Genomic DNA, 109,994 nt, shown 5'->3' with positions numbered 1-109,994 from the left:
GTGCTGGTGGTGTCGAAGGTCGCGAACTTCTCCATCGACCTGCCCGAGGCCACGGTCGCCATCCAGGTGTCCGGCACCTTCGGCTCCCGGCAGGAGGAGGCGCAGCGGCTCGGCCGGGTGCTGCGCCCCAAGGCCGACGGCCACCAGGCGCACTTCTACTCGGTGGTCGCCCGCGACACCATCGACCAGGACTTCGCCGCGCACCGGCAGCGGTTCCTGGCCGAGCAGGGCTACGCCTACCGGATCGTGGACGCCGACGAGATCCTGGCGGAGGGCGCGGCCTGACGCCCCGGGCGGCGGGCCGCCGCCGCCCCCGCCAGCAGGGCCAGCGCCAGCAGCGGGTACGGGGACGCCGCCGGCTGCTGCCACCACGGCAGGTGCAGGTCCCGGTCGCCCGCGTGCGGGACGAGCCACAGGGTGCGGGCGGTGAAGACCGCCGCCGTGGCGGCCGCCGCCCACCGGCGGCCGTCGCCGAGCAGCACCGCCAGCAGCGGCACGCACCACACCCAGTGGTGGGACCAGCTGATCGGACAGACCAGCAGGGCCGTGCACGCGGTGAGCAGGATGCCGTGCCGCTCCTGCCGGGCGCGGCCCGCGAGCCCCAGGCCGACGGCACCGGTGACCAGTGCCGGCAGCACCCAGCCGAGGCCCGGCGCGGGATCGCCGAGCATCCTCGCGATCAGCCCCTGGAGGGACTGGTTGTCCACGATCCACGCCTTGCCGACCCGGCCGGTCTCCCACAGCCGCCGGGTCCAGAAGGAGACGGTCGCCGAGGGCAGCAGCACGGCTCCGCACGCGATCGTCCCCGCGAAGGCCGCGAGCGCGGTCGCCGCCTCTCGTATCCGGCCGCGCAGCAGCAGCCACGCCAGGAACACGGCCGGGGTGAGTTTGATCCCGGCCGCGATCCCGAGGGCCGCTCCCGCCCACCGGGCGCCCGGGGGCCGGGTCAGGTCCCACAGGGTCAGGCAGGCGACGGCCAGGTTGACCTGGCCGAACAGCAGGGTCTGGAAGACCGGTTCGAGCCAGAGGGCGAGGGCGGTGGCGGCGCAGACCACGGCCGGGGCCGGGGTGCGCCGGGCCAGGCGGGCGGACAGGACGACGAGGGCGGCGAGCAGGAGAACGTTGGCCGCGAGGAACGCCGTCTTCAGGACGGGAACGGGGAGCCAGGCCGCCGGGACGAACAGGATCGCGGCGAAGGGCGGGTAGGTCGCGGGGAGCCGCCACTCGGTGACGGTGAAGCCGTACAGGTCGGTGCCGTGGGCCACGGCGGCGCCCTCGGCGCGGTAGACGAGGAGGTCGGCCATGGGCGCGCCGCGCAGGGCGCAGAGCGTGCCGAAGGAGGCGAGGGAGAGGGCGAGCAGGATCAGGGCGGTCCGTTTCCGCACGGAGCCGACCCTATGTCGTCACTTGATGCGTATGCCCGCTTCCTCGCCGTACTCGCCGTGTTCGCTGTACTCGCCGAGGATGACGACGCTGAACGCGGCCTCGGCGAACACCTTGACGGCGCGCAGGGCGTTGCCCAGCGGGTGGTGGTGGGTGCCGTCCAGGGTGGTGACGCCGGACGGCGGCCGGAAGGGGGCGGGAGTGATGGTCGCTGCGCTCATGACTCCATGGTGGATCTCCGGGCACCGCCGGCGCATCGGCCCCCGGGTCCAGATTTCGGCCGCCCCTCGTAGGCCCCCGGGTGGACACCGCCCCTGAGACCGATTGGCCCCGATCCCCTAGGGGACGGGCAGGACAGGAACACCGGAAACAGCCGGAGAACGGCCGACACACGGACCGCGAAACGGCCGACGCACGGACCAGGAACGGCCGACACACAAACCGCGAAACGGCCGACGCACGGACCAGGAACGGCCGACACACAAACCGCGAAACGGCCGACGCACGGACCAGGAACGGCCGACGCACGGGCCAGGAACGGCCGACGCACGGGCCAGGAACGGGCGGTACCGGAAATTCGTTGGACGGTTCCCGGTGCCCCGCCTAAAATCTCCGCCCTTGCCCGCCTCCCTCCCGGAGTGCCGCCGCCCGGCCGGAAACCGGACGGCATCGTCGTAGCCCACGCAGCAGCAGGCCCACCGGAGGCACCCCCTTGTCCACGCCCGCCCACGACCCGCTCGACGACCCCCTGGCCCGGGAGCGCGCCCACCTGGCCGCGTCCCGTGCCGCCCTGCGCGCCATGCGCGAGGACGTGGAGGCGCTCGACATCCGCGATGTCACCGCGAACTGGGTCAACGCCGAGGTTCTCACCCACCAGATCGACGAGCGCATCAAGGCGCTGGCCGACCTCAGCGACACCCCCCTGTTCTTCGGCCGCCTGGACTACCTGCGCGCGCCGGGCGCCGAGCAGGCCGAGGGCGCCGGGGGCGAGCGGTTCTACATCGGGCGGCGGCACGTGCACGACGCCGACGGCGACCCCATGGTCATCGACTGGCGCGCACCGGTGTCGCAGCCGTTCTACCGGGCGTCGAAGAAGAACCCCATGGACGTCGGGCTGCGCCGGCGCTTCGGCTACACCGGCGGCGACCTGACCGCGTACGAGGACGAGCACCTGTCCGACCCGGCGGAGGCCGCCACCACCAGCAAACTGCTCCAGCGGGAGATCGAACGGCCGCGCGTGGGCCCGATGCGGGACATCGTCGCCACCATCCAGCCGGAGCAGGACGAGATCGTCCGGTCCGGCCTGTCCGGGACGGTCTGTGTGCAGGGCGGTCCGGGCACCGGGAAGACCGCCGTCGGCCTGCACCGGGTCGCGTACCTGCTGTACGCCCACCGGGAGCGGCTGGCCCGCACCGGAACCCTCGTCATCGGGCCGAACCGGTCCTTCCTGCACTACATCGAGCAGGTGCTGCCCGCGCTCGGCGAGCTGACGGTGCGGCAGGCGACGGTGGACGACCTGGTCGCCCATGTGGAGGTGCGCGGCACGGACGAGGCCGCCGCCGCGATCGTCAAGGGCGACGCCCGGATGGCCGAGGTGCTCCGGCGGGCCCTGTACGCGCACGTGACCCCGCCCACCGAGCCGGTCGTGGTCGTGCGCGGCTCCCGGCGCTGGCGGATTCCGGCGTACGAACTGGAGGAGATCGTCGGCGAGTTGCTGGCCCGGGACATCCGTTACGGCGCGGCCCGGGAGGCGCTGCCGCAGCGGATCGCGCACGCGGTGCTGGTGCGGATGGAGCAGGCCGGGGAGGCGCCGGACGACCGGGTGCAGGACGCGGTGGCCCGCAACAGCGCGGTGAAAGCGGCCGTGAAGGCGATCTGGCCGGCCGTGGACCCGGCGAAGCTGGTGCTGCGGCTGCTGTCGGACGCCGAGTTCCTCGCCGAGCACGCCGCGGGAATCCTGGACGAGGACGAGCAGAAGGCGGTCCTGTGGACCAGGCCGGCGCGCAGCGTGAAGTCGGCCAAGTGGTCGGCGGCGGACGCCGTGCTCATCGACGAGGCGGCCGATCTGATCCAGCGCACGCACTCCCTGGGGCACGTGGTGCTGGACGAGGCGCAGGATCTGTCCCCCATGCAGTACCGGGCCGTCGGCCGCCGCTGCACCACCGGCAGCGCCACCGTGCTGGGCGACCTGGCGCAGGGCACGACCCCGTGGGCGACCCGCAGCTGGGCGGAGGCGCTCGCGCACCTGGGCAAGCCGGAGGGGGCGGTGGAGGAGCTGACGGCCGGTTTCCGCGTGCCGACGGACGTCATCGCGTACGCCTCCCGGCTGCTGCCGCACATCGCGCCAGGGCTCACCCCGGTCGCCTCGGTCCGGGAGAACCCCGGCTTCTTCGAGGTGCGTACGGCGGCCGGGGCGGCCGACGTGGTCGACGCCTGCGCGCGGCTGCTGCGCAACGAGGGCTCGACGGGCCTGATCGCCGCCGACGCCCGCATCCCGGAGCTGGCCGAGGCCCTGACGGCCGCCGGGATCTCCTACCTGGCGCCCGGTGAGGAGACCACCCGCGAGACCCGGCTGACCTTGGTCCCGGCCTCGCTCGCCAAGGGCCTGGAGTACGACTACGTGGTGCTGGACGAGCCGCGGGCCGTGGTGGACGGCGAGCCGGACGAACGCACCGGCCTGCGGCGGCTGTACGTGGCGCTGACCCGGGCGGTGTCGGGCCTGATCGTGACGCACGCGGCCCCGCTGCCCCCGCAGCTCGCCGAGCGGGACGCGTGACACGTACGACACCGAAGCCCCGCGGCGCGCCGAGTAGGGTGCTGATCCGTTCCGGCATGTCCCCCTGGAGAGGCCCCCGTTGAGCTCGCCGTACCCGCACTCCCCGTATCCCGCGTACCCGTACCAGCAGCCCGGGGCGCCGTACCCGCTCGTCGCCGGGCCGGGGTGCGAGGTGTGCGGGGCGCTGCCCGCCGCGCCGGTGACCGTGCGCGGGCACCAGGGCATGGTGGTGCTCATGCGGTTCCTGCGGCGGCGGGGGACGCTGTGCCGCCCGTGCGCGCTGGCCGTGTTCCGGCAGACACAGCGGGACACCCTGATACGGGGCTGGTGGGGGCCGCTGTCGGTGGTCATCACCCCGGTCACCCTGCTGGTCAACCTCGGTGCGCTGGCCCGGATCCGGAAGCTGCCGGCACCGGTCACGGCCGCCTGGCGCCCGCCGCTGGACCCCGGCCGGCCGCTGCTGCGGCGGCCGGCCGTGCTGCTCCCGCTCGCTGTCCTGGCCGCGCTGGTGATCGCCGTACCCGTCCTGCTCGCGGCCGGCGGCTCCGACGAGCCGTCCCGGGTGCGCTTCCAGCCCCGGAAGAACACCGAGCCGCTCTCGGTCGGGGCGTGCGCGCACAACGACCGCGAGTGGCCCCACCAGGACCTCAGGAACGTCCCCTGCGACTCGCCGGACGCCCAGTACCTGGTCACCGAGCAGCACAACGGGTACTGCGCGGACGGCGACTACTACGCCTACCTCCAGTACAGCGCGAACGGCGCGACCCCGCTGTGCCTGCACCCGGTGCGGAAGGAGCCGACGCCCCCGGCCGACGCGGTCCGGGACTAGCCGACGTCCGCGTCCAGCGCGGTGCGCCACTGGGCGACCACCTCCGCCGAGACCGGCCCCTGCCAGCCGGCGGGGCGGGCCGCGCCGCCGATGTGGAACGCCTCGATACCGCCCTCGCGCAGCCGGGGCACGTGGTCGAGGCGCAGCCCGCCGCCGACCATGATCTGCTGCTCGTAGCCCGGGCCGCCGCCCTGCGCCGCCTCGGCGAGCAGCGTGGGCAGGCCGTCGTCCACGCCGGAAGCGGCGCCCGCGGTCAGGTAGGTGTCCAGGCCGGGCAGGTCGGCGAGCTGCTTGCGCAGGGCGTCCCGGTCGGCGGCCCGGTCGATCGCCCGGTGGAAGGTCCACGGGCAGCCGTCGAGCGCGTCGACGACCCGCTCCACGGCGGCCACGTCGGCGCCGCCGTCCTCGGCGAGGAACCCGAGCACGAACTGGTCGGCGCCGGCCTCGCGCAGCTCGCCGGCCAGGCCGACCAGCCGGTCCAGGTCGCCGGCCGCGAAGCCGTCCGCGACGCGGAGCATCACGCGCAGGTCGATGTCGACGGCGGCGCGGATGGCGGCGACGGTGGCGGGCGCGGGGGTGAGCCCGTCGGCCGCCATCTCGGTGACCAGCTCCAGCCGGTCCGCGCCTCCGGCCTGGGCGGCGACCGCGTCCTCAAGGTCGAGGGCGATCACCTCCAGGACTGCACGCTTGCTCATGGCACCCCATTCATCGGCATTCGTCGGGCGACTACAGGTCTAGTCCAATTCAAGAGTATGCCCGTCCCCCAGCGCCAGCCGTACGAACGGGGGCCAGCCGTACGAACGGGACGACCGGCGGTCCGTCGGCATGCGCGAGGCGGCAGGCGGCGGGCGGCGCGGAAGAATGGGGCCATGGCCGACCTCGACGCCCTGCGACTCCGCTTCATCCGCGCCCTGGAGGCCGCCCGTGCCCCCGGCGGCGGCCCCGACCCCGCCCCGTACGCCGACAACCTGCTCGCCCGCTGGCAGGAGCCGCAGCGCCACTACCACACCGTGGCGCACCTCACCGCCGTGCTCGACCACGTCGACACCCTGGAGCGGTACGCGGCCGACCCGGACGCGGTCCGGCTGGCCGCCTGGTTCCACGACGCCGTCTACCTCCCGGAGCGGTCCGAGAACGAGGAGCGGTCCGCGCGGCTGGCCGAGCGCGCCCTGCCGGAGGCCGGCCTGCCGGACGCGAAGACGGCCGAGGTGGCCCGGCTGGTCCGGCTCACCGTCGGCCACGACCCGGCCGGCGACGACCCCGACGGCCAGGTGCTGTGCGACGCCGACCTCGCGGTCCTGGCCGCGCCCCCGTCCGCGTACGCCGCCTACACCGCCGCGATCCGCGAGGAGTACCACTTCGTGCCCAACGACGCCTTCCGCGAGGGACGTTCGGCGGTTCTGCGCCAACTCCTCGGCCTGCCGCACCTGTTCCACACCCCCTACGGCCGCGAGCACTGGGAGGCCACCGCCCGCTACAACCTGTCCGGCGAGCTGGAAATGCTGTCGACCTGAGGGAAACCGCCGCCTAGGGTTCGCCCATGCGATCGATGAACGGCGATGCCGTGACCGAGGCCGTCGCGGGCTGTCTCGCCGCCCTGCGCCCGGCGGTGGACCGCGACTGGACGGCCGTCCCGGCCGGGAACCTGGACTGGGACTGCCGCACCACGGCCGTGCACGTCGCCGACGACCTGGTGGCCTACGCCTCCAACCTGGTCGCGCGCGCCCAGGACGACTACGTCCCCTTCGAGCTGACCCCCGACAAGGGCGCCGGCAACGCGGACCTGCTCCAGGTCATCGAGGCGACCGGAGGTCTGCTGGCGGCGGCCGTCACCACCGCCCCGCCCGGGGTGCGCGCCTACCACCCCTACCCGTACGGCAGCGCCGACCGCGTGGGCTTCGCGGCGATGGGCGTCGCCGAGGTGCTGCTGCACACCCACGACATGACCCAGGGCCTCGGCCTGCCCTACGAGCCCTCCGCGGACCTCGCCGAATCCGTCCTGACCTGGATCTTCCCGCACGTCCAGCCGGGCCCCGAGCCCTGGCCGACCCTGCTGTGGGCCACCGGCCGCGGCGAGCTGCCCGGCCGCGCCCCCGTCACCGAATGGCGCTGGCGCAACAATCTGGTCATCCCCGCCGAGCGGTGCACCCTCACCGGCATCCGCCCGGCCGCCGCCCATGATCTGCGGCTCGGCGGCGACGGCGGCTTCGACTGGCTCGGCGGCGAGCCGTACACCGGCACCCAGCAGGCCGCCGGAATGCTGGTGAAGGCGTACCAAGCGGGCGTACACCGGCCGGAGTTCGGGGTCTTCGCCGTCGTCCGCAACGAGGACGGCCGCGCCCTCGGCGGCATCGGCTTCCACGGCGCCCCCGACGAGGAGGGCCGGGTGGAGATCGGCTACGACCTCGTGGAGGAGGCCCGCGGCCAGGGTTACGCGACCGAGGCGCTGCGCGCGCTGACCGAGTGGGCGCTGGCCCGCGAGGACGTCGATCTGGTGCTGCTGACCATCGAGCACGGCAACACCGCCTCCCAGCAAGTCGCGGCCCGCGCGGGCTTCGTCCGGGCGACCGTGGAGGAGGAACGGACGGCCCACGACGAGCACGACATGGAGCCCGGTCTCGGACTGTACCTGCGCCGCTCCTGATCCGCCGCTCCTGATCCACCACGCCTGCCCGCACCTCACCGGACCGCGCCGCGCACGGCTCCAGCCGCGGCTACCCGCCCCGTGCCCGCCGTCCCTTGGGCCGGCGCAGCCCCGACTCCCGCAGCAGCCGGACCACTTCCCGGCTGCTGACCTGCACCGCCCCGGCCGCCACCGCGTCGGCGTACCGGTGCTCGGGGAGGTCGTAGTGGTCGTTGTCGAAGGCCCGCCGCGGCAGGCCCAACCGGTCGGCGAAGGCGTGCAGTTCGTCGTACGAAGCGTCGCTGACCAGGTGCGACCAGAGGCGGCCGTGCCCGGGCCAGGCGGGCGGGTCGACGTACAGGGTCACGACGAGGCCGTTCCGCCGACGGCCGAGCCCAGCGAGCCCACCGCCGCGACCTTCACGCCCGCCTTGTGGCACACCCAGTGCGGGTCGGGGCCCAGTTCGGGTTCCACGTCCAGCGCGTGCGGGTCGCCGGAGCCGCACACCGGGCACAGCGGCCAGCGGCCGTACCGCTCCAGCAGCGCGTCCTGCACGTCCTGGGCGACCAGCCCGGCGACGAAGGCGGCGCCGTCCGGCCACTGCTCGACCCACCAGCGCCGCTGGGCGATGGACTCCTCCACCAGCGAGACCACGTCCGCCTCGGCGACCTCGCGCGCGACCAGGTCCGCGAGCACCAGGGCGCGGGCCGCGTGCAACGCCTGTTCCAGGGGGCTGATGGGGTCCATGCACCCATTGTGCGCAGTCTTGACCGGGACACCGAACCGAAAATATCTTTCATCTGTGACCCAGGACGTGAAGGAAACTTTCGGCAGTCCGGTCGGCTCCCTCGCCGCGAAGGTGCGCACGCTCGCCCCGTCCATGACCCGTTCCATGCAGCGGGTCGCCGAGGCCGTCGCCAACGACCCGGCCGGCTGTGCCGCCCTCACGGTCACCGGCCTCGCCGAACTCACCGGCACCAGCGAGGCCACCGTCGTGCGCACCGCCCGGCTGCTGGGCTACCCCGGCTACCGGGACCTGCGGCTCGCCCTCGCCGGACTCGCCGCCCAGCAGCAGTCCGGCCGCGCACCCGCGATCACCACCGACATCGCGGTGGACGACTCCCTGGACGACGTCGTCGCCAAGCTGGCCTACGAGGAGCAGCAGACCCTCGCCGACACGGCCGCCGGACTCGACACCGGGCAGCTCGGGGCGGCCGTCACCGCGCTGGTCGCGGCCCGGCGCACCGACGTGTACGGCGTGGGCGCGTCCGGGCTGGTCGCCCAGGACCTCACCCAGAAGCTGCTGCGGATAGGTCTCATAGCCCACGCGCACAGCGATCCGCATCTGGCGGTGACCAACGCCGTGCAGCTCCGTTCGGGTGATGTGGCGATCGCGATCACGCATTCCGGGACGACGGGGGACGTCATCGAGCCGCTGCGGGTCGCCTTCGAGCACGGGGCGACGACGGTGGCGGTCACCGGGCGGCCGGACTCGCCGGTCACCCAGTACGCCGATCTCGTGCTGACCACGTCGACCTCGCGGGAGACCGAGCTGCGGCCCGCCGCGATGTCCTCCCGGACCAGTCAGTTGCTGGTGGTGGACTGTCTGTTCGTCGGGGTGGCGCAGCGGACGTACGAGACGGCGGCACCGGCGCTGGCCGCGTCCTACGAGGCGCTGGCGCACCGGCACCGGAGCGCTTCGCGATAGACCGTAGGGACAGCACGTCCCCGTACCGGAGAGAGCCACCCCCCTTATGACCTCTCACGACCTGCGCAGTCAGCTGGCCTCCCTGACCACCGAGGCCTTCCGGCCCGAGCTGGCCGGCATCGATCAGCTGCCCACCCTGGAGATCGCCCGGCTGATGAACGGCGAGGACGCGGGCGTGCCCGGCGCCGTGGCCGGACAGCTGCCCCGGATCGCCGCCGTCGTCGACGCCGTGGCCGAGCGCATGGCCCGCGGCGGCCGGCTCGTCTACGCCGGGGCCGGCACCGCCGGGCGGCTGGGCGTGCTGGACGCCTCCGAGTGCCCGCCCACCTTCAACACCGACCCGGACCAGGTCGTGGGCCTGATCGCGGGCGGCCCCGCGGCGATGGTCACCTCCGTGGAGGGCGCGGAGGACTCCGCCGAGCTGGCCCACCGGGACCTGGACGCGCTGAAGATCACCCCGGACGACAGCGTGGTGGGCGTCTCAGCCTCCGGCCGCACCCCGTACGCCGTCGGAGCCGTCGAGCACGCCCGCGCGCTCGGCGCGCTGACCGTCGGCCTGGCCTGCAACGAGCACAGCGCGCTGGGCGCCGCCGCCGAGCACCGCATCGAGGTGGTCGTCGGCCCGGAGCTGATCACCGGCTCCACCCGGCTGAAGGCGGGCACGGCCCAGAAGCTGGTGCTGAACATGCTGTCGACGATCACGATGATCCGGCTCGGCAAGACGTACGGGAACCTGATGGTCGACGTGCGCGCCTCCAACGCCAAGCTCCGGGCCCGCTCGCACCGGATCGTCGCCCTGGCCACGGGCGCCGGGGACACCGAGATCGACCAGGCCCTCACGGCGACCGGCGGCGAGGTGAAACACGCGATCCTGGCGCTGCTCGCCGGCGTCGACGGCCCGACGGCGGCCCGGCTGCTGGAGGAGTCGGGCGGTCACCTGCGCGCCGCCCTGGCCCACGCCTCCGGCTGACGCGCCCTCGCCCTCAGGGCCGCCGGCCCGAGGGCGCCCGCCACACCAGCGTGTAGCGCCAGAACAGCCGGCGCCGCAGCCGGGCGCCGGGCAGGAGACGGCGGGCCGTGCGGGAGATCTCGGCGTAGGTCTCCCGCGGGTCCCGGGTGGGGGCCGTCATGGACAGGGGCCGCCGCGGGGCCGGCCGGCCGCGGTTCTTCGCCCAGCCCGTCAGCGCGTTGAGCGGTACGGCGACCAGCCCGAGCGCGTGGTCCAGCGGGCCGGCCGCCCGCGCGCAGCCGACGACGACGAGCGTGCCGCCGGGCGCGAGCCGGTCCCGGAAGCGGGTGAGGGTCTCGGCGAGGGGCAGGTGGTGGAGCACGGCGACGCAGGTGATCACGTCGTAGGGTCCGTCGGGAAGGTGCCGGGAGGCGTCGGCGAGGCGGTAGGCGACGGGTGCGCCGCCGGGCGTCGACTCCCGGGCCCGGTCCAGGATTCCGGCGTCGCAGTCCACGGCGTGCACCTCCCGGGCGCGCCGGGCGAGCAGCCGCGCCAGCTCCCCGCTGCCGCAGCCCACGTCCAGCGCGGTGCCGAAGCGGCGGGGCAACCGCCGTAACAGCCAGGGGTGGTAGTGGGCGTTGTGGTCCCAGGGGTGGGCCGCGTTGAAGCGGTGGAGGGCTTCCGGCAGGCGGCCCGCACGGCGCGTCGTCATGGCGTCCACTCCACCACGGTCCGCGCCTCCGCCGCGGGCCAGGGCACCATGGAGGCGAGGAGGCGACCGACCGATATGAACCACGCCCAGCTCACCGCCCTCGGACGGGCTCTCCGGCTGCTCGGGGAGCACGGCGAGGCCCTGACCGCCGACACGCCGGACGCCCGGCTGCACGAGATCAAGGACGACCTGCGGCGCGCCCTGGACCTGCTGGAGGACAGCGTGACCACGGGGGCACCGGCCACCCGCTGTCCCGAGCATCCGCAGGGTCCCGTGGACGAGAGCGCCCCCGACCTGTGCCTGTTGTGCGAGACCCGGCGCCGGGCCGCGCGCCGCTCGGAGTACCAGGGCTCCCGGCCGCGCCCGGCGGAGCCCGCTCCCACCGCGCCCTCCCGGTACGGCGTGCGCGGGGACCGTCCGCAGGCCCAGCAGCGGTGGCTGCCGGAGCTGTGGAACGGGCAGGAGTGGCAGCTGTGCGGCACGCCCCGCCGGGACCGGCGGGAGGCGGAGGCCTATCTCGCGGCCCAGCGGCGCGGCTCCCGGCCCGCCATGGCGTACCGGCTCGTCCACGAGTTCACCGACTACGAGGTGCTGCGGGTGTGGGGGACGCCGATGCGGGTCGACATCGAGCCGCTGGGCAATCTGTAGCGGCGGTTCGACTCGGGTGGCTCAGCTGAGGGTGGCCAGGGCCGACGGGTCGTAGGGCTTCAGCTCGTCGAAGCGGTCGGTGAGGATCTTGGCCGCCCACTCGGGGTCCTGGAGCAGCGCGCGGCCGACGGCCACCAGGTCGAATTCGTCGGCTTCCAGGCGGTCCAGGAGGTTGTCGATGCCCTTGACCGAGGAACTCTCGCCCTGGAAGGCGTTGATGAAGTCGCCGTCGAGGCCGACGGAGCCGACCGTGATGACCTGCTTGCCGGTGAGCTTCTTGGTCCAGCCGGCCAGGTTCAGGTCGGAGCCGTCGAACTCGGGCTGCCAGTAGCGGCGGGTGGAGGCGTGGAAGACGTCGACACCGGCCTCGGCGAGCGGGGTGAGGATGGCCTCCAGCTCGCCGGGGGTCTCGGCGAGGCGGGCGGTGTAGTCCTGCTGCTTCCACTGCGAGTAGCGGAAGATGACCGGGAACTCGGGGGAGACCGCCGCGCGGACCGCGGCGACGACCTCGGCCGCGAACCGGGTGCGGGCCACCGCGTCGCCGCCGTAGGCGTCGGTACGGCGGTTGGTGCCCGCCCACAGGAACTGGTCCAGCAGGTAGCCGTGGGCGCCGTGGATCTCCACGCCGTCGAAGCCGATGCGCTCGGCGTCGGCCGCGGCCCGCGCGAAGGCGCCGATGACGTCGTCGATGTCCTGCTGCGTCATCGTCGCACCCGTGGGCTCCGCGCCCGCGGTGACCAGGCCGGAGGGGCCGATGGCGGGGGCGTCCGGGTAGGGCCGCTGGCCCTGCTTGCGGACCATGCCGATGTGCCACAGCTGCGGGACGATGGCGCCGCCCGCCGCGTGCACCTCCTCGGCGACCTTCGCCCAGCCCGCCAGTTGCTCCTCGCCGTGGAACAGCGGGACGCGGCTGCTCTCGCCGGCCGACTCGTGGCCGACGTAGGTGCCCTCGGTGACGATGAGGCCGACGCCCGCGGCGGCACGGCGCGCGTAGTACGAGCGCACGTCCTCGCCGGGGATGCCGCCCGGGGAGAACTTCCGGGTCATCGGGGCCATCACGATCCGGTTCGGGACGGTGAGGCCGTTCAGCCGGACCGGGCGGGACAGGACGCGGGCCGCGCGGGAGGCGGCGGGCGTGAAGGTGGTCATGGGGGCTCCTAGCCATCCAGGGGCGACCAGCTGGTATGTGCGGCTGCATTGTTGCAGCACTTTAAGTAATGCCGGAACCCCGGCTCCCATTCCCGGGCCGCCCCGCACGACCGTGTGAACCGCGCCATACGCCCCGCTCGCCGACAACCGGGTGAATTGCCCGCACTTCCCTGTCGCGCCGCCGGAAAGATCGACCTACCAGCCTTAAATAACACGGCGTGACTATTACGCAACACAATGCCAGCGTGGGAGTGACCTGGGCGCCCGTCGCCGGCCCCGGAGTCACGCGGTGGACCGACCGCCTCGACGCGGCCGGCGAGCACACCCCCACTCCCCTGCGCGGACTGACCGTCGCGGTCGTCGGCCTCGGCTACGTCGGCCTGCCCACCGCCCTCGGCCTGCTGGACGCCGGCGCCACCGTCCTCGGCGTCGACATCAGCGAACAGCGGCTGGCGGACATCCGCACCGGGGACGTCGACCTGCTCCCGGCCCAGCACGCCGCCCTGGCCTGCACCCAGAACACCGGCGACCTCCTGCTCACCACGGACACCGGCACCCTGCCCCGCGCGGACGCCGTCATCGTCTGCGTACCGACCCCGATCACCGAGGACCACCGGCCCGACCTGCGCGCCCTGCGCGCCGCCTGCGCCACCGTGGTCGAACGGGCCGTACCGGGCCAGCTGATCGTGCTGACCTCCACCAGCCACGTCGGCACCACCCGGGACCTGCTGCTGGCCCCGCTCGCCGCCCGCGGCCTGACCGCCGAGCAGGACGTCCTCGTCGCCTTCGCCCCCGAGCGCATCGACCCGGGCAACGAACACCACACCCCGGAGACCACCCCGCGGATCGTCGGCGGCGCCGGACCGGTCAGCTCCCGGGCCGCCGCCTTCGTGCTGCGGCCCACCGCCTCGCGCATCCACCAGGTGCCCGACCCGGAGACCGCCGAGATGGCCAAGCTCTGGGAGAACATCTTCCGCGCGGTCAACATCGCCCTCGCCAACGAACTGTCGGATGCCTGCGCGCACCTCGGCCTGGCGCCCGTCGAGGTCATCGACGCCGCCGCCACCAAGCCGTACGGCTTCATGCCGTTCTACCCGGGCCCCGGGGCCGGTGGCCACTGCATCCCCTGCGACCCGTACTACCTGCTGCACCAGCTGCCCCCCGGCGGACCGACCGCCCCGGTGCTGAGCTGCGCCATGACCGCCCTGCGCGAGCGTCCCGCGCGGATCGCCGCGCAGGCCGCCGAGCGGCTGCGCGCCGACGGCCGCCCGCTCGACGGCGCCCGCGTCCTGGTCCTCGGGGCCGCCTACAAGCCGGGCGTGTCCGACATGCGGGAGAGCCCGGCGCTGCGGCTGCTCGCCCTGCTCGCCGAGCAGGGTGCCGACGCCCGCTACAGCGACTGCCACGTGCCCCGCCTGACCGTGGACGGCCGGGAGCTGCGGTCCGTGGCGGACCCGCACGAGGAGGCATGGGACCTGGTGATCGTGCACACCGTGCACCCCGGCACCGACCTCGGCTGGCTGGACGCGGTGCCGCGGGTGCTGGACACCCGGCACCGCATCCGGACCGCTGCCCCCGCCGCGGTCCGGTGAGCGCCGTACTCGACACCCCGCCCACAGCGTCCGCCGCGGCCGGCTCCCCCCTCCGCCGCCGGCTGCGGGCCCTCCTGGGCGGTGCACTGGAGACGATGGCCCCGCGCGAACGGGCCGCCCTGGTACGGCTGTTCGGCCTGATCGCGCTGCTGCCGCTACTGCTGCTGATCGCCCGGCGCTCGGTCCGGCTGCCGTACGAGCCCAGCCTGATCACCTGCTACGGCCTGGCGGTGCTGACCGGCACGGCCGGCCTGCTCTACCTCGCCTACACCCAGTACGACGACCCGGCCGTACGCACCCTGCGCCGCCGGGCCCCGGGCCACGAGACGTTCCCGGCACTGCCGGAACGGCCCAAGGTCAGCTTCCTGCTCGCGGTCAAGGACGAGGTCGGCAACGTCGGGGCCTGCGTCCGCTCCATGGCCGCCTCCGACTACCCCGACCTCCAGATCATCGTCGTCGACGACGGCTCCCAGGACGGCACCGGCGCGGTCCTCGACGGCCTCGCGGACGAACTCGGCATCACCGTCATCCGGCTGGACCGCAACATCGGCAAGAAGGCCGCCCTGGTGCGCGCCTGCGCGCTGGCCGACGGCGACATCCTGATGTTCACCGACTCCGACTGCGTCCTCGCCCCGGACGCGATCCGGCAGTGCGTACGGGCCATGGTCCGCCACCCCGACCTGGGCGCGGTCAGCGGGCACTGCCGCGCCCTCAACCCGCACCAGAGCACGCTGACCCGCGTCCAGGACGTCTGGTACGAGGGACAGTTCCGCATCGCCAAGGCGGCCGAGGCCGCGTACGGGGCGGTCACCTGCGTCTCCGGTCCGCTGGCCGCGTTCCGGCGCGAGGCCGTCTACAACTACCTGCCCGCCTGGGCGGAGGACCGGTTCGCGGGCGCCCCGTTCCGGTTCGCCACCGACCGGCAGCTGACCGGGTACGTGCTCGGCCAGGTTTGGCGCGGACGCGCCCTGAAACAACGGCACGCCGGCTCGCCGTTCGTCGCCGGACAGGACCACCCGGAGCGGCGCTGGCTGGTGGGCTACACCAAGTCCGCCCGGGTGTGGACCAACGTGCCCGCCCACTGGCGCCCCTTCCTCCACCAGCAGGTCCGCTGGAAGAAGAGCTTCATCCGCAACCTGTTCTTCACCGGCGGCTTCATGTGGCGCCGGGGGCCGGTCCCGGCCCTGCTCTACTACGGCCACGCCCTGTGGGTGCTGGCCGCCCCCGCCCTGGTCTTCCTGCACCTGGTGTGGGCCCCGCTGCACTGGACGGCCGGGCTCACCGCGCTCTACGTGGCCGGGATGCTGCTCAAGGGCAGCATCTGGGGCCTGGCGTTCCGGTTCGACAACCCGGGCGACAGGCGCTGGCGCTACCGGCCCCTGATGAGCCTGCTGTCCTGCTGTGTCCTGGCGTGGCTGCTGCCGTACGCCGCTCTCACCCTCCGCCGTGGAATCTGGACGAGGACCCCCGCATGAGCATCACCGCAACCCCGTCGACACCGCACCCGCCCCGGCGGGGCCGGGCCCGCAAGGGCATCGGCTACCTGTTCCGGCTGACCGTCGCCGTACTCTCCGCCGCCACCGTGCTCGCCCTCTACTACGTTGTCCTCACCCGGGGAGGCTCCCGGTGAGCCGGCGCGGCGACTCCCGTACGGCCACCACCGGCCGCAGGCTGCTCGGCCCCGCGGTCCGCAGCGCGTTCGGCGTCCTCGCCGCCATGGTGGTGGTGACGCCGTTCCTCGGCGCGTGGAGCTACGAGAGCGCGCGGCGCGCGGTGTCCGCGCAGGCCGCCGCGCCCCGCGTCGGGGCGGACGCGCTGCCCGGGGAGATCGTCGGGTCCCGTGCGAGCGCGCCGATCGTGCTCGCGTACCACGACATCAACCCCGAGCCCACCAACGACTACACCCTCACCCCGCGGCAGCTGGACACCCAGCTCGCCAAGCTGGCGGCGGCGGGCTACCGCTCCCTGACCACCGAGGAGTTCACCCGCTACCTGGCCACGGGCACGACACCGGCGCCGCACACCGTCTACCTCACCTTCGACGACGGCACCCGGGGTCTGTGGGCGCACGCCGACCAGGTCCTCGCCAAGCACAAGATGCACGCGGCGTCCTTCCTGATCACCGGCGCCGTCGGCACCCACCGGCCGTACTACCTGTCCTGGGCCGAGATCGACCTGATGAGGGCGTCCGGACGCTGGGACTTCCAGGACCACACGCACCTCAGCCACGAGCGGGCGGCGATCGACGCCGCCGGACACCTGGGGTCGGTGCTCGCCAACCGGCTCTGGCTGGAGAAGGAGAAACGGCTGGAGACCGAGAGCGAGTACCGCATCCGGGTGCGCACCGACCTGGACAAGTCGCTGCGGGCGTTCTCCGACCACCACCTGCCGGCACCCCAGCTGTTCGCCTACCCGTTCTCGGAGACGGCCGGGCCGACCAACCTCGCCGCCCGCAACACCTCCGTGCTGGAACGGCTGCTGCGGGAACGGTTCACCGCCTCGCTGACCAACGTCTCCTCGCGGCCCCTGCCGGCCGGTCCGCGCGCGGCCGCCGCCCGGCAGGTGCAGCGCCTGGAGGTGGTGCGGACGACGTCCACGAACACCTTCGTGAAGCAGCTGAACGAGTGGGTCTCCCGCTCGCCGGCCGAGATCCCCGAGCCGCTGCGCCACCCCGAGCAGTGGCGGTTCCCGGGCAGCCCGTCGGGCACCGGCCTGGCGGCGCTGACCGGCAAGGGGGTGGCGAACGGCACGTACGTGTCGGCCGTCCACCTGCCGATGGGTACGGCGGACTGGGACACCTACCGGGTGAGCGCCACCGTCGCCGGGCTGAGCGGGACGAGGACCAGCGCGTCGGTGGAGGTCGGGCACGGCAGCCTGGTGCCCATCACGGTCACCGTCTCGGAGGCGGGAGTCCGGGTGACCGAGCGGCCGGCCGACGGCACGGCACGCGTCACGACCGGCAAAGTCGCCCCGGCGGCGGAACACCGGCTGAACCTGGAGGTCTCCCCCGGCGGCGTCCGCATCACCGTGGACGGCGGTCACGCGCTGGTGGCCCGCGCCACGGAGGAACCCGACCCGGCGCGCACCAGCGGAGGCGTGTCCTTGGCGGTACGCAACGAGACGAACAAGGCCGACAAGACAGATAGGGCAGACAAGGCGGCCTGGCCCCGCTTCACGGCGCTGCACATCAAACCCTGAACGTCCCCTGATCTCCTGATCCCCGGAAGGCCGCCCCTCTCGGTGGGCGGCCTTCGTACACGCGGCGGAGCTTCCAGGTGGCCGTCGGGCCGCTCGCTTCCCGGCCAGTGTCGGGCTTCCACGAGGCGAGTCAAGGGCGCGTCCCGCGTCGGCTGCGCCGATGGCCCTCCGGGCCACCCTTGACACACCTCGCTCCAGCCCGGGGAAGAAGCGAGCGAGCGGCCGAAAGAACAGTGGCCCAGCCCGGCACCGGACCCAAGGGTGGGCTACAAGGCCCCGTCGGCAGGGTCACGCGCTCGCGCCTCGCCAGCACGCCGGGCGGGCTTAGCGGCTTGCGGCCCGGTGGGGTGGTGCGCGGTCGCGTCTCGCCTGCACGCCGGGTCGGCTTGGCGGCTTGCGGCCCGGCGGGCGGACCCTGCGGGCGAGCGGCCATCTCGCGAACCAGGGCGGCGGACGACAGCTACCGCCACAGCAGCCCGGATACGCAAGGGGCGAGGAGGGGAGGGACAGGGGACCTAGTTATGGACAAGCAGTCCAAAACAACCCACCCCCAGACCCACCACCCCACCACCCAACGCCCACCACCCGTCACCCCCGGCGCCACCACACACCACACACCAACCCGCAAGCCGCCAAACACACCCGGCGTGCAGGCGAGGCGCGAGCGCGCATCCCCGACCCACGATGCGAACGCAGCCCACCGCAGGGACCAACCAAGTCCAGCCGGCCACTTTCCCCTGGCCGCCCGCTCGCTTCTCCCCCGTGCTGGAGCGAGGTGTGTCAAGGGTGGGCCGAAGGCCCATCGCCGAAGGCGACGCGCAGCGCCCTTGACTCAGCTCGCGGAGGCACGACAATCGCCGAGAAGCGGGCGGCCCCACGGCAACCATGGCAACACCGGGAAACGCCCGAGGGCGGTACCCCGGCCGGAAAGCCAGGAGTACCGCCCTCGTTCGTAGGACAGTTGATCAACCCTCGGGTCGATCAGAAGTCCATGTCACCGCCCGGCATGCCGCCGCCGGCCGGGGCCGCGGCCTTCTCCGGCTTGTCGGCGATGACGGCCTCGGTGGTGAGGAACAGCGCGGCGATCGACGCGGCGTTCTGCAGCGCGGAACGCGTCACCTTCGCCGGGTCGATGATGCCCTCGGCGACCAGGTCGACGTACTCGCCGGTCGCGGCGTTCAGGCCGTGGCCCGGGGTCAGGTTGCGCACCTTCTCCACCACGACACCGCCCTCAAGGCCGGCGTTCACGGCGATCTGCTTCAGCGGGGCCTCCAGGGCGATGCGCACGGCGTTGGCGCCGGTCGCCTCGTCACCCTCCAGCTCCAGCTTCTCGAAGACCTGGGAGGCCTGCAGCAGGGCCACGCCACCACCGGCGACGATGCCCTCCTCGACGGCGGCCTTCGCGTTGCGGACGGCGTCCTCGATGCGGTGCTTGCGCTCCTTGAGCTCCACCTCGGTGGCGGCACCGGCCTTGATGACGGCCACGCCGCCCGCGAGCTTGGCCAGGCGCTCCTGGAGCTTCTCGCGGTCGTAGTCGGAGTCGCTGTTCTCGATCTCGGCGCGGATCTGGTTGACCCGGCCGTTGACCTGCTCGGAGGAGCCGGCACCGTCGACGATGGTGGTCTCGTCCTTGGTGATGACGACCTTGCGGGCGCGGCCCAGGAGGTCCAGGGTCGCGTTCTCCAGCTTGAGGCCGACCTCCTCGGAGATGACCTCGCCGCCCGTGAGGATGGCGATGTCGCCGAGCATGGCCTTGCGGCGGTCGCCGAAGCCCGGGGCCTTGACGGCGACGGACTTGAAGGTGCCGCGGATCTTGTTGACGACCAGGGTCGACAGGGCCTCGCCCTCGACGTCCTCGGCGATGATCAGCAGCGGCTTGCCCGACTGCATGACCTTCTCCAGCAGCGGGAGCAGGTCCTTCACCGCGGAGATCTTGGAGTTGGCGATGAGGATGTACGGGTCCTCGAGCACCGCCTCCATGCGCTCCATGTCGGTCGCGAAGTAGGCGGAGATGTAGCCCTTGTCGAAGCGCATGCCCTCGGTGAGCTCCAGCTCAAGACCGAAGGTGTTGGACTCCTCGACGGTGATGACGCCTTCCTTGCCGACCTTGTCCATGGCCTCGGCGATCAGCTCGCCGATCTGGGTGTCGGCGGCGGAGATGGACGCGGTGGAGGCGATCTGCTCCTTGGTCTCGACGTCCTTCGCCTGCTCCAGCAGGGCGGCGGAGACGGCCTCGACGGCCTTCTCGATACCGCGCTTCAGGGCCATCGGGTTGGCGCCGGCGGCGACGTTGCGCAGGCCCTCCTTGACCAGGGCCTGGGCGAGCACGGTCGCGGTGGTCGTACCGTCACCGGCGACGTCGTCCGTCTTCTTGGCGACTTCCTTGACCAGCTCGGCGCCGATCTTCTCGTACGGGTCCTCGAGCTCGATCTCCTTGGCGATGGAGACACCGTCGTTGGTGATCGTGGGCGCGCCCCACTTCTTCTCGAGGACGACGTTGCGGCCCTTGGGGCCGAGCGTCACCTTCACGGCGTCCGCGAGCTGGTTCATGCCGCGCTCGAGGCCGCGCCGCGCCTCCTCGTCGAACGCGATGATCTTGGCCATGTGAAGTGGTCCCTCCAGGACTGGGGGTGATTCCTTCGGACCGCGCCCGCGCCCGCGACGGACGGCTCGCCGGCCTCGTGGTTCCTTGCCCCACCCGGCCCGCGGGCCTCACCGACCCGGTCCTTCACTGTCACTCTCACCTTCAGAGTGCTAACGCAATGATTAGCACTCGGCATGGTCGAGTGCAAGCGCCCGGCCGGGTGGAGAGGTGCCCGTCAGCCGCCCGCGAACGCCGGAACCGGGACCCGGCTGCGGCACGGCGAAGGGCCCGCACCCTCTGCGAGGTGCGGGCCCTTCACACGAAACATTCAGGCGGTGACGCGAACCATGTCGGCCTGCGGACCCTTCTGGCCCTGCGAGATCTCGAACTCGACCCGCTGGCCCTCTTCCAGGGTGCGGTAGCCGTCCATCTGAATCGCGCTGTAGTGGACGAAGACGTCCGCACCACCGTCGACCGCGATGAAGCCGTACCCCTTCTCCGCGTTGAACCACTTGACGGTGCCCTGAGCCATGCCTAACTCCCCTATTACTGGCCCTTGCACAGATCCACACTTCGCGGACCCGGGTCAGACCTCACCCCCCAACTGGTCGGGGGCGTGCGCCGGAACGCGTCGACCGCGGCCGAATGTATCTGTCCAACTGCCGTCTGCAACAGGTCAATCGGACGAGAATTCTGGACGTCGGAGATCTGGAATATGGCGAGAATTCGCCAGAATTCAGGGCAAGTCGGGCCCCATAAAAGCCACAAAAGCCGCGCGGAACCCGCACAACTTGGCTGTTTCTCATCGGGCGCACGGCATGATCGCAGGGCTCGCGGCCACCCGGCCGCGACCGTGTTCCCCAACTCTACCGCGTTCAATCACGCAGAATTGCCCCCTCCGTTTCTCTCACGGAGGGGGCAATCGAGTGGACGGTCGGTGACCGGCCTCACCGTCGGTGCATGGTCAGCCGCCGGCGACCGCGGGGATGATCGAGATACCGGCGCCGTCGGGGGTCGCCGTGTCCAGGCCCTGCTCGAAGCGCACGTCGTCGTCGTTGACGTACACGTTGACGAACCGGCGCAGCTTGCCCTGGTCGTCCAGGACGCGGGCGGCGATCCCCGTGTGGTTCTTCTCCAGGTCCGCGATGACCTCGCCGAGCGTGCCGCCCTCGGCCGGGACCTCGGCCCGGCCGCCGGTGTAGGTACGCAGGATGGTGGGGATGCGAACGGTCACGCTCATGCGAGGCCAGCCTCTCGGAAGGAGTCCAGGGTCGGGCGGATGGTGGCGGTCAGGCCGGTCCCGGCGACCGCGTCCAGGGTCTTCAGGCCGTCACCGGTGTTGAGGACGACCGTGGTCTTGGCCGGGTCCAGCACGCCCTCCTGGAGCAGCTTGCGGGTCACGCCGACGGTCACGCCGCCCGCCGTCTCCGCGAAGATGCCCTCGGTGCGCGCCAGCAGCCGGATGGCGTCGACGATCTGCGCGTCCGTGACGTCCTCCACGGCACCGCCGGTGCGGCGGGCCACGTCCAGGACGTAGGGGCCGTCGGCCGGGTTGCCGATCGCCAGGGACTTGGCGATGGTGTCCGGCTTCTGCGGCCGTACGACGTCGTGGCCGGCCTTGAAGGCGGTGGAGACCGGGGAGCAGCCCTCGGCCTGGGCGCCGAAGATCTTGTACGGCCGGTCCTCGACCAGCCCGAGCTTGATCAGCTCCTGGAGACCCTTGTCGATCTTCGTGAGCTGGGAGCCGGAGGCGATCGGGATCACGATCTGGTCGGGCAGCCGCCAGCCGAGCTGCTCGCAGATCTCGTACGCCAGCGTCTTGGAGCCCTCGGCGTAGTACGGCCGCAGGTTGACGTTGACGAAGCCCCAGCCCTCGCCGGACGGGTCGCCGATCAGCTCGGAGCAGAAGCGGTTCACGTCGTCGTAGTTGCCCTCGATGCCGACGAGTTCACCGCCGTAGACCGCGGCCATGACGATCTTGCCCTGCTCCAGGTCGTGCGGGATGAACACGCAGGAGCGGAAGCCGGCCCGGGCGGCGGCGGCGCCGACGGCTCCGGCGAGGTTGCCGGTGGAGGAGCAGGACAGGGTGGTGAAGCCGAAGGCGCGGGCGGCCTCCAGGGCCTGGGCGACGACCCGGTCCTTGAAGGAGTGGGTCGGGTTGCCGGAGTCGTCCTTGACGTACAGGCCGCCGGTCACGCCCAGTTCGCGGGCGAGGTTGTCGGCCTTGACGAGTTTGGTCCAGCCGGGGTTGAGATTGGGCTTTTCGGCGACGTCGGCCGGGACCGGCAGCAGTGGGGCGTAGCGCCAGATGCTGGCGGGGCCGGCCTCGATGCGCCGGCGCAGTTCCTCGGTGTCGTAGGCGGAGAAGTCGTAGGCGATCTCCAGCGGGCCGAAGCACTCCTCGCAGGCGAAGACCGGTCCGAGGGGCACCCGGTGGCCGCATTCGCGACAGCTGAGGGCCGCTGCGGGACCGAGGTCCACGGTGGAGTCGCTGGAGGTTGCAACTGTCTGCACAGCCATGTGAGGCGAGGCCCTTTCTCCTCATCTTCCTCACGACGCATCTCGCCGTGAGACGGATTTGGCACCTTCCCTAGCCGGGAGCCTCGCTCGGAAGAAGACGAGAATCGGCTGGAGGGTTGCCGGGGCTTCATCGGGCCGTGTCCCTCTGCCCCTCTGGATGAGCTGTATGTGGTTGTCAACGCCGCTTGACCCCCCGACATGCGATGGTCATCGGCGTTGTTCAAGACTGTAACCGAAGGCCAGGACAGTTGAGATAGTCGTCCGAACCGCGAGATGCATCACACGGCGACGTGTGGTGGTGACAGTGAGGAGCCGCCGACCGTGCTGGAAGAAGTCGAGCGCTGGCTGGGCCGCCGCTCCTGGTCCGTGGCCGACCGCCCGCCGCACCAGGTGCTGGCCGCCAAGCAGCGCACGGGCCAGACGATCAGCGTCGTACTGCCCGCCCTCAACGAGGAGGAGACGGTCGGTGACATCGTCACCGTCATCCGCCGCGACCTCGTGGAGCAGATCCCGCTCGTCGACGAGGTCGTGGTCGTCGACTCCGGCTCCACCGATCGCACCTCCGAGGTCGCCGCGCGGGCCGGCGCCCGGGTCGTCCACCGCGACGAGATCCTGCCCCGCATCCCGGCCGTCCCCGGCAAGGGCGAGGTGCTGTGGCGCTCGCTGCTGGTGACCGGCGGGGACATCGTCTGCTTCATCGACGCGGACCTGCGGGAGTTCTCCTCCGACTTCGTGCTCGGCATCGTCGGGCCGCTGCTCACCGAGGCGGACGTGGACCTGGTCAAGGCGATGTACGACCGTCCGCTCGCGGGCTCCGCCGGGCAGGGCGGGCGGGTCACCGAGCTGATGGCCCGGCCGCTGCTGAACATGCACTGGCCGCAGCTGGCCGGTTTCGTGCAGCCGCTGGGCGGCGAGTACGCGGCCCGCCGCTCGCTGCTGGAGCAGCTGCCGTTCCCGGTGGGCTACGGCGTGGAGCTGGGCATGCTGGTGGACGCGCTACACCTGGTGGGCCTGGACGCGCTGGCCCAGGTCGACGTGGGGGTGCGCAAGCACCGGCACCAGGACGGTCAGGCCCTCGGCCGGATGGCCGCCGCGATCTACCGCACGGCCCAGCTCCGGCTGGCCCGGGGCCATCTGGTGCGGCCCGCGCTGACCCAGTTCGAGCGGGGCGAGGACGGCTTCGAGCCGCGTACCTACTCGGTGGACACCGAGGAGCGCCCGCCCATGGTGGAGATCGCGGAGTACGCGGAGCGGAAGGTGGCGTGAACGGTCGGTACACGGCCTGCTTCGCAGGTGGATCGCACGTTTGAGGGTTTACGGGCCGGGCTAGGTTGAGGCGTATGGCTTCCACGCGCACTGCTGTCGGCAAAGCTCGGGTTCTGGTCGCCTCCAACCGCGGCCCGGTCTCCTATCAGGTACGCGAGGACGGCTCGCTCGACGCCCGGCGGGGCGGCGGCGGGCTGGTCTCGGGGCTGTCCGCCATCGGGTCGGACGCGGACTCGGTGTGGGTGTGCGCCGCGCTGGGCGACGGCGACCGGGCGGCGGTGCGGCGCGCCGACGGCGGGCTGCTGCCGGTGGAGGAGACCGGCGGGCAGCGGGTGCGGATGCTCGACATCGACGCGTCCGTGCACGCCGAGGCGTACAACGGCATCGCCAACTCGGTGCTCTGGTTCGTCCACCACCTGCTGTACCAGACCCCGTTGGAACCGGTGTTCGACGCGGACTTCCGTCGCCAGTGGGCGTCGTACCAGACCTACAACCAGGCGTTCGCCGAGGCGCTGGCCGAGGAGGCGGCCGAGGGCGCGGCGGTGCTGATCCAGGACTACCACCTGGCGCTGGCTCCCCGGATGCTCCGCCGGCTGCGGCCGGACCTGCGCATCGGCCACTTCTCGCACACCCCGTGGGCCCCGCCGGACTACTTCCGGCTGCTGCCCGACGACATCGCGGCCGAGCTGCTCGGCGGCGTCCTGGGCGCGGACCGGGCGGGGTTCCTGACCCGGCGCTGGGCGGACGCCTTCACCGCCTGCTGCCATGAGGTGCTGGGGCCCGGCATCCCCTCCGGCACCGAGATCGGGGTGCACGGGCTGGGCGCGGACGGGGACTTCCTGCGCGAGCGGGCGCACCGGGCGGACGTGGCCGAGCGGATGGCGGCGCTGCGCGAGGAGATCGGCGAGGGCCGCCGCACGATCGTCCGGGTGGACCGCACCGAGCTGTCCAAGAACATCGTGCGCGGGCTGCTGGCGTACGAGCAGTTGCTCACCGACCGTCCCGAGTGGCGGGAGAAGGTCGTCCACGTGGCGTTCGCCTACCCCTCCCGCCAGGACCTGGCCGTGTACCGCGACTACACCGCCGAGGTGCGGCGGGTGGCGGACCGGATCAACGAGCGGTACGGCACGCCGGGCTGGACGCCGGTGGTGCTGCACGTGAAGGACGACTTCGCGCGCTCCCTGGCCGCCTACCGGATGGCCGACGTGGCGCTGGTGAACCCCATCCGGGACGGCATGAACCTGGTCGCCAAGGAGATCCCGGTGGTCTCCGACGAGGGCTGCGCGCTGGTGCTGTCCCGGGAGGCGGGGGCGCACGAGGAGCTGGGCGAGGACGCGTTCACGGTGAACCCGTACGACATCACGGGCACGGCGCGGGCGCTGCACGAGGCGCTGACCCTGCCGGCGGAGGAGCGGGCGGCCCGCTCCAAGCGGCTGGCCGCCGCCGCGACCGCGCTGCCGCCCGCCCGCTGGTTCCTGGACCAGCTTCAGGCCCTGACCGCTCAGCCGAGCTGAGCGGCGAGCGCCCGCAGCAGTCCCACGACCCCCTCCGGGCCGTCCACCACCAGGTCGGCCCGCTTCGCCAGTTCGGTGACCTCCGTGCTGCCGCTGCACACCAGCAGGCCGGGGACGCCGTCGGCGCGGAGGGTGTCGACCGCGGCGAAGGCGGGCAGGTCGCCGAGGTCGTCGCCGGCGTAGACGACGCAGCCGGCGCCGACGGCACGGGCGTGGTCGAGGAGGGCCACGCCCTTGTCCATGCCGGGCGGGCGCAGCTCCAGCACCAGGCGGCCGGGCTCGACGATCAGCCCGTGCCGGGCGGCGAGGTCGGCGAGGGGGGCGCGCAGCGACTCGAAGGCGCCCTGCGGGTCGGCGGCCCGGCGGGTGTGCACCGCGAGCGCCCGGCCCTTCTCCTCGGTCCAGACGCCCTCGCCGGCGGCCCGCTCCAGCAGGCGGGGCAGTTCGGCGCGGGCGGCGGCCACGCCGGGGTGCGGGGGCGGTGCGGTGACGGTGCCGGTGGCCGCGTCCCAGCGTTCGGCGCCGTAGTGGCCGAGGACGGTGAGGTGCTCCAGGCCGGGGACGCCGGCGAAGCCGCCGTGGCGGACGGCGACCTCGGGCGGGCGGCCGGTGATCACGGCGACGGAGGCGATCTGGGGGGCGAGGGCGGCCAGCGCGGGTACGGCGTCGGGGTGGGCGCGGGCCTGCTCGGGGTCGGCGACGATGGGGGCCAGGGTGCCGTCGAAGTCCAGGCCGATCAGCGCGGTGCGGGGCCGCTCCAGCAGCGCGGCGAGCCCGTCGCGGCCGGGCTGGGTCTGCGGGGTGGGCAGAGGATCCATACCGCGACAGTATCCGGCGCGGGCGGGGCTCACGCCTGAGCCGAAGCTCACGCCTGCGCGGGAGCCGGGGTCAGCGCTCCGCCCGCCGGGCCTGTCTGATCCGGCGCAGCCGGTTGACCGTGACCGGGTCGTGGGCGAGGGCGCGCTCGTCGTCCAGGAGGGCGTTGAGCAGCTGGTAGTAGCGGACCGGGGAGAGGTCCAGTTCCTCGCGGATGGCGCGTTCCTTCGCGCCGGGCCCGGGGAAGGCCCGGCGCTCCAGCGCGAGGATGGCTTTTTCGCGACTGCCCAGTTCCATGCCGGCCACCGTAGCGGCCGACGGGGCGGCCGCGCTCAGTTCGCGGTACTGCCGTCGGCCGACGGGAAGGCCGCGCTCAGTTCGCGGTGCTGCCGCCGGCCGACGGGAAGGCCGCGCTCAGTTCGCGGTGGTGCTGTCGGCCGCCGTGGCGGTCGCCTGGAGCCGGGTCAGCACGCCGGAGGGGCTGCCGTTCGGGGCGACGGCCTGCCCGATGTTCTGCTTCAGGGACGCGCTGACCGCCGCCCAGGAGGTCTTGCCGACGGGGTACAGCTCGGTGCTGGGCAGCTCTTCCAGGAAGGGGCGCAGGGCCTTGTCGGCCGCCTGGTCCGAGGCGCTCATGACGTTGGAGGCGGAGCTGGTGACCGGCAGCAGTCCGTAGGTGCGGGAGAAGTCGAGGACGTTCTTCTCGGAGTAGACGAAGTCGAGGAAGTCGCCGATCTCGTCGCGGTGCCCGTTCTGCTTGAAGGCCATCATCCAGTCGGCGACGCCCATGGAGGCCCTGGCCTTGCCGGTGCGGCCCGGCATCGGCACGGTGCCGAACTTCACGCCCTTCGCGGCGGCCTGCTGGATCAGCGTGGGGTGGCCGTTGAGCATGCCGACCTGGCCGTCGGCGAAGGCGGCGAAGGCGGCGGCGCGGTTGAGCTTGCCGGGGGCGACCGGGCCGGTGAGCCCCTTGCCGACCAGTTCGTCCTTGAGCCAGGTGAAGGTGGAGACGTTGGCGGCGGAGTTGATGGTGTAGGTGCCGATGTCGTCGGTGTAGCCGCTGCCGCCGTTGCCGCCGGCGAGCAGCCACTGCATGGTCTCGGCCTGCGCCTCCTCCGGGCCGAGCGGGAGCGCGAAGGGGTACTTCACGCCCTTGTCCTTGAGCGCCGCGGCGTCGGCGGCCAGCTCGGCCCAGGTGGTGGGCGGGGTGATGCCGGCCTTGGTGAACAGGGTCTTGTTGTAGAAGAGCACGCGCGTGGAGGCGCCGAACGGGATGCCGTACTGCGTGTGCTTCCACTGGCCGGCGTCGGAGAGCTGGGAGAGGAAGTCGGCCTGGGTGCGGATGGAGAGCAGCTCCGAGGCGGGGTAGAGCTTGCCGGCGGCGGCGTAGTCGGCGTAGGCGCCGATCTGGGCGAGGTCGGGGGCGTCCCCGGCGTCGACCATCTCCTTGACCTTGCGGTCGACGTCGTTCCAGGAGTAGACGCTGACCTCGACCTTCACGTCCGGGTGCGTGGACTCGTAGTCCTTGACCAGCTCGTCCCAGTACTTCTTGGAGCTGTGGGCCGCCGAGTCGCCGTAGTCTGCGGCGACCAGTCTGAGCGTGACGTCGGAGGACCCCGTTGCCCCGCAGCCGCCGAGGACCGCTGTCATGCCCAGTGCGGACACCACCGCGATCGTTCCTGCCGTACCCCGACGCACCCTCAAAGCCCCAACCCTGCCGTCTGACCGTTCAACATATGGACACATAAGGTCTACACCACGTGAGTGGACTAGACCTCTCGTGGGTGGAAGGGTCACACTAGCCCCGTGGTGAGACATGTCATCGCCCTGGACGTGGGCGGTACCGGGATGAAGGCCGCCCTCGTCGGCGCCGACGGCACGCTGCTGCACCGCGCCCGCCGCTCCACCGGACGGGCGGACGGCCCCGACGCGGTGGTGGCGGGCATCCTCGACTTCGCCACCGAGCTGCGCGCCCACGGCGTCGGGCAGTACGGCGAACCGGCCGCCGCGGCCGGCATAGCCGTCCCCGGCACCGTCGACGAGGCGGACGGCACCGCCGTCTACTCCGCCAACCTCGGCTGGCGGGACGTACCCCTGCGCGCGCTGCTCGCCGAGCGGCTCGGGATGCCGGTCGCCCTCGGCCACGACGTGCGCACCGGCGGCCTCGCCGAGGGCCGGATCGGCGCGGGCCGGGGCACCGACCGGTTCCTGTTCCTGGCGCTGGGCACCGGGATCGCCGGCGCGATCGGTATCGGCGGCCGGGTGGAGGCCGGCGCGCACGGCTTCGCGGGCGAGATCGGCCACATCGTCGTGCGGCCCGGCGGCGCCGCCTGCCCCTGCGGGCAGCGCGGCTGCCTGGAGCGGTACGCCTCCGCCGCCGCCGTCGGCGCGGCCTGGGCGGCGGCCTCGGGCGACCCGGACGCGGACGCCGCGGACTGCTCGCGGGCCGTCGCGTCCGGTGACCCGAACGCCGTCCGGGTCTGGCAGGAGGCGGTGGACGCGCTCGCCGACGGCCTGCTCACCGCCGTCACCCTGCTGGACCCGCGCACGCTGATCATCGGTGGCGGGCTGGCCGAGGCGGGGGAAGTGTTGTTCCGGCCGCTGCGGGAGGCCGTCCGGCGCCGGATCACCTTCCAGAAGGCACCCGCCCTCGTCCCCGCCGCCCTCGGCGACAGCGCCGGCTGCCTGGGCGCGGGCCTGCTGGCCCGCGATCTGCTGACGATCACTCCTACGACTCCGGAGGTAAGCACCTGATGGCAACCGAGCGGGAAACTCCGGCCCCGGACGGCGCCCCGGGAGGCGCGCGGGGAACTGCGCGCTCCGCCACGACGAGGCCGCAGGTGCTCACCGGCGCGAACGTGGTGCTGCCCACCGGGACCGTGGAGAACGGCCGGCTGGTGGTCGACGGCACCCGCATCGCCGCCTCGGCACCGGCCGGCGCCGAGGTCCTCGACGTCACCGGGCACTGGCTGGTCCCCGGCTTCGTGGACATCCACAACCACGGCGGCGGCGGCGCGTCCTTCGCCGGTACGGCGGAGCAGGCCATGACGGCCGTCCGCACCCACCGGCTGCACGGCACCACCACGCTGGTCGCCTCCACCGTCACCGACGAGATGGACCTGCTGGTCCGCCAGGCCGGGCTGCTGAGCGAGCTGGCCGAGCAGGGCGAGATCGCGGGCATCCACTTCGAGGGTCCGTTCATCTCGCCGTGCCGCAAGGGCGCGCACTCCGAGTCGCTGCTGCGCGACCCGGACCCGGCCGAGGTCCGCAAGCTGATCGACGCGGCGCGCGGCCACGCGAAGATGGTCACCCTCGCCACCGAACTGCCCGGCGGCATCGACTCGGTGCGGCTGCTCGCCGAGCACGGGGTGATCGCGGCGATCGGGCACACGGACGCGAGCTACGAGCAGACGGCCGAGGCCATCGACGCGGGCGCCACCGTCGCCACCCACCTCTTCAACGCGATGCCCGCGCTGGGCCACCGCGCGCCCGGCCCGATCGCCGCGCTGCTCCAGGACGAGCGGGTCACCGTCGAGCTGATCAACGACGGTGTCCACCTGCACCCGGCGGCGCTGGAGCTGGCGTTCCGGCACGCGGGCGCGGACCGGGTCGCGTTCATCACCGACGCGATGGACGCGGCCGGCAGCGCCGACGGCCGCTATCTGCTCGGCCCGCTTGAGGTCGAGGTCAGCGACGGCGTGGCCCGGCTGGTGGAGGGCGGCTCGATCGCCGGCTCCACGCTCACCCTGGACCGGGCGTTCCGGCGCGCGGTGACCGTCGACAGGCTGCCGGTGGAGGACGTGGTGACCGCGCTGTCGGCCAACCCGGCGCGGCTGCTCGGCCTGGACGACCGGATCGGCTCGCTGGAGCCCGGCAAGGACGCGGACCTGGTCCTGCTGGACGCGGACTTCGCGCTGAAGGGCGTGATGCGGCGGGGCGAATGGGTGGTAGCGCCCCAACTGCCCTGATCCGTAACCCCGTCGGGAAGACGGTGACCGGTCCGCGCACTGGGCCGGTGGCCGTCTCTTTGGCATGATCGAGGCCCCGGACACCCAAGACACCGCAGCCACTTCGAGGGAGGTCGGCCCGGGTGATCCTCACGGTCACACTGAACACCGCTCTCGACATCACCTACCGCGTACGGTCGCTGCGGCCGCACGCCGCCCACCGCGTCTCGGAGGTCGCCGAACGCCCCGGCGGCAAGGGCGTGAACGTGGCCCGGGTGCTGGCCGCGCTCGGCCACGAGGTGACGGTCACCGGCTTCGCGGGCGGCCACACCGGCACGGTCCTGCGCTCGATGCTGGCGCAGGCGCCGGTGATCCCGGTGGCGCGGGAGCAAGGGGGCGCGAAGGCGCCCGGTGCCCTGGTGGACGCGCTGGTGCCGGTCTCCGGGGCGACCCGGCGCACCGTCGCGGTGGTGGACGAGCGCACCGGTGACACCACCCAGCTGAACGAGCCGGGCCCGCAGATCTCCCCGGCCGAGTGGGCGGCCTTCCTCGACCGGTACCAGGAGCTGCTGCCGGGCGCCTCGGCGGTGGCGCTGTGCGGGAGTCTGCCGCCGGGGGTGCCGGTGGGGGCGTACGCGGGTCTGGTCCGCGCGGCCCGCGCCGCCGGGGTGCCGGTGCTGCTGGACACCAGCGGGGAGGCGCTGCGCCGCGGGGTCGCGGCCCGGCCGGACGTCATCAAGCCGAACGCCGGGGAACTCGCCGAACTCACCGGCTCCCACGAGCCGTTGCGCGCCACCCAGAACGCCCGCCGGCGCGGGGCCCACGCGGTGGTCGCCTCCCTCGGCGCGGACGGTCTGCTCGCCGTCACCCCGGAGGGCCGCTGGCGCGCCGCCCCGCCCGCTCCCGTCCGCGGCAACCCCACGGGCGCGGGCGACTCGGCGGTGGCGGGCCTGCTCTCCGGCCTGGTGGAGCGCCTCCCCTGGCCGGACCGCCTGGTCCGCGCGGCGGCCTTGTCGGCGGCGACGGTACGGGCTCCGGCGGCGGGCGAGTTCGACCACTCCGCGTACACCGAACTCCTCGGCCGGGTCCGGGTCACGGGGGCGGCCAGCGCGGCCTAGGCGGCCCGGTCCCCGTCCGGACCCAGGTCCGGTCCTAGCGGGTGACGTGGCCCTTCTTGATCCACATCTGGTCCAGCAGGACGTCGCACTTGTCGCCGGGCTGGCAGGAGATCGAGATGGTGTTGCGGCCCTTGTCGAGGCTGGGCCACACGTAGGAGTGCGTCCAGCCGTTGGCGAGGTCGTCGGCGCTGCGCCAGTTGCGGAACCCGATCTTGCTGCCGAACTCCTTGCCGTTGACGGACACCGTCATCGACTGGTCCCCGGTCACGCTGTAGCGCGCGAAGAGGGTGTACGCGCCCGCCTCGGGGATGTTGTCGACCGTCCAGGTCACCGACGCGCCCGCGGTGTTCAGGCCGCCCACGTAGGTGCCGCCGGCCGCCTGCGCGCCCTGGACGTCCGTGGCCGGGACCGCGCCGCCGGACAGCTGGACCGAGCCGCTCGCGGCGTCGGTCTTCGGCAGTTCCCCGGCCGTGGGCGAGCTGCTGCCCGACGGGCTCGGGGACTGGCTCTGGGACTGGGTCGGGGCCGGGGTGGCCTGGTTGCCGGCCTTGTCGTCCTCGGTGTTGTCGTTGATCATCGCGACGCCGATGCCTATGACGACCGCGGCGACCACGGCTATCGCGCCGATCAGCAGGCCCTTGGTGTTCGGCCCGCGGCGGCCGGGCGCGGGCGGCGCGGGCCGGCGGCCGGCCGGGGGCGCGCCGCCGGGCAGCGTCTCCGGGGCCTGGTAGTGGGCGTTCGGCTGGCCGTAGGCACCCTGCTGCGGAACGCCCTGGCCGTACGTGCCGCCCTGCGGCGGCTGGCCGTGGGGCCCCGGCTGCTGGCCGTACCGGCGCTCGCCGACCGTGCGCACCCTGCTGACCGAGTTCGGGTAGCCGTAACCGCCGGACGGCGGCTGGGCTCCCCGGGCCTGGCCGTCTGCGTACAGGTAGCCGAACGGGTCGTCGTCCTCGGGCGTGCTCGCGCCGTTGTCGCCGGGCGTCATCCCTTGGTACTCCTCAACAGGTGCGGGCGGATGGGTACGGGTTGGAATGGCGAGCCTACCCGCTCTCCGTCCCCCAAACGGGTGACCGGGAGGGCGTCAACCCGCTGACCTGCGGTTCATCCGGCTCGGCGATGTTGTTTGGGACGAGATCGTTTCTCTACGTACATGCGCTCGTCGGCGGACTTCAGCACCTCGTCCGCCGTCATGCCGCAGTGCGCCCACCCGATGCCGAAGCTCGCGCCCACCCGGACGGACCGGCCCTCGGCCCGGATCGGTTGAATGATCTCGTTGCGCAGCCGTACGGCGAGGTCCTGGGCGTCGGCCCGGCCGAGGCCGTCGGCGAGGATCACGAACTCGTCGCCGCCGAGCCGGGCCACCGTGTCCCCGTCCCGGACGCCGTTGCTCAGCCGCCGGGCGACCTCGATGAGGACCGAGTCACCGGCGTTGTGCCCGAACCGGTCGTTGATCGACTTGAAGCCGTCGAGGTCGCAGAAGAGGACCGCGAGGCCCTTGGCGCCGTCGTCCCGGCCGTCCTCGGGGGCGACGGCGTGCACATGGTGGTCGTAGGCGTCGTACGCCTCGGCGCCCGGCGCGAAGTCGAAGCCGTGGCCGGCCGGGATGTCGTAGGCGGGGTGGCCGTAGGCCGCGTCCAGGGAGTCCGGGGCGCCGGCGTGCGCGGGGCGCCGGCACAGCCGGGCGGAGAGGCGCGCGCGCAGCTCGGCGGAGTTCGGCAGGCCGGTCAGCGAGTCGTGGGAGGCGCGGTGCGCTAGCTGGAGTTCGCGCCGCTTGCGCTCCTCTATGTCCTCCACGTGGGTGAGCAGGAAGCGCGGCCCGTCGGCGGCGTCCGCGACCACGCTGTTGCGCAGCGACACCCACACGTAGCTGCCGTCGCGGCGACCCAGGCGGAGTTCGGCGCGCCCGCCCTCGGCGGAGGTGCGCAGCAGGGTGCCGATGTCCTCGGGGTGGACGAGGTCGGCGAAGGAGTAGCGGCGCATCGCGGAGGCGGGGCGGCCGAGCAGCCGGCACAGCGCGTCGTTGGTGCGCAGGATGCGGCCGTGCTGGTCCCCGCCCATCTCGGCGATGGCCATGCCGGAGGGAGCGTATTCGAAGGCTTGTCGGAAGGATTCCTCGCTGGCGCGCAGGGCCTGCTGTTCGCGCTCCAGGCGGACCAGGGCGCGCTGCATGTTGGAGCGCAGGCGGGCGTTGCTGATCGCGATGGCGGCCTGGAAGGCGTACATCTGGAGGGCTTCGCGGCCCCAGGCGCCGGGACGGCGGCCGTTGCGCGGCCGGTCGACGGATATGACGCCGAGCAGTTCGCCGGAGGAGCCGCCCTGCGCGCCGGGGGTGTACATGGGGGCGAAGAGCCGGTCGGAGGGGTGCCACTCGTCCTCGAAGCGCGGTTCGGGGCCGTCGGTGTACCACTGGGGGACGTCGTCGTCGTCCAGCACCCAGCCCTCGGTGTGCGGTATGAAGATCAGGTCGCCCCAGTGTTCGCCCATGGTCAGCCGCCGCTCCCATGATTCGCGGGAGCCGACCCGGCCGGTGATCAGGGCCTCGGCGGCGGGGTTGCCGGAGAAGGCGGCGACCACCAGGTCGCCGTCGGGGCGGACGAGGTTGACGGCCGCCATCTCGTAGCCGAGGGCGTTGACGGCGCCGTCGGCGACGGTCTGCAGTGTGTCCGCCAGGCTTCGGGCCGTGTTGATCTCGGCCATGACCTGGTGCAGCTGTCGCAGGGACGCAAGACGGACATACGGCTCCGACTCGGTCTCCATGCTCGCCCTCCCCCCGAGACATCGCAGCGAATCAAGGGTTGCCTTCGGCGCTTCTCCCGCGTTGTCAGCGGTGGCTCTTGGTCATGCTGTACGCGGTTGTCCTTGCGGCTCCCCGCCACTGAATCACAGCGCGCTGCCCACTCGGTACACAGGGTCAACAATTCGCGCCTCTTGTGACTCAAGTCACAAGGAAACGTGAACAATTGAGTGCTGTTTCTCCGTTTGCCCTGTGTGACGCACGAAGACACACCGTGCGCGTCCGTTCACATCATGCACGTGCCGGACGTGCCGGCTGGTCCTCGCGACCTAGGTCCCGGTTCGGGCCAGGGCCCGATGCCCGCCGCACCGGGCGAAGACTAGCGTTTCCGGCGTGCTGAAGACTCCCTCCCCCACCGCCCCCCTGCCTTCCGGGCATGCTGAGGGGGTGAGCAACGACGAGTTCCGGGCCGCGATGTCCCGGCTGGCCGCGGGCGTGGTCCTGGTCACCGCGCAGGAACCGCCGCTGGACCCGGACGACCCCCAGGCACCGGGGGTGGAGGACGTCGGCATGACCGCCACCGCGTTCCTGTCGGTCTCCCTCGACCCGCCGCTGGTCCTGGTCAGCCTGCGCGAGGGCGCCCGCATGGACGACCTGCTCGCCGAACAGCCGCTGTGGGCGGTGTCGGTCCTCGCCGAGAGCCAGCGGCACATCGCCGGCCGCTTCGCCATGAAGGGCCGCATCAGCGACCGGCTCCTCTTCGAGGACATCCCCTACAGCCGCGGCGAGGTCACCGGCGCCCCGCTGGTCGGGGGCGCGCTGGCCACCCTGGAGTGCCGTACCGAACAGCGGGTGGCCGCCGGGGACCACACCCTGGTCATCGGCCGCGTCCTCACCGCGCGCGTGCCCAGCGCCGAGGGCGGCCCGCTGCTGTACTTCCGCGGCCGCTACCGCCAGCTGGGCTGAGCCGCGAAATTCCGTGGCCGCGGCGGGGCCGGTGTGCCTACGGTGCGCCGGTGACACCTCGCCTGGAAGTGGTGACCCCACGGAACTTCGAGACCGCCGTCGCCCTGCGCGTCCGCCCCGACCAGGAGCACGCCGTCGCACCGGTGGTGCGCTCGCTCGCCGAGGCGTACGTCCACCCGGACGGCGTCGCCTGGCCCCGGCTGATCACCGACGAGGGCCGGGCGGTCGGCTTCGTGATGGCCTTCTTCGGCATCGACTGGCACGGTGACGGCAGCCTGTACCGATCCGGGCTGTGGCGGCTGAACATCGCGGCCGGCGAACAGGGCCGGGGCTACGGCCGGTTCGCCGTGGACGCGGTGGCCACCGAGATCCGCCGCCGCGGCGGCACCCGTCTGTATGTCAGCTGGCACCCCGGCCCCGACGGCCCTGGGGCCTTCTACGCCCGCCTGGGCTTCCACCCGACCGGCGAGACCGCCGGGGATCAGGTGGTGGGCGTACTGGAACTGTGAGCTGCGGCGGAAGCGACGGCGGGCGAACCCGCTGCTGCCCCCGGTCACGACCCGACCGACCCCGCAGCCCCCGGTCACGACCCGACCGACCCCGCTACCAGTCGCGCCCCGATCGGCCCCGCTTCGTCTCCGCGCGTTGCTTCTTCTCGCGCAGCCGGCGTTCGTTGATGCCGCGCGGGACGCGGGTGGGCTTGCGGGGCTTGGGCGGGGGCGCGGTGGCCTCGGCGAGGAGCGCGGCGAGGCGTACGGCGGCGGCCTCCCGGTTGCGCCACTGCGAGCGGTGCTCGGAGGCCCGTACGGTCACCACCCCGTCCACGAGGCGGCCGGCCAGCCGGTGCAGCGCCCGCTCCTTCCACACGGGCGGCAGCGCCTCGGTGCGTGCGAGGTCGAAGCGCAGTTCCACCTGGGAGTCACTGGTGTTGACGTGCTGTCCGCCGGGCCCGGACGACCTGGAGAAACGCCACATCAGCTCGGCCTCGGGCAGCGAGACCGAGCCACGGATGAGATAGGGCCCGGACATACCCTCCATGTTCCCGGCCCGCCCCGGCGCGCGTCACCTGGATTTCCGGCCCCGGTCCGCCCCGCCGGGAACGCCCTGCTCCGGACTCCGTAAAAAAGGTAAAGCCTTCCGGAACCCACGGGGCCGTCCGCGTCGTTGTCCCGGGTGACGGTAGCTTCGTCCGCACAGCTCCGTCGGCACAGATGTGCGCAGATACGCACGGGTATCCAAGGAAGGGACTCCCAACATGGCTGTAAGCCTGTCCAAGGGTGGCAACGTCTCGCTCACCAAGGAGGCTCCGGGCCTGACCGCCGTCACCGTGGGCCTCGGCTGGGACGTCCGCACCACCACCGGCACGGACTTCGACCTGGACGCCTCCGCCATCGCGGTGAACACGCAGGGCAAGGTCTACTCGGACGCCCACTTCGTGTTCTTCAACAACAAGCAGACCCCGGACAACTCGATCGTCCACACGGGTGACAACCGCACGGGCGAGGGCGCCGGCGACGACGAGGCGATCAACGTCAACCTGGCCGCCCTCCCGGCCGACGTCGACAAGATCGTCTTCCCGGTGTCCATCTACGACGCCGAGAACCGCAGCCAGAACTTCGGCCAGGTCCGCAACGCCTACATCCGCATCGTGAACCAGGCCGGCGGCGCCGAGATCGCGCGCTACGACCTCTCCGAGGACGCGGCCACCGAGACGGCCATGATCTTCGGCGAGCTGTACCGCAACGGCGCGGAGTGGAAGTTCCGCGCGGTCGGCCAGGGCTACGCCTCGGGCCTGGTCGGCATCGCCCAGGACTTCGGCGTCAACGTCTGACGGTAGGCACACATCAGAAGACCCCCCGAGTCGCCTTTGGGGGGTCTTCTTCATGGGCGGACGAGACCGCCGTCGGGGAACCCGCCTGCCGATCGCGCCGGCGCTTCGGGGTCCACGTGGTCCCACTCGCACTTCCCGGGATGGCCTTTGTAGATCGTGCAGGACGATCCCAGGGGCGTCCTGGTCTTCAGGCAGACCTCGGCATCGACGACCCACTGCATGTCCGGGGCGTCGGACCAGCACAGGTACACATCCCTTTCGAGCTCCGAGCTTCGCAGCCACGTGGCGTGGAACTCGTGCTCTTCTTCACCCAGCACACACCGGAGGTCGTCCAGGAACGCCCAGTCGATTTCACCGTGGTCGGCGCAGGGCAGTCGTTGAGCCCACCGGAAGGTGTGATCCTTGATTGCGCAGGTGCTGGTGCAGCGGAAGGTCATCCCCGGACCACCCTCGCCTGCACACCGGCCTCGATGGTGAGCGCCAGTTCCTCGGCCGCCTCGACCCCGATGCACTGGACGGCAAGGAAGCCGCCCGCGGGGTCGATCAGCACGTCCACGATGGCGCCGGCCGCCATGATGGCCTTCTCCAGGTGGGCGCGTGCCCTAACTGTCCTTGGCGGGTGTTCCATTGATCGCCTCCTCCGGGTGCCGCTCGCGGAGGGTCAGCCCGTCCTTGAGGAGGTCGAGAAGGTTGCGGGCCTGCATCACGTTGCAGTCGCCGAGCCGGACCACCCAGCGGCGGTTCTCGGCGGGTGACAGCCGGGTGTGGAACTGCGGAAGCCTGATGCCGGCCTGCGCCAGCACCGCGTCCAGGGCGAAGGTGATCTCCCCGACCTCCAGTGTCTGCCGGATTCCGAGCTTGGGGATGCCTTCGTCACGGGGCCGCTCCGGGCCCTTCTCGCCGTCAACCAGAGCCGGTTCGTTCAGTCTTTCGGGCACGAATGTTCCTCTCCGTAGCACTGCGACTACCGGACGGGTTCAGCATGGGACCACGCCTGGGAACCGTTCAACGTGTTGGCAAGGAACGGAAGGTTGGTGAATGGCTGTTGAACCGCAAGGAGTTGAACCCCGACGCGTCTCCGCAAGCGGCGTACGGAGCACGTCTGCGCAGCCTGCGGGAAGCCCGCGGCTGGACGCAGGAGGACCTGGCCGCCCTGACGGAATATTCCAGTGTGCATATTTCGGCCGTGGAAACTGGTCGGAAGCCTCCGACCCTTCGCTTTTCGCGTAGCGCGGACAGAGCATTCGGCCTCACGGGAAGCGCAGATTCGTTCGAGCGCGAGTACCGAAAGATCCGGCACGGCAACCTGCTGGAGGGCTTCCCCGAGTACGTCAAGCACGAGGGCCGGGCGGCGGAAATCCGGCTGTACGAGATCGGGATCATCCCCGGCCTGCTCCAGACACCGGAGTACGCGCGTGTCCTGGCGGACAGTGCCGTACGCCGAGGGACGATCACGCCCGAACAGGCGGAGGAACGAGTCTCGTTCCTGGCGGAACGGCAAGCGGCCCTGGAACATCCCCGCCTCCCCACGATGCTGGTGGTGATGGATGAGAGCTGCATCCGCAGACAGGTCGGCGGACCGAAGGTCATGAGGGCCCAGCTCGACCGGTTGATGCAGTTCGCCGAGCTGCCGAACACCGTGCTTCAGATCGCTCCCTACGGGATGGGGGAGCGTCGGACGTTCGATCTCCCCATGAACTTACTGACCATGCCGGATCTGTCCGTGATCGCATACGCGGAATCACAGATGCGGGGACACCTGGAGCGCGAAACGGCGGCAGTGCTCCCTCTGTTGACGGCCTACCATCAGTTGCAGGCCGAAGCTCTGCCCCAGGCAGCATCGGTGGCCATGATCAAAGAGGCATGAAAGGGCACCCCGTGACGACCGAGTCCCCCCGCTGGTTCAAGTCCTCCTACAGCAACAACGGCGGCAACTGCATCGAGGTCGCCACCAACCTCGCTGCCACCCACAACACGGTCCCCGTCCGCGACTCCAAGAACACCGACGGCGCCGTCCTGAACTTCACCACCGGCACCTGGTCCTCGTTCATCGCGTACGCCGCCGCCCAGAGCGTCTGAAACCCCGCTCGCGACCGCCTCCTCCTTCCGCTGTAGTGGGAGGAGGCGCGCTCTCCACCGAAGCGGCATGAAAGGGCACCCCATGACGTCCGAGGCCCCCCGCTGGTTCAAGTCCTCCTACAGCGGCAACGGTGGCCAGTGCATCGAGGTCGCCATTAACCTCGCCGCCACCCACAACGTAGTCCCCGTCCGCGACTCCAAGAACACCGACGGCGCCGTACTGAACTTCACCACCGGCACCTGGTCCTCCTTCATCGCGTACGCCGCTGACCAGAGCGTCTGAATACACCCGCTCGGTACGCCTGTCGCGTCGGACGGGCCGAACGTGTGCGGGCCGTCCGCGTGACAGCCGTCCGTTCCTGGAATGTCGTCCCCGCCGCGCCGGTCCCGGCGGCGAAGCCTGTGGGACATGCATTTCATCGGAAACCGTGTGGCGGCTCTCCGGCCCAGACTGGGCCGGGCCGGGCTGGCCTGCGCACTCGTGGCGGGAATGGCCCCCGCCCTGCTCCTCGGCGTGGGAGCCGGCCAGGCCCAGGCCGCCCCGCTGCCGGGCGGGCTCGGCCCCTGCGTCCCGGGGGACTGCCCGGACCCCTTCCCGGGCATCAACAACGGCCCCTTCGCCGGCCGGGACAACGGCATCAACATCTTCGTCGGCGACGACTTCCTCGTCCGGGGCAGGGCCGCGGAGGCGGAGGGCCGGGTCGTCGTCCTGGACGACTTCGACATGGCCAAGGACACCGGCGGCAGCGCCGTCTACGACATCGGGATCGCCGGGGTCGGCTCGCGGGTGCCACCGCCCGACGGCGCGGACTTCCTGACCACCGGCGACGACATCACCGTCGCCCCCGGCCAGCGGCTGCTCGCCGAGGGCGGGGTCGTCCGGTACGGCGGCACGGTGACCGGCACGGTGGAGGGGACCCTCGTCCACGACCCGGACGCCGCACAGCCGTACCTGCCGCTGCGCGACCAGCTGACCGCCGCGAGCCAGTGCTACGCCCGCGTGGACGGGGCACCCCGGCCGGCCACCGGTACGGCGGTGAACCAGGGCTACCAGACGCTGTTCACGGGCGACGGCACTTCGGCGATCCAGGTGTTCAACGTCGACTTCGACCTGACCGGGCCCGGCGGAGGCCAGCAGGGGATCGCCTTCGCGAACATCCCGGACAACGCGACGATCCTGGTCAACATCGTCGGCGACAACCGGGTCATCAACACCTACAGCGGCGGTATCGACGACGCGACCGACCCGCTGAACGCCTACCGCGAACGCCTGCTGTGGAACTTCCCGGACGCCACCTCGGTGGACCTGATCGGCACGGGCCAGTTCCAGGGCAGTGTCCTGGTCGGTCAGCAGGCGTCCATGACCACGGTGTCGCTGCCCGGTATGAACGGCCGCTTCCTCACCACCGGTTCGCTCACGCACACCAGCCCGCAGACGGGCGTCGAGTTCCACTCGTACCCGTTCGACGGCGACCTGCCGGACTGCGGTGGCGAGCCGCAGCCGGTCACCGGCGAGGTCCGCGTCGTCAAGACCGACTCCGAGACCGGGGAGACGCTCACGGGCGCCAAGTTCGAGCTGTGGGAGGAGACCAACGGGACACCCGGCCTCCAGACCGCCGGCGCCGACCCCGACAGCCAGGTGGGCGGGGTGTGCACCACCGGCACCGACGGCCTCTGCGCGCGGACGGTGGAGACCGGCACGTACTACTGGCGCGAGACCGCGGCCCCCGACGGCTACGACCTCCCCGACCCCAACGTCTTCGGCCCCCTGACCCTCACCGAGACCAACGCCGACGACGGCGTCCAGACCACCGCCGAGAACACCCCCACCGAAGAACCCCAGCCCGTCACCGGCGAGGTCCGCGTCCTCAAGACCGACACCGAGACCGGGGAACCGCTGGAGGACGCCAAGTTCGAGCTGTGGGAGGAGACCAACGGCACCCCCGGCCTCCAGACCGCCGGCGCCGACCCCGACAGCCAGGTGGGCGGGGTGTGCACCACCGGCACCGACGGCCTCTGCGCGCGGACGGTGGAGACCGGCACGTACTACTGGCGCGAGACCGCGGCCCCCGACGGCTACGACCTCCCCGACCCCAACGTCTTCGGCCCCCTCGTACTGACCGAGGCCAATGCCGACGACGGCGTCCGGACCACCGCCGAGAACACCCCCACCGAAGAACCCCAGCCCGTCACCGGCGAGGTCCACGTCGACAAGACCGACGCCGAGACCGGAGAACCGCTGGAGGGCGCGGAATTCGAGCTGTGGGAGGAGACCAGCGGCACGCCCGGCCTCCAGACCGGCGGCGCCGACCCCGACACCCGGATCGGCGGCACCTGCACCACCGGCACGGACGGCGTGTGCGCGCGGACGGTCGCACCGGGCACCTACTACTGGCGTGAGACGGCGGCCCCCGAGGGCTACGACCTGCCGAACCCGAACGTCTTCGGCCCCCTGGTCCTGACCGAGGCCAACGCCGAGGACGGCGTCCGGGTCACCGCGGAGAACACCCGCACCGACGAACCCCAGCCCGTCACCGGCGAAGTCAGCGTCGAAAAGACCGACGCCCAGACCGGCGACCCCCTCGCCGGCGCCGTGTTCCAGCTCTGGCGGGAGACCAACGGCACCCCCGGCCTCCAGACCACCGGCACCAACCCCGACACCCAGGTCGGCGGCACCTGCACCACCGGCACAGCCGGCCTCTGCACCCGCACCGTCACACCCGGCACCTACTACTGGCGCGAGACGGCGGCCCCCAACGGCTACGACCTGCCGAACCCGAACGTCTTCGGCCCCCTGGTACTCACCGAGGCCAACGCCGAGGACGGCGTCCGGGTCACCGCCGAGAACACCCGCACCGAGGAGCCGGACACAGACGGCACCCTCAGGGTCGAGAAGACCGACGCCAAGAACGGCGAGCCCCTCGCGGGCGCGGTCTTCGAACTGTGGAAGGAGACCAACGCGGTGCCCGGCCTGCAGACCTCCGGCACCGGCCCCGACACCCGTATCGGCCAGAGCTGCACCACCGACGCCCGGGGCGACTGCACCTTCGACGACCTCCCGCTCGGCGAGTACTACGTGCGCGAGGTCGCTGTGCCCGAGGGCTACGAACTGCCCGAGGACCCGGTCAGCGGTCCGCACGAGCTGACCGAGGACAACGCCGAGGACGGCATCACCGTCCGGCTGAGCAACAGTCGCTGCGAGCCCGGCGACCACGGCCACGGCGACCACGACGGCTACGGGCACTCCGACGGCTACGGCGACTCCGGCACGGGCTGCGCGGCCCCGGACGGGGGCGGTGACTCCGGCAAGGAGTACGGAGACAAGTAGCGGCGCGTTCCAAGGCGCCCCCTCCGGATGCCGTGCGCCGGAGGGGGCGTTCTCCTGTCCGGCGCCCTACGACACCCGCGGGAAGCGGGCCTGGAGGGTCCAGATCACCGGGTTCTCCGCCAGGTCCTCGTGCATGTCGGAGAGGTCCGCCAGCAGGTCGTGCAGGAAGTCCCGGGCCTCCCGGCGCAGTTCGGCATGGGAGAAGGAGAGCGGGGGCTCCTCGGCCGGGGTCCAGTCGGAGGTGATGTCGACCCAGCCGAAACGGCGCTCGAACAGCATCCGGTCGGTGGACTCGGTGAAGTCCAGCTCCGCCCGCTGCGGCCGGGCGGCCCGGGAGCCCATCGGGTCCCGGTCCAGCAGCTCGACGATGTCGCACAGCGCCCACGCGAAGTCCAGCACCGGCACCCATCCCCAGGCTGTGGACAGCTCCCGGTCGGACTCGGTGTCCGCGAGATAGACGTCCCCGCAGAACAGGTCGTGCCGCAGCGCGTGCGCGTCCGCGCGCCGGTAGTCGGTCTGCGGCGGGTCCGGGAACCGGTTGGAGAGGGCATAGCCGATGTCGAGCACGGGGAGATGGTGTCACGCCGGTCCGCCCGGAACCGCTGTCGGCCCTCCCGGACACCCCCACGCCCACCTGGGACCACCCGCCGTACACCCCACGGCCCCGCTCCACCGGGCCCGTATAAAGGGAAGGCAAAGAACATCACGTACCGTTCCTGGCCGACACAGCGCTGAGCCAGGATTGAAGCGCACAAGGGCCGGCTGTCCCGCCCGACGGGGCAGTTGCCTCACCGTTCGGGATGAACCCCGGCTCACGCAGCGTGCCCGACCCCTCAGGGAGATGTCACATCGTGCCCACCGCCAGGAAGACCACCCGGAACCTGTTAGCCGTAGCGTTACTGACCGCGGGCCTCGCCGTCGCGACTCCGGTGAACGCCGCGCACGCCATGAACCAGACGCCTTGCACCAGTGACGACTTGTTGCACATCTGGGGCCACTACAGCCGTCCGATCATTGTCGGCCCTAACGGGCCCTTCGAATACTGCGCCGCCAACGCGGGAACCATGAGTCTCGGAGCCGGCGCCTGGGTGGACAAGATCTCCACCGGGAACAACGACATCCAGATGAACGACGCCAACGGCTCCACCGTCAAGATCAGCCGCTGGAACATCGTGACCTACCCCACCCGGCCGCCGAACATCACGTCCATTCAGATCTTCTGAGGCGCCGACACGGTCAGCGGCGGCACGCCCCACCCGCCGCGCCCCCCGCCCGCCTAAGATCACTGACATGTCCAGATCGGTACGCCTTGTCCCGGCCGTCGCGGCGCTGCTGGCCCTCGCCCTGACCGGCACCGCGTGCGACGCCGGTGTCCGGGGTGCCCCAGGCGGCTCCGGCGTGGGCGACCCGTACTTCCCGAAGGCCGGCAACGGCGGCTACGACATCGGGCACTACAGCCTCGCCCTGGACTACACCCCGGCCACCCGCCGGCTCACCGGCACCGCGGTCATCACCGCACGGGCCACCCGGGACCTGTCCGCGTTCGATCTCGACCTCGCCGGACTGCACGTCGACTCGGTCCGCGTGGAGGGCGAGAAGGCCCGCTGGAACCACACCGGGCAGGAACTCACCGTCCGCCCGCACACCGACCTCAGCGAGGGCGAGACCTTCCGCACGACCGTCCGCTACTCGGGCACCCCGCGCACCCTCACCGACCCCGACGGCTCGAAGGAGGGCTGGCTCCCCACCGCCGACGGCGCCCTCGCCCTCGGCGAACCCGTCGGCTCGATGGCCTGGTTCCCCGCCAACCACCACCCTTCCGACAAGGCGACCTACGACATCGCGGTCACCGTCCCCCAGGGCCTGAAGGCCGTCTCGAACGGCGAGCAGACGGACCAGACCACGAAGGGCGGCCGTACGACCTACCGCTGGCAGTCGGCCCAGCCCATGGCGAGCTACCTCGCCACCGTCGCCATCGGCCGCTACGACATCACCCGCACCACCGGCCCGCACGGCCTGCCGGTCGTCACCGCCGTCGGCCCCGGCCAGGCCGCGGCGAGCGCCGACGTGCTCGCGAAGATCCCGGAGATCCTGGACTGGGCGGAGTACAACTTCGGCCCGTACCCCTTCTCCTCCGCCGGCGCGATCGTGGCCGGCCCGCGTGATGCCGGTTACCCCCTGGAGACCCAGACCCGCCCCGTCTTCCCCGGCCCGCCCGACGTCTCCACGCTGGTGCACGAACTCGCCCACCAGTGGTACGGCGACTCGGTCGGTCCCGCGTCCTGGCGGGACATGTGGCTCAACGAGGGCTTCGCGACCTACGCGGAGTGGCTCTACGACGAGGACCACGACGGACCCACCGCCCAGGAGACCTTCACCAGCCTCTACGAGGACGGCCCCGACGACATCTGGGCCTTCCCGCCGGCCAGGCCCACGAGCGCCGCGCACATCTCCGACGCCCCCGTCTACCAGCGCGGCGCGATGGTCGTGCACAAGATCCGCCAGGCCGTCGGCGACGACGCCTTCTACGACATCGTCCAGGGCTGGGCCGCCGCCCACCGCCACGGCACCGCCGACACCGCCGACTTCGTCCGTTACGTGGAGAAGAAGGCCCCGGGGAAGGACTTCCGCACCCTCTGGAAGGACTGGCTGTACGGGGACGGCAAGCCCGCCCACGCCTGAGGCCCCGCCACGGCCGCCGTGCCTCAGTCCGTCACCCGTATGCCCAGCTCCGCCGCCAGCAGCGGGGCCAGGTCCAGCAGTTGGCCCGTGCCGATCACCGCACCGGACAGGCGGTCCAGGCCCCGGGCGATCTCCAGCGGCGCGGCGCCGCGCAGATCGACGTCCGCCAGCGTCGCGTTGCCGAAGTCGGCCCCCTTCAGGGCGCAGTCGGTGAACTCCACCCGCTCCAGCCGCGCCCCCGCGAAGTCCGGCTCGACCAGCACGCAGGACTCGAACACCACATCCTTCAGCCGGGCCTCGCGCAGATTCAGGAAGTCGATCTTCCCGCCCCGGACCACGACCCGCTCCAGCACCGCCCCGTGCATCTGGGTGCCGCCCAGCCGCGCGTCGACCAGCTCCACGTCGCGGAACGTGGCCTCCGCGAGCCCGGTGCCGACCCCGCGCAGGCCGGTCAGGACCGAGTCCAGCACCCGGGCTCTGCCCAGCGCCGTCTCGTCCAGCGCGCAGCCCGTCAGCGCGCAGTCCATGAACCGGGCGCCCCGCGCGTCCTGCCCGGCCAGGTCCAGGTCCCGGAACTTCAGCCCGTCGTAGTCCCCGTCCGGCTCCAGTACGCCGCCGTCAAAGGGGGCCAGGGCCGGCAACCGCAGCTCCGGCCGCCGCGCGCCCCGCACCGCCGTCCGGCCCCCGGGCCGGCCCTCCGTCGCTCGCCTCACCATGCCCCCATGCTGCACCCCGCCACTGACAATCGGCCTGACCTGCGAAATCTCCGGGATGTCACACACGGCGGGGCACCGGACGTCGTATCCCCGGAGGAGACGGACCGACCTCAGGAGACTCCATGCGCCACATCACCGTCATCGGCGGCGGCTTCGCCGGGCTCACCGCCGCGATCACCGCCGCCGAGGCCGGGGCCAAGGTCACCGTGTACGAGGCCCACCGCACCCTGGGCGGGCGGGCCCGGACGGCACCCGGGCCGTACCGCACCAACGAGGGGCCGCACGCGGTCTACTCCGGCGGCCCGCACTGGACCTGGCTGCGGCAGCGGGACCTGCTCGGCCCGCTCGCCCCGCTGCCGCCCCTGGAGGCCGCCCGGCTGCGGCTGCGCCACCACGGCGTGCTGCGCCGCACCCCGCCCTTCGCCATGCTCAAGCTCCTGCGGCCCCGGCTCGGCCCGGCCCCCGTCGACACCGACTTCCTGAGCTGGGCGACCGGGATCGCCGGTGAGGAGGGCGCCCGCGCGGCGGCCCATTACGCGGCCGTGGCCCTCTTCCACCACGCCCCGGGCAGCCTGTCCGCCGCCTTCGTCCAGGAGCGGCTGCGCCGGGCCGCCAAACTGCCGCCGGAGGCGCACTATCCGCGCGGCGGCTGGGGCGTGTTGATCGACCGGATGGCCGCGCGGGCGTGGAACATGGGCGTGCGGATCGAGACGGGGGCCCGTGTGGACACCCTGCCCGAGCACACTCCGGTCGTCGTCGCCACCGCCCTGCCCGCCGCCCGGCGACTGCTCCGCGACGACTCGCTGACCTGGCCGGGCGGCCGTACCGTCCTCGTCGACCTCGCCGTACGCACCCGGCGCGGGGACGCCTTCGCCGTCTCCGACCTGGACGCGCCGGGCTGGATCGAGCGGTTCACCGCGCAGGACCCGTCCCTCGCCCCGGCCGGGGAGCAGCTGGTCCAGGGTCAGTTCCCGGTCGGGCCGGGCGAGTCGCGGGCCGACGGTGTGGCCCGCGCCGAGCACCTGCTCGACCTGGGGTTCCCGGGCTGGCGGGAGCGGTTGACCTGGCGGCGGGAGGCCGTGGCGGACGGCCGTACCGGGGCCGTGGACCTGCCGGGCCGCAGCTGGCGGGACCGGCCGGCCGTGGACCGCGGCGACGGGGTGTACCTCGTGGGCGACCAGGTGGCGGCCCCGGGCGTGCTCGCGGAGGTGTCCTTCACCAGCGCGGTCACCGCCGTGTCACTGATCCTGGGCCGCCCCGCCCTCAGCCGTATGCGGGCCTGACCCACCGGGCCGAAGCCGCCGGGCAGGAGCCACCGGGCCGAAGCCCCGGGCAGGAGCCACCGGGCCGAAGCCGCCAGGAGCCGCCGGACGCGAGGACCGTCACCGGCCTCGTCGCCGTCGTTCGCGCCGCACCCCGGCGGTCCGCCGGCGGCCCGGTCACCGGCCAGGACGATGGCGGCCCGGTCACCGACCCGGGTCAGTGGCGGCCCGCCACCCGGTCCGCCAGGCGGGCCAGCCGCGAGGACCGGGTGTCCGGGTAACGGCGTTCGCGCCGGTCGGCCGCGCGGTAGGTGGCGTACATGCCCTGCACGCCCAGCCAGCGGAACGGTTCCGGCTCCCACTTGCGGACCCGGTGGCCCACCCAGGGCAGCTCCGTCAGCTCGGTCCGCCCGCCCTGCCCGGAGTCCTGCCGGACCAGGTCGCGCAGGGTGCGGGCGGCCAGGTTGGCGGTGGCCACGCCGGAACCGACGTAGCCGCCCGCCCAGCCGAGCCCGGTCGAGCGGTCCAGCGTCACGGTGGCGCACCAGTCGCGCGGCACGCCGAGCACCCCCGACCAGGCGTGCTCGATCCGCACGCCCGCCAGGGACGGGAAGAAGCGGGTCAGGATCTCGCGCAGCGCCGCGACGGTCGCCTCCTGCGTGCGGCCGTCGTTGTCGGTGCGCGAGCCGAAGCGGTACGGCACCCCGCGCCCGCCGAGCGCGATCCGGCCGTCGGCGGTGCGCTGCGCGTACATGTAGGCGTGCGCCATGTCGCCGAGGGTCTCGCGGCCCGCCCAGCCGATCGCCGCCCACTGCTCCTCGGTCAGCGGCTCGGTCGCGATCATCGAGGAGTTCATCGGCAGCCAGGTCCGCCGCTGGCCCTTGAGGGCGGCGGTGAAACCCTCGGTGCAGCGCAGGACGTAGGGCGCGCGGACCGTGCCGTAGGGGGTGACCGCGTGCTTCGGGCGGATCTCCGTCACCGGCGTCGACTCGTGGATGGTCACCCCGAGCGCCTCCACGGCCGCCGCGAGCCCCTTCACCAGCTTCACCGGGTGCAGCCGGGCGCCGTGCGGGGTCCAGGTGGAGCCGACCGCGTCCGCGACCCGGATGCGCTCGGCGGTCTCCCGGGCGCCGTACAGCTCCCGGTCCGTCTCGCCGTAGGACAGTTCGTGCGCGTGGAACGCCTTCAGCCGCGCCAACTGCGCCGGGGTGGTGGCCACTTCCAGGACACCGCCGTGATGGATGTCGGCGTCGATGCCCTCCGCGCGGGCGACCGCGACCACCTCGGCGACCGTGTCGTTCATCGCCTTCTGCAACCGGACGGCGGCCTCGTGGCCGTGCAGCCGGGCGTACCGGTCCCGGCCCGCGATGCCGTTGTACAGCCAGCCGCCGTTGCGGCCGGAGGCCCCGTACCCGCAGAACTTCTGCTCCAGCACGGTGATCCGCAGGAAGGGCGCCGCCTTCTTCAGGTAGTACGCCGTCCACAGGCCGGTGTAGCCGCCGCCGACGATGACGACGTCCGCGGACGCGTCCCCGGTCAGCGGCTCGCGCACCGCCGGAAGCCCGTCGTCCGCGTACCAGAAGGAGACGCCGCCGTTGACGGCACTGCTTGCCGAGCTGTTCATGGCCGGGACGTTAACCCCTGAGCCCGGCCGGTGTCTCCTTCGGATTCCATGCTTTTCCCCGCCCCCTGACCAGCGGATAGCAGGCCAGACCGGACAGCGCCGCGAGGAGGTGGCCGACGTCCGTGACGGTCGGTCCGGCGGCCAGCGGCAGCGTGAACACGGCGAGCACGGCGGCCAGATACCCGTACCGCCAGGGTGCCGCGATCCGGTAGCCGAGCACCGCGATCACCCCGGCCAGCGCGTAACTCACCCCGATGTCCAAGGTGTCGACGGCCGAGAGCGGGGCCCGGCCCGTGCGGATCGCCGCCAGCAGCAGCGCCTCGCTCGCCAGCGACGCCGGCACATGGGCCAGCGCGCACACCGCCAGCCAGCGGGCCGTGCCCAGCCAGCGCTCGGCCGGCGCGTGGAACACCGTGTACAGGAAGGCGTACGGCAGCCAGTGCCCGCTCTCGATCCACATCGCGCTGGCCACCAGCACCCGCACGGGGTCGCGCGACAGCTCGTGCAGGTTCGTCGACCGGTGCCGCAGGAAGTTCTCCTCGAACTCGGGCGGCATGGAGTGCAGCGCGACGGTCGTGACGAACAGGACCGCCAGCCACACGTGGGTGCCGGGAGCACCACGGAGGTACGCCCGCACCCCGCTCAGGCCCCGGTTAATTCGCATGAGCCGATTGACGCACGCCGGTATCGTCCGGGTCGTGATCGACATCCCCGGGGAACTGGCCGAGGCACAGGAGATGTACAACGGGGCGGCGGGCAAGGCGTTCATCGCCGCGCTGCCGGACCTCGCGGCACAGTTCCTGGACCGCTGGGGGCTCCGGCTCGACGGGCCCTCGATGAACGGCGTCAGCGCCCTGGTGCTGCCGGTGGTCCGCGCCGACGGCGTCCGCGCGGTCCTCAAGCTCCAGCTGCTCGACGAGGAGAGCGAGGGCGAGCCGGTCGCGCTGCGCGCCTGGGACGGCGACGGGGCCGTACGGCTCCTCGACCACGACCCGGCCACCGGCACCATGCTCCTGGAGCGCCTGGACGAGAACCGGATGCTGGCGCACCTCGCCGACACCCGCGAAGCGGTCCTGGTCATCGCCCGGCTGCTGGACCGTCTGACGTCCTTCCCGGCCCCGCCCGGCCTGCGCCGCCTCGGCGACATCACCGTGCGCATGCTGGAGCGCACCCCCTGGGCGCTGGCCCGCATCCCCGACCCCGAGGCCCGCCGGCTCGTCGCCGACTGCGCCGCCGCCGTCCGCGAGGTCGCCGACGAGCCCGGCGGCCGGCTGCTGCACTGGGACCTGCACGACGAGAACGTGCTGGCGGCCGAGCGCGCCGACTGGCTCGCCATCGACCCCAAGCCGCTGGCCGGCGACCCCGGCTTCGAGCTGTGGCCCGCCCTGCACAACCGGTTCGACGCGGCCGAGGTCCGCTGGCGCTTCGACGCGATGACCGACGTCCTCGGCCTGGACCGGGACCGGGCCCGCGCCTGGACCTACGGCCGGCTGCTGCAGAACGCCCTGTGGGACGTGGAGGACGCCCGCCCCATCGAGCCCCACCAGCTGGAGATCGCCCGCCTGCTGGCCTGAGAAGGCCCGGACGGGAGTGCGTCCCGCCCGGGCGTGCCGGAGCTCCCGGCGGTGGCCCGGACACCTCGGACAGGCGCTGCCCCGCGCATCAGGACGCATGAGGCCGCTCAAGTCCCTGGAGGAGGAGGGCGATCAGGCGCCGGGGGTCGTAGCGGGGGTCGTCGTCGCGTCCGACGCAGAGGTTGCCGATGCCGCGCATCAGCTCGTACGGCTGCGTGCCGGGCCGGATCTCGCCGGACTCGACCGCGGCGTCGAGCAGTTGGGCGCAGACGGGCAGCAGGCGGTCGAGGAAGTAGGCGTGCAGCGCGGCGAAGCGGTCGTTGTCGGACTGCAGGGCGTCGGCGAGTCCGTGCTTGGTGACCAGGAAGTCGACGAAGAGGTCGATCCACTGGCGCAGTGCTTCGAGCGGTGAGCCGGCACTGGCCAGCAGGTCCGGGCCGGCCTCGGCGCACGCCTCGATCTGGTGGTGGTAGACGGCTGTGACGAGGTCCGCCCGGGTCGGGAAGTGGCGGTAGATCGTGGCCATCCCGACGCCCGCCCGTGCCGCGATCCGGCGGATCGGCGCGTCGACGCCGGAGGTGACGAACACCTCGGCGGCGGCGGCGAGCACCGTCTGCCGGTTGCGCCGGGCGTCGGCCCGCTTGCCCCGGGACGGCGAGTCCCCTGCCGGGCTCTCGGTGGCCATCACGTGGTCCTTCCCTATCGATTGACAAAGCGGAGCAACGCTCCGAATACTAAATGGAGCAGTGTTCCGTTTCAGGTTAGCCGAAACGGGACGCTCCTGTCCGCCATGCCCGCCGCCGGTCGGACGAGACCGGCGGGCGGCATGCGCCACCGAAAGGGAACCCACATCGTGAGCACGGCCACCGCCACCAGCCCCGACGCCTTGGGCGCGCCCGTCCCGGTCCTGTCCTTCAGCCCCGTAGTCCTCCCCGTGCCCGGACGTCCCGTGGACCTCGAAGTGCGGGTCTCCGCACCCGCGACCGGAACCGGCCTCCCCGTCATCCTCCTCTCCCACGGACACGGCCCCTCGAACAACCTCTCCTCCCTCAACGGCTACGCCCCGCTCGCCAACTTCTGGGCCGCGCACGGATTCGTCGTCATCCAGCCGACCCACCTCACCTCCCGGACACTGAGCCACCTGGTCGCCGACGCACCCGGCGCACCCGACTTCTGGCGCTCCCGCGCCGAGGACATGACCCACATCCTCGACCGGCTCGACGTCATAGAGCGCACCGTGCCCCAGCTCGCGGGACGGATCGACCCCGCCAAGGTCGCCGTCGCCGGACACTCGCTCGGCGGCTTCACCGCAGCCCTCCTGCTGGGCGCCGGGCTCAACGACCCCGGCACCGGCAGCCTGGTGCACCTCGTCGAGCCCCGGATCAAGGCAGGCGTCCTGCTCGCCGCGCCCGGCAGAGGCGGCGAAGTCCTCAACGGACCGATGGCCGAGCAGTGGCCGATCATCGGGGCCGTCGACTTCTCCACCATGACCGCGCCCACGCTGGTCGTCGCCGGCGACAAGGACGATTCCCGGCACTTCACGGACATGGGGCCGGACTGGCACGCCGACCCCTACACCCTCGCCCCCGGCCCCAAGACCCTGCTCACCCTGTTCGACGCGGAACACGGACTCGGCGGGATCGCCGGATACGACGCCGCCGAGACCACGGACGAGAACCCCGGGCGCGTCGCCGCCCTCGCCCGGCTCACCGCGGCCTACCTCAGCACCCGGCTCCACCCCGGCACCGCCGCGTGGCCGACCGCGTGCGAGGCACTGACCACCGGGCCCGACCCGGTAGGACGCGTCGAGTCCAAGTAGGCCGCCACGCGAAACGGCCCCGGACAAGGAGTCCGAGGCCGGGTGAACCGCCTCTCCGAGGGAGAAACCTCAGGTGAGAGGGTGTACGAAGAGCCCCCTGTCGGATTCGAACCGACGACCTTCGCTTTACAAGAGCGGCGCTCTGACCAGCTGAGCTAAGGAGGCGCGCACCTGGGTGCTCGTGCAGTGTACCCAGGTCTGACGGTGGGCCTGTCGAAAATTTCCGCGAAGTTCACCGGGGCCGGGGTACTGACACGGCCGGTGATCGCCAGGTAGCGTCTCGGTCCAGTTCACCCCGGTGGACTACGCCAACCACCTTCCTACAACGGATCGTCCGGCACGTTCCTGCCGGTAGAAGGGGGCCCATTCACCATGGCCACAGTCACGTTCGACAAGGCGACCCGGATCTACCCGGGTGCCGACAAACCCGCCGTCGACGCGCTCGAGATCGCGATCGAGGACGGCGAGTTCCTCGTCCTGGTCGGCCCGTCCGGTTGCGGCAAGTCCACCTCCCTGCGGATGCTCGCGGGCCTGGAGGACGTCAACGGCGGCGCCATCCGCATCGGCGACCGCGACGTCACGCACCTGCCGCCCAAGGACCGGGACATCGCCATGGTGTTCCAGAACTACGCCCTCTACCCGCACATGACGGTCGCCGACAACATGGGCTTCGCGCTCAAGATCGCCGGCGTGCCGAAGGCGGAGATCCGGCAGAAGGTCGAGGAGGCCGCGAAGATCCTCGACCTGACCCAGTACCTGGACCGCAAGCCGAAGGCGCTCTCCGGCGGTCAGCGCCAGCGTGTCGCCATGGGCCGCGCGATCGTGCGCGAACCCCAGGTCTTCCTCATGGACGAGCCGCTGTCCAACCTGGACGCCAAGCTGCGCGTCTCCACCCGTACGCAGATCGCCTCGCTCCAGCGCCGGCTCGGCATCACCACCGTCTACGTCACCCACGACCAGGTCGAGGCCATGACGATGGGCGACCGGGTGGCGGTCCTCAAGGACGGTCTGCTCCAGCAGGTCGACTCGCCGCGGAACATGTACGACAAGCCCGCGAACCTCTTCGTCGCCGGCTTCATCGGCTCCCCCGCCATGAACCTGGTCGAGGTCCCGATCACCGACGGCGGCGTGAAGTTCGGCAACAGCGTCGTCCCGGTCAACCGGGAGGCCCTGACGGCCGCCGCCGACAAGGGCGACCGCACGGTCACCGTCGGCGTCCGTCCCGAGCACTTCGACGTGGTCGAGCTGAACGGCGGCGCCGCCGCGTCCCTGTCGAAGGACACCGCCGACGCCCCGGCCGGCCTCGCCGTGTCGGTCAACGTCGTCGAGGAGCTCGGCGCCGACGGCTATGTGTACGGCTCCGCGGAGGTCGGCGGCGAGGTCAAGGACCTGGTCGTCCGCGTCAACGGCCGGCAGATCCCGGACAAGGGCTCCACGCTGCACGTCGTGCCGCGGCCGGGCGAGATCCACGTGTTCTCCACGTCCACCGGCGAGCGGCTGTCCGACTGACGGCCCAGAGCACCGGGAGAGCCCCGCACGCCGAGAGCGTGCGGGGCTCTTCCCGTGGGGCGCCCCCGGCGGTCTCCGACGGGTGGATCGTCAACCCGTTACCCGGAAATCCCCGCCTTCTCATCCCCCAAAGGGGTGACGCAGTGTCTCCTCGTCATTACCGGGCGCTACCCTCACACGCGTGAAGCACTCCACCACCCCACAGACGCGACGCGGCCACCGGGGCGGCCCTGCCCGCCGGATCGGCCGCACTCTCGCCCTCGTCCTGCCCGTCTTCATGGTGCTCTCCGGGACCCTCGCGGTCACCCGGGTCAACTGGACGGGCAGCCCCACCGACTCGGTGCTGGCCGCCTCCGACGTGACGTCGGCGGCGGTTCCCGCCCGGACGGCCGCCCGCGCGCCCGAGGACGTGCTCCGCGAGCAGCTCATGAGCGAACTCCAGCACAAGGACCCCGGCGCGGTGCTCACCCACCTCCAGCGGGCCGTCAACGGACGCCCCTCGCTCGCCCGGCACTGCTCCTCCATCGCCCGCGCCCTCGGCACGGCCGCCGTGCGCATCTACGGCGCCTCGCGCGCCCAGTCCTACGCCCGCCCCGTGTGCGACACGTCCTTCGCCACGGGCGTCCTGGCAGCACACAGCTGACGCGGGCCACCGCGCGTACCCGCGCGCACGACCAGACCCACCCCACCGACGCGATCGGCCGGCGGCGGCTCCGCGCGAGCCGTTGCCGCCGTCACACCGCGCCGGGGCGCCACGTACAGTGCGGTCATGACCCATCCGAGCGCCGCGTCGCGCCCCACTCAAGCCGTGGTCCTGGCCGGTGGCCAGGGCTCGCGGCTGCGTCCGTACACCGACGACCGGCCCAAGCCGATGGTCGAGATCCCCGGCACCGGCACGCCGATCATCGGCCACCAGCTCACCTGGCTCGCCGAGGAGGGTGTCACGGACGTGGTCGTCTCGTGCGGCCACCTCGCCGACGTCCTGCAGAAGTGGCTGGAGTCGGCCGACCTGCCCGTCTCTGTCACCACCGTCGTGGAGAGCGAGCCCCTCGGCCGCGGCGGCGGCCTGCGCTACGCCGCCGCGCACCTGCCCCACCCCGACCGGCCCTGGTACGCCACCAACGGTGACATCTGGACCCGGTTCTCGCTGCGGGACATGGCCGACTTCCACACCGAGCGGGACGCCGTCGCCACCCTCGCGCTGGCCCGGCCGCGCATTCCCTGGGGCGCGGTGCAGACCGACGGGTTCGGGCACATCACCGACTTCATCGAGGCACCGCCGTCCACGTTCGAGATCAACGCGGGCGTGTACGTGTTCTCCCCCGAGTTCGCCGCGCTGCTGCCGGAGCGCGGGGATCACGAGCGCACGACCTTCCCCCGCCTGGCCCGGGAACACAAGCTGGCCGGGTTCCCCATCCCGCAGGGGGCGTACTGGCGGGCCATCGACACGGCGAAGGACCTGACCGAGGCGGCCAAGGAACTGGCGGCCCTGAGCCGGTAAAGACCCCGTACGACCGACCTGTAGACCCTCGTACGAGGCGAAACCTGTAAACCCTCGTACGGCGAAACAGGTGACCCGTACGGCGAAGGGGCCCTGTACCTCCCCGGTACAGGGCCCCTTCGCCGTCTTCGTCAGCCCAGCAGGCCGCCCACCAGGCCCGGCTGGCCGGTGGCCGTGCTGCCGCCGCCGTCCGACGTGCTGCCGGTGGTGCCGCCGCCGGTCGACGCCGTGCCGCCGGTGCCGGTCGTACCGCCCGTGCCGGTCGGGCCCGCCGTGGTGCTGGGGACGCCGCCCGTCGGCACGGACCGGCGGGGCGGGACCTGGCCCGTGGTGCCGGTGGTCTGGGTCGGGGCCGCGGTGGTCGCGTCTACGGGGGCGCGGCTGGTGCCGGGCGGGGTCGCCGCTCCGGACGGGCTCGTGCCGGCCGTGGCGCCCTCCGTCGGCGCGGCGGAGGGCGTCGCCGTCTCCTTGTGCCGCTTGCCGGGCTCCTGCGGGAGCGGGGAGCCGGGCAGGTGGTTGCGGGGGGCCTCGCCGGGGCCGGGGACGACCACGCGCCCGGAGTCGCGGACCGCGCCGCCCAGCAGGGAGCCGATCAGCAGGGTCAGGCCGACGGTGACGGCCGTGATCAGCGCACCCCGGCGCAGCACGTAGCGGCGCAGCTCCCAGATGTCGGAGCGCGGCCCGAGCCGCCGCCAGGCGCTGCCCGCGAGCCTGCCGTCCACGGAGTACACCGGGGCACCGGCGATGATCAGCGGGGACCAGGCGGCCAGGTAGATGATGTCCGGGGCGTCGTAGGCCGGGACCGTCTTCCAGCTCACCGTGACGATCAGGGCGGCCGAGAGCAGCGCGCCGACGACCGCGGCCACGCGCTGCCAGCAGCCCAGGATGGTCAGGACGCCGACGACGACCTGGAGGAAGGCGATGACCAGGCCGGAGCCGACCGGGTGCTGGAGGGCGAACTGGCGCAGCGGCTCGGCCACGTCCCACGGGTGCAGGGTGTTGAGCCACTTCACCATGGAGCCGCGCTCGCCGCCGTCGAAGTAGACGGGGTCGCACAGCTTGCCCATGCCGGCGTAGATGGAGATGAAGCCCAGGAAGATCCGCAGCGGGAGCAGGACCACGCCCAGGTTCATCCGGCGGCCGGGGTAGTAGGCGTGCCGGGACGGGTCGTCGCCCTGGCGGCGGGAGCGGCGCGGATCGTCCGCGTCCTCGTCGTAGCCGGGGTCCGCCGGGTACGTCCCGTACGGCCCGGTGTCGGCACCGGGGTCGTCCGGCGGGTCGTAGGCGCCGGTGACCGTGCGCATGTGCGGCAGCAGACGGGTGGCGCCGGCGTCGTCGGGAGCGGTGCGCTGGTGGCCCACGACCGGGGTCTCGACGGTCTGGTCGAGTTCGGCGTAGGTGTCGGCGTAGCCGGTCTGGACGCGCGGGATGACCTGGGTGGCGCCGGCCTCGGGCTCGTCGGCGTGGCGGACGCTGCTGCCCCGCACGGCCTGGAGCAGCCGGTGGGCGCCGGTGTCGTCGGGGGCCGACCGGCCGCTCCAGACGACGGGGCGGCGGCGGCCGGCGGCGTCGGCCGCCCGGCCCGCCGTGCCCAGGACCGGCTTGCGGGCGGTCTCCTGGCCGGTGGCGTGCAGATGCCGGGTGATCCGGGGGGACTGGGTGCCCTTCGCCGACGCGCCCAACTGCACGCGGAAGCTGGCGTGATTGACGATGACCTGCGCCGGATCGCTCGGCACCTTCACCATGCTCAGCGCGGGAGCGTCGTCGAAGCCCGACGAGCGGTCCCCCGTGGGTGTGCGGGGTGTTCTGGTGTCCACACTCATCTAACCGAGTGACGTGGTGTTAGGACACTGCTTTGACCGCCCGGATGTGTCCGGACCCCGTCAAAGCCGCGCCCAACGCCGTACGGCCACCCGAATCACCCCGCGAGGGTGAGGCCCTGGACGGGTGTTCAGCCCGCCCGGGCCGTGGGTCAGCTCCGCCTGCGCGCGGCCTCGTAGAGCACGATCCCGGCCGCCACGCCCGCGTTGAGCGACTCCGCGCCGCCCGGCATCGGGATGCGCACCCGGAAGTCGCAGGTCTCGCCGACCAGGCGGGACAGGCCCTTGCCCTCGCTGCCGACCACGATGGCCACCGGGCCGGCGAGGGCCTCCAGGTCGCCGAGTTCGACCTCGCCGTCCGCCGCCAGGCCGACCACCGTGAGACCGGCCTTCTTGTAGGCCTCCAGGGTCCGGGTGAGGTTGGTGGCACGGGCGACCGGCGTCCGGGCCGCCGTACCGGCGGAGGTCTTCCAGGCGCCCGCGGTCATGCCGGCCGAGCGGCGCTCGGGGACGACCACGCCGTGGCCGCCGAAGGCGGAGACCGAGCGGACGACGGCACCGAGGTTGCGCGGGTCGGTGACCCCGTCCAGGGCGACCACCAGCGGGTCCTCGCCCTCCTCGGCGGCGGCGTCGAGCAGGTCCTCCGGGTGCGCGTACTCGTACGGCGGGACCTGGAGGACCAGGCCCTGGTGGTTGAGGCCGTTGGTCATGCGGTCCAGCTCGGGGCGCGGGGCCTCCATGAGGTTGATGCCGCCGCGCTCGGCGGCGAGCTGGAGGGCCTCGCGGACGCGCTCGTCGTTGTCGATGAACTGCTGGACGTAGAGCGTGGAGGCGGGGACGCCCTCGCGGAGCGCCTCCACCACCGGGTTGCGGCCGACGACCAGTTCGGAGGTCGACCGGCCGGCGCCCCGGCGCTGCGGCGTGCGGCCCTGCGCGCGGCGGGCCTTGGCCGCGGCGGCGCGCTGCTTGGCGTGTCCCTTGCGCATCTCGGCGGGCGGGGTCGGGCCCTTCCCCTCCAGGCCCCGGCGCCGCTTGCCGCCGCTGCCGACCTGCGCGCCCTTCTTGCCGGACATGCGGCGGTTGTTCGCGGCCATGAGTTACCTGTCTCCGTGAGGCGTCGTACGTACGTCTTATGCAGTGTGCCGCCCGGAGGGCCGGGCGGCACAGTCGATCAGTCGCGGGTCAGCGCGCGCCGAGGCTCCAGCGCGGGCCCTGCGGGCTGTCCTCGATGACCAGCCCGGACTCCTTGAGCTGGTCGCGGATGGCGTCGGCGGTGGCCCAGTCCTTGCGGGCACGGGCGGACTCGCGCTGGTCGAGGACCAGGCGGACGAGGCTGTCGACCACGCCCTGGAGGTCCTCGCCCCGGTCGCCGCTCTCGCCGGCCCAGTGGGCGTCGAGCGGGTCGAGTCCGAGCACGCCGAGCATGGCCCGCACCTCGGCGAGCCGGGCGACGGCGGCGTCCTTGTCGTCGGCGGCGAGGGCGCTGTTGCCCTGCCGGACGGTGGTGTGCACGACGGCGAGGGCCTGCGGGACGCCCAGGTCGTCGTCCATCGCCTCGGCGAAGGCGGGCGGGACCTCGGCGGCCGGCTCGACGGTCTTGCCGGCCAGCTCGGTCACCCGCTGGACGAATCCCTCGATCCGCGCGAACGCGGACTCGGCCTCACGCAGGGACTCCTCGCTGTACTCGATCATCGAGCGGTAGTGCGGGGTGCCCAGGTAGTAGCGCAGCACGATCGGGCGCCACTGCTTGACCATCTCGCTGACCAGGACGCTGTTGCCGAGCGACTTGGACATCTTGTCGCCGGCCATGGTGACCCAGGCGTTGTGCACCCAGTACCGGGCGAACTCGTCGCCGTAGGCCTTGGCCTGGGCGATCTCGTTCTCGTGGTGCGGGAAGATCAGGTCGAGGCCGCCGCCGTGGATGTCGAAGGCGCTGCCCAGGTACTTGTGGGCCATCGCCGAGCACTCCAGGTGCCAGCCGGGGCGGCCCGGTCCCCACGGGGTCGGCCAGCTCGGCTCGCCGGGCTTGACCGCCTTCCACAGGGCGAAGTCGCGCGGGTCCCGCTTGCCGGTCTCGCCCTCGCCGGACGGCTGGAGCAGGTTGTCCAGCTCCTGCCGGGACAGCTCCAGATAGCGGGGGAAGGAGCGGACGTCGAAGTAGACGTTGCCGTCGGCCGCGTAGGCGTGCCCGCGGTCGATCAGGCCCCGCATCATCTCGGTCATCTCGGTGATGTGGCCGGTGGCGCGGGGCTCGTAGGTCGGCGGGAGGCAGCCGAGGGCGGTGTAGCCCTCGTTGAACGCGCGCTCGTTCTCGTACCCGATCGACCACCAGGGCCGGTTCTGCTCGTGGCTCTTGGTGATGATCTTGTCGTCGATGTCGGTGACGTTGCGGATGAACGTCACCTCGTAGCCGCGGTAGGCGAACCAGCGGCGCATGATGTCGAAGTTGAGGCCCGAGCGGATGTGGCCGATGTGGGGGGCCGCCTGCACGGTGGCGCCACACAGGTAGATCGAGACACAGCCCGGCTTGAGCGGGGTGAAGTCACGGATCTGCCGGGCGCTGGTGTCGTACAGGCGAATCGTCACCACTCCAGAGTAGTGGGCGCGAGAGAGTGCCTCACGCCCTTCTCCAAGGTGCCGGGCCCCCAGAGGCGAAGGTGCCGGACCCTCAGAGGCGTCCGACGACCTTGCTCGGCGTGATCCGTACGACGACCCGCTGAGCGTCGTTCTTCGAGTCCGGGTTGAACTCCGCGTACTTCTTGCCCGTGTACTTCAGGCTCAGTTCGTCGATGAGTTCCGCGCCGCCCTCGGTGGTCAGCGTGGCGGTGCCGCGGATCTCGGCGTACGTATAGGGCGCGTCGAAGGGCTGGAGCAGGACCGACACCCGGGGGTCACGGCGCAGGTTCCGCTCCTTGCGGCGGCCGACCGTCGTGGAGATGAGGATGTCGTCACCGTCCCGCGCCACCCAGACCGGGGACAGCTGTGGGCTTCCGTCGGGCTGGACGGTGCCGACGATGACGAACACCGGGCCGTCCAGCAGAGCCTTGAGATCGTCGGACAGAACCGCGGACATGCGAACCTCCGGAGGAGCGGGATCCCTTTCGATCACTCTTCGCATACCCTCGCACGCCCGCGGCTCATCCGCACCCGGCTGGCCAGACTCCCGTCCTCAGCGAGCGGTGCGCACCACCAGGGCCGTCGCCACCGCCATCAGCCCCTCCTCGCGTCCGGGGAAGCCCAGGCCGTCGGTGGTGGCGCCGGAGACCGACACCGGGGCGCCGGCCGCCTCGGAGAGGATCTTCTGGGCCTCGTCGCGGCGCTTGCCGATCTTCGGGCGGGGTCCGATCACCTGCACGGCGACGTTGCCGATGGCGAAGCCGGCCGCGCGGACGATCCGGGCGGCCTCGGTGAGCAGCGTGACGCCGGAGGCGCCGGACCACTCGGGGCGGCCGGTGCCGAAGTGCTGTCCCAGGTCACCGAGCCCGGCGGCGGAGAACAGCGCGTTGCAGGCGGCGTGGGCGACCACGTCGGCGTCGGAGTGGCCGGCCAGCCCCGGGCCCTCGTCCTCCCACTTCAGGCCGGCGCACCACAGTTCGCGGCCCTCCTCGAAGGCGTGGATGTCGGTGCCGATGCCGACCTGGGGAAGCGGCGGTGCCTCAGAAGCCATCGGTGAGCCTCCTGCGGGCGAGTACGGCCTCGGCGAGGACCAGGTCCAGCGGGCGGGTGACCTTGAAGGCCTCCTCGTGACCGGGGACGGCCACGACGGTGAGCCCCAGCTGCTCGACCATGCTCGCGTCGTCGGTGACGTTCTCGGTGACGGTCTCGTGGGCGCGGACCAGGGTCGCCCGGTCGAAGCCCTGCGGGGTCTGGACGGCGCGCAACCGGGACCGCTCGGGGGTGGCGACGACCGGCTCCGGGTCACCGGCCGCGGCGGCGGGCTCGACCTCCTTGACCGTGTCGGCCAGCGCCAGCGCGGGCACCACGGCGGGGGCCCCGTCGCGTACGGCCTCCACGACCGCGTCGACCGTCTCGACCGGGACCAGCGGGCGGGCCGCGTCGTGGACCAGCACGATCCCGTACTGCGGCGGCAGGGCGTCCAGGCCGAGCCGGACCGACTCCTGCCGGGACTCGCCGCCGGGGACGACGAGGAAGTCGGTGCTCACGGGCAGCGCGTGCGCGTCGAGCAGGGACTTGACCTCGGCGGCGCCGTCCGGCGGGGCCACGACGATCACGAGGGAGACATGGCGGGACGCGGCGAGGGCGCGGACCGCGTGGATGAGCATGGGCGTGCCGTTCAGCGCGCGCAGCGCCTTGGGGGCGCCCGGACCGAGGCGCACGCCCCGGCCGGCGGCGGGAATCACGGCGGCGACGGGGGTCTGCGCGGGCGTGGGGCGCGATTCGTCAGACATCGGTTCCTGTCAGGTTTGTGTGCTCGACCTACGTGGGTATGGCCTTCAGGAGTGCCGAGCGTGGCGCCTTGACCGGACCCTTTCCGTGACCCTGGTCGAGCCGTCCGCCCGGACCCGGCACGCCGAGTACCGGGGGGTTGAACCACAGGCTTCCCAGGGCACGCTCCGCGGGGACGAACATGCCGCAGCGCCCGGCGACAGGGTCAGTGTCAACGGGCACCGCGGCATTTCACTGCTGTGCTGGGCGTGCCGGAAGCGATGGTTCGCTGCCTCTGCGCGTCAGGAGGCGAGCACCTCGTCGAGCAGGGCCTCGGCCTTGTCCTCGTTCGTGTTCTCCGCGAGCGCCAGCTCGCTCACCAGGATCTGGCGGGCCTTGGCGAGCATGCGCTTCTCACCGGCGGACAGTCCGCGCTCGCGCTCGCGGCGCCACAGGTCGCGCACGACTTCCGCGACCTTGATGACATCGCCGGAGGCGAGCTTCTCCAGGTTTGCCTTGTAGCGACGGGACCAGTTCGTGGGCTCCTCGGCATACGGCGCGCGCAGCACCTCGAAGACCCGGTCCAGTCCGTCCTGACCGACCACATCACGCACGCCGACGAACTCCGCATTGTCCGCTGGCACACGTACCGTCAGGTCACCCTGGGCGACCTTCAGCACCAAGTAGGTCTTGTCCACGCCTTTGATCTGGCGAGTTTCGATGGCCTCGATCAGCGCGGCCCCGTGATGGGGATAGACCACGGTGTCGCCAACCTTGAACGTCATGTGACAGGTACCCCTTCCGTGGCTATCCAGGGTAACACGGATACGGCGTCTTCTGAATGGCGTTTTCGCAGGTCAGGGCATATCTCAGGGCTTGACAACAGCAACCGGGACGTGCTGCGAGGGCCTCACGGAAGCGGGTATTCGCAGGTGGGAGGGGCTCTTCGGGCGAGGTGAAACGCGTACGTTACACGCCTCGGGAGGCCGCTCCAAGTGGCGGAACATCCCGTTTTGTCCGGCTCCGAGAGTGCGACTTCCGCTACTCCGTTCGGCGCGCACGGGCGGATGTGAGCCGAATCCGGAATTGATCACCGGCCGCCGGACGGGTGTGCCGTGATCAATTCCGGGGAGCCCGGCGCATTCCATCACGGAAATTTCGCGACGGTCACCGAGAGGCGCACACCGTCGCGATAGAGGCGCGCGCCGTCGCGTTATACGAATGGCAGACGAGCGCCTTCGCAATGTGACCGGCAGGTCACTTGTGCCCGCCGGGGTACCCCCACCTGGAGGGATGGACGGTGCTTGGGGGAGGGTCGGGTGCGGCGGCCCGGGAACGGCTCGGTAGCCTAAGGCCGCTGACAGACACTTAGGGCGGCTTTATAAGAGGAGCCGCCCGCGCGTTCAAGGAGTTGCCGCCGCCGTGAGCAGCAGCCTTCGACGCGGCGCCCTCGCCGCCTCCGCCATCGTCTTCTCGATCGCCTCGCTCGCCGCCTGCGGCGCCGGCAACGACTCGCAGACCCTGGAGATCAAGCCGGACAACGCGGCGACCAGCGTCGGTGCCATCAAGATCCAGAACGCCCTGGTCATCACCCAGCCCGACCTGAAGTCGACGGGTCCCGCGGTGATCTCCGCGACCCTGTTCAACTCGGGCGACACCGCCGAGACCCTGGAGTCCGTGACCCTGGAGGGCGGCAAGTCCGCCGACCTGAAGCCCGCCAAGGGCAAGAACGTGACCGTCCCCGCGGGCGGCACGCTGGTCATCGGCGGCAAGGGCAACGCCACCGCGACGCTGCCCAGCGGCCGCGAGGCCGTCAAGGACGGCGACGCCCAGAAGGTCACCTTCACCCTCAGCAAGACCGGCAAGGTCACCCTGAGCGCCTTCGTGGTCCCGGCCACCAGCTACTTCGACAAGTGGGGTCCGTCGCAGGTCCCGTCCGCGCCGGCGACCAAGACCGGTGCCCCGGGCGCACACGCCTCCGAGAGCGGCAAGCCGGAGCAGAGCGGCGCGCCGGAGCACGGCGGCGCGCCGGAGCACAGCGGCGAGGCCACCCCGTCGGGCAGCGCCTCCGGCGAGGCCGTCGCCCCGAGCGACTCGGCCTCGCAGTCGGCCGCCGGTCACTGACGGGCCGTACGCCGACGCCCGCCGTCCGGCCGTGGGCCCGCCGTCCGGCCGTGGGCCCGGCGGGCCGCCGTACGCCCACGGGCAGGCCGCCGTACGCGCGGGCCGGTGGCCGTGGCGCGCGGCCGATCGTCGTCACGCCGAAGGGCGGCACCCCGTATCCGGGTGCCGCCCTTCGGCGTACGTGTGGGCCTGCCGCGGTCTACGGCTCGAACTTGTAGCCCAGCCCGCGCACCGTCACCAGGTAGCGCGGCGCGCCCGGGTCCGGCTCGATCTTGGCGCGCAGGCGCTTGACGTGGACGTCCAGGGTCTTGGTGTCGCCCACGTAGTCGGCGCCCCAGACGCGGTCGATGAGCTGCATGCGGGTGAGCACCCGGCCCGCGTTGCGCAGCAGCATCTCCAGCAGGTCGAACTCCTTCAGCGGAAGGTCGACCTTGGAGCCGGCGACGGTGACCACGTGGCGGTCGACGTCCATGCGGACCGGGCCCGCCTCCAGCGCGGCCGGGGCGACCTCCTCCGGCTCGCCGCGCCGGCGCAGCACCGCGCGGATGCGGGCGACCAGCTCACGGGAGGAGAACGGCTTGGTGACGTAGTCGTCGGCTCCTATTTCGAGACCGACTACCTTGTCGATCTCGCTGTCCTTCGCGGTCACCATGATCACGGGGACGTTGGAACGGCCGCGCAGCTGGCGGCAGACCTCGGTGCCGGGCAGGCCCGGCAGCATCAGGTCGAGGAGGACCAGATCGGCGCCGTTGCGCTCGAACTCGTCCAGACCGTCGGGACCGGTCGCCGCGACGGCGACCTCGAAGCCCTCCTTGCGGAGCATGTACGACAGGGCGTCGGAGAAGGACTCCTCGTCCTCGACGACGAGCACACGGGTCACGGAAGGACCTCCGGAGCGGGAAGCGAAGCGTACGGGGATGAGTCGGTGGGTCCGGCCTCGTCGTCGAGGCCGGGGTGCTGCTGTGCGCGGTCGCGGGCCGCGCCCGCCTCCGGCAGCCTGAGGGTGAAGGTGGAGCCCTGGCCCTCGGCGCTCCAGACCGTGACCTCCCCGCCGTGCGAGGCGACCACGTGCTTGACGATCGCGAGACCGAGACCGGTGCCGCCGGTGGCGCGGGAGCGGGCCGGGTCGACCCGGTAGAAGCGCTCGAAGATGCGCTCCTTGTCCTTGTCGGAGATGCCGATGCCCTGGTCGGTGACGGCCAGCTCGATCATGTCGCCGCCGGGCGCGGAGACCCTGCGGGCGGCTATGCCGACGCGGGTACGGGCCGGGGAGTAGTTGACGGCGTTCTCGACCAGGTTGCCGAGGGCGGCGGCCAGCTGGCCGCGGTTGCCCCACACGTGCAGGTCGACGGTGCCGCCCTCGCGTCGGCCGTCCTGATCGGTCCCTTCGGGCACCCACACGTTCGAGGCCATGGTGATCTGCTTGGTGCCGGCCTGGTGGCGGCAGCGGTCGATGGCCTCGGCCACCAGCTCGTCCACGCGGACGGGCTCGGCGTCCTCCAGCGGGTCGTCGTTCTGCACCCGGGAGAGGTCGATCAGCTCCTGGACCAGGTTGGTCAGGCGGGTCGCCTCGATCTGCATCCGGCCGGCGAAGCGCTGTACGGCCTCGGGGTCGTCAGAGGCGTCCATGACGGCCTCGGAGAGGAGGGAGAGCGCGCCGACGGGCGTCTTCAGCTCATGGCTGACGTTCGCCACGAAGTCGCGTCGTACCGCCTCGATCCTGCGGGCCTCCGTCAGGTCCTCGACCAGCAGCAGGACCAGGCGGGAGCCGAGCGGGGCCACGCGCGCGGAGACCGCGAGGGCCTCGCCGCGTCCGGTGCCGCGCCGGGGGAGATCCAGTTCGACCTGGCGTATCTCCCCGTCCCTGCGGGTGTCCCGGGCCATCTGGAGCATGGGCTCCACGGAGAGCTTGCCCCCGCGCACCAGCCCGAGGGCGTAGGCGGCGGAGCTGGCCTTGACGACGGCGTCGGCCTCGTCGAGGACCACGGCGGAGGAGCGCAGCACCGACAGCACGGTGTCCACGCCGGGCGGGAGTACGGGATCGGTGTGCAAGGAAGTCCTGGTCGGTCGCTTCTGGTCGCGTTCGCTCCAGCGGAACGCCAGCATGGCGATGACGCCGGTGAGCACCCCGGCGATCGCTGCCGCTGCGGCGACCGCCGCGTTCACGTCCATGGCTCCAGGTTAGGCATGGGGTACGACATGCCCACAGCCGTCCGGGTGCGACCTCGAACACTCGTCGCCCAGAGTTCACCTTGGAGCCAGCACTGGTTCATTTGGGGTGGCGGAAAAGGACGCGTACGGGGCACAGCGTGGAACGTGGGGCACGTACCGCCGGTTTCGCCAGGGGGCGCACGTGTGATGTGACGGCCCCCGAGATCCCCGGACGACCACGCACGAGAGGGAACCCACAATGCGGGACGCGTACCACGAGGAACTGGACTCGATCGGCGACGGACTGGTGGAGATGGCCCGGCTGGTCGGGTCGGCCATCGGACGCGCCACGACCGCGATGCTCGACGCGGACCTGAAGCTGGCCGAGAGCGTGATCGAGGGCGACCAGAAGGTGGACGAGCTCCAGCACGACCTGGAGGCCCGGGCGATAGCCCTGCTGGCCCGGCAGCAGCCGGTGGCCACGGACCTGCGGATAGTCGTCACGTCGCTGCGGATGTCCGCCGACCTGGAACGCTCCGGCGACCTCGCCCAGCACGTGGCGAAGCTGGCGCGGCTGCGGTTCCCCGACCGGGCGGTCCCGCACGACCTGCACGCCACCATCCTGGAGATGGGCCAGCTCGCGCAGCGCCTGATGGCGAAGGCGGCGGAGGTGATCGTGACGAAGGACGTCGACCTCGCCCTCCAGCTGGAGCAGGACGACGACGAGATGGACCTGCTGCACCGCACCCTCTTCCAGCACCTCATCGACGACCGCTGGAAGCACGGCATCGAGACGGCGGTCGACGTCACGCTGCTGGGCCGCTACTACGAGCGGTACGCCGACCACGCGGTGGCCGTGGCGAAGCGGGTGGTGTACCTGGTGACCGGGGAGCACGCGGACGAGCTTCAGTCGGACATCCAGGCGGTTACGGGGGTGGAGGGGGCGTAGCCCTCCGGGGGTTCCGCAGGGGTTTGGGGCTGCGGTTTCTTCCAGTGCCTCAGCGTTGCCTGCCGCCGGCCCCTGGCAGCCGGCGGGCTAAGGCGGTCGGCGGGCTGAGGCGGTCGGCGGGCTGGGGTGGCCGGCGGGCTGGGGTGGCCGAACGCCTCCGTGCGCCGTTGATGCGCCCGGCCGAATGGGCATGAAATGGGCGAGGGCATCCCTGCCCCGAGGTATTAGGAGGGGACCCATGGCCGAATCCCTTGGCAGCACCACGCCCGACCCCACGCAGGAGCGCGAGACCGAGCAGCCCGCCGAGATCAGGAGCCTTCCGCTGGTCGCCGCGTGCGGCTGCGGCTCGGGCTGCGGCTGTGGGTGCCAGTCGGGCAACCCCTGCCAGTGCGGCTGAACGACGACCGGGGCCGGCGCGAACACGCTTCGCGCCGGCCCTCCGCCGCTCCGGGTGCCCTCACCGCCGGCGGGGCGGAGCATGGAGATGCGGGGAGCGTCCGGCCGGAAGGAGGCGCGGGATCATGGCCAGGTTCATGGACATCCACCGCGGCATGCAGGGCATCACGGCCGACCAGTTGATGGCGGCGCACCAGGCCGACCTCGCCATCGAGCAGGAGGAGTCGGTCCACTTCGAACACGCCTGGGCGGACCCGGAGTCGGGCACGGTCTACTGCCTCTCCGAGGCCCCGTCGGCCGAGGCGGTCCAACGCGTCCACGAACGCGCGGGGCACCGGGCGGACGAGGTACACCCGGTCCCGCTCCAGGTCTGACCCCGGCGTCTTACCGATCGGGGGTGCATGCCTCGGCGATCGACAAACTGTTCTCATAGAGGTGGTGCCGGACGATCCGCCCGCCCTCGACGGTGAGCCGCAACGCGAACGGCCCCTCGAAGGACTTGCCCGTGGCGCGTACGGTCCCCGACACATGCCCCATCAGCACGGCGTCGGCCCCGTCGACGAGGAAGGCGTCCACGGAGGCACGCGCGTCCTCAGGCACGGTGTGCTCCGCCAACTCCGTGAACTGGGCGGCGCATTCGGCACCGGTGGACCGCGGCCGGATCCAGGGAACGACCGGGTTCTCGGCGAGCAGCCAGTCGACTTCGTCGGCGAAGATCTCCACGAGCCGCTTGGTGTCTCCGGCGAGGCGGGCGGCGAGGAAGTCTTGGACTATGGCGCGGGTGGCCTCGGCGCTGACCTCTGAACCCATGTTGATGCCGCTGGACTTGTTGAACACGAAGCTCTCCTCACGACTGCGGGGCCGGCACCCGACGGGGGGTTCCTGCCGATGGGCTCGACCCTGCCAGGGATGGGGCGGGCGGTCGATTACCCAGGAGGTAATGAGCGGCCGTGGAGGCCCTCAGTCGGTGGAGGCGGCGGGACGCACGGACCCGGGGACCGGCTTCACCGATTGCCTTACTGCGCGCGGGGAATCAGTATCCGGGTGCTCGCCATGGTGTACCACTCCGCCAACGCCACTCTCACTGTGTGGGCGTTCACGCTGTCGGTCCTGATCGTGTTGGCAGTGGTCTGGTACGTCCGTCATCGGGGATAGGCGTGTGGCTCTGGCGCCCCTCCCGTACGCTGCGGTTGGCGGCTCGCGGATCGCGGGCACATGGTCAGGGGGGAACATGGAGGAGCAGCTCCGAAAGCTCGTCGCCCGCTACGGTGACTGCGAGCAGCAGCCCGTGCGCTTCCGTCCGGGAACGTGGCGCCCGCGGCTGGAGCAGCATGGAGCGACCCACGTGCTCGACGCAGGCGTCGAATGCGCCGGCGGGACGAGCGGTGACCGGCTCATCAGCCGGGGCGACCTGGCCCGCCTCCGTGACCGTGTTGACGACGATCCGGAAAGCCTGCGCGACCTGTTCGTGGCCGTCATGATCTGGGGCTCGGGCACCACCAACGGGCGTGGGCCGCGGTACACCGAAGCGGCCCTGTCCGACCCGAACCGGACCGCTGTCCTGCGGACCACGCGTGAAGCGGTGCGGGCAGGCGACCTGAAGGGGGCCTACGCGAAGTTCGCCCTCAAGGGAGTGGGACGGTCGTTCTTCACCAAGTGGTTCGCCGCCGTGGACGACCGCGAAGCCCCGTGCGAGCGGGCCCTGATCCTCGACGACCGGGTCTTCCGCTCGCTGAACGCCCTCGGCTGGACCAGTTGGAAAGCGGCCGGCACACGCCACTGGCCCACCCGGTACGCCACCTACGTCAGCACCATGCACGACTGGGCCGCGTCCACCGGAGTCACGGCCGACTGGCTCGAGTGGCTCCTCTTCCATCTGAACGGCCACGTGGACGCGACCTGAGCGCCCCGACCGCAGCGGTGCTCAGCGTCCGGTATCAGCGGAACAGTTCCGGGACCGGGCACACCTCGAAGGGCTCGTCCAGGCGGTCGGCCCAACGCCACCAGGTATGCCCGCCGGCACACCCCCACAGCGTCCGGCAGGCCCGCCGGCCGTCCTCTTCCCGCCGAGAAAGTACGAAGCCGCCGGACTTCATGGTCAGGCCGCATTCGGGGCAGGCCGGGGCATCGGTCACGCGGCGGACCCTACCGGAGCGCCCTCTTCGTCCTGAAGCGGCCTCGCGGCAATCGTGCGCTCTCGGGCGGCTCTCTCAGGAGCCGAGCACGCCCAGCGCCTTCTGTCTGAGGTCGAGACAAGCCGGGCGGCTCCACTGTCCGGTGGAAAGAAGCACCCATCTTGGTCTTGGCGTACAGCCACACTTGGGCGATCCATTGGGACAAGGGGATCCAGCCTGGGGTTCGCCGCCGACGGTTGCGACCGCTCTGCCCCCGCCCACCGCCTCACGCATGACGGCCTGAGTAGGCTTGATCGCGAACCGTGACCCCGGACCTCTCAACCGGACGCTGGAGTGACAGTGGCCAACCCCTTTGCGCCGCCGCCAGAGCCCCCTGCTCAGCCGTTATGGTCGCCGCTGGACGAGTACCTTTGGCACTCCTGTGACATCCTCGCCGACATCCTCGAAGGGCAGGTGGCCCGGCGACCAGTTGTGGCCACAACGGCACGACTCCATCATGGCGATCGGGCCCTCGCTGTTGGACCTGGGCAACGTATGACCTGGCGAGCCCTCGGCGATGGACGCTACCGACGCAACGATGTCTTCGCGTTCGGCAACCCCGGAGTGGTGATCGGCACCCTTGCGGCCAATGCGATCGGCAATGCCGCTCGCCGCCGTCAAGCAGAACGTGACGCTCAGCCCCGGTGGGTAGCGGAAGCGACAGGCGAAGTCACCCTCACCCTGCAGAAACTGCACTTCGCGCATCCGGTGTATGAACTCGACCTCGCGTGGGGAGGGCTGAGCACCATCGACCTCGTAGCTGTTGATGTCTTCCAGACGAGTTTCGTCGACACGCGTGGGGATCACGGAACAGTTCGCGTCCAGACACCGTGGGCGTCGCTGGCCTTCGCCCTTGCCGCGATCACAGCCTTTCCTGCCCATCCGCGCCTGCTCGGTCGCGGCTGGCTGCCCCCGGACTTCGAGCAACGATGTGCGCGCGCAGGCCGTCCATGTCGTCCGGCAGCACAGCTCGCGCTTCGAGGAAACGGCTCATAGCCCCACCCTGACGCTTCGCGGTACGCACGCTTCGTACCCTCCAGCCAGGAACACACCCTCAAGGCCGTGACCGGTGTCTTCGACAGAGCCAAGCCCGGTACGTTCCGCGCCCGACGGCCCACTCCAAGAGAACAGCCCCCTCCCCGCAGACAAACCGCAGACAGGGGGCCCGCTACAGCTCCGCTTACTTCTTCTTGCCCTGGGTGTTGCCGGGGATCTTGGCGAGCTGGGTTTTTGCTGGTCAGGGGCGGTGGAGTCGTACGCCTGGTGGTCGTCGTTGGTCGTCCTTGGCCCCTGTCGAGCGGCCTCGGACGGCCCAGGGACGGCCCAGCTTCGCCGCACTCGCCTGACGGCCGGCGCCCTCGACGCGCCAGCCCGAACCTCAGCCGACGACAGCCCGCCACGACGGCGAGTGCGCCGACCGACCACGCACGCGTGTGCCTCGTTGTACCCCCGCCGGCCTCAGCCACGCTGCCTGTTTCGACGGCCAGCGCCTGACGGCCGCAACCGGCCGAGCCCTCAGCTTGGGAAGCTGCGATCGTTAACGGCCGGTTTGGTCGCTGCCCTCGGCGAACGGCCGATCCGTGTCTTCGTCGGGCTCGGCTTCCTTCCCCGTGATTCCCCGCTGTTCCCCGCTCGATCTGGTGCGTTGTGGTGCGGAGCCAGCGACAACCCGGGGCCGCGAGCCGACCTGGCGTCCAACGCGAGGGCTGGCCTAGTGCTGGCCGCAGTCCGTGACCCCGCCCGCCCCATGGTTACCGGCGCCATCTTGCTCGATGGCTTCGCACGCACTCCAGCCGAATTTGGTGCCTCGAGTCCAGACGGAGGGGGCCCACTTCTGTCTCACCTGCCATCACTACGAGGTCGTCCCGTAGATAGATGGCCCCAGCGTCAAAGAGGACATGGCAATTGGGGCAAAGGCACAAGATGTTTCCAACGATGTCAGCTCCGTTGTGCGGCGCCCCCAAGGCCTGGATATGCGCCGCCTCACTGTACGTTCCCCCTGGGACGACGAGACGCGTTCCACAAACTTGACATTGATCGAGATGCCACGTTTTAACTTGCCGGGCCACGCCAGTATTTCGTACGACCCGTTGGGTGGCTACGAGATCCCGAGGGCTCAAGTCCTCGGCTGAGGTCGGAGAGTTGTCTTCTCGGTTGGAGTCAGCTATCTTCTCGGCCTGATTCTTAGCCTCGAGGCGGAACTGCCATACCCGAAAACCGTCGACACCCATCTTGCTTCCGAAACTGCTAACATTGAAAAGACCATCATATCGGTAGCCCTCGGCAGGGGCATATGGGGAACGTGATTGAGCTCCGCGAACTACTCGGACCGGAAAACCTTCCAGGTAGCTCGTGACCAGGGCTGCATTACCCGGATCTGTGAGGCTTTGCTCTGCCACCTGCTTTTGTGTTTCGGGGTCGCGACCACCATGTCCGGTATAGATGATCACAGCTCCGTAGTCTTCGTCGTCCTTGTATCCGCCTGACACGACGATGGACTCTGCCCCTGTCTGCTTGGTGCCGCAGATGCCTGCCTGCAGCGGCCGATGCACGCCAGCATCGTGCAACGCGCGCCGGCTGGGGAAGGTCTGCCCCACAGTGATGTCAGGAAGCTCACCAATCATCCCCTCATGATGCCAGCCATCATTAGGATGGTCTACAGAGCTGATTAATGCCTGAAATCGTCTCAGTTATGCAGTATGGAACAAACTGTCCATATTTCACCTCGCCGCAGTGTTGCTGGAGTACAAAGCCTCATGACCTCCTCGTTTCTCGCCGCCTTTGAAGGCCTTTGGCGCCGTCCCGCTAGCGACTATGAAGCGGGTGTAAGGAGCTACATGGTGGTGGTGGATACAAACGTTCTGTTGGAGCTGTACAGATTTACGCCTGACGCCCGGGAGGAACTCCTTCAGGCGCTTCGACGAGTTGGCGATCGACTTTGGATTCCCCACCAGGTAGCGGCGGAATATTACAATCGAAGGGTGGATGCGGTTAAGGATCACCTCGCACTCTACGCTTCGGTTCCTAAGTCATTGGACGACCATAAAGCAAAAGTTCTCCAAGAGCTTTACGCCTTCGCTAAAAGGTGCTCGATGGCGACAGAGGATAAGCGCGCCCTTGTTGAACCTATCCAAGAGGTATTCACGCGCGTAAAGGCTGAGGTGGTGAAGCATGCGGAATCGTTCGATCTCACTCTAGAGGGAGTAATCTCTGGCGACCCCGTCCTGTCTGAACTTGCCGAGATTTTGGATGGTAAGACCGGACAGGGTTTCAATGATGACGAGACTCGTGCCTTGATAGAGGAGTACGAGAGGAGAGCGCAAGATGAACGCCCGCCCGGTTACAAGGATTCCAACAAGAAGGATAATGCGCACGGTGATTACTTCGTGTGGGAGCAAGTGCTGCGTCGTGCCGAGGAGCTGAGTTCGCCGATACTGCTGGTGACAAACGACGTAAAAGAGGACTGGGTCAGGAAGGAGGCCGGCCTAATCGTCGGCGCACGCCCTGAGCTCGTCGCTGAAATGAAGGAAAGATGCGGAGTCGACTTCCTAATCCTTCAGTTGGGCGCCTTTCTTCAAGTGGCGAGAAAGGAGCTTGGCGCATCTGTCAGCGCATCGACGGTTGCGCAGGCTGAAAATCTCGCCGCAAGTGTCGATCGTCCATTGGTGCTACCAGAGGCCGAATATGAAGATCTCATGTTCGCTCTGACTGTACATCGGGATCATGCCATGGCGCAGCTTGAGCGAGCTCGTGATTCTCTCGAGCTTCATCCTGATGATGAAACATTCCAAGCGGACCGCGAATTTGCCCAGGCCGACGTAGTGCGTGTTAGGAAGTTGATTCACAGACTAAAGCAGAATTCTCAGCGAAAAGTGATGAACGGGCAACCCGTGTATTGGGTTGATGGGCCTCTCGTTAGGCGTGCCAGACAAGTCGCTTTGGAAGGCGGGGCGGGGGCAGCGAAGGCGCGCAGGCTCGTGCGCGCGGCAGAGGCTGGTGAGATCGCCAGAGGTGGACAAGGGCTAAAAAACGGCTTGGCGACCCTACGATCGCTGTACGAGGAGGCACGAACAGAGGAGGCGACTTGGGCGCAGCTACTCGAACAGGCGGAGAGTCGTCAAGAAACAAACTTCAGCGAAGCCGAAATCCGTCAGAATCTTCAGAGGGCGCGAGATGAAGGGCAGGCGCTCGAGTTGAGGCTGAAAAGGCTTCGAAATACAGGGCACTATGAGAACGATTGAGGCTGGGCAGGCATGACCTGCAGGTGCCTCTCCTGGGCTCGCTCCGGCGCGCAGTGGCTCTAACTAGGTCCCCAAACCGCGCCGCCGCCGGATCAAGCCCTGGTCGGTCGTCGAGGCGGGCCGGTTCCTCGCCGACTGCGCCGCGCGGGACGATCACCTCTTCGCGGCCTGGATGCTCGTACTCTGCCTCGGCCTGCGCCGGGGGGGTCCTGGGACTCACCTTGAAGTCGGTGGACTTCGACGCAGGTGAAATCTACGTGGATCACCAGATCCAGCGGGCCGGGCGGCAGATCCTCCACCGGGAAACCAAGACCGAGGAGTCAGACGACTTCCTTCCACTCCCGGCGCTGTGCCTCAAGGCCCTCCGCATGCGGCGGGCTCAGCAGACCGGGGACCGGAAGGCGGCCGGTGAGCTGTGGCAGGACACGCACGGGCTGGTCTTCACCACGAAGTACGGCACTCCGATCGAGCCGGGGAACCTCACCCGGATGTTCGCGCTGCGGGCTCGTCGCGCCGGCGTCCGCGTCATCCCGCTCCGGAACACCCGGCACACGTGCAGTTCGCTCCTGGTCGCGCTCAAGGTCCACCCGAAGGTCGCCCAGCGGATCCTCCGGCACTCCCAGATCGCCATGACGATGGAGGTCTACGCCGAAGCCAGCGAGGAAGAGGTGCGAGCCGCGCTCGGCAAGCTGTCCAGTGCCATGGGCGGCGCCGGCTGACGCGGTTGCTGTACTTCGCTGCTGTATGCCCCTGAAACGCAAGAGGCCCCGGAGTAATCCGGGGCCTCTCATCTGTGTGCACTCGGCAGGATTCGAACCTGCAACCTTCTGATCCGTAGCTCTACAGAGGTCGGTCAGCAGGGGTCATACAGGGCACCGTGCGACTCCTGGGAGTGGCTGTCGGTCATGGGCGGTTGCTGGGGTTGCTGCACTACGTTGCTGTACCGCTGGCCGTAACGTCCGGACGGCCCAGAGACGGCCCATGAGCGATCACACTACCCGTGCTCATGGCGGGCTGACACCGAGGTCCCGCGCCGGAAGTGGCATCTACACTGTGACGCAAAGAGGACCCACCGTATCAAAGAAACTGGCTAAGCTAGCGGGATCAGATACCTAGGGGTGAAATGAGCGCGGACGAGCCGCCGCCTTTCGCAGAGCTTCACGCGGGGATTACAGCCAAGGATCTACAGAGGCAAAATCTGCACCCGTCGAACACAACGAGTTTTCCAAGATTCACGGCCTCGACGGGCAAGATATCCGTGTATTTACCAACGCGGTAGTCCCTTACCCTCCCTCTCTTGAGGTCGCCGACCATCTAAAGTCACTCAGTAAGCCCACCGAGGGGCACCCACTACTCTTTCCAAGGATTGTAGTCAATCTGGCAGTAGTTAGGGCGCCTATGGTCTGCGCCTTTGAGGACAACGGAAACAGTGAACTGATTGCTTTGCCCTGGGTGAGGATTGGCCATTTAGAGCCTACGGAGGGCGGCGAAGAAGGACGGCACTTGAACGGCGCAGTTCGCTACTTCGACGTCGCACACGAGTCATTTCTTGCAAGATACCTTGAACCCCTATCTCGGGACGCCGACGAAGTCGCGCAGAGGATGCACCAACATTCGCGAGAGGTAGCAAGTGGATTGGCTTTCTCCAGTCTAGAGGAAGGGCATCAGTCGCTAACGCCACTTCCCGAGCACTACCATCAGTACCTCGATAAACCCTGCACAATAACGTTCCATCGCCACGTCCGGTCCTTTGGGATATCTGTCGATACATCTGGCGGTGAAATATCGGACCCGAGCGCTCCGAGCGTGATTGGCTGGATAGACGGGTACGACTGGCTCCACCAGACAGGCCAGGAGCCACATCAAGGCGAAGCGTGACCACTTACAACGCCTAACACAATGAGAATGAGGTGGTCTGGCGCTGGTGGCCGTGTCCGGGGTGCGAGTTGAGCGTTCGGCTTGGTGTGGGGACGTCGCCGTGGATCGTGTCGGATGAGCTGTGGGATCGCCTGGAGCCGCTGCTGCCGCAGCGCGAACGGCGCTTCCGGTACCCGGGCCGCAAGGCCTTACCGGACCGGGAGGTGCTGTGCGGGATCCTCTACGTGCTGCACACCGGGATCCAGTGGGAGTACCTCCCGAAGGAGCTGGGATGTGGCTCGGGGATGACCTGCTGGCGTCGCCTTCGGGACTGGAACGAGGCCGGCGTGTGGCAACGGCTCCACGAGGTCCTGCTGGCCGAACTGAACGCAGCCTCGCGGCTGGACTGGTCCCGCTGCGCGGTCGACTCCTCCCACGTCAGAGCGCTAAAAGGGGGAGCCGCACGGGCCCCTCGCCGGTCGACCGAGGCCGGACAGGCTCGAAACACCATTCGATCACCGACGGGTACGGCACCCCGCTCGCGGTCCTGCTGACCGGCGGCAACCGCAACGACGTCACCCAGCTCCTGCCCCTGCTCGATGCAATCCCGCCGGTCCGTGGCCGGGTCGGCCGTCCGCGCCGCAGACCCGACTCGCTCTTCGCGGACCGCGGCTACGACCACGACATCTATCGCGACCAGGTCCGCGCCCGCGGCATCGTGCCGGCCATCGCCCGCCGCGGGACACGACACGGCACCGGCCTGGGTGCCTACCGCTTGGTGATCGAAAGAAACTTCGCGTGGTTGCACGGCTTCCGGCGCCTGCAGATCCGATGGGAACACCGGACCGACATCCACGAAGCGTTCCTCAAACTCGCCTGCTGCCTGATCGCCCACCGCCAACTGGGCTCATTGCGTTAGCCGTTGTTAGATGGAGTCGCAGCTCCGGTTGCACGCCTACCCCTACCTGGGGTCGCGACCGCTCGGCTCCTTCCAGCCCGCTCACATCCGCGATTGGGTGCGGCAGCTCCAGGAGAACGGCGTCCGTGGCTCGTATGCCCGGACCATCTACTCCAACGTGCGTGCCGCCCTGAGCGCGGCCGTGGACGACGGGCACCTTGCCCGGAACCCGTGCGCCGCTCGCTCCGTCCGTCCACCGACTGTAAACAACAAGCGCGTCGTGCCCTGGACGCCGGAACGGGTCTTCGCCGTCCGGGCCGGCATGCCCGAGCGCTACCAAGCCATGGTCGACCTGGGCGGCGGCTGCGGGCTAAGGCGAGATCCTGGGCATGGCTGTCGACGCGATCGACTTCGAGTCGGACACCCTCCACATGGTCCAGCAGCTCAAGCTGAGCCGCAGCAAGCCGGTCTTCGCCCCGCCGAAGGGCGGCAAGCTCCGGGACGTACCGCTCCCCGGCCCGGTCGCTGACGCCCTCCGCGCCCACATGAAGCGGTTCCCGCCGGTCGAGATCACCTTGCCGTGGAAGGTGGCGGACGGGCCTCCAGTGACCAAGCGGCTGATCTTCACCGGGCTGCGCGGCGGGCACGTCTGGCGCACGTCGCTCAACGAGGAGGTGTGGAAGCGGGCCCTTGCCTCGGCTGGCGTGATCCCCGAGCGGAAGCCGGGCGGGTCGTACGCCGAGTCCCGGGAGAACGGCATGCGCGCCCTCCGCCACTTCTACGCTTCGGTGCTCCTGGACGCCAGGGAGAACATCAAGGCCCTGGCCGAGTACCTCGGCCACTCGGATCCGGGCCTGACCCTCCGCGTGTACGCGCATCTCATGCCGTCGAGCCAGGAACGCACACGAAATGCCGTGACCCAATTCTTCAACGCGCAGCAAAATTGCAATCTCGCAGATCCGACATGCATTTGATGACTGCAAAATTGCACATCGCCAGCATTTCAAATGCGCGACCAAATGCTGCGCTCGGGTTTTGCGTCGCGGCATTTGGGTGACAAATGAAATCAGGCGGCGAACTTTCGCGACCGACCTACTGGCACACCCCCCACCTGTGTGCATGCGCCACACCAGCAAGATCGAGAGCGCTCCACGAAGCCTCGGCACTACGCCAGCCAGTCATCCCAAGCTAAGTCAACTACCCAACATCACTAGGCCCAACCTGGAGATTTGCGGACGGCAGATAAAGCCAAATAAAGTCATTCCGAAATGTAGGGCCGCTCCCCGGCAGGAGCGGCCCTGTCTCCAATGCAGGTAGCGCGTACCAACACCTGGAGGACACCCATGCTCGCACGCCCGGGGCTCACCATCCACATCTCCGCCTATCCGCTGCCGATGCCCTTGATCGGCAGCGTGATCGCGATGCTGCCCATCTGGCTCGACGTTCCACAGAAAGCTGCTGTGCTCGTCGGCTTCCTCATCGCGTTCCGCTTGCACACGCGCCTGACGCGTCGGCCCACTCAAGCCTGACGGCCCAGGGGCGGCCCAGCCCCACCAAGAAGCCCCCGCCCCGCGAGGATTTTCGCAGGTCGGGGGCTTGATGGTGTGGTGTTACTTCTTCTTGCCCTGGTTCTTGACCGCCTCGATGGCTGCTGCCGCTGCCTCGGGGTCCAGGTACTTGCCGCCGGGGGTGACCGGCTTGAAGTCGGTGTCCAGGTCGTAGACCAGGGGGATGCCCGTCGGGATGTTCAGGCCCGCGATGTCGGCGTCGGAGATGCCGTCCAGGTGCTTGACCAGGGCGCGCAGGCTGTTGCCGTGGGCGGCGACCAGGACCGTGCGGCCGGTCAGGAGGTCGGGGACGATGGCGTCGTACCAGTAGGGGAGCATCCGGATGACGACGTCCTTCAGGCACTCCGTGCGCGGGCGCAGCTCCGGCGGGATCGTCGCGTAGCGCGCGTCGTGGGCCTGGGAGAACTCGGAGTCGTCCGACAGCGGCGGGGGCGGGGTGTCGTAGGAGCGGCGCCAGAGCATGAACTGCTCCTCGCCGAACTCGGCGAGCGTCGCCGCCTTGTCCTTGCCCTGCAGGGCGCCGTAGTGGCGCTCGTTCAGGCGCCAGGAGCGGTGGACCGGGATCCAGTGGCGGTCCGCGGCCTCCAGCGCCAGCTGGGCCGTGCGGATCGCGCGCTTCTGGAGGGACGTGTGGACCACGTCGGGCAGGAGACCGGCGTCCTTCAGAAGCTCGCCGCCGCGGACTGCCTCCTTCTCGCCCTTCTCGTTCAGGTTCACGTCCACCCAGCCGGTGAACAGGTTCTTCGCGTTCCACTCGCTCTCGCCGTGGCGGAGGAGGATCAGCTTGTACGGTGCGTCGGCCATGGTCCTGAGCCTACCTAAGGAAAATACGGGATGAGACGCGGACGGGCGCCGGACGGGCATCGGCGACCCCGCTTGATTGGCATGCTCCGCTAAATGAGTGGCGGGGCTCGGCGGCACATTTGTAAGGTGTCCTCTCCGGTTGAGCCGCTTACCGCCGTGGGAGAACCTCGATGTCACCAGCCCGTGTCAGACGTGCCGTCCGGGAGTCCGTCTCCGGGCTGCCGCGCGAGTTCTGGTGGCTGTGGACGAGTACGCTCGTCAACCGGCTCGGCGCCTTCGTCGCCACCTTCATGGCGCTCTACCTCACCCTCGACCGCGGCTACTCCGCCTCGTACGCCGGTCTCGTCGCCTCCCTGCACGGGCTCGGCGGGGTCGTCTCCTCGCTGGCCGGCGGCGTGATGGCGGACCGGCTCGGCCGGCGGCCCACGCTGCTGATCGCGCAGAGCGCCACCGCCGCCTCCGTCGCGCTGCTCGGATTCATGACCGACCCGGTGGCCATCGCCGCTGTCGCCTTCCTCGTCGGCATGGCCTCCAACGCCTCCCGGCCCGCCGTGCAGGCGATGATGGCCGACATCGTGCGCCCCGAGGACCGGGTGCGCGCGTTCTCCCTCAACTACTGGGCGATCAACCTCGGGTTCGCCGTCTCCTCCATGGCGGCCGGGTTCATCGCCGAGTTCAGCTATCTCGCCGGGTTCCTGATCGAGGCCGGGATGACCCTGGCCTGCGCGATCGTCGTCTTCGCGAAGGTCCCCGAGTCGCGGCCCGCGCCCACGGCCCGGCAGGCGGGGGCGGAGGTCGGCCTCGGCACGGTGCTGCGCGACGGGCGGTACATGGCCGTCGTCGGGCTGTCCTTCCTCGTCGCCCTCGTCTTCCAGCAGGGCTCGGTCGGGCTTCCCGTGGCCATGGGGCGGGCCGGGTTCTCCCCCGCCGACTACGGCCTGGCCATCGCCGTCAACGGCATCCTGATCGTCGCCCTCCAGATCCCCGTCACCCGGTTCATCGAGCACCGCGACCCGCGCACCCTGCTCGTCGTCTCCTCGGTCCTCGCCGGGTACGGCTTCGGGCTGACCGGCTTCGCCGGGTCGGTCGGTGTCTTCATGCTGACCGTCTGCGTGTGGACCCTGGCCGAGATCGTCAACGCCCCGACCCAGACCGGCCTCGTGGTCCGGCTCTCACCGGTGCACGGCCGGGGGCGCTACCAGGGCGTGTACACCCTGTCCTGGTCCCTCGCCGCGCTGGTCGCCCCGCTGATGTCGGGCGCGGTCATCGACCGGCTCGGCGCGGGCTGGCTGTGGGGCCTGTGCGCGGTGGTGGGGACGGCTGCCGGTCTGGGGTACGGCGTGCTGATGCGCCGGCTGCCGCCGGAGGAGCCCGCCGGCGCTGCGGCTCCGGCACCGGCCGACAAGGGGGCGGGAGCGGGTGCGGGGACTGAAGTGCCTGCCGCCTGAGCCGCCCCGGCCTCCGCCTGCGAGGGGTGGGGCGGATGGTCGTACCGCCCGGACCCACCCCCGCTTCACGGCCGGTGCCCGTACCCGCTCGGACCCGCCCGGCCTCCCATGAGACCCACGTCACACCCACCCATGTCACATCCCCGCCCCCGCGTCCGTCAGTGAGGTGGAAGCAGCCACTACCCACCAGGAGGACACCATGGACGCTCGCCTCAACCTCTTCGCCAACCCGGTCATCGGCAAGGTCATCCGGCACTTCAACGCCGCCGGGCAGGCGCTCGCGGAGTCCTCGCTGCCGGCCGCCACGCAGGAGCTGGTGAAGATCCGCGCCAGCCAGATCAACGGCTGCGGGTTCTGCACCGACATGCACACCAAGGACGCGGCGGCGGCCGGGGAGAACGCCACCCGGCTGCACCTGGTCGCGGTCTGGCGGGAGGCCACCGTCTTCACCGAGGCCGAGCGGGCCGCGCTGGAGCTGGCCGAGCAGGGCACCCGGATCGCCGACGGCTCCGGCGGGGTCCCGGACGAGGTGTGGGCGAACGCCGCCCGGCACTACGACGAGGAGCAGCTCGGCGCCCTGGTCGCGCTCATCGCCCTGATCAACGCCTACAACCGCGCGAACGTCATCGTCCAGCAGCCCGCCGGCGACTACGTGCCCGGCATGTTCGGCTGAGCACGCTCACGGGTGCGTGCGTCCACGCATCACTCGGCCGGGGCACCTCACGGGTGCATCCGCGCGCCCTTCAGGACCTTGTCCACGGCGTTCTTCGGGCCGTACACCGCCAGTCCCACCAGGTCCAGGTCGTCCGTCGGGACGGCCCGGACCGCCGCGCGGTTGTCGCGGTCGTTGCCCGTGGCGAACAGGTCCGAGGTGAAGACCGCGCGCGGCAGGGCGCGGCTCAGCGCCCTGCCGTGGGCCGCCTTCAGGGTCTCCTTCGCGCCCTCGAAGACCAGCACGGGCTGGCGGAACATCGGCAGGTACGGCACGGCGTCCGCGTCCTCGTAGGGCTCCCCGATCACCTCGGGCGACGCGGTGCCCAGGCCGCTGACCAGGAAGGCGGTGACGTTCAGGCGCTGCCAGGGCTCCAGGTCCTCGCGCAGCAGCACGGCGATCTTCGTGTCGAAGCGGATGGGTTCGGTGTTCATGGACCGAGACTCGCCTCCGCAGCGTAGCCGGGTCTTGTACGTTTTTTGCATGGCCGCCGGGCAGGAACTCGTCACCGCGTGGCGCCCCGTGGTGCCGGGCGTCACCGAGGTCTTCCACGCCCGCTTCACCGAGTACGCCTACCCGATGCACGTCCACGACGCCTGGACGCTGCTGATCGTGGACGACGGGGCCGTACGGTACGACCTCGACCGGCACGAGCACGGCACCCCGCACGACACCGTGACGCTGCTGCCGCCGCACGTGCCGCACAACGGCTCCCCCGCCACACCGGGGGGTTTCCGCAAGCGGGTCGTGTACCTCGACGCCGGCCGGCTCGGGGAGGAGCTGATCGGTCCGGCCGTGGACTCCCCCGACCTGCGCGACCCCGCGCTCCGGGTACGGGTCGCCCGGCTGCACTCCGCCCTCGCCCGGCCCGGTGACGAACTGGAGGCGGAGAGCAGGCTGACGCTGGTCGCGGAGCGGCTGCGGCACCATCTGCGGCCGCGCGCCGGAGCGCCGCGCCGGTTCCGTGACCCGGTACTCGCGCGCCGGCTGCGGGAGTTGCTGGACGCCCGGGTCGTCCCCGGTCTCTCCCTGGAGGAGGCCGCGCGGGCGCTGCACGCCCATCCGGCCCATCTGGTACGGGCGTTCAGCGGTGCGTACGGCATCGCGCCGCACCAGTACCTGATGTCCCTGCGGGTCGGACGGGCCCGGCGGCTGCTGCTCGACGGGGTGCCGCCGGGCGAGGTCGCGTCGGCCACCGGGTTCTACGACCAGGCCCATCTCACCCGGCACTTCCGGAAGTTGGTCGGCGTCACCCCGGGGCGCTACCGGAACAGCGCCCGCTGATCCGCGGGGACGTGCGGCGGTGTGCGAGGGTTCGGCGGAAGCCTCCCGTCCGCCGATCAGCGCTGGTTAGCCTCCCCGCATGACTGACACACCAGAAGCACAGGACACACAGACCTCCGGCGAATCCCCGGCCTCCGCCCGCGCGTTGCGGCTCAGACGCGTGCCGCTCGCCGTCGCGGGTGCCGCGGCCCTGGTCACCCTCGGCGTCGGCGTGGCGCTCGCGGCCCCTTCGGACGAGACCCCCCGCCAGGGGCGCGGTGTCGCGGCCACCGTTCCGCCGGACGGGGACACCGGGGGCACGTCCGTCGGCGTCACGTCCTCCGGCGGTACGTCCGACGGCACGGCCACCGGGGGTACCTCGACCGACGGCGGCCTGTTCTACGGCGGAACGTCCGACGGTGGGAGCACGTCCGGCGGCATCCCCGAGGACGGAACCGTCACCGGCTCCGGCAGTACCGTCGGCGGGGGCAGCGGCGACACGGGTGCCGTCGGCGGTTCCGAACCGGGCCCGGACGACCCCGGCCCCACGGACGAGCCCACCGGGACGGCGAGCCTGGAGGAGCTGAACCGGCGCATCACGGAGCTGGACAAGAAGGTCGATCAGCTGCCGACCAAGAAGGAACTGGCCGACGCGCTACGGGCGTTCGCCGACGAACTCGACCACGGCGGCGCGACCCCGACCCCCACGCCCGACCCGTCCTGAGCCCCCGGGCCGCCCCGTCAGTCCTCCGGGCGTTCGATCAGGTGGGCGAACGCCGCCAGGTTCCTGGTGGACTCGCCACGGGACACCCGCCAGGCGTACTCCTTGCGGATCGAGGAGGCGAAGCCCAGCTCCAGCAGGGTGTTGAAGGCGCCGTCGGCCGCTTCCAGGACCTGGCCGAGGAGGCGGTCGACCTCGTCCGGGGTGACGGAGGCGAGCGGGAGGCGGGCGGTGACATAGATGTCGCCGAGGCGGTCGACGGCGTAACTCACGCCGTAGAGCTTGAGGTTGCGCTCCAGCAGCCAGCGGTGGACGCCGGGCTCGTTCTCGTCGGGGTGGCGGATGACGAAGGCGTTCAGCGACAGGGAGTGGCGGCCGACGAGGAAGGAGACGGTCGTGGACAGCTTGCGGGTGCCGGGGAGCCGGACGACGTAGTTCCCGGGCCCGGGGCTCTCCCACTCCAGCTCCGCGTCCTTGAAGACGCCCTCCAGGACCTGCCCGGCCTTCTCGACATCAGCCATGGTGGGAGCGTACGCGACGGCGGTGCGACTGGGTCGCCGCCGTGTAGACGTCGGCGGTGGCGGCGGCGGCCGTGTCCCAGCCGAAGGACTGGGCGTGCCGGGCGGCGGCCCGGCCCATGCGCTCGGTGAGGTCGGGGTGGTCGGCGAAGCGGCCCAGCACCCGCGCGTAGTCGGCCGGATCGTGGCCCTGGACGAGGAAGCCGGTCTCACCGTCGCGCACGGCCACCGGCAGACCGCCGACCGCGGCCGCGAGCACCGGGGTGCCGGCGGCCTGCGCCTCGATGGCGACCAGCCCGAAGGACTCGCTGTGCGACGGCATGACCAGCACGGACGCGGCCCGGAACCAGTCGGCCAGCTGCTCCTGCCCGACCGGCGGCCGGAACCGCACCACGTCCGCGATGCCCAGCCGGGCCGCGAGCTTCTGCAGCCCCTCGGGTTTGGCGAGCCCGCTGCCGCTGGGGCCGCCGACGACCGGGACGACCAGCCGGGAGCGCAGCTCGGGGCGGTGCTCCAGCAGCACGGCCGCGGCACGCAGCAGCACGTCCGGTGCCTTCAGCGGCTGTATGCGGCCCGCGAAGAGCGGGATCAGGGCGTCCTGGGGCAGTCCGAGGCGGGCGCGGGCGGCGGCGCGGCCGTCGGCGACGCGGAAGCGGCCGAGGTTGACGCCGGGGTGGACCACGGCGACCTTCGCCGGGTCGGCCGCGTAGTGCCGGACCAGTTCGTCGGCCTCCTCGTCGGTGTTGGCTATGAGCCGGTCGGCGGCGCCCACGATCTGGGTCTCGCCGATCACGCGGGCGGCGGGCTCGGGGGTGTCGCCCTCGGCCAGGTTGGCGTTCTTGACCTTGGCCATGGTGTGCATGGCGTGCACCAGGGGCACGCCCCAGCGTTGGGCGGCGAGCCAGCCGACGTGCCCGGAGAGCCAGTAGTGGGAGTGGACGAGGTCGTAGTGGCCGGGGCGGTGACCGGCCCACGCCTGCATCACGCCGTGGGTGAAGGCGCACAGCTGGGCCGGCAGGTCCTCCTTGGCCAGGCCCTCGTAGGGGCCCGCGTCGACGTGCCGGACGAGGACGCCGGGGGCCAGCTCGACGGCGGGGGGCAGGCCGCCGGTCGTGGCCCGGGTGAAGATCTCGACCTCGATGTCGATCTCGGCGAGCCGCTGGGCCAGCTCCACGATGTAGACGTTCATGCCGCCCGCGTCGCCGGTGCCGGGCTGGTGGAGCGGTGAGGTGTGCACGGAGAGCATGGCGACCCGTCGGGGTCTGCGGTACAGCCGGAGCCGGGAGGCCGACGGGGAGCGTCGCCCGAGCCTGCTGACGTACTGGCTCACGTGGCGGACCTCCTTGATGCGGGCATGCCGTAGGAGGGCCCACCGGCGCCCTCCCCAGGACTCCAACAGCGGGCAGGTGCCCTGCCATTTCCCGATCAAGCAGCTTTGCCTAATCATTACCTTTTATCGATCGTACGTTCGATACGCCGTCGGCACTCGCGTCGCATTCCGGCCGCAGGCGGGCCGCGGCCGGTCGCGCGGTTCCCCGCGCCCCTTCGGGAGCGCGGGCCCCTTACCCTCGTACGCATGAGAGCCCCCGCAGCGCCCCGACCCGTAGGCACGGTGACGCGCGGGACCACCAACCCCAACCGGCTGCGCCGCATGGACCGCTGGATCGCGGCCGCGCACGGCGCCGCGCTGCGCCGCGCGAGCGACCCCGTGGCCGTCGACCTGGGCTACGGCGCCGCGCCCTGGACCGCCGTGGAGTTGCTGACCCGGCTGCGCGCGGCGGCGCCCCGCACCCGCGTGGTCGGCGTGGAGATCGATCCCGTCCGGGTCGCGGCGGCGCGGCCGTACGAGCGCGAGGGCCTGGTCTTCCGGCACGGCGGCTTCGAGGTGCCGGTGCCCGGACGGCCCGCGCTGATCCGGGCCGCGAACGTACTGCGCCAGTACGACGAGGCCGAGGTCGCGCCGGTGTGGCGGCAGCTGTGCGCGCGGCTCGCCCCGGGCGGACTGCTGGTGGAGGGCACCTGCGACGAGATCGGCCGCCGGCACGTGTGGGTGGCGCTCGGTCCCGAGGGCCCCCGCACGGTCACCTTCGCCACCCGGCTGGGCTCCCTGGAGCGCCCCTCCGACCTCGCCGAGCGGCTGCCGAAGGCGCTGATCCACCGCAATGTCCCGGGCGAGCCGGTACACGCCTTCCTGCGCGACTTCGACCGCGCCTGGGCCGCTGCCGCGCCCTACGCCTCCTACGGCGCCCGTCAGCGCTGGATGCGCACGGTGCGGGACCTGACCGCCGACTGGCCGGTGACGGACACCCCGGCCCGCTGGCGGCAGGGCGAAGTCACCGTGGCCTGGGCCGCGTTGGCGCCGGTGGGCTGACCGCCGGCCGGGCCGGACACACGTGCGGGGGAACGCTTCCCGCGTCCCGTTCGTCACACCGGCGAGGTGATCGCCGTACCCGACGGGCCGCCGGGGGGCATCCGGTGTCCGACGGCCTCTGTCGCTTTGCGCGCGACCGTGGCACGATCCCTCAGACGACCGTAAGTTACTGACGGTAAATCAGTTTGGGGGAAACAGGTATGGGTTCGGGCAAGCGCGGCCTGCTCACGGCCGCCCTGACCGTGGTCTGCGCGGTGACCGTCCTCGCGGCACCCGGCACGGCGTTCGCGGCCCCCGCACCCATACCCACGCCCTCACCGGCCCGGACTCCCCTGCCGGACAAGGACCTTGAGGAGGTCCGCGCCAAGCTCGACAAGCTCTACCACGACGCGTCCGTGGCCACCGACGCCTACAACGCGGCCGAGGAGAAGGCGGAGAAGCAGTCCGCCGAGATCGTGGAGCTGGCCCGGAAGATCGACCAGGGCCAGCAGCGGCTGGACGGGCTGAAGGACCGGGCGGGCGCGGCGGCCCGCGACCAGTACCGCACGGGCGGCCTCTCCTCCACCGCCCAGTTCCTGCTCACCGACGACCCCGGCCGGTTCCTCGACGGCGCCGGCCGGGTGCTCCAGGGCCAGCGCGCGGCGACCGGGCTGATGGCCGAGATGACCCGCACCCAGAAGGAGTTGCGGGCCTACGCCGACGACGCCTCCGCGCAGTGGAAGCGGCTGGAGGTCAACCGCAAGGCCAAGGCCGCCGCCAAGAAGAAGATCGAGCAGCAGATCGACGCGGCGGAGAAGCTCCAGTCCCGGCTGGAGAAGGAGGAGAAGGAGCGCCTCGCCGAGCTGGAGCGCGAGGCCGCGCAGAAGGCGCAGACCGCCTGGCTGGACACCGGCGTCCTCCAGGACGCCCACGACCAGGCCTCCGCGCCGGGCGAGAAGGCCGTGAAGTACGCCACCGAGCAGCTCGGCAAGCCGTACGTGTGGGGCGCCGAGGGACCGGACTCCTTCGACTGCTCCGGCCTGACCTCCCAGGCCTGGGCCGCGGCCGGACACCCCGTACCGCGCACCTCACAGGAGCAGTGGCGGCGGCTGCCGCACGTGGAGACCGAGGACATGCGCCCCGGCGACCTCGTCATCTACTTCGACGACGCCAGCCACGTCGGGCTGTACATCGGTGACGGCAGGATCATCCACGCCCCGCGCCCCGGCCGTACGGTGACGGAGGCGGGCGCCGGTTCCATGCCGATCCTGGGCGTCGTACGACCGGACGCGTGACGGACGCCGCACCCGCGCCCGCCCCGGTGACCTGGATCACGTGACCCACCGCACGGCCAACTCCCGCCTGACGTGAGCTTCGTCATCCCCGAGGGCCCGCCGGCGTGTCCAACTGCGGTACGGAACGCGGCATATGACGGCGGCGGGCGACGGAGCGACCCGGCTCACACCATTCCGCCGGGGCGGTCCCAGCCGCTATGGTCACCGGTCGGTGGGTCGAGACCCTCGATGCCGCCGTGCCCTCGGGGGGAGGGAAGGAACCCAAGACGATGCCCGTACCCGTACCGCGGCAGAGAGCGATCCCGGCCGTGGAGAGTGGACAGGCGCAGGCCCCGCAGGCCGTCGGCGGCCCCCTCAAGGAAGAGGCGCACCGCGACGCCACGCCCGCGCACGGCACCGGCGCCACTCTCACCCTGCTGCTGATCGAGGACGATCCGGCCGGTTCGCCGATCGTGCCCGACCTGCTGGACTCGGCCGGCAAGCCGATCCGCGTGCGCACCGCCCGCAACCTCACCGAGGCCGAGCGGCTGCTCACCGACGACGTCCACTGCATCCTGCTGGACCTGGCGCTCCCGGCGCCGGGCGGCGACGACACCGACGACGAGCTGGCCGTGCTCCGGCACGTGCTGCGGCTCGCGCCCCGGCACGCCGTGCTCGCGCTGACCGCCTCCGGCGACGCCGAGCGCGGCGCCGAGGCCGTGCGCGTGGGCGCCCAGGACTATCTGTTCCGGGACGAGCTGGACGGCCGGCTGCTCAGCCGCGCCATCCGCTACGCCGTGGAGCGCAAGCGTTCCGAGACGGCCGAGCGGCGGCTCGCCGAGGGCCGGCTGCGCGCGCAGGAGAACCGCCGACTGGAGCGCGGTCTGCTGCCCACCCCGCTGCTGGACGGCTCCTCGCTGCGGTTCGCCGCCCGCTACCGGCCGGGCCGCTCCCGGGCACTGCTCGGCGGCGACTTCTACGACGCCGTGCGCACCCCCGACGGCACCGTGCACGCCATGATCGGCGACGTCTGCGGACACGGCCCGGACGAGGCCGCGCTGGGCGTGGAGCTGCGCATCGCCTGGCGGGCGCTGACCCTGGCCGGGCTGTGCGGGGACGAACTGCTGAACACCCTCCAGCAGGTGCTGGAGCACGAGCGCGCCGACGAGGAGATCTTCGCGACGCTGTGCACGGTGGACATCGCCCCCGACGGCCGCCGCGCGGGCCTGTGCCTGGCGGGCCATCCGGCCCCGCTCATAGCCAGCCCCGGCCGGGCCCCGCGACTGCTGCCCTACGACAACAACGGGCCCGCCCTTGGCCTGCTGCCCGGCGCCCGCTGGCCCCGGATGCAGGTGGAGCTGGGCGCCGAGTGGAGCCTGATGCTCTACACCGACGGGCTCATCGAGGGCAAGGTCGGCGTGGGCGGGGAGCGACTGGGTCAGGACGGCATGGTGGAGATGATCCGCCGGCAGCTGGCCGAGGGGCTGCGCGGGGAGGAACTGCTGCGGGCCGCGGTGCACGAGGTCCGGGAGCTGAACGGGGGCGAGCTGACGGACGACGTGGCCGTGGTGCTGCTGGACCGGGCGGCGTAGGGCCTCCACCGGAGGCCCGGCACGCCGTCGCCGGGTGGGGATGCGGAAGCGGGCGCGCAGGGCCGACGCGCCGTCGCCGGGCGCGGGTGGACCGGGCGGCGCAGGGCTCCCACCGCAGGGCCGACGCGCCTCCCCGGGACGCCGCTACCGGCCGCCGTTCCACGGCCCGTACGGACCGTCGCTGCTGCTCCCCCGGCCGCGGCGGCCGAAGCCGCGGCCGCCGCCGACCTGCTGCAGGGCGGGGCGGACGTCGACGAGGTAGACGATGCTGGCGACCGCGCCGGCGATCGGCAGGATGGACAGGATCGAGAACAGATAGCTGACCACGAGCGCGATGCCCAGAATGATCAGCCAGAAGACCTTGTTCTGCTTGTCCGCGGCGCGGAAGGCGTCCTCCCGCCGGAACGCGGCGTCGAACAGCCCGACCGCGGCCAGGGCCATGAGGATGATCTTCAAGATGCCCATGAATCCCGCGAAGCCCAGCATCAGCATGTCGCCCACCATCCGTTGATTCGCGAACCCCTGCTACGCCGCCACCGTACCCATAGAACGGGCCGGACACCCCAAAGGTGCCCGGCCCGTGACCGTACGGCCGGTCACTCTCCCTTGGCCGACGGCGCGGTCTTCTTCGCGGTGGTGGTCTTGCGGGCGGCCGGCGCCTTCTTCGCCGCGGGCTTCTGCTCCGCGGCGGGCTCGGCCGTCGCCCCGGCCGGCTCCGGCTCGTCGTCGCGGACCTCGACCGGCTCGGGCTTGCCCTCGACGGCGATCGCCAGGTCCTCGATCTCCTCGGCGGCCTCGCCGCGCCAGGTCTTCACTGCCTGTTCGCCGTGCTCGGCGACCTTCTCGTAGGTCTCGCGGGCCTTGACGGCGTACTCGGCGGCGACCCCGACCCCGCGCAGGGCGAGGTCCTGGGCGGTCTCGCCCAGCTTCTTCACGTCGAGGGCGCCGATGAACTCGCCGACCTTGGCCTGAAGGGTCGCCTGCGCCTCCTTGGCACGGGAGGCGGCCTTCTCCTGCACGGCCTTGGGGTCGGTGTTGCGTACGGCGTCGATGCGGGCCGGGGCCTCGGCGCGCAGCTGCTCGACCAGGGCCGGCACCTTCTTGGCCTGCTGGAGCGCCAGATCGGCGGTGCCGGCGGCGAAGTAGAGCGGGGTCGGGTCGCTGAGGGTCTTGCGCAGGTCGTCGGTGATGGCCATGGTGGGGATCCTCCCGGATCGGATTCGCGTTCGGCTGGGTTGACGAGGTCCGCGGCGGGCGTCCGAGCCCTGGTCCGGCGTTATCCGGCCGTCCGCCGCCGGCCTGCGTCTGTGTCGCTTCCGGCGGCATCGCCTCCGCCGGCCGTACTGCTGCCGCCGCCGGTTCCCTGGTCCGCGGTGCCGTCCCCGTCCCGCGCCGGCCCGGCCGCCTCGCCGGTCCCGAATCCGTTCTCCTTGCGGAAGGACTCGTAGATCTGGAGCAGCACCTGCTTCTGCCGCTCGTTGAGCGAGGGGTCGGCGAGGATGACGGCGCGTGTCTCGACCTCGTCGCGGTCCCGCTCGGCGTCGAGGATGCCGGCGCGGACGTACAGCGTCTCGGCGGAGATGCGCAGGGCCTTGGCGACCTGCTGGAGCACCTCCGCGCTGGGCTTGCGCAGTCCGCGCTCGATCTGGCTCAGGTACGGGTTGGACACCCCGGCGGCGTCGGCGAGCTGCCGCAACGACAGCTGGGCGTTGCGCCGCTGCTCGCGCAGGTACTCACCGAGATTGCCGACGTTCAGCGATGCCATGCCTCCACCTTGCCCACCTTCGCTAACTTTTGCAAGCACCCGCTTGCAAAAGTGTGTCGCGAGGGGCGGGGAGTGAACAGATCCCGGACGGCCGGCGCGGCGGGCTGGCTCACCGAGGCCGGTAGGAGGTGGCCAGCACGGAGACGGTGGTCCGGGCGGGCAGAGCACCGGGATCGGTCAGGTCCGCGTGGGTCAGGTGGCGCGCGCTCGGTGTCATGCCCACCAGGTCGATGGCCTCCTGCCTGGTCAGTGAGGTGGTGTAAGCCACGTGCCGGGTGCCGGCGGGCTGGAAATACGGGTCCAGCGCCTGTCGCAGGCGCTGTTCCTTGTCCGGGTCGATCGTGACCATCCCGGGTATCCGGTCCCGCAGTTCGGCCAGGTGCCGCTCGCCAGGGCGCACCACGATCAACCGGCCGGACGGACGGAGCACCCGGTGGAACTCGGCCGGGTTGCGCGGGGCGAACACGTCCAGCACGACGTCGACCCCGTGGTCGGCCAAGGGGAAGGGGCGGAAGACGTCCCAGCTCGCCGCAGCGGCTCGCGGATGGGCTCGGGCGGCCGAGCGCAGGGCGCGTACCGACGTGTCCAGGCCCAGGCCGCGGGTGCCGGGCAGTTGATCGAGTACGCCGGCCAGGTAGTAGCCGGTGCCGCATCCGACGTCCACGACCTTGCCTCGGCCAGGCAGGGCGTCGGCTGTCATACGAGTCAGGGTCTGGCGGACAGGGGCGTACCTGCCGGTGGACAGGAACCGGTTCCGAGCCTGAACCATGTCCGCGTCGTCACCGCTGGTGGCGCGTATGCCCGTCAGGAGGCTGACGTAGCCCTGACGCGCGATGTCGAAGGTGTGGCCCGCCGGGCAGCGCAGTGAGCCGTGGCCGGGTCGGAGACGGGCGCGGCACACCGGGCAGCGCAGCACGTCGAGGAACGGTTCGAGGGCAGGGGGAAGCAACACGGGCACGAGGCACTCCTGGCAACGGTGGAGGGGAAGGACCGTGCCTGTACGCGCGCTCAGGAGCCGCTGTCCCAAGAAGAAGAAGCCCGGCATCGCTCCGCCACAGTGCGGGCGGCGCTCGGAAGACGGATCACGCAACAGGCACACCAAGGAGGGCGACGCCCTACGGCATCGCCCTCAACGCCTCGTGATCACAGAGCCTGGGTGTGCTGGGTCCACATGCCTCCACCTTACGAACTCACCGAGAACTCGGTTGCCCCGCCTCAGGAGTTACGAGCCAAGGCCCGGCGACGAGGGATTCGGGGCGAGCTGGTTCACCCGGGCCGGGCGAGGACATCACGTCACAGGCGCGGCCCCGGTGTGCCAGGGAACGCATAATCGGTTGCCCGTCGGTAGGGGCCGTGACTGGAATGGCTCGCATGATCAACCGAGTGGGCCCGCTGGGGCGGGACGAGACGGGCGGGGGCGTCGCCGAATGAGTACGTTGCTCGGGGTGGACCGGGCCGACGGGGTGGTCCGGGTCGGGGCCCTCGCTCCGTTGACGCCGCCCGGCTGGGTCGAGGCGGGGCGGCAGCTGCTCGCCGGGCTCGAACTGGGCGTGCGCGATGTCAACGACGCCGGCGGAATCGGCGGACGGCCGCTGGAGCTGGTGGTGCGGGACACCGCGGCCGATCCACAGCGGGCCGCGGCGGCCGTGGACGAACTGGCCCGGCTGGACGTGGCCGCCGTGACCGGCGAGTACCACAGCGTCGTCGCCCGCGCCGCCGCCGCCCGTGCGGACGCCCTCGGCCTGCCCTTCCTGTGCTCGTCCGCGGTCCTCGACGCGCTCACCGGACAGCCGACGGAATGGGTCGCCCGGATCGCCCCCGCGCAGTCCCACGGCTGGCGCGTCTACGCCGACTTCCTGCTCGGCGCGGGCCACAGCCGCATCGCCGTGGCGACCCAGCCGAGCGTCTACTGGGCGTCCGGGACCGGCATCCTGCGCGAGCATCTCGCGCCGCGCGGCGGCAGCGTCGTCGAGCTCGACATGAGCGTGCTCGGACCCACCGACCTGTGCGACGCGCTCGCCGCCCACGGCGCGACGGCCCTGCTCCTGCTGGTCGGCCACCCGGAGCCGGCCGCGTCCGTCGTCAGGTCCGTGCGCCGCGACCCGCGTCTCACCGGCGTCCTGATCGGCGCACCGGCCGGGCAGCCGGAGTTCGCCGAGTGGGCGACGCTGCTGGGCGGTGACGGCGCGGGGATCCCGTTCCTGCGCTACCTGCCCGAACACCTCACCCCGCTCGGCACACGCGTCGAGGCGGCCCTGCGCGCGCGGCTGTCCGGACCTCCCTCCTTCGTCGCCTTCGAGGGCTACGACACGATCGCCGTCCTCGCCGACGTCCTGCGCGCCCACGGCACGGACCGGGCGCGCATCGCCGCGTCCTGGCCGCGCGTCGTGACCGAGGGCTCCCGCGGCCGGATCCGTTTCTCCCGCGCACCGGGCATCAGCGTCCGGCAGTGGGCCTGGCCGCCGGTCCAGATCGTCGACCGGGACCCGACGGTCCCGGACCGCTTCCGGGTCCTGCACACCGGTTGAGGGGGGCGCCGGGGAGGCGGCTATGACAGCGCCGTCCGGCGCACGCCCGGCCTCACGTGAAGTCGTACACCGTGAACTCGGCGACCGGGTCGTACCCGATGCGCTGGTAGAGCGCGGTGCTGGTGGGGTTGGCCGGGTCCGCGAACAGGACCACCGTGCGTGCGCCCGCGGCCAGCACGGCCCGGCCCACCGCCGTCGTCACCGCGCCCGCGTAACCGCGGCCGCGCAGGGGGGCCGGGGTGTAGACGGGGTCCACCCGGACGTGGCCGGCGACCATCGGGGTCGCGCCGGCCATGGAGACGGGCGTGCCGTCCGGCGTCTCCCAGAACGTGAAGCGCTTGGCGGCGAAGCGGGTGCCGGGCCAGCCGGCGTCGTCCGCGGGGAAGTCCTCCCCGACGTCCGCCGTGAACGCGCGGCACCAGCGCACGAGGTGCTCGTGGTCCCGCTCACCGGCCACCCGCGCCCGGCCCTCCGCGTGCGGGTCCGGCGGGGCCGGGGTGCCGAGCCGGTACAGGCGGACGCGCTGCGTGCGCAGGGCCGGCGTGGCGCCCGCGCGCCGCCGCCACGCCTCGGCGAAGGCGGCGGCGGTGTGCTGCTCGGCGCTGACCCCGGGGAGCACGTGGCCGAGGCCGGCCAACCGGGCGGCGAGGGCGTCGGCCCACTCCGGGGTGAGGACGGTGGGGCTCAGCAGACCCCGCGTCCTGCGGTGGAAGGCGGCACGGACCTCACCCGACTCCTCCAGGTAGCCGAAGAGCGGGGCCTCGGCTGCGTACGCCCCCGGGCCGTCGGCGCGCAGGGTCTCGGTGACCGTCAGCGCCATGGTGTGCAGATCCGGGCGCGAGCGCAGGAAGTCCCCGGCCCGGGCGAGGAAGGCGTCGATGTCTTCGGTGAGGTGCCAGTCATCCGGTCGCATGCCGGAAACTTCCGCCGCGAGCCCCTCCCGAAACCCGCCGCGCCGCTCCCGCCGCGCCGCTCCCGCCGCGCCGCTCCCGCCGCGCCGGGCCGGACCGGCGTCGCCGGCACTCCGGAGCCGCCGGAGGACACCGCCTTCGCCTGCGGCGGCGTCGCGGCCCGACGACCGGAGGGAGCGGTCGTGGGAACCGCTCCGCGATGAGGTCAGGAATGGAGAAGCGGACGGGCGGGGTGCGCCGCTAGCGTGGCGGGGGTTCACGGACGGAGAGGCGATGAGCATGACCACGAGGACGGACGACGCGCCGGTGTCGGCGCCGCACGCCGCCGACAGCCACGAGCTGATCCGGGTCCACGGCGCACGGGAGAACAACCTCAGGAACGTCACCGTGGAGATACCCAAGCGCCGGCTGACGGTGTTCACGGGTGTATCCGGCTCGGGCAAGAGCTCCCTGGTGTTCGACACCATCGCCGCGGAGTCGCAGCGGCTGATCAACGAGACGTACAGCGCGTTCGTCCAGGGGTTCATGCCCGCCCTGGCGCGGCCCGACGTGGACGTGCTCGACGGGCTGACCACGGCGATCATCGTGGACCAGCAGCGGATGGGCGCCGACCCGCGCTCCACGGTCGGCACCGCCACCGACGCCAACGCGATGCTGCGCATCCTGTTCAGCCGGCTCGGCACCCCGCACATCGGCTCGCCGAAGGCGTTCTCCTTCAACGTCGCCTCCATCAGCGGGGCCGGCGCGGTCACCCTGGAGCGCGGCGGGAAGCAGGTGAAGGAGCGCCGCGAGTTCAGCGTCACCGGCGGCATGTGCCCGCGCTGCGAGGGCCGCGGCACGGTCACCGACATCGACCTGACTCGGCTCTACGACGCGGACAAGTCCCTCAACGAGGGCGCGCTCACCATCCCCGGCTACAAGCCCGGCGGCTGGAACCACCGCCTCTACACCGAGTCCGGCCTCTACGACCCGGACAAGCCGGTCCGCACCTTCACCCAGGCCGAGCTGGACGACTTCCTGTACCGCGAGCCGACCCGCATGAAGATCGCGGGCATCAACATGACGTACGAGGGGCTCGTCCCGCGCATCCAGAAGTCCATGCTCGCCAAGGACCGGGAGGCGATGCAGCCGCACATCCGGGAGTTCGTGGACCGCGCGGTCACCTTCACCACCTGCCCGGACTGCGCCGGCACCCGGCTCGGCGAGGCCGCCCGCTCCTCGAAGATCAAGGGGATCAGCATCGCCGACGCCTGCGCGATGCAGATCAGCGACCTGGCCGAGTGGGTGCGGGAGCTGGACGAGCCGTCCGTGGCACCGCTGCTCGCCTCGCTGCGCGACACCCTCGACTCGTTCGTGGAGATCGGCCTCGGCTACCTCTCCCTGGACCGGCCGGCGGGCACCCTCTCGGGCGGCGAGGCGCAGCGTACGAAGATGATCCGCCACCTCGGCTCGTCGCTGACCGACGTCACGTACGTCTTCGACGAGCCGACCGCCGGTCTGCACCCGCACGACATCCGGCGGATGAACGACCTGCTGCTGCGGCTGCGGGACAAGGGCAACACGGTGCTCGTGGTGGAGCACAAGCCGGAGGTCATCGCGATCGCCGACCACGTGGTGGACCTCGGCCCGGGCGCCGGTACGGCCGGCGGCACCGTCTGCTTCGAAGGCACCGTCGCCGGGCTGCGCGCGGCCCGTACGCTCACCGGCCGCCACCTGGACGACCGGGCCGCGCTGAAGGACACGGTGCGGGGGCCGTCCGGGGCGCTGGAGATCCGCGGCGCCACCACCCACAACCTGAAGGGCGTCGACGTCGACATCCCGCTCGGGGTGCTGACCGTGGTGACCGGGGTGGCCGGGTCCGGCAAGAGTTCGCTGGTGCACGGGTCGGTGCCGGCCGGCGCGGGCGTCGTCTTCGTCGACCAGACCCCGATCCGCGGCTCGCGGCGCAGCAACCCGGCGACGTACACGGGGCTGCTGGAGCCGGTCCGCAAGGCGTTCGCCAAGGCCAACGGGGTGAAGCCGGCGCTGTTCAGCGCGAACTCGGAGGGCGCCTGCCCGGCCTGCAACGGCGCCGGGGTCGTCTACACCGACCTGGCGATCATGGCGGGGGTGGCCACGACCTGCGAGGAGTGCGAGGGCCGGCGGTTCGACGCCTCGGTGCTGGAGTACCGGCTCGGCGGCCGGGACATCAGCGAGGTGCTGGCGATGACGGTCGAGCAGGCCGAGGAGTTCTTCGGCGGCGGGGAGGGCCGTACCCCGGCCGCGCACCGCGTGCTGCGGAACCTGGCCGACGTGGGCCTCGGCTACCTCACCCTCGGCCAGCCGCTCACCACGCTGTCCGGCGGCGAGCGGCAGCGGCTGAAGCTGGCCACGCACATGACCGAGAAGGGCGGGATCTACGTCCTGGACGAGCCGACCACCGGACTGCACCTGGCCGATGTGGAGCAGTTGCTCGGCCTGCTGGACCGGCTGGTCGACGCGGGCAAGTCGGTGATCGTCATCGAGCACCACCAGGCGGTCATGGCGCACGCGGACTGGATCATCGACCTGGGTCCGGGCGCCGGCCACGACGGCGGCCGGATCGTCTTCGAGGGCACCCCGGCGGAGCTGGTCGCGGCCCGCTCCACGATCACCGGCGAGCACCTGGCTGAGTACGTCGGCCGCTGAGCCCCGCCCCGGGTCTCAGAACGGCAGCGGGCGGGCGTGCACCACGTCCAGGCGGGACACCGCCCGGGTCAGCACCACGTACAGCCGGTGCGCGCCCCGCTCCTCCGCCTCCGCCACGGCGGCCGGTTCCACGACGACGACGTGGTCGTACTCCAGGCCCTTGACCAGGCTCGCGGGGACGACGGCCAGCCGGGCGCCGAGCGCCTCGGGTCCGGCCGCGTCCAGGCCGGCCCCGGTCAGGGCCGCCCGTACCCGGTCGGTGTCCGCGTCCGCCGTGATCACACCGACCGAGCCCTCCCGGGCCAGGGCGGCGCGGACGGCGGTCACGGTGGCGGCGAGCACGTCCTCGGCCGGCCGCATGGTCAGCTCGCCGTCGGCGCGCAGCGAGGTGGCCGGGGGGACGGCGACATCGAGGCGGGCGAGCAGCCGGTTGGCCAGGTCCAGCACGGCGGCCGGCACCCGGAACCCGGTGGTCAGCGGCACCACGGCCGCGTCGGGCCGGCCCAGGTGGCGCAGCTGGACGGACCAGTCGCGGGCGGCCCACGGGGTGGTGCCCTGGGCGAGGTCGCCGAGGACGGTGAGCGAGCCGAAGGCGGCCCGGCGGGCGATGGCCCGGCACTCCATCGGGGAGAGGTCCTGCGCCTCGTCGACGACGATGTGACCGTAGCCCTCGGGGTGTTCGATCAGCCCGGCCAGCTCGTCCAGCAGGACCAGGTCGGCGGCGGACCAGCGGGCGGACTTGTGCGAGCGGGGCGGGCGCGGCCACAGCAGCGCCGCCTGCTCCCCGGGGTCCAGCAGGCCGTCGGCGGCGCGGGCCAGCGCCCCGGCGTCGGTGAGGAGTCCGGCGAGGACCTCCTCGGGGCGGGCCTGCGGCCACACCGCGTCGAGCCGCGCGGTCAGCGGCCGGCACCGTTCGATGCGGCGGACCCAGGCGGCGGGCAGTACCCCGGCGCGCCGTTCGGCCTGCTCGCGCAGCCGTCGTACGACCCGGGTGCGCACCCGTTCCCGCCCGATGGCGTACGGGGGTTCCTCGGCACGGACCTCGGCCACGATGCCGGCCAGTTCACCGGCGGACACCCGCCAGCGGTAGGAGCCGTCGGGGACGGCGAGGTCGTCGGCGCCGTCGGCGTCGACCCGCGCGTACAGGGCCCGGCGCAGCACCTCGGCCATGCGCGGGTCGTGCTTGACGGTGGCCGTGGGCAGCGGGTCGGTGCCGGTGGCCGGGTGCCGGGCGATCTCGTCCAGCAGGGTGCTCTGGCGGTAGCCCTTGTCGGCGGTGCCGCGCCGGGCGGTCTCGCCGAGCGAGGGCAGCACCTCGGCGATGTACCGCAGGAAGGTCGGGTTGGGGCCGAGGATCAGCAGGCCGGAGCGCTGGAGCCGCTTGGGGTGGGTGTAGAGCAGGTACGCGGCCCGGTGCAGGCCGACGGCGGTCTTCCCGGTGCCGGGCGCGCCCTGCACGCACACCGAGTCGGTGAGGGCGGCGCGGACCAGGTCGTCCTGCTCGGGCTGGATGGTGGCGGCGATGTCCCGCATGGGTCCGACGCGGGGCCGCTCGATCTCGCGGGCGACGATGTCGCTGGTCCGCGCCTCGCCCCGGCCCAGGTGCTCGTCCTCCAGCGCGGTGAGGTCGGTGGACTCGCCCCTGCTGCCCGGGGCCCAGCCGAACCGGCGGCGCACCTCGACGCCCTGCGGGTCGGTGGCGTCGGCCTGGTAGAAGGCGCGGGAGACGGGGGCCCGCCAGTCGACGACGAGCGGCGGGGCGGCCGGGTCCTCGGTGATGCGCAGCCGGCCCACGTGGTAGCTCTGCCCGCCGTGCCCGGGGTGGCCGTCGGCGAAGTCGAGCCGGCCGAAGAACAGCGGGCCGGGCGGCAGTTCGCGCAGGGCCTTGGCCTGGCTGCGCAGCCGGTAGCCGAGGACTTCGGCGTCGGCTCCGGAGGCGGAGACGTCCTCGCCGGTGACGACCTGTTCGGCGGCGCCGTCGACCATCGCGGCGAGGGCGGCACGGCAGGTGTCGTGGTAGGCGCGCTCGGTGTGCAGGGCTTCCGTGAGGGCGGGGTCGGTCGGCGTCATGCCGCCAGCGTACGACAAAACGTTACCGGGTTAAATTCTTTACCGAGTCTCAGCGGGTGGACCGCAGCTCCGACAGGGCCTCGGCCAGCCGCCCGAACGCCCGCTCGGCCGCCCGTACGGCGTCCGGCGCGACCCGCTCGACCGGCTCGCCCGCCGCGATCCGCCGCCAGTTCTCCAGGGCGAGCACCCGCTGGACGGCGATGATCTGCCCGGCGGCCAGCCGCGCGTCCAGATCACCGCCGAGCGCCTCGGCGAGCGCCGCCTCCGAGCGCTCCTGATGGGCGTAGGCGCGCGCCGCCAGGGAGGGGGTGCCGTAGAGCAGCCGGTGGAAGGCGAGCACCTCGGGGTGGTCGTTCAGTCCGGTCACCGGGTCCCGCCCAGCCAGCCCCGCGAGGAAGTGCCGGCGCAGCGCGCCCACCGGGTCCGCCGCCCCGGCGACCACCCGGGCGGCCTCCGTCTCGTGGTCCGCGATCCGGTGCAGGACCAGGTCCTCCTTGGCCGGGAAGTACCGGAAGAGGGTCGGCTTGGAGATCCCCGCCTCGGCGGCCACCTCCGCCACCGACACCGCGTCGAAGCCCCGCTCCAGGAACAGCCGTACGGCGATGTCCGACACGTCCTGGTACATCCGCTGCTTCTTGCGCTCGCGCAGACCCATCTCACCCATGGTGGGGAGCCTACGCAGACCGGACCGGGCCGCGCTCAGATCAACAGGTCGTCCACCTGGGCCTCGCCCTCCCGGTACCGGCGGGCGATCTCCCCGCTGCAGTCGTCGGCGGTGCGCTGGAGCCGCTGGCGGCAGCGGGAGACCTCCTGCTCGTAGCGGACCAGACGGCCCATGGCCGCGGTCAGTTCCGGGTCGGTGCGCGCCGTCAGGTCCGACAGCTCGACCTCGGCGAGCATCTCCGCGGCCAGCCGCCCGTACTCCTCGTTGTGCGGGGTGCCGAGCGTGACATGGCGGGCCGAGGACCGCTGCGGGGCCGGGGCGTCCTTCAGGATCTCCGCGAGCCGGTCGACCACGGAGCCGTCGGCCGGCGCCGGCACGGACACCCGGCCGCGCCGCCCCAGCTCGGCGCGCAGGATGTCGATACGGCCCTGGAGCAGCCGCCGCACATAGCTGAGGTCCGCCTCGTCCCGCTGGGCGTCCCGGCGCAGGGCGCGCAGCTCGGGCAGGCTCAGCCGGGCCAGGTCGGGCGCGCCGGACCCGGACTCCGGGGGGCCGTCGGACCGCTGGGCGGGCGGCCGGTACGTCCCCTTGGTCCCCGGCCGCCCACTCGTGCTCGGTGTGCTCATCTGCGTGACCGTCCCCTCGACCGGCGTGTGGGAAGCATCGTGCCACCCCAACCGACCGCTATGTGACCGAGAGCCCCCGAACGGCCCCAGATGGGGGGTAACAGATCCATATTGGTCCCCGTGCGGGCGGCGGCCGGACACCGGGCATCATGGTCGGCATGCGTGCGGTGGTGCAGAGGGTGGACGGCGCGAGCGTCGTCGTGGACGGCGAGACGGTCGGCGCGATCGAGGGCGAGGGGCTGTGCGTCCTGGTGGGAGTGACCCACGAGGACACCAAGGAGAAGGCGGCCCAGCTCGCGCGCAAGCTGTGGACGATCCGGATGCTCCAGGACGAGCGGTCGTGCAGCGACACCGGGGCGCCGCTGCTGGTGATCAGCCAGTTCACCCTCTACGGCGACGCCCGCAAGGGCCGCCGCCCCACCTGGAACGCGGCGGCCCCCGGCGACATCGCCGAACCCCTGGTCGACGAGGTCGTGGCCCAGCTGCGCGCCCTCGGCGCGACGGTGGCGACGGGCCGCTTCGGCGCCCAGATGAGGGTGAACCTGACGAACGACGGGCCGTTCACGGTGTTGCTGGAGATGTGAAGCGCCCCGAAGGGGCGCGGGGCTGTGTCTGACATGCGGCTCCGTCGCGTGGGCGCGAGCAACCACAACGGCGCCGCACCCGGCTACGGCTCGACCACGACCTCCTGGGCAGCCGCCGTCTCTCCGGCCAGGAGCCTGGCGTCGACCGGTACGTTCCGCTTCACCAGCGCCAGCGCCACCGGCCCCAGCTCGTGATGGCGTACGGATGTCGTCACGAACCCGACCTTGCGGCCCTCGGCCCCCTCGTCGGCGACCCGGATCTCGGTACCCGGCACCGGCAGGTGCACCTCGCTGCCGTCCAGGTGCAGGAAGACGAGCCGGCGCGGCGGCTTGCCCAGGTTCTGCACGCGGGCGACCGTCTCCTGCCCCCGGTAGCAGCCCTTCTGGAGGTGCACGGCCGTACCGATCCAGCCCAGCTCGTGCGGGATGGTCCGGTGGTCGGTCTCGAAGCCGAGCCGGGGCCGGTGCTGCTCGACCCGCAGCGCCTCGTAGGCGAGCAGCCCCGCGGCGGGACCGTGCGACGCGGCGAAGGACTCCAGCTCGGCGCGCGGCAGGAACAGATCACGGCCGTACGCCGTCTCGCGTACGACGACCCCGTCCGGCACCTCGGCGATGGAGCCGGCGGGCAGGTGGACCACGGCGATGTCGGCGGTGCGGTCGGCGACCTCCACCCGGTAGAAGAACTTCATCGACTCCAGGTACGCGATCAACGCGTCCTGGGTGCCGGGCTCGACGTGGGCCCAGACGGTCGTGCCGTCGTCCACCAGGTACAACGCGTGCTCGATGTGCCCGTGCGCGGAGAGGATAAGGGCCTCGGTGGCCTCGCCCGCGGGCAGTTCGCTGACGTGCTGGGTGAGCAGCAGATGCAGCCAGCTCAGCCGGTCGTCACCGCTGACGGTGACGACACCGCGATGCGACAGGTCGACGAAACCGGTGCCGTCGGCGAGGGCGCGCTGCTCGCGGAACAGGTCGCCGTAGTGGGCGGCGACACCTTCGTCCACACCCTCGGCGGGGACTGCGCCGGGCAGGGACAGCAGGGGGCTCTTCATAACGCAAGCCTACGACGTGGGACTTGAACCCTTCAGGGAGCAGTCCCGGCACCGGCCGAAGATCGCGAAGTGCTTCATGTCGGTGTCGAACCCGAACTGCCGCCGCAGCTTGGCCGTGAACTCGGCGGCCACCTCCACGTCCGCCTCGATGACGTCCTCGCAGTCCCGGCACACCAGGTGCAGGTGGTGGTGCCGGTCGGCGAGGTGGTACGTGGGCGCGCCGTGCCCCAGATGGGCGTGGCTGACCAGGCCCAGCTCCTCCAGCAGCTCCAGCGTCCGGTAGACGGTGGAAATGTTGACCCCCGACGCCGTCTTCCTCACTTCCACGAGGATGTCGTCGGGGGTCGCATGCTCAAGGGTGTCGACGGCTTCGAGGACAAGCTGCCGCTGCGGCGTCAGCCGATAGCCGCGCTGCCTGAGATCACTCTTCCAGTCGGTGCTCACCACACCGACGAGTCTAGGACTACTTGAAGAATGCGATGCCGTCGTCGGGCATGTCGTCCGGGAGGGCCTTGGCCCAGCGTTCGACGTCCTCGGGGGTGACGACCTTCTTCAGCTGGGCCGACATGTAGGCCCGCAGCGGAACCTCGGGGGTCTGCTTCTCGCCCACCCACATCAGGTCGCTCTTCACGTAGCCGTACAGCCGCTTGCCGCCGCTGTACGGGGCGGAGCCGGGGGTGCGGGCGACGGCGTCCGTCACCAGGTCGATCTGCGGCTTCTTGTCGGCCATCTCGCCGTACCAGATCTCGATGACACCGTCGTCGCGGGTCATCGTGACCTCGACCTTGCGGTCCGCGTCGATCCGCCAGAAACCGGACTCGGACTCCAGCGGGCGGACCTTGTTGCCGTCCTTGTCCAGCACCCAGGTGTGGGAGTGGTACTCCAGGAAGTCCCGGCCGTCGTGGGTGAAGCTGACCTCCTGACCGAAGTTGCACTTCTCCGAGCCGGGGAAGTCGTGCACGCCCGCGCCGGCCCAGTTGCCGAGCAGGAAGGCGAGCGGGACAAGGTCCTTGTGCAGGTCGGACGGGATCTCGATCATGAGCGGAGGCTTTCCTAGAGGGGGGTCAGCGCTGGCCCTGGTACAGCTTCTTCACGGTCAGACCGGCGAAGGCGAGAACGCCGACGCAGACCAGGACCAGCAGAATTTCGAAGAAGATCTCCACGGGTGCTCCTTGAGCGAGGGTGGGCATACGACAGAGCCGGAGCCCAGCTTACGCGGCCGGGCCCCGGCCCTCCTGACGAGGTCCGCTCAGCTGAGCAGCTCGGTCTGCAAGGTCACCGTCTGCCGGAACGGAACGGCGTTCACCCCGCCCTTGCGGGTCTGGGTGATCACCGCGATGGTGTCCCCGGCCACGAAGTACGCCTGCCGCACCTGCTCGGCACCGTACGGCTCGGCCTCCGTGTACGGGAAGAGCGTCACGCCCTTCATACGGGCTCCCGGCGGGAACGTCTCGTCCAGCGCGTAGTACTCGGCACCGCGCACCGGGAAGATGGGGGCCCCGGCGTTGGCGAGGTGGCCGGACAGCAGGGTCTCGGAGACGGTGGCGGTGCCGAACCGCAGCAGCCGGATCCTGGTGCGGGTGCCGTCCGGGGTGGTCCAGCCGCGGCCCGCGATGCGCCGCAGACCGTGGTCGGTGAGCTTCTGGGCCAGCTCCCGGCGGTTCTCCCCGGTCGCGTAGTCGGCGAGGAAGTCCTTCACCGGCAGCCACCCGTCCGTGCCGCCCGGTCCCGGTTCCACCGTCGCCCCGCGGGGCGCGGGCAGCACCAGCGCACGCAGGTCGGCGTAGTGCGTCCCGGTGCGGTTGCTGGCTTCGAGCGGTCCGGGGCTGCCGGGCGGCAGTGGCGGCCGGACCAGCTCCGGGTAGTCCCACCGGCCGTCGGAGGCGGTGGCCAGGCCCGGCAGGTCCGTCCGCTCCATCCGGCTGACCCCATACGCCGACCCGGCCCCGACCAGGCAGAACACGGCCGCGACGGCGGTCCACCGCAGCGCCGCCCGCAGCGCCCGGCGGTCCTTCCGCACGGCGGCGGCCGGCGGCGCAACGGCGGGCAGCGGCGACCGGCCGGGCACCGGCTCGGGCTCCATCACCTGGGACGCGACCGACTCGGACGCCACCACCTCGGGTGCGACCGCTTCCTGTGGGGCCGACTGCTCCGGGGCCGGTCGCTGTGTCTGCTCGGTCATACGGCCTTCCCCGGGTCCTCGATGCGGTCGAACTGGGCGGCGACCATGTCCGCCGCCGGCCCCTCCTGCCGGTCCAGCGGCCCGGCCGCGGTCACCACGGCGAGGACCAGGACGTCTCCGACGGACCCCAGGCACACCATCGCGCCGAGCCGCTCGTCCGGGTCGGCCGGGTCGTCCGGGTCGTCCGGGTCGTCCGGGTCGTCCGGGTCGTCCGGCGGCAGGAAACACGCGGCGTCGTCCTCGTGTCCCTTCACGGCCGGGCCCTCGCGCAGGGACGCCGCGGACCCCAGGAGCCGCCGCTGGAGGGCGGCCTCGGAGTGCGCGGCCCCCTGGTCCGCCATCCGCGTCAGCGTGACCCCCGCCGTGAACTCCTCGCCGGACCCGGAGGAGCCCCCGGCAGTACTCACGTAGCTGCGCATCGCGACGCCCTTGACCGGTTCCCGGTCGATCCGGCGCTCCATCAGCAGCCGCTGGGACCGGGGCAGCCCGGTCAGCGACCGCTTGCGCTGGGCGGTCGCCTGGGCGCCGGTCAGTTCGGCCTCGGTCCCGAATTCGTTCACGTCCGGGCCGGGCCCGTACCGCCCCTCTTCGTACGGCAGCAGCAGAGTGCTCATCCCGGTGTCCTTGGCCGGCACGCCCACCGATGCCTTGGGCAGCCGCCAGGTGGCGGCACCCGGGTCGCGGTCGGCGCCGTGGACGACGACCGCGGTGGCGCTCACCCCCGCGACGACGGCGAGCGCCACCGCGGCACCGCCCAGCACGAGGCCGACGCGCCGCCGGGGGCGTCCGGGAGCGGACCCGGCCGGCCCGGGAACGGGGTTCTCGGGGGTTTCCGTCGTCACAGCCGCTCCATCTGCCGCTTCGCCAGGTCCACGATCGCCTTCTTCGGGATCGGCCTGGTGTCGTACATCCAGATCTGCAGGGAGACGTCCCCGCGCCAGGCGTGCGCCTCCGCCTCGTACACGCTCGCTCCGTCGCGGCTGCGGGGTTCGCGGACGGTGTACGCCTTGCCGTCGCCCGTGCCGGGGATCGCCCAGGTGTCGATGTCGTCCCAGTAGTGCTGGTAGCCGGCGTCCTCCGCCTCCTGCTGGGCGCCGAGCACCTCCTCCTGCCGGAACTGCAGCAGCCGGATCTCGACCGTGCGGGTGCCGCCCTCCGTCCAGCCGACGACGGCGGCGCGGCGGAACTCCTCGGAGAGCAGCCAGCTGTAGGCGTCCGCCGGGTCGTCGTACGTATCCGCCAGTTCGAGCAGGCTCATCCAGCCGTTCTCGGGCAGGAACTCAGCCGCGCGCGCCCCGTCCGGCTTCTTCAGCAGCAGCCGGCGCAGGTCACCGTCGGTCCTGGCCTCGCGGTCCCGCGCGGCGGGCAGCGCGGAAGCCTCTCCTGCCGCCCGGTCGAGCCGCGGCTGGGACAGCGGGGGCAGCTTCGTGGGCTCCCGGCCGGCCTGGACGAGGTAACCGGCGCAGAGGCCGGAGATCAGGCCGAGCGCGGCGGCACCGGCCAGGAGCGCCGGCATCCGGCCCCGGCGCCGTACCGGATCCGGCGTCCGGTCGGGCGGACCGGCCGGGCCGCCGGTGTCCGGCGCCGGCCCGGTACCGGGTCTCGCGTACACGTCCAAAGGACTCCCCCCAAGGGATGAAGAAGCGCGGCTTCCGTGGCCGCGCCGTCACAGGATGACTCATGGCATGCACATGGAGTTGCGGGCAAGCGGATTACGATTCGGGCATGGCGAAAAAGCTCGTTATCAAGGTGACGGCCGGCGCGGACGCCCCCGAGCGGTGTTCTCAGGCGTTCACGGTCGCCGCCGTGGCCGTGGCCAGCGGGGTCGACGTGTCGCTGTGGCTGACCGGGGAGTCGTCGTGGTTCGCGCTGCCGGGGCGGGCGGCCGAGTTCGAGCTGCCGCACGCCGCGCCGCTGCCCGACCTGCTGGAGTCGGTTCTCGCGGCCGGGCGGATCACGCTGTGCACGCAGTGCGCCGCGCGCCGGGAGATCACCGAGAAGGACGTCATCGAGGGCGTACGGATCGCGGGCGCGCAGGTGTTCGTGCAGGAGGCCCTGGGCGACGACACGCAGGCGCTCGTCTACTGAGGCCACTGAGGCCACTGAGGCCGGGCGCCCGTCAGGGGCGCGGGCGTTTCCTGCCGTCCAGTTCGTCCCACCACTCGTCCGACTCCGGGTCGCCCGAGGGGGCGTCCCACCAACGGTCCTCCGGGCCCCGCCGGTTGGCGACCATCGCGGCGACCGGCGGGATGACCATGGCCACGACGCACAGGCCGACGGCCGCCGGCACCGACCAGATGCGTACGACTCCCCAGGCCAGGACGAAGAGGCCGATACACGTCCCCATCATGGCGAAGTAGATGTGCCGTCGCCGGGCGTACATAGCTCCAGGGTAGGACCGGCCGGCCCTGTCACAACTGATCCACAATTCCCCGGCGGCCGGGACCGTCGGGGTTACCGTGGCGTATCCGTACCGGACGCCCGTCACCACCGCCGCCACCACCGACCCGGGGGAACCCCATGCGAGGCCTGCGCATACTGCTGATCGTCGTCGTGATCCTGGGCGCGCTGTTCGTGATCGCGGACCGGGTCGCCGTGCACTTCGCCGAGGGCGAGGCCGCGGACAAGCTGAAGGCCAACGAGCAGCTGGCCACGACCCCGGACGTGGACATCAAGGGCTTTCCCTTCCTGACCCAGCTCGCGGGAGGCTCCCTGGACGACGTCGAGGTCGGGATCGACGAGTACGACGCGGCCACCGGCGACGCCGGCCGGACGATACGGATCCAGGACCTGAAGGCCCACATGAAGGGTGTGGAGTTCTCCAGTGACTTCGGCTCCGCCACCGCGGCCACCGCGACCGGCACCGGGACGGTCTCGTACGCCGAGCTGCTGAAGACCGCCAAGCCGGAGCCGACCGAGGTCGCCCCGGGGGCCAGCGCCCGGGTCACCGGACTTTCGGACGGCGGCAACGGGAAGATCAAGGTGGCGGTGGAGCTGACCGCGCCCGCTCTCGGGATCAAGCAGACGGTGTCCGTGCTCAGTTCGGTGAGCGTGGTGGACGGCAAGGTCGAGGTGCACGCGGACTCGCTGCCCAGCCTGGGCGGCGCCGCGATCGCCGAGAACCGCATCCGCGCCATCACCGACTTCCAGCAGGCCATCGACCGACTGCCCGGCGGGATCAAGCTGGACAAGGTGCAGGCGGCGCCGGAAGGCGTCGAGATCAGCGTGAAGGGTTCGGGCGTCCGGCTGGCGGGGTAGGCACCCCGGCACCCCGCCCGCCCGGCATCCGGGAGCGGACAGGGATCGTCCGACTGGCGAGACGAGTGCGTCCGCAGCGTAGCCACGGCTGAGCCCGCGTGCTTCCGGCCGCCCCCGGAGGGGCTGCCGGACACCCATCCTGTATCAGTATCCGGACGATCGCGTCTCGTCATATGACACACCGGTGACACGCCCGCCCGGTCGTCCCTACGATCGGGCCCATGCGGTACTCGACGAGCGTCCTCCGGCCGCGGGGACAGGCGGATCTCACCAAGCGGCGGGCAGTGGACCTGTGCCGCGTGGCCGCCATGCTCTGTCGCCCCTTCTGAGCGGAAGCCCCGGCTCCCGCGTCCCTCATCCGCCCTGCCTCAGGGCATCCGTGTGCCGCTCGGGCACCGAGCGCACGCCTTTCCACCCGCACGCCCCGCCGCGACTGCCCCGGAGGAGAAGAGCATGAGCCGCAGCGACGTCCTGGTCGACGCCGACTGGCTCCAGGAGCACCTGGACGACCCGACCATCGCCATCGTGGAAGTGGACGAGGACACGTCCGCCTACGAGAAGAACCACATCAAGAACGCGATCCGCATCGACTGGACCAAGGACCTCCAGGACCCGGTCCGCCGTGACTTCATCGACCAGGAGGGCTTCGAAAAGCTCCTGTCGGAGAAGGGCATCGCCAACGACCACACGGTGATCCTCTACGGCGGCAACAACAACTGGTTCGCGTCGTACGCCTACTGGTACTTCAAGCTCTACGGCCACGAGAGCGTCAAGCTCCTCGACGGCGGCCGCAAGAAGTGGGAGCTGGACGCCCGCGAGCTGGTGGCCGGCGACGAGGTGCCGCAGCGCCCGCGGACCGAGTACAAGGCCAAGCCGCAGGACACCTCGATCCGTGCCTTCCGCGACGACGTCGTGTCGGCCATCGGCGCCCAGAACCTGGTCGACGTCCGCTCGCCCGACGAGTTCTCCGGCAAGCTGCTCGCCCCGGCCCACCTGCCGCAGGAGCAGTCGCAGCGGCCGGGCCACGTGCCGACCGCGAAGAACATCCCGTGGTCGAAGAACGCCAACGACGACGGCACCTTCAAGTCGGACGAGGAGCTGAAGGCCCTCTACGCCGAGGAGAACGTCGACCTCGCCAAGGACACGATCGCCTACTGCCGCATCGGTGAGCGCTCGGCCCTGACCTGGTTCGTGCTGCACGAGCTGCTGGGCGTGGAGAACGTCAAGAACTACGACGGCTCCTGGACCGAGTACGGCTCCCTCGTCGGCGTGCCGATCGAGCTCGGCGCCAACAAGTAAGCCCGCCCCCTTACAACCCCTCAGGAGTACGACATGTGCGGAGCGAAGGCCGGCGGCCCGGACGCCTCGGCGATCAAGCCCGGTGAGACCACGATCCAGGGCCAGGTGACCCGCGACGGCGAGCCGGTGACCGGTTACGTCCGACTGCTGGACTCGACCGGCGAGTTCACCGCGGAGGTGCCCACCTCCGCGACCGGCCAGTTCCGCTTCTACGCGGCCGAGGGCACGTGGACCGTGCGCGCCCTGGTGCCGGGTGCGACCGCGGACCGTACGGTCGTCGCCCAGAAGGGCGGGCTCGCGGAGGTCGCCATCGCGGTCTGAGGACTCACTGTGACGGCTGAAGGGCCGCGTTCCCGGGGTTGGACACCGACGGGGACGCGGCCCTTCGGCATGTGCCGCGAAAAAGCGCGAAATTGATTATGCGATGACAGGGTCATTTTCCGGCCATCACCGGAACGGGCGGTTCCGCTACCATTTCCCGGACGTCCCCCCTAATCTCCCCGTATGGCAGATTCCGGTTACACGCAGATCCTGATCTACGCGCTCAACTACGCCGATCGCATGCTGGAAGAGGTGCCGTATCTGCGTTACTCCGCCGAGCGGAGCCTGGGTTTTCTGTGGAGCCTTCGCGACCCGGACGAAAGGGCGGTCGTCGTCACCTCCGAACCCGTCGATCCCTACACCCTCGAATATCATTTCCGGGACGTTTTCGGTTTTGACGACCGAATGATCGAAAGCGTGCGCGACCGGCTGACCCTGCTCACCCCCGGCGTCCGCCGGGCGCGCCCGCTGGACGACCTGGTCCTCGGTGACGACGGCCTCGTGGCCACGCTGCGGGACGCCGTCGGCAAGACCGCGCGGGCCGGGATCGTGCACTTCATGGCGTCCGAGGCGCTGGACGAGCTGGCCCGCCGGATCGGGGCCGACCTGGACGAGGGGCACGCCTCGCTGGCCGCGCGCTGGGGCAGCAAGGCGGGCAGCAAGGAGATCCTGCTGCGGGCCGGAGTGCCGGTGCCCGGCGGCGGGGCCGAGGCGCTGCGCGGCGAGGCGGAGGTGGCCGCCGCGATCCGCCGGCTGGCCGGCGGCCCGGACCGGCCCCGGCACGTGCTGGTGAAGGTCAGCGCGAGCACCTGGGCGGCCTCGGTCGGCAATGTGCTGATCGACTGCGAGAAGTACGCCCGCACCGGTGACCTGCTCGGCTCGGCCGAGGTCCTGCGGATGTCCGCCGAGGAGTTCCACCGGGAGCTGGCCGACGAGGGCGTGATCGTGGAGGAGTTCCTGGAGGGGGTCACCTCCTCCCCCAGCGGCCAGGGGTACGTCACCGCCGACGGCACGGTGAAGGTGCTCGCGTGCCACGACCAGGTGCTCTCCGGGGGGCAGTACTGGGGCTGCCGGTACCCGGCCGAGGAGCGGTGGCGGCCCGCCATCACGGACGCGGTGGCCCGCACCGGCGCGGTGCTCGCCTCGCTCGGCCACCGGGGCAGCTTCGGCGTGGACTTCGTGATCGCCGGGGACCGCGGACCGCTCGCCGTGGAGATCAACCTGCGCAAGGTCGGCCCCAGCCATGTGCTGCGCTACGCCGAGGCCCTGGTCGGCCGGGACGTCGGCGCCGACGGACGGCTGCGCCGCCCGGACGGGCAGGCCATGTGCTACGTCCACGGGCGCATCCTCGACCCCGAGGCGCTGGGCCGGCTCGACCCGCGGACCGCGGTGGCGCGGCTGCGCGCCGAGGACCTGCTCTACCGCCGGGACCGGGGCGAGGGCGTCGCGCTGCACGTCCTGGGCGCGCTGAAGACCTGCGGCTTCGTGGAACTGACCGCGCTGGCGCCGACGTTCGGGGCGGCCGAGCGCTACACCGAGGCCGCCCGGGCGGCGCTGCTGCGGCCCGCCGCCGGATGACGGCGGTGCGGGTCCCCGGGACGGCCGGGGACCCGCACCGCTCTCTTCCCTGCGCGCCGGTCACTCGGGGCGCAGGGCCCGCTCGAAGGTCTCCGCGATCAGCTCCGGCGGCTCGGTGCCGACGGAGACCCGCAGCATGTCCCGGTGCAGCCCCCGCTCGCGCAGCGCGGCCCGTCCCCCGGGGGTGGTGAGCAGGTCGTAGTGCGCGATGAAGACCTGCGGGGACGCCATGGTGAACTCCGCGCCGAAACTGGGCCCCTTGGCCACCGCGAGCCGGTCGTAGACCAGC

113 protein-coding genes, 1 tRNA gene, 3 pseudogenes and 1 riboswitch (2 of these 118 running past the window's edge) are annotated in these 109,994 nt (G+C 71.7%); of the genes and pseudogenes, 59 read left to right on the top strand and 58 right to left on the bottom strand.

All coding sequences use genetic code 11. The annotated features are described in order from the left end of the window. Positions 1-285, top strand: partial view of a DNA repair helicase XPB gene (locus tag Srubr_RS33540; RefSeq protein WP_189992422.1) — the end only. It extends 1,365 nt beyond the left edge of the window; the window shows 285 of its 1,650 coding nt (coding positions 1,366-1,650); its start codon lies off the left edge, out of view; its stop codon occupies positions 283-285. On the opposite strand, the gene Srubr_RS33535 is transcribed toward Srubr_RS33540, so the two are convergent. Beyond that, positions 237-1,361: a glycosyltransferase 87 family protein gene (locus tag Srubr_RS33535; RefSeq protein ID WP_373313435.1), complete on the bottom strand. Its 1,125-nt coding sequence runs from the start codon at positions 1,359-1,361 to the stop codon at positions 237-239. The genes Srubr_RS33540 and Srubr_RS33535 overlap by 49 nt on opposite strands. 42 nt (positions 1,362-1,403) lie before the next feature. Next, on the bottom strand, positions 1,404-1,604 hold the full coding sequence (locus tag Srubr_RS33530) for a hypothetical protein (RefSeq protein ID WP_189992423.1): 201 nt from the start codon (positions 1,602-1,604) through the stop codon (positions 1,404-1,406). Positions 1,605-2,095: 491 nt separating this feature from the next. On the opposite strand from Srubr_RS33530, the gene Srubr_RS33525 reads away from it, so the two are divergent. Next, complete coding sequence (locus tag Srubr_RS33525) at positions 2,096-4,159, top strand: HelD family protein (RefSeq protein ID WP_189992426.1); 2,064 nt, start codon at positions 2,096-2,098, stop codon at positions 4,157-4,159. 79 nt (positions 4,160-4,238) lie between these two features. After that, complete coding sequence (locus tag Srubr_RS33520) at positions 4,239-4,988, top strand: LppU/SCO3897 family protein (protein WP_229926564.1); 750 nt, start codon at positions 4,239-4,241, stop codon at positions 4,986-4,988. On the opposite strand, the gene Srubr_RS33515 is transcribed toward Srubr_RS33520, so the two are convergent. Then, positions 4,985-5,683 carry a copper homeostasis protein CutC gene (locus tag Srubr_RS33515; protein ID WP_189992428.1) on the bottom strand — a complete coding sequence of 233 codons (699 nt, stop codon included), beginning with the start codon at positions 5,681-5,683 and terminating at the stop codon, positions 4,985-4,987. The two genes, Srubr_RS33520 and Srubr_RS33515, sit on opposite strands and share 4 nt — an antisense overlap. Before the next feature lie 174 nt (positions 5,684-5,857). Here Srubr_RS33515 and Srubr_RS33510 point away from each other — a divergent pair, with 174 nt between their 5' ends. After that, positions 5,858-6,502: an HD domain-containing protein gene (locus Srubr_RS33510; protein ID WP_189992431.1), complete on the top strand. Its 645-nt coding sequence runs from the start codon at positions 5,858-5,860 to the stop codon at positions 6,500-6,502. A gap of 35 nt (positions 6,503-6,537) precedes the next feature. Continuing rightward, positions 6,538-7,632, top strand: coding sequence for a GNAT family N-acetyltransferase (locus Srubr_RS33505; RefSeq protein WP_373313436.1), 1,095 nt, complete (start codon positions 6,538-6,540; stop codon positions 7,630-7,632). A 70-nt stretch (positions 7,633-7,702) separates the two neighbouring features. Here Srubr_RS33505 and Srubr_RS33500 read toward each other — a convergent pair whose 3' ends face one another. Both Srubr_RS33500 and Srubr_RS33495 read right to left on the bottom strand, forming a co-directional pair. After that, positions 7,703-7,978, bottom strand: coding sequence for a DUF4031 domain-containing protein (locus Srubr_RS33500; protein ID WP_189992434.1), 276 nt, complete (start codon positions 7,976-7,978; stop codon positions 7,703-7,705). After that, entirely contained in the window at positions 7,975-8,358 is a 384-nt protein-coding gene (locus tag Srubr_RS33495; protein ID WP_189992436.1) for a hypothetical protein, read from the bottom strand. The genes Srubr_RS33500 and Srubr_RS33495 overlap by 4 nt, the downstream gene beginning before the upstream one ends. Before the next feature lie 55 nt (positions 8,359-8,413). On the opposite strand from Srubr_RS33495, the gene Srubr_RS33490 reads away from it, so the two are divergent. Together Srubr_RS33490 and murQ are read left to right on the top strand one after the other, a co-directional pair. Further along, complete coding sequence (locus Srubr_RS33490) at positions 8,414-9,319, top strand: MurR/RpiR family transcriptional regulator (RefSeq protein WP_189992439.1); 906 nt, start codon at positions 8,414-8,416, stop codon at positions 9,317-9,319. Between the two features lie 46 nt (positions 9,320-9,365). Next, positions 9,366-10,289, top strand: a complete 924-nt coding sequence (gene murQ, locus Srubr_RS33485; protein WP_189992440.1) for an N-acetylmuramic acid 6-phosphate etherase — start codon at positions 9,366-9,368, stop codon at positions 10,287-10,289. Positions 10,290-10,302: 13 nt separating this feature from the next. Here murQ and Srubr_RS33480 read toward each other — a convergent pair whose 3' ends face one another. Then, complete coding sequence (locus Srubr_RS33480; protein ID WP_189992442.1) at positions 10,303-10,980, bottom strand: class I SAM-dependent methyltransferase; 678 nt, start codon at positions 10,978-10,980, stop codon at positions 10,303-10,305. A 75-nt stretch (positions 10,981-11,055) separates the two neighbouring features. Here Srubr_RS33480 and Srubr_RS33475 point away from each other — a divergent pair, with 75 nt between their 5' ends. Next, a complete protein-coding gene (locus Srubr_RS33475; protein ID WP_189992444.1) occupies positions 11,056-11,628 on the top strand; it encodes a hypothetical protein in 573 nt (190 codons plus the stop codon). A gap of 21 nt (positions 11,629-11,649) precedes the next feature. Here Srubr_RS33475 and Srubr_RS33470 read toward each other — a convergent pair whose 3' ends face one another. Then, a complete protein-coding gene (locus Srubr_RS33470) occupies positions 11,650-12,777 on the bottom strand; it encodes an NADH:flavin oxidoreductase (protein ID WP_189992446.1) in 1,128 nt (375 codons plus the stop codon). A gap of 245 nt (positions 12,778-13,022) precedes the next feature. On the opposite strand from Srubr_RS33470, the gene Srubr_RS33465 reads away from it, so the two are divergent. Genes Srubr_RS33465 through Srubr_RS33450 form a run of 4 tightly spaced genes read left to right on the top strand, consistent with a single transcriptional unit; the run spans position 13,023 to position 17,567 of the window. After that, positions 13,023-14,369: a nucleotide sugar dehydrogenase gene (locus Srubr_RS33465; protein WP_229926566.1), complete on the top strand. Its 1,347-nt coding sequence runs from the start codon at positions 13,023-13,025 to the stop codon at positions 14,367-14,369. Beyond that, positions 14,366-15,844, top strand: coding sequence for a glycosyltransferase family 2 protein (locus tag Srubr_RS33460; protein ID WP_373313426.1), 1,479 nt, complete (start codon positions 14,366-14,368; stop codon positions 15,842-15,844). Before Srubr_RS33465 ends, Srubr_RS33460 begins: the two co-directional genes overlap by 4 nt. After that, positions 15,841-15,999, top strand: a complete 159-nt coding sequence (locus Srubr_RS33455) for a hypothetical protein (protein ID WP_189992448.1) — start codon at positions 15,841-15,843, stop codon at positions 15,997-15,999. Before Srubr_RS33460 ends, Srubr_RS33455 begins: the two co-directional genes overlap by 4 nt. Beyond that, a complete protein-coding gene (locus Srubr_RS33450; protein WP_189992454.1) occupies positions 15,996-17,567 on the top strand; it encodes a polysaccharide deacetylase family protein in 1,572 nt (523 codons plus the stop codon). The genes Srubr_RS33455 and Srubr_RS33450 overlap by 4 nt, the downstream gene beginning before the upstream one ends. A gap of 981 nt (positions 17,568-18,548) precedes the next feature. Here Srubr_RS33450 and groL read toward each other — a convergent pair. The 4 genes from groL to thrC all read right to left on the bottom strand — a co-directional run bounded on the left by groL (position 18,549) and on the right by thrC (position 22,671). Then, a complete protein-coding gene (gene groL, locus Srubr_RS33445; protein ID WP_030779546.1) occupies positions 18,549-20,171 on the bottom strand; it encodes a chaperonin GroEL in 1,623 nt (540 codons plus the stop codon). Between the two features lie 308 nt (positions 20,172-20,479). Continuing rightward, positions 20,480-20,683, bottom strand: a complete 204-nt coding sequence (locus Srubr_RS33440; RefSeq protein ID WP_004986573.1) for a cold-shock protein — start codon at positions 20,681-20,683, stop codon at positions 20,480-20,482. 432 nt (positions 20,684-21,115) lie between these two features. Continuing rightward, a complete protein-coding gene (locus Srubr_RS33435; RefSeq protein WP_030779552.1) occupies positions 21,116-21,391 on the bottom strand; it encodes a MoaD/ThiS family protein in 276 nt (91 codons plus the stop codon). Beyond that, positions 21,388-22,671 carry a threonine synthase gene (gene thrC / locus Srubr_RS33430; RefSeq protein WP_189992456.1) on the bottom strand — a complete coding sequence of 428 codons (1,284 nt, stop codon included), beginning with the start codon at positions 22,669-22,671 and terminating at the stop codon, positions 21,388-21,390. Before thrC ends, Srubr_RS33435 begins: the two co-directional genes overlap by 4 nt. Positions 22,672-22,689: 18 nt before the next feature. After that, positions 22,690-22,835: riboswitch (SAM riboswitch) on the bottom strand. A 157-nt stretch (positions 22,836-22,992) separates the two neighbouring features. Here thrC and Srubr_RS33425 point away from each other — a divergent pair. Together Srubr_RS33425 and Srubr_RS33420 are read left to right on the top strand one after the other, a co-directional pair. Further along, a complete protein-coding gene (locus Srubr_RS33425; protein WP_189992457.1) occupies positions 22,993-23,937 on the top strand; it encodes a glucosyl-3-phosphoglycerate synthase in 945 nt (314 codons plus the stop codon). A 74-nt stretch (positions 23,938-24,011) separates the two neighbouring features. Next, positions 24,012-25,451, top strand: a complete 1,440-nt coding sequence (locus Srubr_RS33420) for an alpha,alpha-trehalose-phosphate synthase (UDP-forming) (RefSeq protein ID WP_189992459.1) — start codon at positions 24,012-24,014, stop codon at positions 25,449-25,451. On the opposite strand, the gene otsB is transcribed toward Srubr_RS33420, so the two are convergent. From otsB to Srubr_RS33405, 3 genes are all read right to left on the bottom strand, one after another. After that, on the bottom strand, positions 25,439-26,269 hold the full coding sequence (gene otsB, locus Srubr_RS33415; RefSeq protein ID WP_189992466.1) for a trehalose-phosphatase: 831 nt from the start codon (positions 26,267-26,269) through the stop codon (positions 25,439-25,441). The genes Srubr_RS33420 and otsB overlap by 13 nt on opposite strands. A 70-nt stretch (positions 26,270-26,339) precedes the next feature. Further along, positions 26,340-26,564 (bottom strand): DUF3263 domain-containing protein, encoded by a 225-nt coding sequence (locus Srubr_RS33410; RefSeq protein ID WP_030612188.1) that lies wholly within the window; start codon positions 26,562-26,564, stop codon positions 26,340-26,342. A 117-nt stretch (positions 26,565-26,681) separates the two neighbouring features. Beyond that, positions 26,682-28,013 carry an ABC transporter substrate-binding protein gene (locus tag Srubr_RS33405; RefSeq protein WP_189992468.1) on the bottom strand — a complete coding sequence of 444 codons (1,332 nt, stop codon included), beginning with the start codon at positions 28,011-28,013 and terminating at the stop codon, positions 26,682-26,684. A gap of 63 nt (positions 28,014-28,076) precedes the next feature. Here Srubr_RS33405 and Srubr_RS33400 point away from each other — a divergent pair, with 63 nt between their 5' ends. From Srubr_RS33400 to Srubr_RS33390, 3 genes are all read left to right on the top strand, one after another. Continuing rightward, positions 28,077-29,021, top strand: coding sequence for an ROK family protein (locus Srubr_RS33400; protein ID WP_189992800.1), 945 nt, complete (start codon positions 28,077-28,079; stop codon positions 29,019-29,021). An 86-nt stretch (positions 29,022-29,107) separates the two neighbouring features. Then, on the top strand, positions 29,108-30,235 hold the full coding sequence (gene nagA / locus Srubr_RS33395) for an N-acetylglucosamine-6-phosphate deacetylase (protein WP_189992470.1): 1,128 nt from the start codon (positions 29,108-29,110) through the stop codon (positions 30,233-30,235). Between the two features lie 122 nt (positions 30,236-30,357). After that, complete coding sequence (locus tag Srubr_RS33390) at positions 30,358-31,332, top strand: 1-phosphofructokinase family hexose kinase (RefSeq protein WP_189992473.1); 975 nt, start codon at positions 30,358-30,360, stop codon at positions 31,330-31,332. Positions 31,333-31,366: 34 nt separating this feature from the next. Here the strand turns inward: Srubr_RS33390 and Srubr_RS33385 are convergent, their stop codons facing one another. Next, the gene (locus Srubr_RS33385; protein WP_189992475.1) at positions 31,367-32,317 is read right to left on the bottom strand and encodes a carbohydrate-binding protein; all 951 of its coding nucleotides are present in this window, start codon (positions 32,315-32,317) and stop codon (positions 31,367-31,369) included. A 116-nt stretch (positions 32,318-32,433) separates the two neighbouring features. Then, a complete protein-coding gene (cdgB, locus tag Srubr_RS33380; protein ID WP_189992481.1) occupies positions 32,434-34,089 on the bottom strand; it encodes a diguanylate cyclase CdgB in 1,656 nt (551 codons plus the stop codon). A 451-nt stretch (positions 34,090-34,540) separates the two neighbouring features. Between cdgB and Srubr_RS33375 the strand changes: the two genes are divergently transcribed. Together Srubr_RS33375 and Srubr_RS33370 are read left to right on the top strand one after the other, a co-directional pair. Then, positions 34,541-35,032, top strand: a complete 492-nt coding sequence (locus tag Srubr_RS33375) for a flavin reductase family protein (RefSeq protein WP_373313438.1) — start codon at positions 34,541-34,543, stop codon at positions 35,030-35,032. A gap of 50 nt (positions 35,033-35,082) precedes the next feature. Further along, entirely contained in the window at positions 35,083-35,541 is a 459-nt protein-coding gene (locus Srubr_RS33370) for a GNAT family N-acetyltransferase (protein ID WP_189992485.1), read from the top strand. A gap of 94 nt (positions 35,542-35,635) precedes the next feature. On the opposite strand, the gene arfB is transcribed toward Srubr_RS33370, so the two are convergent. Continuing rightward, positions 35,636-36,070 carry an alternative ribosome rescue aminoacyl-tRNA hydrolase ArfB gene (gene arfB / locus Srubr_RS33365; protein WP_189992487.1) on the bottom strand — a complete coding sequence of 145 codons (435 nt, stop codon included), beginning with the start codon at positions 36,068-36,070 and terminating at the stop codon, positions 35,636-35,638. Positions 36,071-36,287: 217 nt separating this feature from the next. Here arfB and Srubr_RS33360 point away from each other — a divergent pair, with 217 nt between their 5' ends. Next, positions 36,288-36,863 carry a TerD family protein gene (locus tag Srubr_RS33360; RefSeq protein ID WP_189992490.1) on the top strand — a complete coding sequence of 192 codons (576 nt, stop codon included), beginning with the start codon at positions 36,288-36,290 and terminating at the stop codon, positions 36,861-36,863. A 50-nt stretch (positions 36,864-36,913) separates the two neighbouring features. On the opposite strand, the gene Srubr_RS33355 is transcribed toward Srubr_RS33360, so the two are convergent. Genes Srubr_RS33355 through Srubr_RS33345 form a run of 3 tightly spaced genes read right to left on the bottom strand, consistent with a single transcriptional unit; the run spans position 36,914 to position 37,801 of the window. Next, positions 36,914-37,300 (bottom strand): hypothetical protein, encoded by a 387-nt coding sequence (locus Srubr_RS33355; protein ID WP_189992492.1) that lies wholly within the window; start codon positions 37,298-37,300, stop codon positions 36,914-36,916. After that, on the bottom strand, positions 37,297-37,491 hold the full coding sequence (locus tag Srubr_RS33350) for a hypothetical protein (RefSeq protein ID WP_189992494.1): 195 nt from the start codon (positions 37,489-37,491) through the stop codon (positions 37,297-37,299). The genes Srubr_RS33355 and Srubr_RS33350 overlap by 4 nt, the downstream gene beginning before the upstream one ends. After that, on the bottom strand, positions 37,466-37,801 hold the full coding sequence (locus tag Srubr_RS33345; RefSeq protein WP_189992496.1) for a hypothetical protein: 336 nt from the start codon (positions 37,799-37,801) through the stop codon (positions 37,466-37,468). The genes Srubr_RS33350 and Srubr_RS33345 overlap by 26 nt, the downstream gene beginning before the upstream one ends. Before the next feature lie 107 nt (positions 37,802-37,908). Between Srubr_RS33345 and Srubr_RS33340 the strand changes: the two genes are divergently transcribed. The 4 genes from Srubr_RS33340 to Srubr_RS33325 all read left to right on the top strand — a co-directional run bounded on the left by Srubr_RS33340 (position 37,909) and on the right by Srubr_RS33325 (position 42,270). Beyond that, entirely contained in the window at positions 37,909-38,730 is an 822-nt protein-coding gene (locus Srubr_RS33340; protein ID WP_229926568.1) for a helix-turn-helix domain-containing protein, read from the top strand. Between the two features lie 11 nt (positions 38,731-38,741). Next, positions 38,742-38,942, top strand: coding sequence for a DUF397 domain-containing protein (locus tag Srubr_RS33335; RefSeq protein ID WP_189992500.1), 201 nt, complete (start codon positions 38,742-38,744; stop codon positions 38,940-38,942). An 82-nt stretch (positions 38,943-39,024) separates the two neighbouring features. Beyond that, complete coding sequence (locus Srubr_RS33330; protein ID WP_189992502.1) at positions 39,025-39,225, top strand: DUF397 domain-containing protein; 201 nt, start codon at positions 39,025-39,027, stop codon at positions 39,223-39,225. Between the two features lie 126 nt (positions 39,226-39,351). Further along, positions 39,352-42,270 (top strand): SpaA isopeptide-forming pilin-related protein, encoded by a 2,919-nt coding sequence (locus Srubr_RS33325; protein WP_229926569.1) that lies wholly within the window; start codon positions 39,352-39,354, stop codon positions 42,268-42,270. A gap of 66 nt (positions 42,271-42,336) precedes the next feature. On the opposite strand, the gene Srubr_RS33320 is transcribed toward Srubr_RS33325, so the two are convergent. Then, positions 42,337-42,837, bottom strand: coding sequence for a hypothetical protein (locus Srubr_RS33320; protein ID WP_189992506.1), 501 nt, complete (start codon positions 42,835-42,837; stop codon positions 42,337-42,339). A gap of 284 nt (positions 42,838-43,121) precedes the next feature. Between Srubr_RS33320 and Srubr_RS33315 the strand changes: the two genes are divergently transcribed. After that, the gene (locus Srubr_RS33315) at positions 43,122-43,493 is read left to right on the top strand and encodes a beta/gamma crystallin domain-containing protein (RefSeq protein WP_051815512.1); all 372 of its coding nucleotides are present in this window, start codon (positions 43,122-43,124) and stop codon (positions 43,491-43,493) included. A gap of 67 nt (positions 43,494-43,560) precedes the next feature. Beyond that, a complete protein-coding gene (locus Srubr_RS33310; RefSeq protein ID WP_189992508.1) occupies positions 43,561-44,952 on the top strand; it encodes a M1 family metallopeptidase in 1,392 nt (463 codons plus the stop codon). Positions 44,953-44,975: 23 nt separating this feature from the next. Here the strand turns inward: Srubr_RS33310 and Srubr_RS33305 are convergent, their stop codons facing one another. Beyond that, on the bottom strand, positions 44,976-45,668 hold the full coding sequence (locus tag Srubr_RS33305) for a pentapeptide repeat-containing protein (protein ID WP_189992510.1): 693 nt from the start codon (positions 45,666-45,668) through the stop codon (positions 44,976-44,978). 122 nt (positions 45,669-45,790) lie between these two features. Here Srubr_RS33305 and Srubr_RS33300 point away from each other — a divergent pair, with 122 nt between their 5' ends. Beyond that, on the top strand, positions 45,791-46,951 hold the full coding sequence (locus tag Srubr_RS33300; RefSeq protein WP_189992512.1) for an FAD-dependent oxidoreductase: 1,161 nt from the start codon (positions 45,791-45,793) through the stop codon (positions 46,949-46,951). 196 nt (positions 46,952-47,147) lie between these two features. Here the strand turns inward: Srubr_RS33300 and Srubr_RS33295 are convergent, their stop codons facing one another. Next, entirely contained in the window at positions 47,148-48,554 is a 1,407-nt protein-coding gene (locus Srubr_RS33295) for an NAD(P)/FAD-dependent oxidoreductase (RefSeq protein WP_189992514.1), read from the bottom strand. A 10-nt stretch (positions 48,555-48,564) separates the two neighbouring features. After that, a complete protein-coding gene (locus Srubr_RS33290) occupies positions 48,565-49,218 on the bottom strand; it encodes a rhomboid-like protein (RefSeq protein WP_189992516.1) in 654 nt (217 codons plus the stop codon). Between Srubr_RS33290 and Srubr_RS33285 the strand changes: the two genes are divergently transcribed. After that, positions 49,217-50,128: an aminoglycoside phosphotransferase family protein gene (locus Srubr_RS33285; protein ID WP_189992518.1), complete on the top strand. Its 912-nt coding sequence runs from the start codon at positions 49,217-49,219 to the stop codon at positions 50,126-50,128. The genes Srubr_RS33290 and Srubr_RS33285 overlap by 2 nt on opposite strands. 88 nt (positions 50,129-50,216) lie before the next feature. On the opposite strand, the gene Srubr_RS33280 is transcribed toward Srubr_RS33285, so the two are convergent. Further along, positions 50,217-50,813, bottom strand: a complete 597-nt coding sequence (locus tag Srubr_RS33280; protein ID WP_189992520.1) for a TetR/AcrR family transcriptional regulator — start codon at positions 50,811-50,813, stop codon at positions 50,217-50,219. Between the two features lie 168 nt (positions 50,814-50,981). On the opposite strand from Srubr_RS33280, the gene Srubr_RS33275 reads away from it, so the two are divergent. After that, positions 50,982-51,947, top strand: coding sequence for an alpha/beta hydrolase family protein (locus tag Srubr_RS33275; RefSeq protein ID WP_229926570.1), 966 nt, complete (start codon positions 50,982-50,984; stop codon positions 51,945-51,947). Between the two features lie 91 nt (positions 51,948-52,038). On the opposite strand, the gene Srubr_RS33270 is transcribed toward Srubr_RS33275, so the two are convergent. Further along, positions 52,039-52,112, bottom strand: a tRNA-Thr gene (locus Srubr_RS33270). Positions 52,113-52,319: 207 nt separating this feature from the next. Here Srubr_RS33270 and Srubr_RS33265 point away from each other — a divergent pair. From Srubr_RS33265 to Srubr_RS33255, 3 genes are all read left to right on the top strand, one after another. Next, the gene (locus Srubr_RS33265; protein WP_189992524.1) at positions 52,320-53,456 is read left to right on the top strand and encodes an ABC transporter ATP-binding protein; all 1,137 of its coding nucleotides are present in this window, start codon (positions 52,320-52,322) and stop codon (positions 53,454-53,456) included. A 181-nt stretch (positions 53,457-53,637) separates the two neighbouring features. Then, positions 53,638-54,099, top strand: a complete 462-nt coding sequence (locus Srubr_RS33260) for a hypothetical protein (RefSeq protein ID WP_189992526.1) — start codon at positions 53,638-53,640, stop codon at positions 54,097-54,099. Between the two features lie 126 nt (positions 54,100-54,225). Then, positions 54,226-54,957 (top strand): nucleotidyltransferase family protein, encoded by a 732-nt coding sequence (locus tag Srubr_RS33255; protein WP_189992528.1) that lies wholly within the window; start codon positions 54,226-54,228, stop codon positions 54,955-54,957. Between the two features lie 131 nt (positions 54,958-55,088). Here Srubr_RS33255 and Srubr_RS33250 read toward each other — a convergent pair whose 3' ends face one another. The 7 genes from Srubr_RS33250 to Srubr_RS33220 all read right to left on the bottom strand — a co-directional run bounded on the left by Srubr_RS33250 (position 55,089) and on the right by Srubr_RS33220 (position 61,948). Next, on the bottom strand, positions 55,089-56,780 hold the full coding sequence (locus tag Srubr_RS33250; protein WP_189992531.1) for a DoxX family protein: 1,692 nt from the start codon (positions 56,778-56,780) through the stop codon (positions 55,089-55,091). Positions 56,781-56,929: 149 nt separating this feature from the next. After that, complete coding sequence (gene rlmB / locus Srubr_RS33245; protein ID WP_189992533.1) at positions 56,930-57,871, bottom strand: 23S rRNA (guanosine(2251)-2'-O)-methyltransferase RlmB; 942 nt, start codon at positions 57,869-57,871, stop codon at positions 56,930-56,932. Between the two features lie 88 nt (positions 57,872-57,959). Beyond that, positions 57,960-59,363, bottom strand: a complete 1,404-nt coding sequence (gene cysS / locus Srubr_RS33240; RefSeq protein WP_189992535.1) for a cysteine--tRNA ligase — start codon at positions 59,361-59,363, stop codon at positions 57,960-57,962. Between the two features lie 82 nt (positions 59,364-59,445). Next, positions 59,446-59,850 (bottom strand): PPOX class F420-dependent oxidoreductase, encoded by a 405-nt coding sequence (locus tag Srubr_RS33235; protein ID WP_189992537.1) that lies wholly within the window; start codon positions 59,848-59,850, stop codon positions 59,446-59,448. Positions 59,851-59,946: 96 nt separating this feature from the next. Further along, positions 59,947-60,444: a 2-C-methyl-D-erythritol 2,4-cyclodiphosphate synthase gene (gene ispF, locus Srubr_RS33230; RefSeq protein ID WP_189992538.1), complete on the bottom strand. Its 498-nt coding sequence runs from the start codon at positions 60,442-60,444 to the stop codon at positions 59,947-59,949. Further along, on the bottom strand, positions 60,434-61,186 hold the full coding sequence (gene ispD, locus Srubr_RS33225) for a 2-C-methyl-D-erythritol 4-phosphate cytidylyltransferase (protein ID WP_189992541.1): 753 nt from the start codon (positions 61,184-61,186) through the stop codon (positions 60,434-60,436). The genes ispF and ispD overlap by 11 nt, the downstream gene beginning before the upstream one ends. A 279-nt stretch (positions 61,187-61,465) precedes the next feature. After that, a complete protein-coding gene (locus Srubr_RS33220; RefSeq protein WP_003953493.1) occupies positions 61,466-61,948 on the bottom strand; it encodes a CarD family transcriptional regulator in 483 nt (160 codons plus the stop codon). A 637-nt stretch (positions 61,949-62,585) separates the two neighbouring features. Between Srubr_RS33220 and Srubr_RS33215 the strand changes: the two genes are divergently transcribed. Beyond that, positions 62,586-63,287 carry a copper chaperone PCu(A)C gene (locus Srubr_RS33215; protein WP_189992542.1) on the top strand — a complete coding sequence of 234 codons (702 nt, stop codon included), beginning with the start codon at positions 62,586-62,588 and terminating at the stop codon, positions 63,285-63,287. Positions 63,288-63,486: 199 nt separating this feature from the next. On the opposite strand, the gene Srubr_RS33210 is transcribed toward Srubr_RS33215, so the two are convergent. Continuing rightward, positions 63,487-64,167: a response regulator transcription factor gene (locus tag Srubr_RS33210; RefSeq protein WP_030612283.1), complete on the bottom strand. Its 681-nt coding sequence runs from the start codon at positions 64,165-64,167 to the stop codon at positions 63,487-63,489. Then, positions 64,164-65,459: a sensor histidine kinase gene (locus tag Srubr_RS33205; RefSeq protein ID WP_189992544.1), complete on the bottom strand. Its 1,296-nt coding sequence runs from the start codon at positions 65,457-65,459 to the stop codon at positions 64,164-64,166. The genes Srubr_RS33210 and Srubr_RS33205 overlap by 4 nt, the downstream gene beginning before the upstream one ends. A gap of 238 nt (positions 65,460-65,697) precedes the next feature. Between Srubr_RS33205 and phoU the strand changes: the two genes are divergently transcribed. The 3 genes from phoU (at position 65,698) to Srubr_RS33190 (ending at position 67,157) form a co-directional block, all read left to right on the top strand. Continuing rightward, positions 65,698-66,387 (top strand): phosphate signaling complex protein PhoU, encoded by a 690-nt coding sequence (phoU, locus tag Srubr_RS33200; RefSeq protein WP_189992546.1) that lies wholly within the window; start codon positions 65,698-65,700, stop codon positions 66,385-66,387. Between the two features lie 238 nt (positions 66,388-66,625). Continuing rightward, entirely contained in the window at positions 66,626-66,784 is a 159-nt protein-coding gene (locus tag Srubr_RS33195) for a hypothetical protein (protein ID WP_167346036.1), read from the top strand. A 124-nt stretch (positions 66,785-66,908) separates the two neighbouring features. Continuing rightward, positions 66,909-67,157, top strand: coding sequence for an SCO4226 family nickel-binding protein (locus Srubr_RS33190; protein WP_189992548.1), 249 nt, complete (start codon positions 66,909-66,911; stop codon positions 67,155-67,157). 10 nt (positions 67,158-67,167) lie between these two features. Here the strand turns inward: Srubr_RS33190 and Srubr_RS33185 are convergent, their stop codons facing one another. After that, on the bottom strand, positions 67,168-67,593 hold the full coding sequence (locus Srubr_RS33185) for a nuclear transport factor 2 family protein (RefSeq protein WP_189992802.1): 426 nt from the start codon (positions 67,591-67,593) through the stop codon (positions 67,168-67,170). A gap of 421 nt (positions 67,594-68,014) precedes the next feature. Between Srubr_RS33185 and Srubr_RS33180 the strand changes: the two genes are divergently transcribed. Next, positions 68,015-68,686, top strand: a complete 672-nt coding sequence (locus tag Srubr_RS33180) for an 8-oxoguanine DNA glycosylase OGG fold protein (RefSeq protein ID WP_189992550.1) — start codon at positions 68,015-68,017, stop codon at positions 68,684-68,686. A gap of 34 nt (positions 68,687-68,720) precedes the next feature. Here Srubr_RS33180 and Srubr_RS33175 read toward each other — a convergent pair whose 3' ends face one another. Then, the gene (locus Srubr_RS33175) at positions 68,721-68,918 is read right to left on the bottom strand and encodes a dehydrogenase (protein WP_189992818.1); all 198 of its coding nucleotides are present in this window, start codon (positions 68,916-68,918) and stop codon (positions 68,721-68,723) included. A gap of 534 nt (positions 68,919-69,452) precedes the next feature. Between Srubr_RS33175 and Srubr_RS41120 the strand changes: the two genes are divergently transcribed. After that, entirely contained in the window at positions 69,453-69,953 is a 501-nt protein-coding gene (locus Srubr_RS41120) for a hypothetical protein (protein ID WP_229926571.1), read from the top strand. Between the two features lie 755 nt (positions 69,954-70,708). On the opposite strand, the gene Srubr_RS33165 is transcribed toward Srubr_RS41120, so the two are convergent. Further along, positions 70,709-71,581, bottom strand: coding sequence for a YDG/SRA domain-containing protein (locus Srubr_RS33165; protein ID WP_189992552.1), 873 nt, complete (start codon positions 71,579-71,581; stop codon positions 70,709-70,711). Positions 71,582-71,656: 75 nt separating this feature from the next. Here Srubr_RS33165 and Srubr_RS33160 point away from each other — a divergent pair, with 75 nt between their 5' ends. The 5 genes and pseudogenes from Srubr_RS33160 to Srubr_RS33140 all read left to right on the top strand — a co-directional run bounded on the left by Srubr_RS33160 (position 71,657) and on the right by Srubr_RS33140 (position 77,482). Further along, a complete protein-coding gene (locus tag Srubr_RS33160) occupies positions 71,657-73,198 on the top strand; it encodes a PIN domain-containing protein (protein WP_189992560.1) in 1,542 nt (513 codons plus the stop codon). 67 nt (positions 73,199-73,265) lie between these two features. After that, positions 73,266-73,917, top strand: a pseudogene (locus tag Srubr_RS33155) (site-specific integrase); the annotation flags it as partial. 1,191 nt (positions 73,918-75,108) lie between these two features. Beyond that, positions 75,109-75,974 (top strand): annotated as a pseudogene (locus Srubr_RS33150) (IS5 family transposase). Between the two features lie 10 nt (positions 75,975-75,984). Next, positions 75,985-76,927 (top strand): annotated as a pseudogene (locus Srubr_RS33145) (tyrosine-type recombinase/integrase); the annotation flags it as partial. Positions 76,928-77,296: 369 nt separating this feature from the next. Then, on the top strand, positions 77,297-77,482 hold the full coding sequence (locus Srubr_RS33140; RefSeq protein ID WP_189992563.1) for a hypothetical protein: 186 nt from the start codon (positions 77,297-77,299) through the stop codon (positions 77,480-77,482). Between the two features lie 81 nt (positions 77,483-77,563). On the opposite strand, the gene Srubr_RS33135 is transcribed toward Srubr_RS33140, so the two are convergent. Continuing rightward, a complete protein-coding gene (locus tag Srubr_RS33135; RefSeq protein WP_189992565.1) occupies positions 77,564-78,325 on the bottom strand; it encodes a phosphoglyceromutase in 762 nt (253 codons plus the stop codon). A 170-nt stretch (positions 78,326-78,495) separates the two neighbouring features. Here Srubr_RS33135 and Srubr_RS33130 point away from each other — a divergent pair, with 170 nt between their 5' ends. Both Srubr_RS33130 and Srubr_RS33125 read left to right on the top strand, forming a co-directional pair. Further along, entirely contained in the window at positions 78,496-79,773 is a 1,278-nt protein-coding gene (locus tag Srubr_RS33130) for an MDR family MFS transporter (protein WP_189992567.1), read from the top strand. A gap of 199 nt (positions 79,774-79,972) precedes the next feature. Further along, positions 79,973-80,446, top strand: coding sequence for a carboxymuconolactone decarboxylase family protein (locus Srubr_RS33125; protein WP_189992569.1), 474 nt, complete (start codon positions 79,973-79,975; stop codon positions 80,444-80,446). 47 nt (positions 80,447-80,493) lie between these two features. On the opposite strand, the gene Srubr_RS33120 is transcribed toward Srubr_RS33125, so the two are convergent. Beyond that, entirely contained in the window at positions 80,494-80,919 is a 426-nt protein-coding gene (locus Srubr_RS33120; protein ID WP_189992571.1) for a DUF2000 domain-containing protein, read from the bottom strand. Positions 80,920-80,968: 49 nt separating this feature from the next. On the opposite strand from Srubr_RS33120, the gene Srubr_RS33115 reads away from it, so the two are divergent. Both Srubr_RS33115 and Srubr_RS33110 read left to right on the top strand, forming a co-directional pair. Continuing rightward, positions 80,969-81,769 carry a helix-turn-helix transcriptional regulator gene (locus Srubr_RS33115; protein WP_189992573.1) on the top strand — a complete coding sequence of 267 codons (801 nt, stop codon included), beginning with the start codon at positions 80,969-80,971 and terminating at the stop codon, positions 81,767-81,769. Between the two features lie 79 nt (positions 81,770-81,848). After that, a complete protein-coding gene (locus Srubr_RS33110) occupies positions 81,849-82,472 on the top strand; it encodes a hypothetical protein (protein WP_229926572.1) in 624 nt (207 codons plus the stop codon). 17 nt (positions 82,473-82,489) lie between these two features. Here Srubr_RS33110 and Srubr_RS33105 read toward each other — a convergent pair whose 3' ends face one another. Both Srubr_RS33105 and mshA read right to left on the bottom strand, forming a co-directional pair. Next, positions 82,490-82,990 (bottom strand): type III secretion system chaperone family protein, encoded by a 501-nt coding sequence (locus Srubr_RS33105; RefSeq protein ID WP_189992575.1) that lies wholly within the window; start codon positions 82,988-82,990, stop codon positions 82,490-82,492. Then, positions 82,983-84,317: a D-inositol-3-phosphate glycosyltransferase gene (gene mshA / locus Srubr_RS33100; RefSeq protein WP_189992577.1), complete on the bottom strand. Its 1,335-nt coding sequence runs from the start codon at positions 84,315-84,317 to the stop codon at positions 82,983-82,985. Before mshA ends, Srubr_RS33105 begins: the two co-directional genes overlap by 8 nt. Before the next feature lie 246 nt (positions 84,318-84,563). On the opposite strand from mshA, the gene Srubr_RS33095 reads away from it, so the two are divergent. The 3 genes from Srubr_RS33095 (at position 84,564) to Srubr_RS33085 (ending at position 88,203) form a co-directional block, all read left to right on the top strand. Continuing rightward, complete coding sequence (locus Srubr_RS33095; RefSeq protein ID WP_189992579.1) at positions 84,564-85,358, top strand: class I SAM-dependent methyltransferase; 795 nt, start codon at positions 84,564-84,566, stop codon at positions 85,356-85,358. 200 nt (positions 85,359-85,558) lie between these two features. Then, a complete protein-coding gene (locus Srubr_RS33090; RefSeq protein WP_189992581.1) occupies positions 85,559-86,632 on the top strand; it encodes a C40 family peptidase in 1,074 nt (357 codons plus the stop codon). A gap of 269 nt (positions 86,633-86,901) precedes the next feature. Next, positions 86,902-88,203 (top strand): PP2C family protein-serine/threonine phosphatase, encoded by a 1,302-nt coding sequence (locus Srubr_RS33085; protein ID WP_189992583.1) that lies wholly within the window; start codon positions 86,902-86,904, stop codon positions 88,201-88,203. A gap of 144 nt (positions 88,204-88,347) precedes the next feature. On the opposite strand, the gene Srubr_RS33080 is transcribed toward Srubr_RS33085, so the two are convergent. The 4 genes from Srubr_RS33080 to Srubr_RS33065 form a co-directional block, all read right to left on the bottom strand. Continuing rightward, a complete protein-coding gene (locus Srubr_RS33080) occupies positions 88,348-88,704 on the bottom strand; it encodes a DUF2516 family protein (protein WP_189992587.1) in 357 nt (118 codons plus the stop codon). Positions 88,705-88,799: 95 nt separating this feature from the next. After that, positions 88,800-89,399: a hypothetical protein gene (locus Srubr_RS33075; protein ID WP_189992589.1), complete on the bottom strand. Its 600-nt coding sequence runs from the start codon at positions 89,397-89,399 to the stop codon at positions 88,800-88,802. 80 nt (positions 89,400-89,479) lie between these two features. Beyond that, positions 89,480-89,968 (bottom strand): helix-turn-helix domain-containing protein, encoded by a 489-nt coding sequence (locus Srubr_RS33070; RefSeq protein ID WP_189992592.1) that lies wholly within the window; start codon positions 89,966-89,968, stop codon positions 89,480-89,482. Positions 89,969-90,077: 109 nt separating this feature from the next. Then, positions 90,078-90,926: a putative RNA methyltransferase gene (locus tag Srubr_RS33065; RefSeq protein WP_189992594.1), complete on the bottom strand. Its 849-nt coding sequence runs from the start codon at positions 90,924-90,926 to the stop codon at positions 90,078-90,080. Positions 90,927-91,395: 469 nt separating this feature from the next. Between Srubr_RS33065 and Srubr_RS33060 the strand changes: the two genes are divergently transcribed. Next, a complete protein-coding gene (locus tag Srubr_RS33060) occupies positions 91,396-92,496 on the top strand; it encodes an ABC transporter substrate-binding protein (protein ID WP_189992596.1) in 1,101 nt (366 codons plus the stop codon). A 52-nt stretch (positions 92,497-92,548) separates the two neighbouring features. Here Srubr_RS33060 and Srubr_RS33055 read toward each other — a convergent pair whose 3' ends face one another. Further along, positions 92,549-93,409, bottom strand: coding sequence for a GNAT family N-acetyltransferase (locus Srubr_RS33055; RefSeq protein WP_189992598.1), 861 nt, complete (start codon positions 93,407-93,409; stop codon positions 92,549-92,551). 271 nt (positions 93,410-93,680) lie between these two features. On the opposite strand from Srubr_RS33055, the gene Srubr_RS33050 reads away from it, so the two are divergent. Next, positions 93,681-96,074 (top strand): ATP-binding cassette domain-containing protein, encoded by a 2,394-nt coding sequence (locus tag Srubr_RS33050; RefSeq protein WP_229926573.1) that lies wholly within the window; start codon positions 93,681-93,683, stop codon positions 96,072-96,074. Between the two features lie 15 nt (positions 96,075-96,089). Here the strand turns inward: Srubr_RS33050 and Srubr_RS33045 are convergent, their stop codons facing one another. Genes Srubr_RS33045 through Srubr_RS33035 form a run of 3 tightly spaced genes read right to left on the bottom strand, consistent with a single transcriptional unit; the run spans position 96,090 to position 99,434 of the window. Continuing rightward, positions 96,090-98,144 carry a HelD family protein gene (locus Srubr_RS33045; protein WP_189992602.1) on the bottom strand — a complete coding sequence of 685 codons (2,055 nt, stop codon included), beginning with the start codon at positions 98,142-98,144 and terminating at the stop codon, positions 96,090-96,092. Between the two features lie 49 nt (positions 98,145-98,193). Beyond that, the gene (locus tag Srubr_RS33040) at positions 98,194-98,808 is read right to left on the bottom strand and encodes a TetR family transcriptional regulator (protein WP_189992604.1); all 615 of its coding nucleotides are present in this window, start codon (positions 98,806-98,808) and stop codon (positions 98,194-98,196) included. Between the two features lie 35 nt (positions 98,809-98,843). Then, complete coding sequence (locus Srubr_RS33035; protein WP_189992606.1) at positions 98,844-99,434, bottom strand: RsiG family protein; 591 nt, start codon at positions 99,432-99,434, stop codon at positions 98,844-98,846. 158 nt (positions 99,435-99,592) lie between these two features. Between Srubr_RS33035 and dtd the strand changes: the two genes are divergently transcribed. Then, positions 99,593-100,018: a D-aminoacyl-tRNA deacylase gene (gene dtd / locus Srubr_RS33030; RefSeq protein WP_189751805.1), complete on the top strand. Its 426-nt coding sequence runs from the start codon at positions 99,593-99,595 to the stop codon at positions 100,016-100,018. 83 nt (positions 100,019-100,101) lie between these two features. Here dtd and ygfZ read toward each other — a convergent pair whose 3' ends face one another. The 6 genes from ygfZ to Srubr_RS33000 all read right to left on the bottom strand — a co-directional run bounded on the left by ygfZ (position 100,102) and on the right by Srubr_RS33000 (position 104,861). Next, a complete protein-coding gene (gene ygfZ / locus Srubr_RS33025; RefSeq protein WP_189992608.1) occupies positions 100,102-101,067 on the bottom strand; it encodes a CAF17-like 4Fe-4S cluster assembly/insertion protein YgfZ in 966 nt (321 codons plus the stop codon). A 9-nt stretch (positions 101,068-101,076) separates the two neighbouring features. Beyond that, positions 101,077-101,514, bottom strand: a complete 438-nt coding sequence (locus Srubr_RS33020) for a Fur family transcriptional regulator (RefSeq protein WP_189992610.1) — start codon at positions 101,512-101,514, stop codon at positions 101,077-101,079. Positions 101,515-101,530: 16 nt separating this feature from the next. Next, a complete protein-coding gene (locus Srubr_RS33015; RefSeq protein WP_189992612.1) occupies positions 101,531-102,106 on the bottom strand; it encodes a heme-binding beta-barrel domain-containing protein in 576 nt (191 codons plus the stop codon). Positions 102,107-102,316: 210 nt separating this feature from the next. Beyond that, a complete protein-coding gene (locus Srubr_RS33010; protein ID WP_229926574.1) occupies positions 102,317-103,249 on the bottom strand; it encodes a hypothetical protein in 933 nt (310 codons plus the stop codon). Continuing rightward, on the bottom strand, positions 103,246-104,091 hold the full coding sequence (locus Srubr_RS33005; protein WP_189992614.1) for a hypothetical protein: 846 nt from the start codon (positions 104,089-104,091) through the stop codon (positions 103,246-103,248). Before Srubr_RS33005 ends, Srubr_RS33010 begins: the two co-directional genes overlap by 4 nt. After that, positions 104,088-104,861, bottom strand: coding sequence for a hypothetical protein (locus Srubr_RS33000; protein WP_229926575.1), 774 nt, complete (start codon positions 104,859-104,861; stop codon positions 104,088-104,090). Before Srubr_RS33000 ends, Srubr_RS33005 begins: the two co-directional genes overlap by 4 nt. A gap of 113 nt (positions 104,862-104,974) precedes the next feature. Here Srubr_RS33000 and Srubr_RS32995 point away from each other — a divergent pair, with 113 nt between their 5' ends. Next, the gene (locus tag Srubr_RS32995; protein ID WP_189992616.1) at positions 104,975-105,337 is read left to right on the top strand and encodes a DsrE family protein; all 363 of its coding nucleotides are present in this window, start codon (positions 104,975-104,977) and stop codon (positions 105,335-105,337) included. A 31-nt stretch (positions 105,338-105,368) separates the two neighbouring features. Here the strand turns inward: Srubr_RS32995 and Srubr_RS32990 are convergent, their stop codons facing one another. Continuing rightward, positions 105,369-105,632: a DUF3099 domain-containing protein gene (locus tag Srubr_RS32990; protein ID WP_189992618.1), complete on the bottom strand. Its 264-nt coding sequence runs from the start codon at positions 105,630-105,632 to the stop codon at positions 105,369-105,371. Positions 105,633-105,769: 137 nt separating this feature from the next. On the opposite strand from Srubr_RS32990, the gene Srubr_RS32985 reads away from it, so the two are divergent. The 5 genes from Srubr_RS32985 to besA all read left to right on the top strand — a co-directional run bounded on the left by Srubr_RS32985 (position 105,770) and on the right by besA (position 109,705). Next, positions 105,770-106,507, top strand: a complete 738-nt coding sequence (locus Srubr_RS32985; protein WP_189992621.1) for an LmeA family phospholipid-binding protein — start codon at positions 105,770-105,772, stop codon at positions 106,505-106,507. Positions 106,508-106,728: 221 nt separating this feature from the next. Further along, positions 106,729-106,836, top strand: a complete 108-nt coding sequence (locus Srubr_RS42140) for an Ms5788A family Cys-rich leader peptide (RefSeq protein ID WP_351326910.1) — start codon at positions 106,729-106,731, stop codon at positions 106,834-106,836. Positions 106,837-106,960: 124 nt separating this feature from the next. Further along, a complete protein-coding gene (locus tag Srubr_RS32980; RefSeq protein WP_189992623.1) occupies positions 106,961-107,806 on the top strand; it encodes a sulfurtransferase in 846 nt (281 codons plus the stop codon). Positions 107,807-107,839: 33 nt separating this feature from the next. Next, entirely contained in the window at positions 107,840-108,127 is a 288-nt protein-coding gene (locus Srubr_RS32975; protein ID WP_030792004.1) for a DUF1416 domain-containing protein, read from the top strand. A 183-nt stretch (positions 108,128-108,310) separates the two neighbouring features. After that, a complete protein-coding gene (gene besA, locus Srubr_RS32970) occupies positions 108,311-109,705 on the top strand; it encodes an L-propargylglycine--L-glutamate ligase BesA (RefSeq protein ID WP_189992625.1) in 1,395 nt (464 codons plus the stop codon). 60 nt (positions 109,706-109,765) lie between these two features. Here the strand turns inward: besA and besB are convergent, their stop codons facing one another. After that, positions 109,766-109,994 carry the 3' end of an L-2-amino-4-chloropent-4-enoate dechlorinase/desaturase BesB gene (gene besB, locus Srubr_RS32965; RefSeq protein WP_189992627.1) on the bottom strand. The gene runs 1,316 nt beyond the window's last position, so 229 of the gene's 1,545 nt are visible here — the last part of the coding sequence; its start codon lies beyond the right edge, outside the window; its stop codon occupies positions 109,766-109,768.

The organism is Streptomyces rubradiris, from assembly GCF_016860525.1.
GTDB classification, from domain to species: Bacteria; Actinomycetota; Actinomycetes; order Streptomycetales; family Streptomycetaceae; genus Streptomyces; species Streptomyces rubradiris.
Note: the sequence above shows the minus strand (reverse complement) of the source record. Positions and strands in the feature narration are given on the sequence as shown.

Bases quoted from the DNA above. Each gene is read 5' to 3' on its own strand.
- Srubr_RS33530 (WP_189992423.1), bottom strand. From the start codon at position 1,604: ATGAGCGCAGCGACCATCACTCCCGCCCCCTTCCGGCCGCCGTCCGGC.
- Srubr_RS33515 (WP_189992428.1), bottom strand. From the start codon at position 5,683: ATGAGCAAGCGTGCAGTCCTGGAGGTGATCGCCCTCGACCTTGAGGAC.
- Srubr_RS33510 (WP_189992431.1), top strand. From the start codon at position 5,858: ATGGCCGACCTCGACGCCCTGCGACTCCGCTTCATCCGCGCCCTGGAG.
- Srubr_RS33505 (WP_373313436.1), top strand. From the start codon at position 6,538: ATGAACGGCGATGCCGTGACCGAGGCCGTCGCGGGCTGTCTCGCCGCC.
- Srubr_RS33495 (WP_189992436.1), bottom strand. From the start codon at position 8,358: ATGGACCCCATCAGCCCCCTGGAACAGGCGTTGCACGCGGCCCGCGCC.
- murQ (WP_189992440.1), top strand. From the start codon at position 9,366: ATGACCTCTCACGACCTGCGCAGTCAGCTGGCCTCCCTGACCACCGAG.
- Srubr_RS33480 (WP_189992442.1), bottom strand. From the start codon at position 10,980: ATGACGACGCGCCGTGCGGGCCGCCTGCCGGAAGCCCTCCACCGCTTC.
- Srubr_RS33475 (WP_189992444.1), top strand. From the start codon at position 11,056: ATGAACCACGCCCAGCTCACCGCCCTCGGACGGGCTCTCCGGCTGCTC.
- Srubr_RS33470 (WP_189992446.1), bottom strand. From the start codon at position 12,777: ATGACCACCTTCACGCCCGCCGCCTCCCGCGCGGCCCGCGTCCTGTCC.
- Srubr_RS33455 (WP_189992448.1), top strand. From the start codon at position 15,841: ATGAGCATCACCGCAACCCCGTCGACACCGCACCCGCCCCGGCGGGGC.
- groL (WP_030779546.1), bottom strand. From the start codon at position 20,171: ATGGCCAAGATCATCGCGTTCGACGAGGAGGCGCGGCGCGGCCTCGAG.
- Srubr_RS33440 (WP_004986573.1), bottom strand. From the start codon at position 20,683: ATGGCTCAGGGCACCGTCAAGTGGTTCAACGCGGAGAAGGGGTACGGC.
- Srubr_RS33435 (WP_030779552.1), bottom strand. From the start codon at position 21,391: ATGAGCGTGACCGTTCGCATCCCCACCATCCTGCGTACCTACACCGGC.
- thrC (WP_189992456.1), bottom strand. From the start codon at position 22,671: ATGGCTGTGCAGACAGTTGCAACCTCCAGCGACTCCACCGTGGACCTC.
- Srubr_RS33420 (WP_189992459.1), top strand. From the start codon at position 24,012: ATGGCTTCCACGCGCACTGCTGTCGGCAAAGCTCGGGTTCTGGTCGCC.
- otsB (WP_189992466.1), bottom strand. From the start codon at position 26,269: ATGGATCCTCTGCCCACCCCGCAGACCCAGCCCGGCCGCGACGGGCTC.
- Srubr_RS33410 (WP_030612188.1), bottom strand. From the start codon at position 26,564: ATGGAACTGGGCAGTCGCGAAAAAGCCATCCTCGCGCTGGAGCGCCGG.
- Srubr_RS33405 (WP_189992468.1), bottom strand. From the start codon at position 28,013: ATGTGTCCATATGTTGAACGGTCAGACGGCAGGGTTGGGGCTTTGAGG.
- Srubr_RS33385 (WP_189992475.1), bottom strand. From the start codon at position 32,317: ATGACGCCCGGCGACAACGGCGCGAGCACGCCCGAGGACGACGACCCG.
- cdgB (WP_189992481.1), bottom strand. From the start codon at position 34,089: ATGGAGACCGAGTCGGAGCCGTATGTCCGTCTTGCGTCCCTGCGACAG.
- Srubr_RS33375 (WP_373313438.1), top strand. From the start codon at position 34,541: ATGTCCCGGCTGGCCGCGGGCGTGGTCCTGGTCACCGCGCAGGAACCG.
- arfB (WP_189992487.1), bottom strand. From the start codon at position 36,070: ATGGAGGGTATGTCCGGGCCCTATCTCATCCGTGGCTCGGTCTCGCTG.
- Srubr_RS33360 (WP_189992490.1), top strand. From the start codon at position 36,288: ATGGCTGTAAGCCTGTCCAAGGGTGGCAACGTCTCGCTCACCAAGGAG.
- Srubr_RS33355 (WP_189992492.1), bottom strand. From the start codon at position 37,300: ATGACCTTCCGCTGCACCAGCACCTGCGCAATCAAGGATCACACCTTC.
- Srubr_RS33350 (WP_189992494.1), bottom strand. From the start codon at position 37,491: ATGGAACACCCGCCAAGGACAGTTAGGGCACGCGCCCACCTGGAGAAG.
- Srubr_RS33330 (WP_189992502.1), top strand. From the start codon at position 39,025: ATGACGTCCGAGGCCCCCCGCTGGTTCAAGTCCTCCTACAGCGGCAAC.
- Srubr_RS33325 (WP_229926569.1), top strand. From the start codon at position 39,352: ATGCATTTCATCGGAAACCGTGTGGCGGCTCTCCGGCCCAGACTGGGC.
- Srubr_RS33310 (WP_189992508.1), top strand. From the start codon at position 43,561: ATGTCCAGATCGGTACGCCTTGTCCCGGCCGTCGCGGCGCTGCTGGCC.
- Srubr_RS33305 (WP_189992510.1), bottom strand. From the start codon at position 45,668: ATGGTGAGGCGAGCGACGGAGGGCCGGCCCGGGGGCCGGACGGCGGTG.
- Srubr_RS33300 (WP_189992512.1), top strand. From the start codon at position 45,791: ATGCGCCACATCACCGTCATCGGCGGCGGCTTCGCCGGGCTCACCGCC.
- Srubr_RS33295 (WP_189992514.1), bottom strand. From the start codon at position 48,554: ATGAACAGCTCGGCAAGCAGTGCCGTCAACGGCGGCGTCTCCTTCTGG.
- Srubr_RS33285 (WP_189992518.1), top strand. From the start codon at position 49,217: ATGAGCCGATTGACGCACGCCGGTATCGTCCGGGTCGTGATCGACATC.
- Srubr_RS33290 (WP_189992516.1), bottom strand. From the start codon at position 49,218: ATGCGAATTAACCGGGGCCTGAGCGGGGTGCGGGCGTACCTCCGTGGT.
- Srubr_RS33280 (WP_189992520.1), bottom strand. From the start codon at position 50,813: ATGGCCACCGAGAGCCCGGCAGGGGACTCGCCGTCCCGGGGCAAGCGG.
- Srubr_RS33265 (WP_189992524.1), top strand. From the start codon at position 52,320: ATGGCCACAGTCACGTTCGACAAGGCGACCCGGATCTACCCGGGTGCC.
- Srubr_RS33255 (WP_189992528.1), top strand. From the start codon at position 54,226: ATGACCCATCCGAGCGCCGCGTCGCGCCCCACTCAAGCCGTGGTCCTG.
- Srubr_RS33250 (WP_189992531.1), bottom strand. From the start codon at position 56,780: ATGAGTGTGGACACCAGAACACCCCGCACACCCACGGGGGACCGCTCG.
- rlmB (WP_189992533.1), bottom strand. From the start codon at position 57,871: ATGGCCGCGAACAACCGCCGCATGTCCGGCAAGAAGGGCGCGCAGGTC.
- Srubr_RS33235 (WP_189992537.1), bottom strand. From the start codon at position 59,850: ATGTCCGCGGTTCTGTCCGACGATCTCAAGGCTCTGCTGGACGGCCCG.
- ispF (WP_189992538.1), bottom strand. From the start codon at position 60,444: ATGGCTTCTGAGGCACCGCCGCTTCCCCAGGTCGGCATCGGCACCGAC.
- ispD (WP_189992541.1), bottom strand. From the start codon at position 61,186: ATGTCTGACGAATCGCGCCCCACGCCCGCGCAGACCCCCGTCGCCGCC.
- Srubr_RS33220 (WP_003953493.1), bottom strand. From the start codon at position 61,948: ATGACGTTCAAGGTTGGCGACACCGTGGTCTATCCCCATCACGGGGCC.
- Srubr_RS33205 (WP_189992544.1), bottom strand. From the start codon at position 65,459: ATGGACGTGAACGCGGCGGTCGCCGCAGCGGCAGCGATCGCCGGGGTG.
- phoU (WP_189992546.1), top strand. From the start codon at position 65,698: ATGCGGGACGCGTACCACGAGGAACTGGACTCGATCGGCGACGGACTG.
- Srubr_RS33195 (WP_167346036.1), top strand. From the start codon at position 66,626: ATGGCCGAATCCCTTGGCAGCACCACGCCCGACCCCACGCAGGAGCGC.
- Srubr_RS33190 (WP_189992548.1), top strand. From the start codon at position 66,909: ATGGCCAGGTTCATGGACATCCACCGCGGCATGCAGGGCATCACGGCC.
- Srubr_RS33185 (WP_189992802.1), bottom strand. From the start codon at position 67,593: ATGGGTTCAGAGGTCAGCGCCGAGGCCACCCGCGCCATAGTCCAAGAC.
- Srubr_RS33180 (WP_189992550.1), top strand. From the start codon at position 68,015: ATGGAGGAGCAGCTCCGAAAGCTCGTCGCCCGCTACGGTGACTGCGAG.
- Srubr_RS41120 (WP_229926571.1), top strand. From the start codon at position 69,453: ATGACCTGGCGAGCCCTCGGCGATGGACGCTACCGACGCAACGATGTC.
- Srubr_RS33165 (WP_189992552.1), bottom strand. From the start codon at position 71,581: ATGATTGGTGAGCTTCCTGACATCACTGTGGGGCAGACCTTCCCCAGC.
- Srubr_RS33160 (WP_189992560.1), top strand. From the start codon at position 71,657: ATGGAACAAACTGTCCATATTTCACCTCGCCGCAGTGTTGCTGGAGTA.
- Srubr_RS33140 (WP_189992563.1), top strand. From the start codon at position 77,297: ATGCTCGCACGCCCGGGGCTCACCATCCACATCTCCGCCTATCCGCTG.
- Srubr_RS33135 (WP_189992565.1), bottom strand. From the start codon at position 78,325: ATGGCCGACGCACCGTACAAGCTGATCCTCCTCCGCCACGGCGAGAGC.
- Srubr_RS33130 (WP_189992567.1), top strand. From the start codon at position 78,496: ATGTCACCAGCCCGTGTCAGACGTGCCGTCCGGGAGTCCGTCTCCGGG.
- Srubr_RS33125 (WP_189992569.1), top strand. From the start codon at position 79,973: ATGGACGCTCGCCTCAACCTCTTCGCCAACCCGGTCATCGGCAAGGTC.
- Srubr_RS33120 (WP_189992571.1), bottom strand. From the start codon at position 80,919: ATGAACACCGAACCCATCCGCTTCGACACGAAGATCGCCGTGCTGCTG.
- Srubr_RS33115 (WP_189992573.1), top strand. From the start codon at position 80,969: ATGGCCGCCGGGCAGGAACTCGTCACCGCGTGGCGCCCCGTGGTGCCG.
- Srubr_RS33110 (WP_229926572.1), top strand. From the start codon at position 81,849: ATGACTGACACACCAGAAGCACAGGACACACAGACCTCCGGCGAATCC.
- Srubr_RS33105 (WP_189992575.1), bottom strand. From the start codon at position 82,990: ATGGCTGATGTCGAGAAGGCCGGGCAGGTCCTGGAGGGCGTCTTCAAG.
- Srubr_RS33095 (WP_189992579.1), top strand. From the start codon at position 84,564: ATGAGAGCCCCCGCAGCGCCCCGACCCGTAGGCACGGTGACGCGCGGG.
- Srubr_RS33090 (WP_189992581.1), top strand. From the start codon at position 85,559: ATGGGTTCGGGCAAGCGCGGCCTGCTCACGGCCGCCCTGACCGTGGTC.
- Srubr_RS33085 (WP_189992583.1), top strand. From the start codon at position 86,902: ATGCCCGTACCCGTACCGCGGCAGAGAGCGATCCCGGCCGTGGAGAGT.
- Srubr_RS33075 (WP_189992589.1), bottom strand. From the start codon at position 89,399: ATGGCCATCACCGACGACCTGCGCAAGACCCTCAGCGACCCGACCCCG.
- Srubr_RS33070 (WP_189992592.1), bottom strand. From the start codon at position 89,968: ATGGCATCGCTGAACGTCGGCAATCTCGGTGAGTACCTGCGCGAGCAG.
- Srubr_RS33060 (WP_189992596.1), top strand. From the start codon at position 91,396: ATGAGTACGTTGCTCGGGGTGGACCGGGCCGACGGGGTGGTCCGGGTC.
- Srubr_RS33055 (WP_189992598.1), bottom strand. From the start codon at position 93,409: ATGCGACCGGATGACTGGCACCTCACCGAAGACATCGACGCCTTCCTC.
- Srubr_RS33050 (WP_229926573.1), top strand. From the start codon at position 93,681: ATGAGCATGACCACGAGGACGGACGACGCGCCGGTGTCGGCGCCGCAC.
- Srubr_RS33045 (WP_189992602.1), bottom strand. From the start codon at position 98,144: ATGACGCCGACCGACCCCGCCCTCACGGAAGCCCTGCACACCGAGCGC.
- Srubr_RS33040 (WP_189992604.1), bottom strand. From the start codon at position 98,808: ATGGGTGAGATGGGTCTGCGCGAGCGCAAGAAGCAGCGGATGTACCAG.
- Srubr_RS33035 (WP_189992606.1), bottom strand. From the start codon at position 99,434: ATGAGCACACCGAGCACGAGTGGGCGGCCGGGGACCAAGGGGACGTAC.
- dtd (WP_189751805.1), top strand. From the start codon at position 99,593: ATGCGTGCGGTGGTGCAGAGGGTGGACGGCGCGAGCGTCGTCGTGGAC.
- ygfZ (WP_189992608.1), bottom strand. From the start codon at position 101,067: ATGAAGAGCCCCCTGCTGTCCCTGCCCGGCGCAGTCCCCGCCGAGGGT.
- Srubr_RS33015 (WP_189992612.1), bottom strand. From the start codon at position 102,106: ATGATCGAGATCCCGTCCGACCTGCACAAGGACCTTGTCCCGCTCGCC.
- Srubr_RS33010 (WP_229926574.1), bottom strand. From the start codon at position 103,249: ATGACCGAGCAGACACAGCGACCGGCCCCGGAGCAGTCGGCCCCACAG.
- Srubr_RS32995 (WP_189992616.1), top strand. From the start codon at position 104,975: ATGGCGAAAAAGCTCGTTATCAAGGTGACGGCCGGCGCGGACGCCCCC.
- Srubr_RS32990 (WP_189992618.1), bottom strand. From the start codon at position 105,632: ATGTACGCCCGGCGACGGCACATCTACTTCGCCATGATGGGGACGTGT.
- Srubr_RS32985 (WP_189992621.1), top strand. From the start codon at position 105,770: ATGCGAGGCCTGCGCATACTGCTGATCGTCGTCGTGATCCTGGGCGCG.
- Srubr_RS42140 (WP_351326910.1), top strand. From the start codon at position 106,729: ATGCGGTACTCGACGAGCGTCCTCCGGCCGCGGGGACAGGCGGATCTC.
- Srubr_RS32980 (WP_189992623.1), top strand. From the start codon at position 106,961: ATGAGCCGCAGCGACGTCCTGGTCGACGCCGACTGGCTCCAGGAGCAC.
- Srubr_RS32975 (WP_030792004.1), top strand. From the start codon at position 107,840: ATGTGCGGAGCGAAGGCCGGCGGCCCGGACGCCTCGGCGATCAAGCCC.
- besA (WP_189992625.1), top strand. From the start codon at position 108,311: ATGGCAGATTCCGGTTACACGCAGATCCTGATCTACGCGCTCAACTAC.